We start from the raw sequence: 115,343 nt of genomic DNA, 5'->3' as shown, positions 1-115,343 counted from the left end.
CTCTTCGCATATAGACCACAGGATATTTTCCAGGTTCTCGAGAAGTCTGACATTATCCGGCTCAAGCAAGGTCATAAATACATATGTATTCAGCCTTCTTCTCCGTTCGAAATAGACCCTTTCATATTCCAACCTTGAACCCGTGCGCGCAAAAATTGAAAATAGCGTATCCGTCAGCTCCGATATAGGCTGGCTGTCTAATCTTTGAGCCTCCTCGCGGATTTCGATGATATCTTCCTTTAATATCTCGGATGATAAGGCCTGTTTCCAAAAAGCATCCGACGCTCCATTCGGATAATACAAGCTCAGATTTGCCGGCTTCAGCACTTGGACAATTTCGAAAAGCTCCTGTCTGTTCATGCTTTCTTCCTCCCTTTGCCCAGTTAGATCAGATCCACCTCTATCTACTCAAGGCATGATCTCTCATAACATCCTCACCGGCTGCAATTCTTTGTGCGGTCCATTTCAATTCTGTCCCTGCCCAGAAAGGATCTGCAGGCAGTAGCCCCAGTGGAAGGAATACCGAAGCGCATAAATAAAGACTTCCCGTATTGATGTAGCTCTCAGCAAGCTCCGGCTGGTAGCCGTATACCCCTGGACGTAGCCATCCGGCCTCATCCAATGTCCCCGTAAACCCCATAGTCCGTGTAATTACAGCAGTCAAGGCGCAGCGTACCTGTGAGGGGAATAGCGCATCCTCCAGAAAATGCTGCAGCGCCGCTTGGGATAGCAGTTGAAATGCACCAAAACGGTAAACGATGGAACGCCCGATGAACGGATACGTACCGTCTGGCGCAATCATTCGTTCCAGAACCGTTGCGTATCGTTGTGCCCGCTCTACAATCAAGAGCTTCAATTCTGAATATTGCTCCGATTCCCGTTCAAAGAGTGTAACCAAATCCACAAGCATCGGCTGAATGACAAAGCTATTGTAATAATCCCAGTGGAAATCCTTACCGTCCCCGTATATGCCATCCCCTTTGTACCAATCCATAAACATATGGATCGCATATCCCACGCGCATCCGGTCATATTCTGAATCGCCGAGGATATATAAAGCTGCTTCGACCATTGCGCTAAATAACAGCCAGTTGCTGCCGCTAGGCGCTGTCCGGCGCGTTTGCTTCAAAGCTGTTATTAAATTACCTTTCACCCGCTCATTCAGCTGCCCTGCAAGCCGCTTCGGTGCACGCACCAAAGCATGAGCGAGGAATGCCGCATCGACCAACGGTTGGCCTTCGGACTTAAAATCCATATAGTCAGGCGATGATGGATCAACAGCAGCATCGATGCATTCCAGCATCAATATGACATAACGAGCCCTGAGCACTTCTTCTTCACCCTCCAGCCCTTTAAGCTCTAGCCAGGGAGCCATTCCACAGGATAACCTAGAGAATGCTTCCAAGTGCGCAAATGAACTCCTGTCACTGTTAAACTCCGTAGGTAGCCGTTCCTTTAATTTTCTCTGCGACAAAGCGTCAAGCACTGGGTCCCCGATCTTTAGCATCGTGTCCAGCCAATATTTACGCTGTTTCGTACCATTCATACACAATACCGCCCTTCCAGTTGCGTCTATTCAGCAGATGCAGGTTCCCGTTACTCTTGTTCTGACCAGCTATATACTTGGTTGATTGCGTAATCTTCTTCTATAGTTTAGTGTTATGTTATTGCAATGTCTTTGCGATTTATGATCATTTATTGCGTATCTTGCGATCAATTTGAAAGGGGCTCTCTCGATGAAACATGCCCAGTATTATCAGCCGTTCGAAGGCGACATACTGGCGGGCATCGGCAATTCACCGATCTCACCCACCAAAGATTTTCATATTCATGATCACTTTGAAATCTTCCTATTTTTAGGCGGCACGGTGAACGGATTTGTGGATCAATATAGCTATCCGCTTCAGCGGGGCAATGTGCTCTTATTCAACAATCACGAGATTCATAAAATCATTAATCTATCTCCGGAGCCTTACGAACGTTTAACTATTCATTTCAAAGCTCCACTTGTATATCCCTTCTGTACCGCAACTACAAATCTGCTCGCCTGCTTCCAGAACCGTCAGAACGGAGAGTATAATCTGGCTCAAATGGATGAAGCGCTGCTTGCAGAGTATATGGCGCTTGCTTCCTGCCTGATTGCATCCTTGGAGAACCCTCAATACGGCAGCGAGGTTTTGGCCCTTACATATCTGATTCAGATCCTTGTCCTCATTAATGAGCTATATAGCCGTACCGTTTCCACTATACCTAGCATTATTTCCTCACATATTCAAACAGCCATGAGCTATATTGATAACCATCTCCATCTAAATCTATCGCTTGAGCAGATCGCCGGGGAGTTGAACGTCGATAAATATTATCTTAGTCACCTGTTCAAGCAACAGACCGGAGGAACAATCTACCGTTACGTCCTGCTGAAAAAGATCGCGTTATCCAAACAGCTCTTAACCGCTGGAAACTCCGTTTCCGATACCTGTTATCTATCCGGCTTCAATGACTATGCCAATTTCATTCGTACCTTCAAGAACATCACGGGCATTCCACCTGGAAAATACGGCAAAAAAAGCTGATCTTGCCACTTATCAACGCTCCGCAATTGTAATCTGAAACTATAAAGAACCTGACAGCCCGCTACAGCAGCTGCCAGGTTCATAGAAGTATGGGCCTTACAAATGCCCCAGCAGATTGGCAATGACTTGTGCACTTTCGGCACGGGTCATCAGCTCTTGAGGCGCGAATTGCTTATTGCCGCGTCCCTTAATGAGCTCCGTCTGCTCAGCAATCCTTGCTGACTTCTGTGCCCAATCATGAATCTGGGAATAATCACTGAACGAGCCCGCAGAAACTTCTTCTACCTTGCTGCCATGTAAATATTCATAAGCCCTGACGATCATCACAGCCATTTCCTCACGGGTGATGCTGTGATCCGGTGCGAAAGTATCCGAACTGCGGCCAAATACAATGCCCGCTTCGCTTACAGCTGCAACGGCTTCGGCATACCAGGCTTTGGAGTCCACGTCAACGAACGCCGAATGACCTCCTGTCTCTAACCCTAACGCTCTTGCAATCATGGTCGCGAATTGTGCTCTTGTCACTTTCCCCTGTGGATTAAATTCGGTATTAGAAATGCCTTGCATAATATGTTTGGCAGCCATGGTCTTAATAACATTACTAGCCCAACTATCTGCACTGACATCCGAGAAAACCTTGTCATATTCCAGGACCGCAAACTGGCTAAAATGCTGTATTTCCGCATTCCATATTCCAGTAGTTAGCGTTCCTCCCATAAACTCAAGAGCTCCGTCCCCGGCGATATAGTAGAGGCCGAGCAAATCGGTATTGGCATCCGAATCGACGGTGAAGGTAATCGTCAATGGCTTGTCAAAACGGGGGATCGGAATGGCAGTACCGTCCACACCTATACCTTCCAAGCTGAAGTTAATTACATCGCTTGCAGCAGTTAACTGAACCGAACGGTTGACAGCCGGGTTATTCATAAGCTGTTCCACGACAGCTCTTGATACCTTCCCGGCCGAGAGCTTGAGGCGTGCCCCATCTGCTTGATCTCCCCCAGCTTTCTCTTGGATGCTCTTCAGCGCTTCCGGAGTCAGCTGAATAGTTAACGTAGGCCATACGAGACGTAGCGTATTTACTCCGATGAGTTCTGATAACCCCTCAGGAAGCAGTACGGAATCTGTAGTTTCGTTAAGCTGAACCGTTATAACCCCTCCAACCGGAGCGGTAAAATCATCTCTGTCAAGAATCCGTGTGGTTTGCGTCAGCGGTGTTGATGTTGGTAATATCGTCGGCGCTGTTGTTGACACTGGGCCCGGGGTCACTGCAGGTGCAGGTGTTGGCGCCGGACTTGCTGTGGGTTCAACTGTCGGTGTTGGTTCTGCCGTTGGTGTTGAAGTCGGCGGTTGCTGAGCTTCGGCAATTGTAACTGTTCTAGTGACTTCTGCTGCCGCGTTGCCTACGGAATCGCTCACATTATAATGATAAATGTAAGTACCCTCCACTGTAGTATCTAGCGTTTCGATGCTGTTTCCATCCTTCGTAATCGTAGCTGTAATACGTTCTGTGATGTCGCCATCGCGGTCATCTACTGCTGTGGCTCCAGCATCTGTATAGCTAGCACCATTATCCAGTTGAACAGATGGTTCACCAAGCAGGGTAATGATCGGCTTCAATACATCCGGATCTTCCGATACGATTACTTTTCGGGTAACTTCAGTAGCCGCGTTGCCTGCAGCATCGCTGACATTGTAATGGAAAGTGTAGATATCCGCTTTCGCCGTATCTAATTCAGTTAGACCATACACTTCACTGCTGACCGTTGTAGTGATGCGGTCTGTGATGTCACCGTCTTCGTTGTCATACGCTGAGGCTCCGGCATCTGTATATTCAGATCCTATCGGCAGATTAACAGTAGCCTCACCATTCAGGGTAATCACCGGTTGAAGACGATCCGGCTCCGGCAGCTTAATCGATCCGCTGGCTGCAGCTTCCGCCTTCGCCTCGCCCTTGCTCAGCGTTACCGTGAAGCTGAAGCTGCCGGCTGTGTCATCCGTGGCTTCCTGGAACGAAGATAGGGTGATGTCACCTATCGTAACCCCTGTATCACTGAACCCGATCAAGCCGTTCATCGTTGTTTGGAGCAGCCAAGTCCGGACTTTGTCCTCGCTGTTAGCTGTTGTCTTCTGCACGCTGTATGCAGCGCCTTCTATAATACTCTTGGCCTCGTTCACAGCTTGCTCATTGGCAATGCTGACCCTGTCCTTCGCCACAGCTAAGTAACTGATCACAGATGCCTGAGTATTCGTATTGTTTATCGAATATTTCACGACGCCGCTCACCGGCAGCGTAAAGTTATGAGTGATCGTGATGCCATTAGGACCTGCGAGTACACCGGTCTTGACCGTTTCGTTCACCGTTTTCCCTTCAGCATCCATATAGCTAAGCGTAATATCCATCGTGCGGTTGCTCATATTCCACCAGTCCCGATGGAATGATGTAATCGTGTACTTCCCTGCGTTTAGTGGGAGGGTGTAGATCAGAGGTGTATTCTTTGTATTCGAGCTGTAGACACCTGTCTGAGTTTTATCCGTAATAACCACGGCACCTCCGAGCCCCTTGAGATTATAATTTGCTCCTGTATTGGTATGACCCCACATAGCACCTGTTGATAGTTGATCCGCAGTGCTGTTCAGGAGGCTGTCGCCCACGAAATTTTTGATCACCGTATAGGGTGGTGTGACACCATCCGCCGAAACACCAACATCCAAAAAGTATACGAGACCTTCTGGCACCACTTCTACATAAGCAGTGGTTTTTAGATTGCCATAAGTACCAGTTACAGCTACCCTTTCATACGGCGTGTTGAAGCTAACTGCACCTACATTCCACTTCACTGGCACAAGTAATTTAGATCCGTCTTCACGGGTAGCCTCCAGCTTATCAGGAAGAGTCGGCAGTTTACCGACAGAAGTGGCAGTATCCTGAGGAGCCGCAAGCTCCCTTACATCCCCTGTAGTCAACTGGTTCTGAGCGGAAGTGAGACGTCCCGCAAGATGAATGGCTCCTTCTTGATCCAATCTGTAGTCAGCCGCATTCTCCAGCGCTTCCTCTGCGGCACGCTGTGCGGTGGCAAAAAGCAGCCAATCTCTCTCAGGATACTCATCCAGCTTGTTAATTTCTTTTGCAGCGGTTACTGCGGCTTGCAGCGTTGCTGTATCCACAGCACCTTTTACTTCACCGGAAACAACTGCCACCGCGTCCACAACCAAAGTGCCGCTTAATACCCTTATCTGAACGTTATGCTGTCCATATTTAAGTCCGCGAAGCGTGTACGTTTGGTAAAGTTCTTTAGAGGCCATCGTATCGGCTGACAGCATGACAATTTCATCATCAACAGTCACTTCTAACTTAGCCGAGCCATTATTCGGTCCCAGAATATCTAGCCCAGTGCCTTCAAAAGAATATTCCATCGTTGCATCCGCACCTTGACTAGTGGATAAGGAACGTTGGTAAATATACATACCGGCACCATTTTGATGACTCCACAATCCGTTGTATTGCAATTTAGGGTTAGGTGTAGCTGCCAGGTCATACATTTCAAGATTATCCAGTAGTTCGGAATAGTACGGCGCATAGCCGTCAACCGTCTCAACTTTCAAATTGTCGAAGCGAACATGATAATATCCGCTGGCTAAATCTACCCGACCAGACAATTCAGGGTTGGGATCGGTATAAGAAGCCAGTTTCACATCTTCCAGATAAGCAGTTACTTTATCGCCTGCAACCTGAATGGCAATGTTATGCCAGGCATCATGTGCGGCGTTGAATCCAGCCAGCTTAACTCCACCGGAACCGCTCACTACATTCCCACTCGCTACTGCACTATTATTGACCAGTAGCTGCCAGCCTCCGTCAAACCAGAATTTCAGCACATAAGGTGTGCCGTTTATAGTGTGAGAGCTGCCACCTCCTTGATACCGTGCACCAATCGCAGCATAATTGGCTCCGCCCTGCGTATTGTTCGTCTCGAATGAAACATCTACACTGGCCTTGTAATTCGTCCATCGGTTATCACCGATAGCTGTTACGGGGTCTCCACCGTTCCAAGTGCCACCTAGCCCCATCATTTCGGTATCCAGCTGTTGGCGCAGAACATAGTTGTCCGTCCCGTCCGGAAGATAAGCCTCGAATGCGCCGTTACGGTCATGCGTATAGCGCGGTATCACACTTTTAGAGCCGCCACGGGATTCTATATAACTTTGGGTGCCAACACTCTGCCCACCTGCCCCGATTTTCACAACGGATTGATTGGAATAGTCAAAATCATCCGCATACAGGATATTGTCTGTGGTATTTTGCACCCTGCCCGTTGCATCGGTATCAAGCACGGTGCGGTCGCCTTCTACAGGTATCGGCGTCTGAAATGCCTCATTATCCTTATTCTCCAAAGTGGTCACGGTCACTGTCGAATATGGTTTGACATGAATGGTATAAACCCCACTGCCATCAGCAACGATATCCCCGAGATATTTCATATAATTGCTGTTAAAAGCTTTTCCCTCGTCTGCCGCACGAGTCTCCCACACTTCCAGTGATGGATTGTCCGTATAACCCATATTGACTGTCTGTAGCTTGTAGGTTTTAGCATACTCGCTGTCATTTACGATAACGGTCGAGAAATCACTCTTGTCAGGTGCAGCAAGAGTCATATAGCTAGGAGAACCGTTGCGGCCGCTGACAGGGTTAGTGCCTGCTGCCCCCGTAGAGCTAGCCTTAGGAACCGCTCTCCAAATCTCTGCCGTATTATTCTCGTTCTCCCAGCCCAGATTTGCGAACCAGCTGTAATGCTGCAGTGTAACAAGACCTGCATCATAGTGAATCCAGCCCGACCACGGATCACGCGCGCTAACTAGTTCCTTAAATGAATATTGTCCACCCTCGTAGAATGAACCGATGGCTGGCTGATAAATAAAATGCGTCCGGCGGGAATTGACGAATCCTTTAATAATCGTATTGCTCATCTCCAGCGGACTGCCAACACCGCCGATGCCGGTTCCTTCCACTGTAGGGTCTTTCACATTATTGTTGGGACGGAAAGCAGAGTTACTGAAGGTTGACTGCGCCTCACTGTTCCATACTTCAATATCATATTGCTCTGCGAGCTTTTTGAAATTTCCTGCGCTGTCGTCGTCAGTGTTATAGTGATATCCGGCGATCGGAGCCGCATCCCTTAGTGAAGCGTCGCTTACCATACTGCCGCCAAAGGAACCGATCCCTACTTCATCAGAGATCACAACCTTGATCTGGTTATAGAGCGCTTGCTCCTCTGGACTTGCAAAACCTTCGTTATCTGTTTTAACTCGCTCAGCGTACTGTTTGGTCCATGTCAAATCCGGCGAATGCTCGTTGATATGAGGATTCACGTAGTCGACCATATAACCATACTCTCGGTAAGCGGCAAGAATCGTCTTTTTATACCAGGTATAGATTTTATCGTTGTTGCTTGCCCAGGCCGGAGCACTCCATCGCAGAATGCTGACCTTGAGACTCGGATTCGTAGCCTTGGCGTCTGCCGCAAGCTGGAATCCGGGATGCCGGGTGACATTGGCTTCTTCATCGGCCGTACGCATGGTAGCCGGGTCCGGACCGGTAGAATTGTTGCGGTCATTGCCCATCTCGATTTTTACATGCGTCATAATGGGATGATCTCCACCGAACAGAATCCGCAGCATCTCCATGTATGCATCCGGATGCTCTGCCTTATAATCCATCAATAGGGCACTGGTGCTGTTGGCACTCAGTACGCCAAATCCCTTGAACGTGAGGCCGTTGACATTGTCTGCTTTAATATCGTTGCCGTCGAGCAGAACCTTGACCATAGAAGCTGCGGTCTGCCGAGCCTCTTCGATCTCTTTCTGAATCCCGCCCTTAGCAATGGCGAACCAGCTCAAGATAGGTTTCTCACCGGAAACATAGGCATAGGTTAATGTCATAGGACTGCTAGCGTCGATATCACCGGGAATAGTGAATTCGCCGGAAATAAGCTGAGTGACATTAGTATTGAATGGTGCAAACGATATCGTCTTTGTTACCCCATTTGTATCCTTATATTCGATCTGAGGCTGTATTACTCGAGTGCGGCTGCCATACCAATCATGGAAACCACTACTGAGTGTATAGGTTCCAGCTTCTGGAGCCATTAATTTATATACAATATGATTGCTAGTAGGGTCGGCACGAAGTCCTACTGTCCATATGGATGGATCAGTTGCAGGATCGGCAAGTCCCCCGTCTTTGGAGTTTTTCACTTTGTTTATGGAATCATCAAATCCCCAGATTGTCGTTCCGCTGACATATTTCTGATCCGGTGACTGGTTGATTAGCAAGCTACCTGTCAGCGTTTTGACTGCTTCGTACAGCGGCGAAGCAGTAGGGACATTTCCTACGGAATCTCCCCCCCTGCCGCTATCCACAAAGTAAACCAATGGATGGTTTGAAGATGGGATAACTTCTACGCTGGCAACAACCGGTTCTCCGTTCGCTGTACCAGTTACTGACACTGTGTCATAAGGTACGGCAAAGGTATCTTCGCCAATATTCCATTTCACAGTTGCAGACTGGCCTCCAATATCAATGCTAGCAGGCAAAGTAGTTTCTGCAGATGTCTGCACGCCCATATGGGCAGCTGCGAAGATCGGATCCATTGTTGCCGCAAATACAGTTGGCATATGGAATGCCGGAAACATTCCTACTACGAGCGCAGTGGTCATCATTATTGAGATTAACTTTTTTCCAATGGCGTACTTTCTGTTCATTCTCTAATCCTCCTTTTTGCTGCAAATAGCTTTTCGGTATACTCCATGCTGGAATTTGTCAACGGCAAAGACAACGAGAAAGCGCATTCATTTCATAGGTAAGCTAAAAAAACTGGCAGCATGCGAAGACTGCAACTGCCAGGTTCAACCTATCTAGCCTTTAATACCAGATGCTGCGACGCCTTGCACGAAATACTTCTGAAGTGCCAAGAAAACAATCACAACCGGAATAATGGAAACCACACTTGCAGCCATAATTAGACCGTATTCGGCGGAATATTGCGAAATAAACATTCGGAGTCCAATTTGAATGGTCTTAAGCTTTGTATCCGTCAAATAAATCATTGGTCCCAAAAAGTCATTCCATGTGGCAACAAAGGTGAAGATCGTCAATGTGGACAAGGCTGGCTTAGATAACGGCAGCATGATTCTCGCCCAAATCCCATATTCGCTCAAGCCATCGATTCGGGCCGCCTCGCATAATTCATCTGGGACTCCCTGATAGAACTGGCGCATCAGAAATACTCCGAAAGCCGAGAATGCCTGCAATAGAATGATTGCCAGATGGGTATTATTAAGTCCCATGTAACGCATCAAGATAAATTGCGGCACCATATATGCCTGCCAAGGAATCGCAATCGTAGCGATATATCCAAGGAATAATACATTTTTCCCTCTGAATTGCAGTTTGGAGAACGCATAAGCAGCAAAGCTTGAAGTCAGTAGCTGCAATATCGTTACGATAATTGATAATTTCGCTGTGTTATAAATGAAGCGGTCCAGCGGAATTCGGGTCCAGATATCCACGAAATTCTCCCAGCGCGGATTTGCCGGAATCCATTGCATCGGAAACGAGAACACATCCTTGTTCAGCTTGAGTGAAGAAGACAACATCCATATATATGGAACAAGCATACAGAGCACTGTCGCAAATAACAAAATATACACTAGCACCATTGTGCCGATTCTAATTCCTTTATTTGTACCCACCATATCTTTTGAATCCTCCTATTGTCCGTATTTCTTCTCGCCGCGGAACTGGACGATGGTGATGCCAAGTACCAGCAGAAACAATACAATGGCCATGGCGCTGGCATATCCGTAATCAAGCGAACGGAACGCCGTATTGTAGATTTGATAAACCATAACCCTTGTAGAATCGTTCAGCTGGTTATCAGCGCCGGCAAATAGGTTGATAAAGATATCGTAGACTTTGAATGAATTGATGACTAGAATCATCAGCACAAAGAAGGAGGTAGGCGCCAGCTGAGGGACCGTCACATTGCGGAATCTTCTCCATGCATTGGCTCCATCAAGTTCAGCAGCCTCGTACAATTCAGGGTTGATCCCCTGAAGACCTGCCAAGTAAATGACCATGTAATACCCCATGTTTTTCCATACCGTAAACAGTATTACGGTGAACATCGCCCAGTGTTTATCCGCTGCCCAGCGGGGAAGCTCCTCCAGTGGGATGCCGGTAAGGGTATGCAGAATATTGTTGATCGGACCCATCGTAGGGCTAAAGATAAAGTTCCATACGGCAGCAACAGCTACCAATGAAGCTACATATGGGAAAAAGAATACGGTTCTCATGAAATTACGGGCCATTATCTTCTGATTAAGCAGAATGGCCAGCGCGAGCGCCACAATCATAGTGAACGGTACTACGCCAATAGTGTAAACAATGGTATTCCATAATGCTTTGTGAAATGTTGTATCTTTGATAAGCCGGGTGAAATTGTCCAGTCCGATATACTTCATTGGATTGGCCCCGTCCCATTTCACAAAAGCAAGAATAAAGGCAAAGAACATGGGTACCAGCGTAAACACGGCAAATCCGATAAAGTTTGGCGCAATGAAGCTGTAAGCTACCAGGTTTTCCCGGACACCTTTAGACAAATGTCGTTTAGGGATCTTTTTTGTACCCAATATGGTTTCGTTCTGCATGCTTTCTCCTCCAAACCTTCTATAAAAGGCGGGCATACACCCGCCCTTAGAATTCACCAACTCTCTTCAGGTTAATTGTTCAAGAGCTGCTGTACGCGCGTATTCATATCCTTCAAACCTTCGTCGATCGAAGCGTTCTTGGTCATAATGTTATCGTGGGCTTCGTTCAGGATGACTTCAATATCTGCACTCTTTTCATGCATTGGCATTTCCAGATACGTCTGAACCGTAGTCAGTGCTGCTTTACTGTTCTCATCCGTAGGGAAACCGTCAATGGATGTGATGGATTGGATAACTTCATCGTTCTTAATCGCTGGAATGGTTCCGGTGGAAGCAATGACTTTGGCACCTTCTTCACCCGTCACAAAGTTCATGAAATCAAGGGCAGCTTCTTTATTTTTAGATTTCTGATTTACAGCCAGGGAAGTAATTGTACCTAGGGTTGTGCCTGCTTCTACACCATCCGGGTGAGGATATTTCACAATTCCCCAGTGGGTTGATTGGGACTCGCCGCTCTTCACCTTTTCAATTTGTGTCGCTATAAACCAGCTACCCATATTCATCATGGCAACGGAATTGTTGTAGAATACACCAGAATAATGCGTACTTGAAGTCTTCAGTGTGGCGTAATCCATAACGATTCCATCTTCCTGTTCTTTCAAGATCCGTTCATAGGTTGGCTTCAGGAAATCATAGTTGCCACCAACAACGTTGTTCTTGCCGTCTAGAATACCGAACAATTGAACTGCACTCCGCCAAGTATGGTAGTGGGCTCCATATACTTTTTCAGCACCACTGCCGGAGGTCATTTTTCTAGCTAGTTCATCATATTGGTCAAATGTCATATCGTTGCTCGGGTACTCCACTCCTGCTTTGTCGAACAAATCCTTATTGTAGTAAACGACCCAGAAATCACTACGGAAAGGAAGCGCATACACTTCGTCGTTCACTTCGATCTGTTCTACAGTACCGCCGTAAACGGATGGATCAATGCTTTTGTCGCCCATAAAGCCCTTGAGCGGCTCCAAGTGATTTTGTTTCACGAGGTTTGAGTATCCAGGAATATCCTTAATCGTAAGAACATCCAGATCGGCACCGCCGGACAACTGTGTACTTAGCATGGTCATATAGTCCGTGGAACCAAGATCGACATATTCGATTGTTACATTCGGATGCTCAGCTTTATAGGCTTCGATCAACGGCTGGTAGTATGCTGTGGCTTCCCAATCCCACAATGCCCATTTCAAGGTCACAGGATCCTGTTTCGGTTCAGCGGAAGCGTTTGCAGAATTGCTCTTTTGTGGAGCAGCTGTTGCAGCACTACCTTCGTTGTTGTTATTACCGGAACATCCGGCCAGCGCACTTAGGGAGAGTATTGTGGCGAAAGTCATGCCATAGAATCTTTTCAATTTCATATAAAAATCCCCTTTTCCTTCTGATTGTTTACACTGATCGGCTCATCCGATCTATTTCAAAGTTTAAGACTTTCCCATCTAGAATGGCATGTATTTTCAAACTCAGTTCATTCACTTTTCTTTGTTCTTCTTTTCCTCCTTGCTTCAAACCTGTAAAATCCTATTTAAAACATGTAAATTTCTCAGCTCCTCTGCCGTCCACTGTATGGAATTGCAGGAATATGCTATGTTGTTAATATGGATATCGGTAAACTAGTTAAGCATATTATAAATTATAAATAGAAGATTCACTTTACACATGCATTTATTCAAGGATATTTTTGAAACCGCTTTATATATTTCCGCATTTCGTAGAGGAGTGTTCACAACGGTAAGAAAATCCACTATTAAAAGCCGTATTATTCTCATCATGACTCTATTCGCGCTACTAATCGCCGCTCTGCTGTCTTTTTTCAGCTATGAATTGATCACCTATTATCAGCGTAAAACAACCATTCAGGCGACCGAGTTCAACCTTCAGCTGGTTTCCCATATTATTGAACAAGATTTGATTAATCTGTCCTCTTTGGCGATGACCAGCAGCACCAACTCGTCCACCAATACATTACTTACTGATTATTTTGTATCTCCAAAGGCAAGTGCCAAGGATGCTGTTAATGTCTTTAACGCCATGCAGGAGGATTTTCGGATCAACCGCTCCAATAGCTATGTCCGCCGCTTGATTGTGACGGGTAACAACGGAAAGTTCCTCCAGTTGGATAATTCCGTCAGTACTTCTATTCCACTTACTGTTCACAATATCGGTCAAATTCCCGGTCTTAACAAAGATGCTGTGGAGCAGTGGGAACAAGTGATCAAGGACCCGCTCTCCACCACGAACGGAATCCCATTTATTCTACCGATTTACGGAGATGGTGCTGCCCGGATTGGAACGGTTTATTTACTCGCTAATACTTCCTTAATTACCGACAAACTGAAAGGTTATTCCCTGCCAGAGAATTCCCGAATGCTGCTAACGCTCGGCAACCATCATTATCAGATCATTGGCGATAAAGTAATTTCCATTACACAACCTTATGAACCGGTATCCTATACCAATGAGAAACCTGTTGGACCACAAACCGAGCTGTCCATGATTAAGCTGGAGGAGGAAGAAAGCCAAATCCTGGTCTCTTATCCCGTACGCAACGGTGTGATTCTGTCTCAGACATTACCTAATGACTTGTTCGCACCCAAAACAAATATATGGATTCTAGTCATGCTCGGCGTTTGTTTATTGGTTATCGTCTTAAGCGGCATTATTACCTTGTACTTAACCCGTACCATCAGTCTCCCGGTAGAGAAATTAAAGAAGCGAATTGATAAGATTGCCCAGGGCAATTTCCTACTGGACCGCAATATTGAATGGAATAGTGAGCTCGGTGATGTCGGACGGGGGATCAACCGACTGTCTCAGGACATTGTTGCACTCATGGATAGTCAACTTGCAGACGAGAAGCAGAAACAGGAGTTGGAATACCGGATGTTACAGAGTCAGATCAATCCCCACTTTTTATACAATACACTGAATTCGATCAAATGGATGGCTACGATTCAGAATGCCACCGGCATTGCAGAAATGACTACCTCACTCTCCAGATTGCTGCGCAGCATTGCCAAAGACAACCGGAGGCTAATGCCGTTAAAAGATGAGCTAAGCCTGCTTGATGACTATTTTCTGATTCAAAAATACCGGTATGGCAGTACGGTCTCGATGGTGATGGAAATTGAGAATGAAGGACTGCTCTCCGGCCTGATTCCCCGTTTCACGCTACAGCCCCTGGTTGAGAATGCTATCTTCCATGGCATCGAGCCCAAAGGTAGAGGAGATATACTGATCACGGTGAAGAAAAGCGGTTTTGCCGATATCCTGGTCACAATTGAAGACAACGGTATTGGCATGAAGGAAGAACAAATCTCTACCATTCTGTGTGATGCGGAGGATGAAGCTAAGGGTGTGTTCGAGAACGTTGGACTCCGTAGTGTAAATGAGCGTTTACGGCTAGCCTTTGGGGAGAATTACGGTCTTTCGATTGAGAGTGCGTTGGGCCGATATACCCGAATGAAAATCCTTCTACCCTATATGCAAAAAGAGTAGATTGGCAAATCTAGCAAGGATGTGGTCATATTGATCAAATTATTAATCGCCGACGACGAAGCTCTAGTCTGTATCGGCTTGCAGTCTATGCTGAAATGGGAGCAATATCATATAGAGATTGTAGGCATCGCGCACAATGGTGCCCAAGAAGAAGAAATGATTGACACCCTCCGCCCGGACATTGTAATCAGCGATATTAAAATGCCAATAAAAAGCGGTTTGGAGGTTGCCGCTTCAGTACGCCAAAAATATGGTCGTCTTCCATTGTTCATTATGTTGACCAGTTATGAAGAATTTCCATACGCGCGTGCAGCCATAGAGGTACAGGCCACCGATTATCTGGTAAAGCTGGAACTCACACCGGAAGCACTGGCCGAATCCATTCGAAAGGCGATCTCCTTTCTTGAAAGCTACCAGACGATGGAAAGCTACCCTAAACTTGTTCACCGCAGCAATCTTCAGGCGCAGCGTGATAAATTCTTCATTCGTCTATTCAACAACCTGTTCGAGAATAAGAACCAGTACCTTCTGCAGATTGAGGATTTGGCGTTAGATTTGTCCGAGCCCGCCTACCTCGTATGCACTTGCCGGATTCTAGGACCGGACACTGTCCCACCCCGTGGGGATAAGCTGGTCGCCTTATGTTCAAGTACAGTACAAATGGCAAAGGACACACTGGCTTCTATAAAGCCCTGCTATGTAACCAGTCTGGACTTGCGCAATTTTGCCGTTGCTCTGCCTGTCCCCGGAGTAGATCCCCGTAACTGGATGTCTGACATTGAGAAGCAACTTAAAGACATGGCATCTGTACTACATAACTATTTCAATGTAACGATTATTGGTGCCATAGGGTTTGCAGTCGAAGACCCTTATTTGCTGCGGGAGAGCTATCTAGCAGCCCGAAAGGCATTGCCGATTGCCGTGAAAGAACGGTCTTTTGTTTTCTTTGCAGAAGGTGAATCACTTGAGCAGGAGCATTCACTCTTTGATTTCTCCGAATCTCGTTCGGAGATCCGCCGTGCTTTTGAAGAACTAGATACCCTTGCTTTGTACACCATCATCTCCAAAATGATCGAAATCTTCGAAGACCGGCCTGACTTATTGGTACCCGCTACCGATGCTGCCTGCAATATTCTATATATGGCTACTTCGCTTCTTGCGGATGGAGAAAACATTGTCGAGCATATCTTCGAAAATGAGCCGGAAGGTTACCGGTCCATCTATCAGATGCATACAATTGAAGAAATCGCCGGCTGGTTGGTTAAGTTCCGTGACGGCTGCTCGGAAATTCTCTCTACTCGAAGACAAAGCTATAAAGAACAAATCGTCAAAAATGTCCAGGAATACATCAAAAGAAATCTCGGCACTAAGCTTTCACTGAACCAAGTGGCAGATGTCTTTAATTTCAGTCCCAACTATTTGAGCCATCTGTTCTCCAAAGTCGCTAAGGTCAACTATGTGGAATATATCACGGAAACCAAAATCACTGCAGCCAAGGAAATGATGGCACGAGGAGATGGGCGTATTTACGAAATTTCACAAAAACTTGGTTATGAAAGTGCCTTCTATTTCAGTAAGGTCTTCAAGAAAGTGACGGGGAGTTCTCCCAGAGAATATATGCAACAAATTGAAACAGGTCACTAAGTGATCACCGAACCCAGCAAAGGAAGCTGCAATCCTACGCAATAATAGATACGACTCCATCCGGCAACAAAAAATCTCGTTTCCGAGACAAAGGTCTGGGGAACGAGATTTTTTGTTCGTAATACCAGCCCTATTCGGTAAGCTATCACCAGAGGCAAGTACCCGTAATTATTTCATTTGAGCTTGTTCTTCTCTAGTAGGACCAATTACGCCTGGTACAGGAAGACCTGCTTGACGTAAGAGAACTGTCATTTGACCACGATGATGTGTCTGATGATCAATCAGCGATCTAAGCATAGCACCACGAGGCGTTAATCCAGCAAAGGTCTGCACACTCTCAACCATTTGTTCGTCCGTTAATTTCTCTACTTCAGAAGCAATATTAGCCGCAATATTCTTATAAGCCTCAACAATCACACTCGCTTGAGCTGGAACTTCCTTCGGATTGCCTACTGGAGTAAGTGTTAATCCTACCTGACCCCCAAAGAACATCGGACAGGTTGCCAAATGCCAACCTAACCATCCCAATGAGCTGTGACCTTCCACAATTACCTGATCTAATTTATCATCGGTAAGCGATTCAAGAACACGAATTGTCCCTGCAGAAGCACTTGCCCAATCTCCTAGAAAATCTTGAACTGTTCTGTACATTTTAAAACTCCTTTATTAGTCGTTAAGCAACGATTACTTAGTCATACCAATTAAATTATAACCTGTCACATGTCTTGTTACAAACAATCTAAAAATGTGATTTTTCATTTTAGTGTGAGGAAAAAGGGCTTTTCGTAATATTCATGATTTCCGCATAATATACATCCCTCTTCAGCGGTCTCTATTTAATCAAAAATCTGGTCTATGGTTCAGGATGTTACATTTCTACTCGATTATATCGCAATCTGAAAGTATTTCCGGTTTATGGCGCATGCTATCCAAATTGGTTATTTTACGGATTACTTTACACGGTACACCTGCAGCAAAAGAATTTTCTGGGATGTCCTGGGTCACGACACTACCTGCACCGATTACGCATCGATCACCAATCGTAACACCTCCACATACCGTTACATTTGCTGAGAGCCAAACATCGTTACCAATGCTAACAGGCTTAGCATAGCATAAAGACGCAGCATCACCATTTTGATCAAGCATTTGCCTGCGCTCGGAGGCAACGAATGGGTGAATAGGTGTAACGATGGTTACATTAGGTCCAAAACTCACATGATCACCTATCGTAACCTGTGCATCATCCTGGACTGTAAGGTTATAGTTTCCAAAAAAATGATCACCAATTTTTGTATGAACACCATAATGAAAAAAAATGGGACCCTGGATAAAACTATGCTCACCTATGCAATCAAGTAACCGTGACAATATCGCTTCCCGCTCCTCTGTCTCATCCTCAAATGTTCGACTATATTGGCTGCTCAAATTGTGGGCGAGAAGCTTTATACGCTTTAGTTCTGTGTTACCTGGATTGTATAATATCCCTTTGAATATTCGCTCTTCTTCTGTCAAAAGGTTCACCTCTTTTAGTTTTTAGACAGTAAGTTCAATTTGAATGTTTTCCGGCCCTAAAATACTGCTTTCATAATATCCGTCACCTGTGGTCCGCGGCCCACTTAACGTTCTAAAGCCCGCTTCTGCCAATTGCTTGGTTAGCAGATCGACTTGTTCCTTACTGCCTAAGCTGAAAGCTAAATGAGTTAAGCCCGTCCGTAAGAGATCATGAACTCCTTCTACCATATCCGGTCTGCTCATAATCTCCAATCTCGCGCCGCCCTCAAACGTGAGGAAATAGGTTCTTAATCCCGTTTTGGGATTATGATATTGTCTATTTGACTCAGCATTAAAAAATTGACTATAAAATTGTCTACAGCTCTCTAAATCTTGTACATACATAGCAATATGTTCAATTTTCATATAAATCTCCCTTCCGTCACTATATGTTTTAGTTTCGAACATAATCCCTCGTAATATCGTTAAGCCATTTAAATTTAAAATAACGCATTAAGGCAATCGGGGCTTTAATAACCTCGTCTAAATTGAGGATAATAAATATCGTTATAGGGGAGAGATGCCACACAAACGCACTCATATATCCTAATGGTAATATGATGCCCCACATTACAATCGTGTCACACCAAAAGCCAAATCTAGAATCCCCTCCAGCAACAAATATTCCTCCAATTGTCGTGGAGTTTATCGATTTCGGAAGACAACAATAAGCACAGACAAGAAGCATTCCACTCAAATAAATTTGTGCTTGATCATCCAAATTGACAAGCAGAAACACTATAGGCTTCAGTATTAGCAAAGTGATACCTGCAACGATACCAAACAAGATAGCATATACATTTAATATTTTCCCAGCTTTTTTAGCCATTTCAATTTCGCCATTGCCTAGATATTTACCAACAAGCACGGAACCACCACTTGCAATACCTCCACATAATACAATAACCAGATTCTTGACGACCGAGGCAACTGAATTTGCAGCGACCATATCTGCATTAACATGTCCAATAATTGCAGATGTCACAGTTAATGCGCATCCCCAAACCATATAATTTCCTTGGACAGGTAGTGTATACCTCAAAAAATCCTTAATCAAATTACGCTGAACCATGTCACGTAAAGGTAACCTAAACTTTATATTTGATTTGATCGAGTGGATGATACAGCAACCAAATTCAACGATACGTGCCAAAACTGTAGAGAAAGCAACTGCCACTATAGCCTTTTCTGAATTACCCGGATAAAGTATGAAAATACTTATTACATTCAAGAGAATGTTCAATATAAGGCACATAGAACTGATCCAGGCACTCACACGGGCATTTTCCATGCTTCTAATTACACTAAAGTACATTTGGGATATTCCGCTTATTAGATAGGAGAACGAGATCACTCGCAAGAAACTCGATCCATATCGAATTAACATGTCGTCATTTGTGAAAAAACTCATTAATTGATCCGGCACCAACAGTGATATCCCAAAAAAGATAGCGGATATAATAATAGACATCGTACATCCGATATTAAAAACCCGTTCAATGGTCATCAAATCTTTCTTTCCCCAATACTGAGCAGTCAAAATCCCCACTCCTGCAGCCAATCCCATATAAAACAGTGTTAAAACAAATGTAATTTGCCCAGCCAGCGATACGGCAGACATTGTAGACTGGTTTACAAAACCTAACATGAATATATCTATTGTCACGGCTAACGATGAAATGAGGTTTTGTAAAGCAATCGGAATGACCAAATTTAGCAATTGGCGATTGAATTGCTTATCTCTCATCTCAAGTGTGCTTCTTCATCCAGATCTTCTTTAGTGATCTCTTTGTCCTTGTAATAGTATTTTAGGTCATGTTCATTAATGGTACGCATCACCCTGCATGGATTGCCCACTGCAATGGAGTTAGCCGGAATATCTTTTGTCACAACACTGCCGGCACCAATAACGGTATTTTCTCCAATCGTGACCCCAGGACAAATTGTAACATTCGCCCCGATCCAACAATTATTCTCAATTTTCACCGGATCAGCATACATATATCCTCTGTAATCTGGATGGATTGGATGTCCCACTGTAGCAATCGTTACAGATGGACCGAACATAACATTTTTTCCGATAATAATTTTAGTGTCGTCCACAAAATTACAATTAAAATTAATGTACGTTCCATCACCAATCTCAATGTTTGTACCATAGCAAAAATAAAAGGGTGGTTCGATCCACGCCTTCGTTTCTCTTCCAAATATCTCTTGCATGAGTTGTGTACGCTTATCTAGATCATCTGGCGTTGTTAAATTAAAGCCATGCATTTTTCTTTTTGCCTGTACTCTGTCTTCAGGCAGTCCTTCACAGTAATCAGTAAATAGTTTCCCGGAGGCAATACGTTCTCTCATTGTCATGTTTCTGGCTCCTTATAAAATCTATTGGATTTTGTGTTATTGTCGAGCAATATCAAAATTGTATATTTTCTATATAGTCCTATCCACCGAAATCAAATATAATTCTATTAAAATCGTATTTTGTTTGAGGGAGATGTGATTGTGAGTGTAGAACTGGAAGTATTCTCCGATTTATCGGAAGAACTAAATTATAATCTTCCTGATTTTCCGCTATACGTACGAAAAGGAGCACTGAATCATTTCGATAAATATGCAGCAGCATGCCATTGGCATCCGGACCTGGAATTTATTTTAGTGCTAGATGGGAAGATGGAGTATTTTGTAAACGGAGAAATTGTGCTGATTGAACGTGGTAACGGAATATTCGTTAATAGCAAGCGTATGCATTACGGTTTTTCCACTAAAAAATTGGATTGTACATTCATAGTCGTTGCTGTCCATCCTTCACTACTCGGAATAAGCACACATGTAGGCAAAGTATATTGGGATGAGAAATTCGGTTCTAATACTGAAGACTATATTATGATTACTCCACAAAGCACGTGGGGAAAGGAAATCCTGCATTCCTTACATCGGATTTATGAAGAAATGAACAGCACTCCTTGCAAGCCACTACGTCTTCTTTCACTGGCTACTTCACTTTGTGCAGACGTCGGAGATCATATACAGAGGGTTCCTGGGCAGATAAATGATGACCAGTCATGGATTGCCGTTTGGAAAATGACGGGATTTATTCATCATCATTTTGACCTTAAAGTGACCCTGAATGACATCGCTACCGCTGGGTCTGTTTGCAGGAGCAAATGTTGCGAGTTGTTTGGCACGTACATTGGCCAAACGCCTAATACTTATCTGATGCGATATCGTATTCAAAAGAGCTCCGAGATGCTGATGGGAACTAATCGATCGATTAGTGAAATTGCGATGAACTGCGGATTTCAAAGTGCGAGCTATTTTTCATCAGTTTTTCGTAATGAGACTGGATTGACGCCTCAGAATTACCGGAAGAAATCTCGAATACCTTCCCATTAGCTTGTTGACGGGTGCTTCCCAATATAATTCCGTTATTTTATTTATCATTTTCCATTATTTTATCCTCCTATTTGGTTTATCAAATTTTATTTTTTATGTTGTAATAGCTTATTTTTCGGTTTGGCACTCGCAATCTCAAATCCACCCTCTCGAATGCCAAAGAAGCCAGTAATTCCAAAGTAACCTTTGGCTTACTGGCTTCTTTCATTATAATCAAGATACAACGTATGATTCACCTAAAATATGCTTAATACTGTATGACCCCTCTATCATATCCGTGGCTATAAATGACTCCATATCACCAGATTCAATATCATACAACACTTCAATTTCCTTATAGAACAAAATGTTTCCTTCTTTGATAAGTTCAGAGAGAGATGGAACATTTTCAGCTTTTACATCTCCATTGTAAACTTGTTGAAGTCCTTCGACATAGGCTTCTAATGATCGTGCCCCCACAATTTTAACACCTTTATTTTCTTCATTCACCATGATAATGGTTGGAAATCCACGTACACCAAGTCTGCCTGCTAACTCAAAATCCTGCTCTAACAAATCTTGTGCCGATCCAAGAGCAGCATCCGCCACTATTTCTTCGCCATTTAGCCCAATGTTGTGGACTATATCAACTAATGTTTTTTCCTCTCCAATATTCTGATTAAAGGCGAATACAGCTTCTCTTGCCTGACGCAAAAACTCATTTTCTTTACCCGGATAAATATTTTGTATAACCTTGTATACTCTAGATGGCGGATACGAAGAAAGAATCGGATTGTTTTCCCACAAAGAACCATCGATAGGCATACGTGAATGTAAACCAACTTCTCTCCAATGCTCCGCAACATCTGAAGGCTGTTGAATGCCATTGGAGACATCTGCAAAACCATGCCAGCTAGAAAGCAAACCACCCATAATCGTCTTCACGTTAAAATATTGACCATACTGCAGAATAAAACGATTGAGTACCGGCTCAAGCGCCCAACAGTGGGAACAGATCGGATCTGTTGCATAGTAAAGTGTGATTTTGGGGGACTGTAGATTAAAGTCGATCATTTCCATTTGCTCTTCATCCCCTGGCCCACAGACACCGGTTTTAAGGTCACACATCATATTTGAATTATTCATATATCAATCACCTTTCGCTGGAGAATCAAAGAAAGTGCCCTCTTGTAGAAGTTCTTTGTATGGAAGTATTATAATACCAGTACAAATTCAAACAAGTACGTTTATTTTTAATACTAAGTATCTTTAATAATACTATTGGAGAGGAGTTATGTATGAAATACGAATTTAGACTTGATCAATTATGTCCTGCAACCTTCGCATTCCATGTAATCAGCGGAAAATGGAACCTCCCGATCCTAGCCATTCTTAGTGAGAACGACAACATACGCTATAACGAGTTAAAAAGAAGACTGCATGGAATAACAGGGACTACCTTAACCAACGCACTGAGGGATCTTATAGAATATGGAATCATTCATCGGGAGCAGTATAACGAAGTGCCACCAAGAGTTGAGTATTCTCTGACTTCATCTGGAAAAGAATTAGTGCCTTTAATTGAATCCGTTGTTGAATGGGGACAAAGAAATATTGGGATGAAGGATAATTCCTAGACTGCTTTCTCACTCCTATTCCTGAATCTCCAAATGCATATACGAAGGCGCTTCATCCCAAGGAACGCTATATCCCGCTCCCTTTGCACAGAACATAGAGCTGGAGGTGTACTCAGGATCAGCGCTGCGGTCGTATCCAATCCTTGCGATGACCTGTTCTGGGTTATGACATGGCTGATAACCGCCTAACTTCATCGAGATTGCTCCCTTGCCCTTCGTGAATGAAGCAAGCTCTACTGCATAATGCATGAACGTCGCGACAGGCGCACGTCCCTGAATAAACATCGATTCACCTAGCATTTCTGGCGGGTCAAATTCACCATGAGCCAGCTGTATATCAGACATTACGCGTCCGATAAGCTCTGCATCGACTTTGATTTTGAATTGATAATAAGGTTCCAGTAGAATCTTGTTCGCTTGCTCCAATCCCTGCCGCAGTGCCCGCAGTGTCGCCTCCCGAAAGTCACCGCCATGCGTATGCTTCTGATGCGCTGCCCCGGTTAAAAGTGTTACATACAGGTCGGTGACGGGAGAGCCGGTAAGAACTCCACGATGCTCCTTTTCAAGTAAATGCTGACCGACGAGATGCTGATACCCTGTGCTGAGCTGCTCAACATGGCATGTACTGCGATAGGTAATTCCCTCACCACGTTTCGCAGGCGCAAGCCGGAGATGCACCTCTGCATAATGCTTAAGAGGTTCGAAATGCCCACAACCAATCACAATGTCTGCGATCGTCTCTTTGTATAATATCTCTGGCTTGGAGAACGATACCTTGAGCTGGAAACGGTCTAACACCACCTGCTGAAGTACCTCTAACTGGATCATTCCCATCACATGAACATGAATCTCCTCCAGCTTGTCCTCCCATGTCACTTGCAGCGTAGGGTCTTCGGCTTGCAGGATCATGAAATAGCGCAGCACTTCTCTGGATGATATCCCCAAATTGAATACAACTTTGGATTTCAACGCTGACACAAGACGGGATTCTACTTGATCTGAATGATTACCAATACCCAGTCCAATGGCTGCATCGGTTAGGCCCGTAACGGCAACAAGCTGTCCCGCGGAGGCTTCATCGCATGAAGTATATTTCCCCCCATGATAGATACGAATAGAAGTGATTTTCTGGCTTAACTCCTCATGTTCTGAAGTGCTATAGCAGAGATCCTCCCGTACCCGTAACTTTCCAGCTAATATTTTCATAAAAGTCAGTCGCGTGCCTTGCAGCTCATGACGCACCTTATATACTCGTGCCCTGAACACTGCGTTAACTTCATAAGTCGATTCCATTAGTAGTTGCATCGTCTGCATCCATTCCGCAATCCCCTGATCCAATAGAGCTGCTCCACTCATAACAGGAAAAACCACCCGTTCTTTAACCATTTGTTTCAGCGTAGCCAATACCTGCTCAGGATAAATGTTGTCTTCGAGATATGCCTCCATCAAGGCTTCATCTCGCTCAGCAACGGCGGTAATGACCTCTTCAGGCAGCATGCTCTGTTCTAGACCTTTTGCCAAATACAACATATCCGGCGAAAATTGCTGCCTTAACGCTTTTAGTACACGCTGGACGTCAGCACCGGTACGATCTATTTTGTTAATAAATATAAAAGTGGGTATGCCATATTCCTGTAGCAATTGCCAGACCGTCTCGGTATGCCCTTCAATGCCCTCCACAGCACTTAAGATGACTACCGCATAATTCATGACCTGTAAAGCGCGCTCCATTTCAGCTGAAAAATCGACATGCCCCGGTGTGTCAATGAGCTGATACGATTGTTCGTTATATTTCATCACCGCCTGGTCAGCAAAAATCGTTATGCCCCGTGCCCGCTCCATCTCATGACTATCCAAAAAGGCATCCTGATGATCGACTCTCCCCCGAGTCTTAATTCCGGAAGCATGGTATAGGAGCTGCTCTGCGAAGGTGGTTTTGCCGGCATCAACATGTGCTAGCAGTCCGATGGTGATTGGTGATGCTTCTGACAGTTTACAATACATATTTCTACCATCCATTCAGTCAGTCTGTTATATAAGAATCGTAGCCGAAATTTAGTAGCTTGTACAGAATCTCTCACCACCGACAGTACAATAATGCAAGAAAGGCACTAGACTAGCTATTGAGATGATGATTATGTCCTATTAACTTATAAAAAACCGGTAACCCTTAACAGAAAGGATTACCGGCTCAATGAATAGTTAAAAACCCTTCATAAGCTCTTCATTAGTAGTTTATTCAATGCGATAACGTTAATATTTCTAATTTCCTTAAACAATAAATCATCTACTCTCTGGACTCAACAGCTTTTTATCTAGAAATGCCTTTACATCTTTAGCAAGCTGAATGGATGCTTCAATTTCCAACTTAGTTGTTGAAACACTTTCAATACTGCATCCAATTGGAATTCCCTTCTCCAGCCCGAACTCAAATAGTTCTTCAAATATTTTTTGAGATAGCTGAATGGATTTATCCAAAATGTCGTTCGAATATTTCAACTCGTTTTCTAACCATCCCGGGATACTGATCCCCAACCATTTCATAAATTGTAATGTTTTCGCTGTGCCACATGGTGCAAGATTAAATAAAATAGGAACCATTTCAAAACCCTTATTTGTATAGTAATAATATAAATCAGACAATAAATTCTTTGATGCCTCTACATTATAAGTTGCCTGAGTGATAAAAAAGTTGCATCCATTGTTAATCTTTTCGACAACCCGTATATGCTCATCATTCTTTTTTATATGTCTTTCAGGAATGACAACTCCTCCAAAATTCAAATTACTATTTAACTGTTTGCTTAGTTTATAAGCATCTGGTAAATTCAATTTCACCTCCTGCTTACTTGACGAAGCGCCCACATACACGGAAAATCTGTCTTCACTTTCGTCAGTCTTAATCCAATCCGCGAACGAAGCTCTTGTATCATTACCGACGCACCGATAAATTATTTTTGGGACCTCTACTTGTCTTAGATATTTATCACCATAGATAGCCGGATCAATCGTTGGTAAATAGGGGTAAGGTCTTTCATGATCAACTCTTTCTGCTTCCTCCTGGACGTCGTAAAGAATTAAAGCATCTAAATCAACGTTTTGAAGTCTTTCAACCTGTTTCTGTGCAATTTCTGATATCTTTTCTGGTGAATGGCTTGCCTTCGGTGGTGTCATCCCATATGTTAAAATACCAGGTTTCTTGCTCAATATTTTTTGTTTAAATGTACTCCCTGCCGCTCCCAAATTAAAAAACTCCTCTACACGTCTCTTTTAAGTTAAGGCTACCATGGCAGGCTTAATATGTATAACTTATATTTACTATATCTAGTTATATTTTAAAGCTATGATTCCCTATTGGTACTTATCGAGTAGTACATCATGGAGGCGGAACTTCTAGATTTTAATGTTGACAACCATTGGGTCTGACTATAATATTAGAAGTCCTGCCAACCTTAAAGTTGGCGATAAGGGGACCGAAAGGTTCATTCTTATTTAAAAAGGGTGAGTATTATGAATAAAGAAGAATTAATGGAAAGCGCACGTAACACAAAGAAAGCTGCTTATGCCCCTTATTCTAAATTCCCAGTTGGAGCAGCCTTATTACTTAAAGATGGAAATGTTATTAATGGAGTCAACGTAGAAAATGTATCTTTTGGTGCTACTAATTGTGCAGAGAGAACAGCAATCTTCACAGCTATTACAAAGGGCTATACTAAAGGTGATTTTCAGGCTATAGCTGTAGCAGGTGACACAATGGATTTTCTGCCGCCATGCAGTATCTGCAGACAAGTATTATCGGAATTCTGTTTGCCCGACATGCCTGTCTATTTAACCAATGAGAAAAAAGAAATCTTAGAGCTGAGTTTAAGGGATTTATTGCCTTACGCATTCAAAAATTTAGATATGTAAAAATAATACCTACCAAAGTGGAATATCAAAAACACGCGTACCTGTGTTAGACAAGTACGCGTGTTTTTGTGTTAAAAAGCTTAGTCAGAACACAGAATTCACAGACCAGACACACCGCGTAAATACGTTGTGACTTACCAAATCGCAATTCCAACCTTATCTTTTTCTTTAAGTACTACCTTTATCATTTCCAAAGCATTTCTTACCCCAAATTCAATAAATTCTTTATCATAGTCTGTATGTAGTTCTATAGTATCTAAATTATCAAGCAAAATAAGGAATTCACTTTCCAGTTTTTCTATTCCTTCATCAAATGCAAAAATATTCGTATTCTTTAAAGAATATATTAACTCACATCCGAGTTCACTAATTATATCATTTCCCCAGAGAGTTTTTCTGCATGATTCGAAACCAAACAAATTATTATGTGGTGCGGGTACCTGCTCCTCCAAAAAATTAGTATCTACAATTATACTTCCCTTTTGAATTACACTAATTATCAAACTCATATAGTTAAAACCTCTCAATGATTATCTATAATTTTTGAAAAAAAACAAGCGATCCATTGAGATAAAAGGTTAACACTTCCTCTCGATGATCGCTTGCTTTTAGTAGCTATGCATAGTTACATTTCTAGTTTTCTGTGATTTTTCATTTAGGATGAGAAAAAAACATCAAAAAGTCCTGTATAATCAACAAAGATTTTTCATTTAGTGTGAGAAAAATTTCAGAAGATTAATTTAGACCATCATATTTTTCACTTAACTTGAGAAAAAGGGCATTTTCTTAATATTCATGATTCTTGCATAATATACATTCCTCTTCAGCGATCACTATTTAATCAATAATCCGTCTATGGGTTTAAGACTCTTTCCGCTTTCTCCCTATTTTCAGCAAGTATGAACAGCTCAAATAAATGAGAGAGGCTATGACTAAGAAGGTGTTCCATAGTTTCACCTCCTTGGAATAATTATTTTGAAGATAAAAAGGATGCGCCCTCGATTATACCTTGGGCTACATCCTTCATGAATCAACAGCTCTAGTTGGACGGTTTGCCTTCAGCTGCAGAAGTGATGCAAGGATTAACTCAATAAGAAGTGAGACGAACACAGCCCGTTTAGTTGATGTTGAAGAAAGAAATATCCCGTTATAATCCAATTAATACCCAGTATTTACGTAATAATCCCATTCTTAATGGTATTCATTTGGATAAAATCTTGTTGTATCATTTCTATCCCCCCCAATTGCTTTATCGACTTTTAACCCATTCTAGTAATAAAACATTTAAAATTAATTTCGGAATTGTTGCTAAATTATTAATTCGTAACTACTTGATTAGGATCTATAGCCTTGTCGTTTAACTGCATAAAAAGGACGCCTCCCACTACTACGCTTGGGTTGCGTCCTCTATTTTAAATCAGATATAAGTACTCTTAACCGAAAAAGGCATGCCGCAATGCTTCAAGTGAATCACGCGTTTCAGCCTTCGAGATGCTTGCCTCCTGGATAGAGGCAAAACCATAGTGGCCACGTGGATACATGTGTAACTCTGTAGCTACGCCCGCACGTAGCAACCGTCTTACATATTCAATGGCCTGTTCTGCAAAGAGATCTATCGACCCAACGCTGATATAAGCGGCTGGTAATCCCGAAAGATCTTCTTCACGGGCAGATGAAGCGTAGGGCGTGACTACCTCCACTCCAGGTTCATGGTACGTTAAGCGAATCAAAACAACAATTATAAATAGTTACTTTATCACCATATATCCTTAAGAACAACCGCCTCTCCGCATGATGCAGAAAGTGCGGTTGTTGTAAGTCGAGGATTTTAGTGCGTTTCAGAATGATCATCAGAGTACTGAAATTCAGATTAATTGTTTTTATAAACTTTTACGAGAATACGCAAACGTTTTTATTCTCGCTTCTTTGAAAATCGGCGTTGGAAATAATAAGACATTGTTTAAATCAATAGGAAGCACTTCAATTTCAATTAAACTTAAGCTGTTCTTATGATCGACAATTTCGATGGATAAGATCTGTTTGCCAGGCATTGTTAAAATTAATGGAATTTCTGCGATACCATCATGAAATTGAACATCGATTAACGTAGTATCAGTAGCTGAGAGCTCTACATCACCGAATTTTCCGGAGGATTCAGTGCTTGATAGCATATAGCCGGAAACTCTTAATTTAACAATTCCATTAAAAAAATCAGTTTCAATACCATCCTCGCCATAGACATTATTATAGATGCTTAATCTAACATTAGTTGGTTCCCCAGCTTTAATAGTTGATTGGCTTATTTCAATGGAACTAGTCAGTGAGTTTTTAAGCTTAAGCGGAAACATATTAGTTATTTCCATCCAACCAGTATTTGACCAATCTGACCAAAGACTTTCATCCTTAACTCTTACTTTTATCTGTAATGGCTCAAATGTTGGAAGAACCGCTGTTGATAACCACGTAGAAGAGGTTGCGGTAACACTTGTGGCAACTTCTCCTGAGTCGTCAAGTACCGTATCTGATTCATTCATAACCTTAACTTGATAAGCAGAAAATCTTGTCAATTCCGCATCTGACTGGATCCATTTGATAGCAGGTTTGTCTATATTGGTTTGGGTTGGACTCTCCTGTGTTCCCATCGGATAATCAAGGGTTACAACTGGTGCCCGATTTTCTTGCATCTGCACAGGGGTTCCCCGTTGTATTGTAGTTCCATCCCCTAATTGACCCCTATTGTTTACTCCCCATGACCATACGCTACTGTCTGCTTTAGATATAACTGTAAATTGTGTTCCACTATCAATTGCTGCAACTTCTCCTATTCCTTTTATTTCTAATAATGTTGAGTTATGATGTTTCCACTCCCAAACCGTTCCATCTTTCTTCACGATAAAACTTGAATATGTCCCTATAGCTATTTTTTCAACATCACTTATTCCACTGATTGGAGCAGGCAAACTAAGTGAATCTATAATCTGCGTCCAGCTCCATACTTCCCCATTACCCTTCAATCCTATTGCACGATCATTTCTTGCTGCTATTTGGGTAATTCCATTCAGCCCCGAAAGTTGCTTCGAATCCCAGACCTCCCATGTATCTCCGGAAATTCCATAAACCCTCCCGCGTCCCCAGCCCCATACTGTTCCATCGCTTTTTAATGCATAACCATGATAAATTGACGCTGCAATTTGTGTTACTCCACTTACACCTATTACCTGAACTGGGGCAAAGCGTTTATTCCGCGTCGTCTCTCCCAACTGACCGTAATCATTATCTCCCCATGACCACACCGTTCCATCACTCTTCAATGCAAAGCTACTGTTTCCAGCTGCTGCAATTCCTATAACCTGCGTTAGGTTTGACACCTGTACCGGTGCTTCGGAAGACCCTACATTCTGCTTCCCGATACCTAATTGTCCTTTAGAATTCGAACCCCATGACCACACGCTGCCATCTCTTTTCAGTGCCAGATTATGTGACTCTCCCCCCGCTGCTACTGCGATTACATCTGTCAACCCCAGCACTTGTTTTGCTGTCGTCGTTCCGTTCCCCCAACTCCAAACCGTTCCATCTTCCTTAATGTAAAGTGCCCCTTCTGCACTTGCACTGATGTTCTGAATATTTTGATGCAGGTTTCCCTTCACTTTTAGCCAGCCTACTGACCATTCTGACCACAGAATACCATCTTTTACTCTTACTGAAATCTGCAGAGGCTCATCTAAAGGCAGGGCAATATTAATTATGCCTTGCCCACTTGATTCCCAAGTATTTTGATAGACCTCTCCTGTATCAGCCACTATATTACCTGTCGCATCTTTAACTTGAACCTGGTAATTTGTGAAATTTGTTAATTCCGCATCTGACTGGGTCCATTTGATAGCAGGTTTGTCTATATTGGTTTGGGTTGGACTCTCCTGTGTTCCCATCGGATAATCAAGGGTTACAACTGGTGCCCGATTTTCTTGCATCTGCACAGGGGTTCCCCGTTGTACTGTAGTTCCATCCCCTAATTGACCTCTATTATTTACTCCCCATGACCATACGCTGCTGTCTGCTTTAGATATAACTGTAAATTGTGTTCCACTATCAATTGCTGCAACTTCTCCTATTCCTTTTATTTCTAATAATGTTGAGTTATGATGTTTCCACTCCCAAACCGTTCCATCTTTCTTCACGATAAAACTTGAATATGTCCCTATAGCTATTTTTTCAACATCACTTATTCCACTGATTGGAGCAGGCAAACTAAGTGAATCTATAATCTGCGTCCAGCTCCATACTTCCCCATTACCCTTCAATCCTATTGCACGATCATTTCTTGCTGCTATTTGGGTAATTCCATTCAGCCCCGAAAGTTGCTTCGAATCCCAGACCTCCCATGTATCTCCGGAAATTCCATAAACCCTCCCGCGTCCCCAGCCCCATACTGTTCCATCGCTTTTTAATGCATAACCATGATAAATTGACGCTGCAATTTGTGTTACTCCACTTACACCTATTACCTGAACTGGGGCAAAGCGTTTATTCCGCGTCGTCTCTCCCAACTGACCGTAATCATTATCTCCCCATGACCACACCGTTCCATCACTCTTCAATGCAAAGCTACTGTTTCCAGCTGCTGCAATTCCTATAACCTGCGTTAGGTTTGATACCTGTACCGGTGCTTCGGAAGACCCTACATTCTGCTTCCCGATACCTAATTGTCCTTTAGAATTCGAACCCCATGACCACACGCTGCCATCTCTTTTCAGTGCCAGATTATGTGACTCTCCCCCCGCTGCTACTGCGATTACATCTGTCAACCCCAGCACTTGTTTTGCTGTCGTCGTTTCGTTCCCCCAACTCCAAACCGTTCCATCTTCCTTAATGTAAAGTGCCCCTTCTGCACTTGCACTGATTAAGCTTAAAGGTGTTTTGTCATAATAAATACCGTCAGCAGATAAATTTCCAGCTTCATCCTTCGCAACTATTTTAAATTTATAGGTCGTATTTACCTTCAAGTCATAATACGTATATTCAGAATTAACAGTAGACCCAATAAGTTTTGATCCTAAATAGACGTTATAACTCGTCACACCAACATTGTCCGTCGATGCAGCCCATGATATTTTTATATAGTCATAGTTTCTTAATTGGGTGGAGAATCCTTGAGGAGTAGAAGGCTTCGTTTTATCAACTTTTGCATCACCGACTACTTCATCACTAAGATTAGTAGCAATATCTACCGCTCTAGCATAAACGTTATATAGACCTTCATTATCGATGATAATTGGAATAGTGTAATCCTTCCACTCTCCATCTTTTCCTATTTTATATTGATATTTTTGAAATCCACTATTCGGGAACCCCTTATCAGTATCAGAACCACCAGTTAATGTAACAGTGACAAACTGATTCGTCCACTTCATTGGCTCTACAGTCATAACCGGTTGAAGGGGATTAGTCTTATCAACTTTAGCTACCCCAGTTACTTCCTCACTAAGGTTATATACATTATCCACTGATCTGGCGTAAACATTGTATAGTCCTTCTTTATCAATCACAAAAGGATCTTTATAATCTTTCCATTCTCCGTCCTGATTTATCTTGTACTGATATTTTTGAAATCCACTATCAGCATCGGTTCCACCATCTAATGTAATAGTGACAAACTTATTCGTCCATGTTGTTGGATCAACTTTCATTACTGGTACAGTCGGACTGGTAGTGTCAACTTTCACAATTTCAGTTAATACTTCCGAATCATTTCTATTTTTATCTCGAACATAAGACTTGAAATTATATATACCAGTATTAGGGAGTGCTATTGGCTCATTGTATTCTTTGTATTCAGAATTATTAAGATCGTAAAAGTATTTATAGATACCAGATGCATTATCTTCTCCGGTTAAGTTATAAAAAGCGTTTTTCCCATACCATTCATTTATACCTTTTACTCCATCAACATGTGAGCTTATTGTTGGAATTGTTTCGTCTTGAGTACCTCCTAGATCTAGTTCTACAGTAGGACTAACGCTACCTTCGAAGTTACCATCTCCATTCTGATCTATCTGAAGCACTACTTGTCCGTTCTGATTAACATCAGCTTTAAATATTGAGCCAGGAGTAACAGCAACATTGTCAAAACGCAGTGTTCTATCTTCAATATCTTTTTCGTTTGACCATACAATTGAGAAGGTTAATTCACCATATCCTGTCCCAACGATACGAACTTTATAGTTTTCAACATCATTAACTAGAGCAATCTTTGTTTCTCCATCTGTAAAATAATTGATATCTGGAATATTTGACTCAAACGTTTCAGCGCCTGTTGGTCCCGTATGATTACCAGATGAATCATTTATATGCAGCTCTACCGGGCATTCTGCTTTGAATTTTATAGTCTTTATTTCTTTTGTCTCATTACGAATTTTATCAGAGACAAATTCATTAGGTTTATCTTTTAAAATCTTTAGAATTTTTTGCTGTACTTCAGTACTTTTTACTAGACCTACATGAGATCTGGTAATATAAAAAGTTCGTGCCTTATCAAGCTTAAAACCTACTGTAGCACTGGAAACCGGAACAACACCATCTCCCTGTATACTTTTCACATCAGCAATAATTTTATCTTTTATTGAAAGAGAGTGGTATACAAGTTTACCAGGTGTTGTTTTTTGATCACCTACTATAAAGTAAGAATCTACTTTCTTAAGAGTATTGAGCAAATCCAAAGCAGCGTGGAAATTTTTTGCTTTGTCTAACAAACCATTATTTGACCAATCTCTACTATTTTTTATATAACTCTCTGTATCACTGAAAGTATTATACTTTGTAACCTTTACTCTCGGTCCGTACGGATCTTGATATGATTGGGTCTCAATGTATCCATTAGTTTGGTAAGAAAAATAATCCTTTGTAGGAAGTAATTCATATATAGAGGGAACATTTTTTGCCAGATTTTTCACTGCATCGCCTGCCGCTAGAACTTCTAACCAATTGTCTGTCAGATTCCCTGTTTCAAGCATGTTGATTGCTTGAGGAGCGCCTAGAAATGGTGTGCCTATTGTAATCATTTTTTTTATTAAATGACTATTTCCCTGTCTTATAAATTCAGTGGCGACAATTCCTCCCATGCTATGAGCAACAATGTAATAATTACTATATGGAGACGCAGCCCGCTCAATATTTATTCTTTCTTTCAACTTCTGTGCATTTTTACTGGAGCCTAATCTCCAATCGTAGGGAAAATCAACGACGTGAAATCCTTCGTTTTTAAAGAAGGCTAAAATGTCATCATACTTACTGATACTGTTGTGAACACTAATGTTATTTTTACTTTCTCCTAAAGTGGTCATTTGAAGGCTATTAATTTGGCTGCGAATGCGAGGAACATTGTAGCTAGCCTCAGGCTCCCATACCTGCTCATCGCCCAGAAACAACTCACTTCCCATTATTCCAGGTAAAAATATTATTCTATCTTTATAAACTGTAACTGTACACTCATTAGTATCGTAAGGTTTATCGGTCTGCTTTACAACAAATCTATAGCTTCCTTCATCTTTGGGTTCATAAGAAAAATGGTCTCCCCAACTTGATTCTTTATAATAATAATCCGATTGTAAGTCACCATCTTTATAAATATTAATGAGTACCGGGTGAGCCTTATCATTGAAACTATAATTGATGTATATCTTTTCTCCATATTTCACGACAGCATTATCTGGGTATACTGATGTACTCAATATTCCGATCGAAGATTGTTGGACTGGATTATTGCTGTATACAGATTCATGAACTGAATTAGCATATGTATAGTTTTGGAGCTTTCCAGTTGGACTAAATAAAGAAACAAAAACTGTAATAATTATACTTAATGAAAATATTCTTTTCATTTTACATTCCCCCTTTATTATTTCTTACGATTAGATTTTTTCTTATTTTGATTAGATAATATAGAGTTAAGATAAATTGTATAATAGAAATACTCCAAGGAAGCAGAAAGAGCATTTCCGCTTGATATTTTGGAAAAAATTCAATATCAACGACAACTCCATACTCACTATCACCGTCATCTTGAATTGCATTGAAAAATAAAAGAAGTAAGAGGCTTGATAGCATAGTTACCAAAAACCAAATGGCGTTGTACTTTATCCTCTGAGTCCTTATAAACAAAAAAGAATTAATAAAACATAATAAAAGTGGTATAAAGTACACCTTAAATGAGCTATTTAATAACTCCGTTCCCCATCCCTCTATTCTTATCTTTAAAAAATAGATTAAGATCAGATGCAGTCCAACCACCAGTATTACATAAAGAATGGCTTGTAGTCCGGTCTTGAATGACTTCATCTTTCGTCCCCCTTTTCCATTCATTCACATAATGCTCTAATGATGTCATCACCCTTCATCGAGATTTTCTTCTTACTTCAAGCACCTATATACCACCCCTGAAATTATATGGATTAATTTTAACTAAAACACTAAATATCCTTATAATGTAATCATCGGGAATTTTAAGGCGAAAATGAATAGTAAACCCCTCTTCCGAAAGAGCGTTATAAAATTGAGGCAAAAAATAGTGAACTCAAACATAGACACGGATATGATGCTGCATCTTCCTCGGGTCTAATTGGCATGCAGATGCAAGGCGCTATGGCGATATTTTCTGTTAATCTCAAGCGAATCATTAATTTGATGAAAGAATCGAAGTAAAAGTATAAAAGCAAAGGCGACATTTCGTTCAAAATCGAACAAAATGTCGCCTTTTTAATTTGAGGGACTCTTATAACTTTTAATAATACAGGTTTTTCAGTGGCCTCGATGAATTCCGAAGTCACCTGTTCTCTGCCTAATAAAGGTCTTCTTCACTTTATTTTTCAGAATAAAACATTACTCTCTTCTAACAATTACAACTTATATTCCTTGCTAACAGATAATTTGCACTCACCATCACTTCAAGTACAAAGAGTAAATGTCGAGGATGTTATTCAAACCACACAGCAATTCATTAACTTCTGCACTTTTCTCTGAACCAGCATCTTGATGTAAGTAAGTGTTCGTGATTGTTGACAATATAGGACTACGAGAGGTTGTGAAATAATCTTCTGGAAGATCAAATATTTTATTAATCTTTATAATTTGTGTATTGTATTGCTTAGAATTAAGACCTTCACCTTTGATGATCTGATCAATTGTATCTACTAATAATTTCTCCTTTATTTTTAGTTTTATAAGTAGATTCATAATTATCTAAAAATTCATAGAAGCTCTCTGGCCAATTTGAAAAAACCTCATATATTTTCACAACTAATTGGTGAACCAAAATATTCTCAATTTTAGATGACATAATCGATCTATGCCTATAAACCCTATTATTTATTACAAAGTGTTTAGCTAAGTACATTATTATATTTATCATTTCTATAGCGTCCATTTTAAACAGTGGAGTCTTTTGTAAGCTTTGATTAATTTCAATATTATATCCTAAGGCATGGTAGAAAAGTCTTGTTATTATGGTTTGATCATATGCTACTTCCACTAGTGGTGCGTTAAGCAAATCGAAACCACAATTACAAATAGTTACTTTATCACCATATATCCTTAAGAATTGGTTGCATTTTGGACATATATCAACCAGTAAACAATTATGAAATGGACAAATTGTTACAAGAGATAGATTCCATATTTTTCTGTGATATCCATTTTCGTTCAAGCAATTCGGACATAATTTTATTTTTGTTGTATGGATTGCGTATCTAAACTGGAGGGAGTCTTCTTTAACCACAGTTGTATAAAAGATTGGGGATATACAATTGAAAAGTATTTGGACATCAACATTCGTAAGTTCAGCTAAAATTTCTAATTGCTTCACATCAAGTGCATACGGTGAATACATTAATCTTTTACCATATAAAGAAGCTTTTTTTAAAAAGATAATCATCGATTCATAATTATTAATTTCAAATAATCGAGTAATGTACCCAGATAAACTCTCGTCTTTAAATGGCTTCGGTCGGATGAGTAGCATTAACTTCTGACACTCCTTCCCAATAGACCTTTATTAACTCATTTAAAACAAAAGAGGTAGATAACAAACATGTTACCCCCTCCAATGTATTGATATGCATTACAATGTATAATTCTAATTTTCTCATCCTAAATGAATATTTTTCTCAAACTAATTGAAAAAATTCTCATCCTAAATGAAAAATCACATTCCCATAAAACATTTATTGGCTCTACCGTTTACCCGCAGCGACTATACCCGCAATTGCCACAAGTCTTACAGCCCTCAATATTAATTAGCGAGGCGCTGCCGCAGGAGGGGCAAAGATCACGGGAAGCCGTAGCGTGGTTATGCCCATGATGACCACCGTGTCCATCTTCCGTAGCTGACGGAACGCTCGCTTTCAACTCTGCATTTAACGCTTCATTGAAATCCTCCAGCTCCAAAGTTGCTGCAATCGGAGCAGGTACATGATCATCATGAGCATTGTTCAGCACATGTGATTCCAGTGCCTTAGCTACAGCGTCAGCAATGGATTCAACTCGATTCGCACCGAAGCCGATAGCGCCTGACCCACCGATCCCTTTCAGATGTTTGATCAACAGTTCTACCTTCTCGCCATGATCTCCATAACGGAGGAACAATGAGCAGACACGTCCAAGTGCTTCTGCCATCGCAAAGACGTCAGAGCCTGCTTTACCCACATTCAGGAAGATTTCTGCCGGCGTACCATCTAGATCATTGATCGTAATATATGCCATGCCGAAAGGTGTGTTGATTTTATAGGTTGCACCGCGTAGAACTTGCGGACGTTTCTTGTATTGTTTATCCAGCTCTTTAGTAGACGCTTGAGGTGCTGGGCTTGCCGCTACAACACTTGTACTTGCTTCAGGAGCAGCTGTAACTTCAACAGCTGGAGCTACCTCTTCTGCTGTGTCTTCCTTCTTAGAGGTTTGCAGAACTTGCACATCACGGCTACCATCACGGTAGATCGTAACGCCTTTGCAACCCAGATCGAAGGCCATTTCATAGAGTTCAGCCGTCTCTTCTACTGTGAAGTCAGACGGGCAGTTTGCAGTTTTGGAAATCGAGCTATCCACCCAGCGTTGAATCGCTGCTTGCGCACGGATATGATCCTTAGCTGACAAATCCATCGAGGTCACGAAGTAATCTGGCAGCTCTTCACCTGGATGAGCTTCAAGCCATTCTTGAGCGATTGGAACGAACTGCTCATCGTATCCAAGGCGGCTTTGACGGAAATATTTGAAGGCGAAATAAGGCTCAATACCTGTCGAAGTACCTACCATTGTACCTGTGCTGCCTGTAGGTGCTTGTGTTATCACTGTAACGTTACGCATGCCATGTTTACGAATCGCTTCACCAACCTCTGGATACGATTCAAGCATATTTTTCATAAACCCGCTCATTAAATATTTCTCTGTGTCAAAAGCTAGGAAAGCTCCCTTCTCACCAGCAATCTCTGCAGAAGCAAGGTATGCTTCACGAGCCATAAAGCCGTAAAGCTTGTCCAGAAACGCCAAAGATTCCGGACTACCGTAACGGATGTTCAATTTGATCATCAGCTCAGCAAGACCCATCGTTCCGAGACCCACACGGCGTTCGTTTTTCTGATTCGCTTCATTTTCCGGGAAATGATAAGGGGTCTTATCAATAACATTGTCCAAGAAACGTACAGAATAACGCGTTGTAGTCGCGAGATCTTCCCAGTCTACATCATGATTCTTCTCATCGTAGAATTTGGACAGGTTCACAGCGGACAAATTGCAAACTCCCCAGCCTGGCAGTCCTTGCTCCCCGCACGGGTTCGTACAAATGATCGGATTAAAATACCAGCTGTTGGACATCTGATTATAGTATTCCATGAACACAACGCCTGGCTCAGCGGATTTCCAAGCGGATTCAATAATAGTGCGCCACACATCACGCGCTTTAACGGTGCGATAATGAATAACATTTTTGCCCGCAGCCTTCCACTTGTCTAGATCGCCGTCCCACACATCGTTGTAATCTGGGTCTGTGGTATCCGGGAACACTAAATCCCAATCTAGATCTTCTTTTACAGCCTTCATAAAGCTATTACTCACACATACCGAAAGGTTGGCGTTCGTCACTTGACCCATCGTTTGCTTCACGGTAATGAAATCCTCTACATCTGGATGCCAGTCATTAATCATTAGCATGAGTGCACCACGGCGGCTGCCGCCTTGTTCAATTAGTCCAGTGGTATAGCTGAACAGACCGCCCCAAGATACAGAACCACTAGAAGAGCCATTGACACCTCGCACAATTGCACGGCGTGGACGAAGTGAGGATAGGTTAATTCCTACACCGCCACCTCGCGCCATAATCTCCGTCATTTCAGCCAACGTCTCCATAATGCCGCCACGGCTATCTTTTGGAGAAGGGATTACATAACAGTTGAACAATGTTAATTCTTCACTAGCGCCTGCACCAGCCGCAATCCGCCCACCCGGTACGAGCTTCCAATCATCCAGAATCGAGCGGAATTTACCCGCCCATTCTTCTTGAAGCTCAGGCGTCTTCTCCACAGAAGCCATAGCTGTAGATAGACGATCCCACATTTCCTCTGGTGTTTTTTCTATATTAAGCGTCAGCTTTTCAACATCTGATTTTACAAGTTCGCCGCTCCGTGTCTTCACGGTTACGATTCTCTCGTTACGTTCTACGATCTCTCCGACTTCCTTCGTGGGAAACTTCGGATCATCTTTTGTCAGAACGAGTACAACATCGCCCACTTTAGCATTATTGCTGTCGGCATCCTTCCAAGCATAACGATCCAAAAATATTTTTTCACTTAGCCCTTCAAGGCGTTGCTTACGTTCCACTTTACCCAATAGAAAAACCTCCCGCAATGTAGTAAATATTAGTTCCAGTTCAGGTGTGGGCGTACATTTTGTGACCCACAACAAAAACTTCCTTACACTTATCTTCCGTCTTACGGGTGTATGTAGGAAGTTCATCTTGTCAATAACAAATAGCAGCTATGCACTTTAAAAAATCACATTTTCATGCTTTTGTCACAATATATTGTGTGCGTCAGCTTTTAAACTATACCACATATTGTATCGAAGGTCTTTTTCGAAAATAGAGTCAAGCAGCCGAAATATCGCAAACCTTGCCGCGTTTTCTCGCTTTTACTCTCTTTTTTAAAGGCTATCAAGAAAAATAGAAGGTTATGAATTCTCTTGTTTAAGAGCATACTACTCCTACGAATGATGATATAAATTAGCACCTGAGGAGGCTGTACCATGACGCAATTATTCCGTAATTCTCTACCTCACAAAGGTGGAAAGTCAGCGCCTATACTGCCTGTTCCTCTTTCTTTTGACCGGAATTGGCTACAGGATCTTGAACTTAAACTAGATAAAGGTGGTCCGTGGGGAGACTACCGTCTGTCCAAGCTTGCCTTGCAGGGTGAACAAACGGGTCTAGTAACAAGCTTCGATGAGCTGCAATGCATGAAGCATTTATCCGGATTATCCCCGCTTCCTCATCAGCTCGATACCGCGCATAAGGTTCTGTTTGAGATGTCGGGCCGCGCGATTCTTGCAGACGAGGTTGGACTAGGAAAGACGATTGAAGCAGGACTTGTACTCAAGGAATATCTTGTCCGCGGTCTAGTCTCTAAAGTGCTTATTCTGGTACCCGCTTCCCTCGTATTGCAGTGGGTCCGCGAGCTGAATGCCAAGTTTGGCATCTCTGCTGTTGCACAGAAAAAGGCATATTCCTGGGGGAATGCGATTGTCGTCGCATCTATGGATACCGCGAAGCGCGATCCTCATAAAGAAATGCTGCTGGAAAATGAATATGACATGTTGATTATTGATGAAGCGCATAAGCTGAAGAATAAGAAATCGACCAATTATCTATTTGTGCAGCAATTACGTAAAAAATATTGCCTGCTCCTAACCGCTACTCCCGTTCAGAATGATCTGGGCGAGCTATTTAATTTGATCACTTTACTGAAACCGGGGCAATTAGGAAATCAGGGTGATTTTGCTTCGAATTTCGTCGTTGATAAACGTCAACCTAAGAATGAAGGTCAGCTAAGGGACGAGCTATCGAAGGTGATGATCCGTAATCGGCGTGGCGAAGGTCCAGTTAACTTTACGAAACGAAAAGTCCGTAATATCCCGCTAGTTCTTTCACAGGAAGAGAGAGTATTATATGACGCTGTCACTTCTTTTGTTAAAGATCAGTATCAGGAATCAGGCGGCAATCTTAGCAGCATGCTTTCCTTGGTAACGCTTCAGCGTGAGGTGTGCAGCAGTAGGGATGCCGTCTTCATCACTTTAGTTAATCTGATCAAGAAGCTGCCCGCTGATTCGCCGAAACGCGATCGGATGATGGAGCTATTGCAGACACTTCGTACGGTTAAGACCAATACCAAAGCCGAAACAACACTATCTCTCATTCAAGAAATGAATGAAAAGGTCATCGTTTTTACGGAGTATCGCGCGACTCAAGAATATTTGCTTCAGTATTTCCGCGAACATGGGCTAATGTGTGTTTCTTATTCCGGCGGGATGAATCGTGGTAAAAAGGACTGGATGATGGACCTCTTCCGCGGACGTGCTCAAGTCATGATCGCTACTGAGGCTGGTGGTGAGGGCATTAACCTGCAGTTCTGTCACCATATGATCAACTTCGATCTGCCTTGGAATCCCATGAGAGTAGAACAACGGATTGGGCGGGTGCACCGGTTAGGTCAGGAAAATGACGTGGTTATCTATAATTTATCCACACAAGGTACGATTGAAGAACATATCCTTCATCTGCTACACGAGAAGATCAATATGTTCGAAATGGTCATTGGCGGGCTGGATGTGATTCTGGAGCGTTTTGAGAAGAAAGAATCGCTGGAGAAAAGTTTATACAAAATCATGCTCGAATCCCGCTCCGATGAAGAGCTGCGAAATGAGCTTGATCATATCGGTGAATCCCTAAGTGAGTTGACTCAGGGTATCAAAAAGGAAAGTGAGACTGCGACATGACCCTCAACTCACAGGAAGTACGTAAACATGTAATGGATTATCTGGAGGCTACAGAATGTTCCATTATTGAAGTATCGCCCATTCACGTAACTGTAAAGCTATCACCAAGAGCTGACAAAATGCTTACAGATCGACCTTATTATTGGGGATTCGTGGAGCGTACTGGTGTTGATCCGGAGACACTCTCTTTCACCTTTGTTTTTGATCCGGAAAAATACGATAATCAGGCAGCTATAGAAGTTCCGCCAGCGGTAAATCGCAGCATCGGAGCATTGAACCCGCCAATTACCGGAAGTCCAGTGGTAGATGCGTCAACCGATATTGAGGCCAGCGCGGATCTATTAGATTCAGCAACACCTGAAAATAATGTGGTTCATGTCCCTTCCTCAAATCCAGAGGATAGCATCCTAGCCCGCTACTTCGGTATTGTTCCAGCGCTGCCTCGCATTGGACCTGGCATGATAAGACGTGAAGATATCATCTATGGTAGCAAGCGCCTGCAGCAAATTTGGAGTGCGGCCCAAGATGAAGGGAAATGCCTTTACTTATTTGAAGATCCCGGTAGCAGGCAGCGGAATACACTCTTCTCTGCAGCCTATGAACCATGGCTCGGCGTCTGCTATAAAGTGGAGATGAGCTGCGATTTGAAACGGGAAGAACTGCATTATCTTGGAATCTCTCTGACAAAAGGGACCATCATTGATGACTTCAACGCTAAGATAGCCTCTCTGGAGATGATCCCCCGTTTACCAGAAAACGTCCATATTCAGCCTTATGAATTAACAGTGCCAGCCGCTACAGATTTATTAGAGGCTCATCTTACCTCACATCTGGCCGAACTCGATTACACTTGGGCAGAACAGGCACGTGAGCGTCTTAGAATCGAGCTGGCTATCATTGATATTTATTACGGAGAGCTGCTGAAAGAGCCTGATGAAGAAAAGCGTTTAGGCACTCAGGAGCAGTATAACCGTCGTCGGCAGGAGACCATCTGGCAATATGAGCCCCAAATTGCAGTTTCTGCGATAACCTACGGACTGTTTCATCTGCGAAGCCTATAGAATGCGACCCTACTCGCTAAAAGCAGGCAAAAAAACAAGAGAACTTTTGCCTTGAGGCGCGACAGCAAGCAACAGCCTTTTTATAGCCTGTCCACTACAATAGAGTAAAGCTTAACTTTCCTGACATTTCTTAACAAAGAAAGGTGATCGACGCCATGAAAATAAGTTTGCGGCGGAGGCTGAAACTTGCGGGACAAGGATGCCTCCTCCTGCTTCTAAGCTTTGGACTGTTTGTATCCAGTTCTGGTTCCCCTTCAGCGCTGGCGCTGGCCAGAGTAAGTGTGATCCAGTCAGTCACACAGGATGTAATTCCTGTATTGAAGATGAGTACCTTACCTTCTCCCAGTACGGTCCAAGAATTCGCTAAGGCTACACTGAACAAGCTCGCTGCAGAAGCTCCATTTACAGCCTGGAAGGATGCAGGGGTAGAATATTATCCCCTTGGTCCAGGTACTCATGGCTGGCTTGTAAATGTGATGAAGGGCGAAGAGCGGATCGGATACATGATCATTTCCGCCACCGATACAGGCGGATATATGCTAAGTGAATATGGAGCCGGCACTTATGGACTCCCATACAGTTTAAATGATCTGCGCCAGTTTTTGGTGCAGAAGGGTCTCATTACATCATCTTTTTCAGGACAAATAAAACTTACTGCTTTATATGCACCGCTTCTACCGGTCTGGAAAATAACCATTGACGAAAAGACGGTTTACATTAATGCTTCCGTGCCGCAAATTTTACCTTGGACACTAAGCAAGGCGGAAGAAGTTCTTAAAGAGCAGCCTCCTGCAACAGATGTAATTACTAATCTCAATCCTGACGTATCACCGCTATCGGCCTTCAATAGTGGAGGGTCAGATGATCCTTACGAAGATATCCTATGGCTGACGGCTCCTAAACTAACTACAGTGAGCGGCGACAATATCGCGCTTCTGATTAGACCCAAGGAAAGCATCGCTTATCAGGCTGCCGGACGAAATGACCTAGTCGGAGGACCGTTTATGATTACAGGCTATCAGAGCTGGCAGTCTTCTCAAGGTCAAGCTGAGAACAATAAAACTACCGTATACGCGGCCTCAGGCCCTGAAGGAAAACGATACTTGCCACTCGCTTCACTACAAAATAATGGAACACTGCATAAGCTCCCAAACAGAACGACCAAAGCACTCGGATATAATCGTTAACACAAGCATAAACGCCTTCGGCGTCCTTATGAGGACGGTAAGTGTTTATGCGAGAAATAGAAGGATAATTTATAACGTAAGCATATAAATTCTTATATTTAAACAAACGCAAATAACCTTCCACTGCCACCCATGAATAATGGCACTGGAAGGTTATTTGCTATTTAAACGTTTATTCTTTTTTGCCATGACTCCACTTGCTTCGCCAGATAGACCACCCAAGCGGGAGCATGCCGAACCATTTCTGTGACCACGGCTGCTTCGTAGCCGCTCTGCGAGCATGAATGGCACGCGGATCCTCGATATATACGACTACCTTCTCCGTTATATACTTTACAAGCTCATCGCCACCGGAAGCCATTTTAACACCTCCTAAAATGTACATAAATTCAGATTATCAGCATCCGTTCCATGGTCTTAGTGTGCACCACTCCACTTGGATCTAAACTACAGACTTCTGATTTGTCGAATAGGTTTACCTATTAAAGCACAATCTAACAAAGAATCCAGAAGACGTTATTCACTTGCAAGGAGGCGTTTCACTTGAACAACTGGAGAAAACAACCCTTTCCCAGAACAGCAGCTGCTATATTTGGCTTTCGAATCACTTTAACTACCCTAGGACTACTAATGTTGTTTATGGGCAGCTCCTTAGCCTCTGCGACACCAGAGAAACCCGTGATGAAGGATGACCGTCAGCATTTATTAGGTCACGGTCACCGTATGATTTTAATTGATGCGGGACACGGAGGCATCGATGGTGGAACTTCCTACGGTAATATTCTTGAAAAAGATATCACGTTAGATATCTCACGTCGATTATTTCTACTTCTGGGTAGCGATGGCTTTGACGTTGCTTTAAACCGCAATGGAGATTATGCCCCAAGTGATGAGAACCGCTGGCTGCGTAGTAAATCTCGACATCTGCGGGATCTTGCACAGCGTAAAGAACTTGCTGAGACATTACCTGCTACTGTAGTGGTAAGCATCCATATTAACTGGGCGCCTTCCCCATCCAAACATGGTCCACTTGTATTGTACCGTCAAGAGGGCCGTAGCTTCATCCTTGCTAAGTCCATTCAGCATCAGCTAAATAATCTTTATGATGTCGAAGCTCATCCACGACCAGGTAAGCCCTTTTATTTACTCAACAAAATAACCGCCACAACGGTTATCGTTGAGGCGGGTTTTGTAAGCAGTCCGACTGACCGCGCAAAGTTATGCACCCCTAAAGGGCAGCAACAAATCGCTGAAGCCATCGCTGATGGTATTGTAGCTTATCTTATGGAAGTTTAAGTTGGGAGCTCCATTTCATCTCGTTTTTAACCAGATCAGAGATCCCTATAAACTCAACATTGTCTTTCATCTGTTCAATACCGCTGCGGATTCCTGCGGCGGTCTCTTTCCCAAATACACCAACATGACCGATCGTTACACAAAATCGTTGATCCTTCGCCATGTCTTTGACGAGACCCATTTGTTTCAGAACATGACTTGCTGTATGTGTGTCATCTAAAAAGATATGGTTCTCTACGCGTGGGAGACCCATTCGATAAGCCATATTACCAGCAACAGAACGGTAGTTGGTCTTGCTGTCTACAAAAAATAATCCTCGTTCTTTGCATACAGATAAGATCACCGCCATAATCCGCTCATCCCCGGTAATTTTCGAGCCCATATGGTTATTTATCCCGATCGCATAAGGAACATTATCGAGTGCTGCCTCAACCTTTTGTCGCACTTCCGCATCGGACATTTTGGCCAATATGGCTCCCGGTCCAAGCCATTTAGGATTACCTTGGCGCGGCTCCATCGGCAAATGAACCAGAACATCATCTCCGCGTTCATGGGCGCGGGTCGCATCCTTTACGGATGTAGGTAAAAAAGGCATGACGGCTACAGTAAGCTTTATCGGTAACGAGAACATTTCATCTGTCCCCTTCATGCCATTGCCGAAATCGTCAATAATGATAGCGACCTTATCACGTTTTGGTACACTCTCTTCAAGCTGCGTAGTTGTAGCGTTGTCTTTAGACGTGGCAGCAGAGACAGCCGGCGTAGCCGGAACAATTGTGGTAATCAATACTGCAGCAACAGCAAGCCAATTCAGTAAGTAACGTTTAACCTTTCGACTGTCCTTCATCAAGAGGAACGCCTCCTTCGTCTTAAACAATTGTTCTCATTGTTTGGTTCACGAAGGTTAAATATGTACGAGGAGGGTTCGCAATAATTTACAATCGAGCTGTTGCTAATGCCCGCGCTCGTCTGTGGCAAGGATTGCTTCCAGCACATCCACAGATTGAACTTCAAATGGCATATTCTTCATTGGGCTATCCTGGGAGCAGCTAGCTTCTGCCACCACCATTAATTTATCGATCTCGCTACTGGTAATCCCAAGCTCCTTAAGTGTAACGGGAAGGCCGACTTTTTTGCAGAAAGCAATGACCTGAGCGATCTCATCTTCTGAAGCCTTCTCCAAGACCAACTGCACGATCGTAGCAAAGGCAACCTTCTCACCATGTAGCACATTCCTGCATCCCTCATGCAGGGTCAGTCCGTTATGAATAGCATGGGCTGCAGCAAGCCCACCGCTCTCAAACCCAACGCCGCTCAAGTAAATATTAGCTTCAACAATATGTTCCACTGCAGAAGAGGTGATCCCCTGTTTAACATCCAGGAGTGCGGATTCACCTTCAGCAAGAAGTGTGTCCAGACAAGCACGTGATAAGGCGAACGCTGCGATTGTGCCAGTCCCGCCTGCATGAGTAACCGCTCCAGATTCACGGCAAGCTCTTGCTTCGTAATAGGTGGATAAAGCATCACCCATTCCAGCCGCCAGCAATCTTGCAGGGGCTTTAGCGATGATATCGATATCTGCGATCACCATCTCAGGATTTCTTTTTAATGGAAGGTAACAGTCGAAGTCACCTTCGTCCGTATACAACACTGATAAAGCGCTGCAAGGTGCATCCGTCGAGGCCACTGTGGGTACAATAACTACCGGGAGATCTGCCATGTGGCTTACTGCTTTTGCCGTATCTAGGGTCTTGCCTCCACCGATTCCTAAGACAACTTCAACGTCCTCCAGGCCAAGTTCCAGTACTACCTCATCCACCTGATTCCGGCTGCACTCACCCTTGAGTTCGCGCATCATAAGGGGAATATCGTTCATTTCAAAGCTGTGTAAGATATCCTCCTTGTACATGGACAAAATATATGGATCTATAATCGCAAAAGCTCTTTTCACGCCTAGCTGTAAACAATAATCTGCCAGCTTACGGATTTCGCCATGCCCCTGAATATATTTAGTCGGTGAACATAAGATCTGCGTCATGGTTTCACTCCTCTTTTTGTATATTCTTTTATTCTAAGGAGTGTTGCATCAGACTGGCTATAAATAAAGATGCTATCGACTTTTGTCTTAAATAAATCCCCCGTTCACTCGAATCGTCTGGCCCGTAACCCACTGTGATTCCTTACTGGCTAGAAACAGCACTACACTCGAGATATCCTCAGGCTCACCCAACCGTCCAAAAGAATTCATACTCCCAACATTCGCAATCTCTTCAGCTGACTTTCCCACGGTAAATAGCTCAGTATTCACTGGACCCGGAGAGACCGCATTAATCGTAATTCCTTTTCGTCCAAATTCTTTAGCTAACTGACGAGTGAATTGTTCCACAGCTCCCTTTGTTCCCGCATAAACGCTGTAGGTTGGGAACATCTGACCTGTCACTGATGTCGAGAAATTAATGATCCGTCCGTTCTCACCCATATGTTTAGCCGCTTGCTGGCAAGCAAAAAAGGTACCCTTCACATTGATGGCGAACTGTTTGTCGAAGTCTTCTTCCGTCATACTCGCAATCGGCTTTGTGATCATAATGCCTGCGTTGTTAACGAGAATATCGATTTGTCCATAAGCTTCCAATGTGGCTTGGAATAATTGTTCCAGCTCTGTCACTTGGCTGATATCCGCCCGGATAGCGATAGCTTCTCCACCCTTTTGCTTAATTTCGTCCACAACTTCCTCTGCCTTACTTGAACTGCTTGCATAATTAACAACAACCTTCGCACCATGCAACGCCAAGTTCTCCGCAATTTCTCGTCCCATACCTCTTGAAGCTCCAGTCACTAATGCAACTTTTCCAACCAAATTTTGTTCCATCATTTATTCCCCCTATTCGTTTGTCTTTCTTGTTGGTCTGATTATAAATCGAACACCCGCAAATAACAAGTGACAATTATTATTTTTTGTCATTCAATATAATTGTTCTCCAGACGCAAAAAAACCTTCCGATCTTCATCAAAAGGTTTAGTCCATCATTTTTCTATTATGAAATATGCTATAACAATTTATGACGAAATTCCGGAAAGCATCAAATCCCAAACGGAGGCAAACTCCTGATCAATCGAACCCGACTGCCACTCTTTCGCGTGAGCAGGATGATGAAATCTTGATGTTGCATTAAAAATAGCTCTTGCCGTAACCTCTGATTCCAATGCTTTAAACTCCCCGGTTTGTATACCTTTTTCAAGAATGCGTGCGAGTTGCCCAATTAATTGATCTACGTGTTGGGTAATCATATCTACGGCTTCTAAAGTTACAGAGGCGTACATAGCAAACATTTCGGAATCATCTACAGCATAGCTTCGTTTACTGCGGACTAGAGTATCTAACCACAGACGTAGCTGCACTTTGGCATTCCCATCAAATTGCTCCGTAACGTCCTTCAATGGGGCTAAAATATTTTGATGCAACCATCTTTCGGTTACCGATTCGCGCAAAGCTGCTTTACTGGAAAAATGTCTATATAGCGTACCATGACTAACCTTCAGTACCCTCGCTACATCAACAACTGAAGTCTTATCCGGGCCAAAACGCCGGAGCACTTGTTCAGCCGCATCCAAAATGTTTTCTTTAGATAATGGAAGATCATTCGACATTGGTATTTCCCCTCGCTCTATTTCTGATGGTACTTATCATAGCATATAATATTCAAAAATGAACTGACAATAACGTTACTTTGTCATTTGTTGAATCAATCCAATTCTCATCAGCCGCTGAGTACCTACCATATCCCAACAACAAAAAACCTCCCTGTTTTCTCAAGAAGGTTCATTACTTTCATCTACTTTCTCACTCGTCCAGCTTCGCCCTAACAAACTTGCCAATCTTCGAAATCGCCTGCTCTGCTTCTGGGAGCATGTACGCTAAGAAATGAAAAACACTCCACATCTTCTCCCATATTTCCAGTTCCACATGAACCCCCGCCACTCTCGCCTCTTCAGCCAATCTCGTTGAATCACTTAAAAGCACCTCATGGTCGCCTACTTGAACGAGTAAATCAGGCAATCCCTGCAAATTCATTCTTAACGGCGATAATATTGAAGCCCTCTCGGTTCGACTACCTACATATGCATCGAGTATACGTTTATTTCCCTCTAAGCTACCTGTCGGATCAAGCGATGCACGACTCTGATACGATTCTCCGTCTAGATGGACAAGATCCGTATGAGGTGAGATTAAAAAAGCACCCGCTGGTAACTCCCTCCCCTCATCCCTCAACGAAATCAGAGTCATCAGCGCAAGGCTGGCTCCCACAGAATCTCCCCCAAACAGGATGTCACGGGCAGAATATCCATTCGCAAGCAACCACCGGTAAGCCCCTATACAATCTTCATTAGCAGCGGGATAGATATACTCGGGTGCAAGACGATACTCAATCATTAGTACTTTCATACCACTAGCTTTTGCAATTCGTGATACCAGATCCCGATAAAATTCACAAGTGCCTGCAATAAAACCACCACCATGAAAATAAAGTATCACTTTATCATCAGTTGGGGCTGATTCCACAGGAATGATCCACTCCCCACTTAATGTCCCAATCCTGACCCGCTCGACTGTAACATCAGAATGGCTAGGCAGACTCGCAGCCGCCTCAATCATTTCTTGCCGAATTTGCGCTACAGATTTACTTTCAAAGCGGTTTGTTTGTTTTAAATAGTCTTTGATCGCTGCAAGCTGTTCCATACTCGTTTTGTCCATATTCATTATCCCTCCTACAGATCTCTTCCTCTCGAATTGTAAAGCCTGTAGGAGACTACAAGGTCAAGTTAAGATTCCATTTTTAGTATTTCTAGCGTCGATTGCACGCCTGGATGCTTATCCGTGGCTAATAAATTTTTCCTCAAATCTGCAAGTGCGGTGAGCTTTATTTCCTGTTTTGCAATTTCACTACGGACTCGCTCTATTTTTTTATCTACAACGTTTACAAAATCATCTATGCTAATGCCACTGCTTTCCGATTTTAACAGTGCCTTTTTAATTTCCTTTAGGGTGAACCCGCATAGCTTTGCATTTTGGATAAACGTTAGTCGGTTTAGCGCCTCTTCAGAATAAAGACGGTATCCAGCTTCTGAACGCAAAGGTGATCTAATTAGTCCGAGTTCCTCATAATACCTCAGTGTTTCCATATTCACATTTGCCATCTTGGCCATTTGGCCTCGCAAGTACTTCGTCATGATCTACGCCCCCTTGGATTCCCTATATTATACCAAAATCCAGATAATCCAGATCATACAGAGGGTATCACACACAAAAAAACGGCATTTCTGCCGTTTCCCGATGTCTACTCTACTCTTTTACCTTACAGCACTTCACTTCGAACCGCATTTTTCTGAATCATAGAAATCTGTCCGGCATGAATACCTGTGTGATACATAAGTCTGCCTATTGCTTCAAGCGGAGTTGATGTGCCAAAAGACGACTCTACGCTTTCATGCCAAGCATCTTCCGGAAGCTCCCGCATCGCTGCAATTAGATTGTCATTAGAAGACGTCAGCAGGTCCACCAGCTCACTTAATGTAGTATATGCTGCATCGTCGGCTTGAGGTTTAGGTCTGCCAAAGAACCACTCTGCAAACATAAATTCTACCTCGGCATTATGAGAAATCAATCCTCCGATGGATGAATTCCCTAATTTAAGATTTAAATCTTCTTCCGGCAATGCCTTCACCATTTTATGAAACCGCTCTTGAACCGCTTGCCAGATGGGCAGTATTGAAGTTATAGTCATCGGCTATTTGCTCCCTTGTACTGTTGCTTCTTCATCTTTCTTCTTATCAATAACAACGTGATTAAATATATTTGCATCTACATCAATATCGAAGGCCAATCCAAAACCAACAACATAACGCCCCTTTAACGGATTCAGTTCGAAAAGGGAAAAATCCAGTCCGCGCAGCAATTTCAGCATAGCTTCACCATGATCAGCATTGAACAATTCAAAGATATCCTCATGTCCATCATTGCCGATATTGTTTGAGGTACAGCTCCAGCGCACACGCTCAGTTGCAAATTTATTGTTTGTTTCAGACTCATCCGCAATTAGAAAAGCATCCACAAAATCATTATTTTCCATATAGCCATAGTGCTCTGCAATCTTACTAATATAAATATACAGCTTGCCGTCTTTCTTTACGAAAGGCGCATAGCTAATAAAGGGCTTTCCTTCATCATCAATTAAACTCAGAATCAGATTCTTGCGTTTATTAATAAATTGTAAGTAGTTTTCTTTATTTTTTTCTACATCTACTGGCTTCTTCATACAAAAATCCCTCCATGAATAGGTTGTGTAATGACACTATGAATCTATCGAACGGTACTCAACAAATGAATACGAGGTTTCTTCTCTGTAGGCACATACTGGACTTCCGCATCCATCCGGTATATATCCCTTATCATATCGGTTGTCATGACTTCATTGGGTGTGCCATACATCGCCTTCTCACCCGCCTGCACTACAACAATACTATCGCTATAAGCAGAAGCTTGATTGAGATCATGCAGCACCATCACTACGGTCATGCCCATATCTTGATTTAACTCGCGAACAAGCTCAAGCACTTCATGCTGATGCGAGATATCCAAGTACGTGGTGGGTTCATCAAGCAACATGATCAAAGGGCGTTGTGCTAAAGCCATTGCAATCCAGGCTCGCTGTGATTCTCCACCTGACAATGAAGCCACTGCTCGGTCCTTATACTCTATCAAATGTGTCTTTTCAAGGGCCCAATGAACAATGTCCATATCCTCTTGGTTTAATCTTTCAAACCACTTTTTGTGTGGATATCTGCCATACGAGACCAGATCGATCACAGTCATATCACTCGGTGCTTGATTCTTCTGGCTCAGCATGCACATTTTTCGTGCGACTTGTTTGGCGCTCATGGTCTTCAGATCCGTACCATCGAGTATGACCGTACCCGTGTGATAAGGAATTAGCCGTGATACCGCTTTGAGCAAAGTGGATTTACCGGAGCCGTTCGGTCCTATAATGGAGACGATCTCACCTTTTTTTACGGAAAAAGAGAAGTTGTTAATCACGCTTTTCTGCTCATACCGAATCGAAATGGAATCGACAGTAAACATGTTAGAACGCCTTCTTTCTCATCAGGTATAGAAAATAGGGTCCGCCAATCACAGCCATAAGGATACCCGCAGGGATATCTAGGGGTGCAAACAGGGTACGTCCACCTGTATCCGCAATTAACAGAACCAACGCACCAAGAGCCATACTCATCGGCAAAAGATATTTGTAATCTGAACCCACAAGCAATCTCGCCATATGAGGTACAACTAGACCGACAAATCCGATCATTCCAATGGCTGCTACAGAAATAGCCGCTAGAAATACTGCCAGCAAGGAGAGCAGGATACGAATTCGGTTCACATTTTCACCCAGATTCGAAGCCACCTGATCACCCAGACGAATGATATTTGCCTTACGAATGGCAAAGAACGATAAGATCCAACCTGCAATCGCATATGGGAAGACCATCATCAACGCATTATTCCCTTTTGCCGCAAGACTGCCGTTAAGCCATTGAACCGCTGCAGGAAGTCTATCGCTGTACATGATTGTTAATAGGCCAATGAGACCTCCGCAAAGCGCATTCACAGCAACGCCAGATAAAATAATAGTAATCGGTGAAATACCGGTTCGTCTCCACGCTAATGCATATACAATACCGGCAGCAATCAGCCCTCCAACAAAAGCGGCAATCGGAATGAACTCAGTATACTGTGGTGCAGCAAGCATTATGACAAGAACACATGCAGCCGCGCCACTAGTTACACCCGTCAATCCAGGATCAGCAAGTGGGTTACCCATCACAGCTTGCAGCAGTGCGCCCGAGATCGCTATATTCGCTCCGATGATCATCGCCAGTAACACACGCGGCAATCGAATATCCCAAATGATGGTGGCATTCACCGCCTTAGACGATGAACCAAAGATCGTACTTAGTATGTCTGATACCGGAATGAATACAGAGCCTAATCCGATGGCAATAATCGCGGCTACGAGCGCTAATAGAACCGTTACAATAACAACTATTCTGCTACGAGATGTATTTATCACTTGCTGTCTCCTTTAATTATTCATAGAAGTATTTTGCGATTTCAGTTAGGGCTGTTTCTGCGTTAATGATCGAAGTTACACCGAACACACTGTAATCTAAAATCTGGATTTTGTCGTTTTTATAAGCGGACAGCTTCGTCCAAGTTTCATTTTTCTCTATTTCTTTTTTAAATTTGTCCTTGGTCGCTCCGTGGTCACCTGAAGCCAATACGAGAATAACGTCAGGATCAGCGGCTACGACGTTTTCCATGTTTATAGGAGAGTAAGTATCTGTAACTTTAAGTACAGAAGTAGCGATATTATCAGCGCCAAGCTTCTTAACCAAGCTACCCAGATAAGATTTCTCACTCATAACCATGAAGGAATCAGCGGTTCCAATAACGAGCATCACGCTCGGCAGTTCTTTTCCTTCGGCTAATTTGCTTAGCTCATTCTCTTTATCCAAAATCTTACTCAAAGCCGTATTCATTTCATCTTTTTTATTAAAATAAGTGCCTAATACTTTAAGGCTAAGCTTTAAATCCTCAAAGGATTCTGTGCGTAGATATGCTTTTTGCAAGTCCATGCCTTCCAGTGTCTTATCCAGCGTGCTTCGAAGCGATTCTGCCCCCAGCAGCAAGTCTGGCTCAAGCTTTGTTACTACTTCAAGATCCGGTGCCATTGGCGAGCCAATTTTATCTATCGATTCAAAGTCAGCAGGGATTGGATTGGTGGAGGTTGGCACCCCAACTGGTGTGATTCCAAGCAAATAGAGCATTTCTGTTAATGGGACAGATGTAGTTACAATTCGCTGTGGAGCTGTGGCTGGAAACTGGCTTAATGCTTCATTGAACAATGCTTCATCTACACCATCATTCTCCAGACTGTACACCTTTCCAGCATCCGCTGTTTTCGCTGCTTCTGTTGCATTCGCTGCATTTGCTTCTTTCGTTTCATTAGCAGCTGTATTCGTTACAGCTTCATTCTTGGTTTGATTGTCCGCTGTATTGGTGGACGAACATGCAGTCATTGCAGTAAGCGCTGCAACCACCAGAAGTACTAATAATTTCTTCAAAATCTATCCCTCCGAGTATGTATAATTATACGTTTCATGTAGTGATAATGATTTTCATTTTCATCTACCATTCCTATGATAATGGTTATCATTGGGAAGTGTCAAGAATTTTATTTAAATTTTAAACCAGCAAAAACGCCTTAAACATCCCAATTAAAATGGACAACCTTTCTTGTAGATAAATAGGAATTCAGTATTGAATGAAATTTTCACTTTTTTAAATTAACAAAAAAACCACATCTAAAGGACGTGGTCAATATGCATAATAAACCTAAATATTTAATTATAGAATGGAGTGAATCTTCACTCATTTCTCTTCTCGTTCTTCTTCCGTTAGCCTTGGACATACATAACACTTCTCGCCATCCTCAAGGCAATAATAGAGGCAGCAGGAGGAACGTAACACTAGTCGCTCTCCTGCATGATACGGTAATTCAAGGATCATCTATTGCTCTCTTCTTCACTCTGAATAACTAGTTGATACTCCACTTTTGCTTTGTCTTGTTCAAACAAACATAGCTTACCACGACGCAGATTATTTCTGCCACTACATAAAGAAAGCCATAAGCCGATATTACCCAATATTAAAGGAAGGATAAAGAAATTCCCTATCAACAAGACATATCGTAAAATCGCCAAAATCGCGGATGTTCTAGGATTGTTAATAGCTGTATACAAAGCGTTAATTATAATATTGGCCCCCACAAAGATAAAATTAAAGCTATAAAATGTGATGATCTCACTGGATGTATTCATGACCTGAAGATTGTCTTTTACAAAAAGAGAAATAAAGGGAGATTAAAAAATAATCAGTATTACAGTACAAACCACACCAACCAATGTAACTATTCTAATGGCCACAGCTATCAGTTCTGATACACAACTATCGAGACCTTGCGGCATTATGACCGAATCGACCTGCTGAAGCCTGCAAAAGTAGATCCCTCCTCTGGTTATCGCTATTATTCAGATAAAGAGCTAATTTATCTGGATGTCATTAACTTCTGCAAAAAAAAGAATATGCCACTTCATAAGATTAAAGATGTTTTTACGAATGATAATCTTGATTATATGATTAGTTTTCTAAAAACAAAGGAAGAGGAAATAGAACAGGAAATTAAGCAGCTCAAAAAGACGAAATTACAACTTGGAATTTTACGAGAACAATACGAAAACCATGCTTATTTATCTGATGTTCCCCTATCCTCTACCCATTTTTCAACCAAAGTCTCGGGACAAAGAGCAATCGTCAAAATTCCGTCACTACAGAAACCCAGCCTCGAAAGTTTCCATCAACTGCAGAATGCATTGAATCAACAGCTTGGAGATGAGCCAAAAGATGCATTTGCTTTTGATCTACCAAAAGGAACTTATCTCAATGGTTATTGCTCAGAGCAGCAGAGAATGGAAACGATGCAGAATATCACTGCGTATGCTAAAGCCGAATATACGGAGATTCCATTCGTCATCCAGTCAGTAATTTTCACCGGAATGTTTCAGTGGGTTTATGAGATTCAAGTATTGTTAAAATCTGCATGATCTATTCCTAGTTTCGTAGATTCGTAGATTCGTACCCACTGGATCAGTGGTGCATATAATGCACTTGTGAGGTGATCCATTAATAAATGAGCCGACAATTGTGGCTAGAGCAATACAATTCAAGAATCCATAGGGCGCTAAGAAAAAGAATTCAACACTCCCAAGTCCGTCGCGGTACATCCGCTAAAATCCCTATCATTATTAAATTCAAACAAAAAATGACCCCGGCACAGCTGAAGTCATTACAAAAACATCTAGAATCACACGACTTTCCTATCAAACATCATCTTCCTATACTAAATTCTGTATCATCACTAGTTTCGATGAACTGTCTGAAACAGATGTGCAGTTGGCATGGAATCGATAAAATCTATGTAGACGGAATTAAAAAAACATCACTTTATATAGCGACACCATCCATCGGTTCTACATCCGTCCAAAAGAAACAGGGACTTACCGGAAAAGGAATCAACATTGCCATTCTTGACACAGGAGTGTATAGACACCCTGATCTGATTCAGCCCTGTAACCGTATCGTAGCTTTTAAAGATTTTATCAATCACAGAAAACTTCCCTACGACGATAACGGTCATGGAACACATATCGCAGGCGATGCGGCAGGCAACGGATGGATGAGCAAAGGAAAATACAAAAGCCCTGCTCCAGAGGCAGGGATCGTCGGTGTTAAAGTACTCGATAAAAATGGTGACGGATATGACTCCACGATTATTAAAGGAATCGAGTGGTGTATTGCGAATCGAAAGCGACTAAAACTACGTATCCTTTCGATGTCATTAGGGGGTACGGTAAATTCACCTTGTTCTGACGATCCGCTGTGCCAAGCCGTAGAAAAAGCAATAAAGGCTGGAATCACTGTTGTGATTGCAGCTGGAAATAGCGGCCCTGGACGCAGGACGATAGAATCTCCTGGTATTAGTCCTTCTGCAATTACCGTAGGTGCAGTGGATGATCGCCGCACGCTCACACAAAAGGACGACCGGATTACTTCATATTCAAGCCGCGGACCTGCACCTGGAGGGCGAAAGAAACCAGACCTCGTAGCTCCTGGCGAGACCATTATTTCTCTTCGTGCGCCTCACTCCAAGCTAGATCGCGAGCTTCCTTACTTGCGGATCGCTAAAAATTATTTTGTACTGTCCGGTACCAGCGTCTCAACCCCAATAGTCTCCGGTGTGATCGCTCAATTGTTGCAGAGAAATCCATCTCTATCCCCTAAGCAAGTAAAATGCATACTGAAAAAGAACATATTCTCTCTTAAACTAAAACCTAACACAGCCGGCTCTGGTGAGATTAATGCGAGATTCTTATTGTGATTTTGCTTCCTTCTTTAAAGCTGTGATAACAGAAACTGACAACACTTCAGTAAATTTACCCATAGGCTCAATTTCTAATAAAGAAGATTTCAAATCCGCTTCAAATTGTTCTAAGTGATCTCCAAATAAACGCTTTGAAGCATAGGATGTGGAATACAAATTTCCAAGAATAGAATCCACCGTCCATGTCACTGAATAACTCGGTAAAATCAATCTTTCCACATCCTTAAAACTAGATCGCGCAACAATATCCTCATGTCTTTCTTTAGGATGAGTATAGATGCTGTCTCCTGCTATTCTTTCGTTACCTAACCAGCGTTTTACTACTTCATTTACCTTAAGCTGCCAAGATAATGGCTCATGCCCTACATTAAAAGTATCAATAATCGCTAATCCACCATTGTCGATCAAACTATGATGTAGAATTTCAAGAAGGGCTGTCCTATCCATCCAATGAAAGGCTTTGGCCAGGATGGTAAGACGGAAGGAACCCCAGTCGTTCTGCAACTCTTCTGCTCTACCAAGTATCCAACTAACGTTATCTACCCTATGGAGTGTTGATAGACGATTAGCCTCTTCCAACATTTCACTTTCCGTATCTACACCTGTCATTTCTTCAAACCAATCACTAAATCTTAGTCCCAGCTGACCCGTACCACACCCTAAATCAAGCAGACGGCCTTCTCCGTTAAGCGAAAACTTCTGAATTAAGTACCGAATAAGGGATGAAGGATACTGCGGCCGATATTCTGAATAGTACACTGCCGTACCTTTAAATAAATCCGGACCATATCCATTCATAGGTTCACCCTTCTCTTGTTTTCTAATAGGACAAAATCATAGCAGACATCCAACTAAAATAAAAGGCAGTTCGGTTTGACCGAACTGCCTTTTATTTATGCTGATACGGCAATTCGCTGGATTTGGGCTCAAAGGATCAAAAAATCCACATTGAAATGATTGACAAATAAGTCCATTACATATATGGTTAATTACATAACTAACTAACCAATGAACATGGCGGTGAATACATGGGAAGCTTAATGGATGATACTCGACCAATATTTATGCAGATCGCCGAACGCATAGAAAATGACATCATCGAAGAAACACTCCTGGAGGAATCACAGGTTCCTTCTACAAATCAATTTGCTGTTTTTTACCAGATCAATCCGGCTACGGCTGCGAAAGGTGTGAATTTGCTTGTCGACCAAGGAATTTTATACAAAAAGCGAGGTATCGGCATGTTTGTAGCTTCTGGAGCGCGCACAGTATTGATGGAAAAGAGAAAAGAACAATTTTATGAGCAATATGTTGTAACTATGATCCGTGAAGCAGAGAAATTAGGAATTACGTTGGATCAATTAACGAAGATGATTCAGAGGGGAGATAATCGGTCATGAATGAAGTCGTTGAGATCAAGGGACTGACCAAGTCGTACGGAAAGGTAACCGTCATCCAAGACATTAATTTTTCTTTAGAAAAGAACAAAATCTATGGTCTGCTTGGCAGAAATGGTGCGGGGAAAACAACAATCATGCACATGATTACAGCACAGTTATTTGCTACAAGTGGTGATCTGAAGGTGTTCGGGGAACATCCCTACGAGAATAACCGCGTACTCAATCAGATTTGCTTCATTAAGGAAAGCCAAAAGTACCCAGATACGTACCGTATTATCGATGTTCTAGAGGTTTCTGCGTTATTTTTCCCTAACTTTGATCGGGACTATGCCCACTCTTTAATCAAAGACTTCAATCTACCCTTAAAAAGAAGAATAAAGAAGCTGTCCAGAGGTATGCTCTCGGCGGTGGGTATTGTAGTAGGTCTAGCTAGCCGAGCTCCCCTAACTATATTTGACGAGCCCTATTTAGGTCTGGATGCTGTGGCTAGAAGCCTGTTTTACAATCGATTAATTGAGGATTATTCAGAATATCCACGAACAGTTGTCTTGTCTACCCATTTAATTGATGAGGTAAGCCAGCTGTTAGAGCATGTCATTGTTATCGACAACGGTAAGCTGATTATCAATGAGGACGCTGAAGCGCTTCGCGGGCGAGCCGCTAAGGTGATCGGTGCGACTGCGAAGGTGGAAGATTTAATCTCCGGTAAAGAGGTTATCTCTCGTGAATCCTTTGGCGGATTACTTTCTGCCACTGTTATTGGCTTAAACTCAACAGATCTAACACGTGCTGAGATGCTTGGTCTGGAGATCTCCCCCATCTCTTTACAACAGTTAATTGTTCATCTCACAAATAGAAGATCTCAAGGAAAGGAAGTGGCAGCACAATGAACCATATGACAGGAATATTAAAAATGCACTACAAGGATAAATGGTTTTGGTTATTTATGCCTTGGATCATATTATTGTCCAGTTTTCTCGTCAATCTCGTCATAGCTTGTTTCATGCAAGAACCAATGTATACCGGTGGCCTAGTCTCTATCTTTATTTATATGTTTGTCATAGGTATCATCATTTTGGTTCAGACCTTCCCCTTTGCCTTGGGCTTAAGCATACGGAGGACAGATTATTTCTTCGGCACCTCCTTAATGGCCGTTATAACAAGTGCCGGCTTCTCACTTCTTCTGTTCCTGCTATCTATTGTAGAAACCAAATTAACACCTGGATGGGGTGTGCAGCTACATTATTTTCATATGCCATACTTGAATGACGGTACTGTCCTAGAGCAGCTGTGGATCTATTTCGTGATCATGTTGCATATGTTTTATTGGGGATTTGTTATCTCCAGCATCTTCCGCAGATTCGGCAGAAGTGGCCTATTCATTTTCGCAGCAGTCATGTTTATTGTGTACAGCGTCGCTGGATTGTTAATGACGTATTATCATTGGTGGGGAGATCTATTTAATTGGTTCGTTAGCCATACCGCATTTGAAATTGCCTTGTGGAGCATGCCTTTGACGGTCTTGTATGCACTCTTATCGTTTTGGATGCTTCGGAAGTCTACAGTATAAGGCACTGCCTCGAATATCTAAACATTATAGGAGGTACTGTATGGATTATGTGAGGGATTACGCCATGTATGCTTCTATATTCGGTATGTTTAGTTTTAGTTGGTTTGGTTGGGCACAAGAAAATCCCAGATCCAGCTGGCGAAAATATATTGGCATAGCTTCTGGTGTATCCCTTCTCATCTGCTTGATTGGTGTCTATTTAAGTGTGACGAACTGGGATGCTCCCTCCGTATTAAATGACAAGACCTCTTTTGATAATTATCTAACTTCTGTCTATGTTGAATTATTTTTGGCTGGCGCTGGAGCTTCTATATTGATGAAATGTAAGTATAATGATTACGTTGCTCCTTGGATTTCTTTTATAGTGGGGATTCATTTTATTGGCTTAAAAAGTGTGTTTAACGATTTCAGTTTATACCTTTTAGCAGCACTTCTTGTTGCAATCTCTATCGTATCACTATTCATATCTAAAAAACTTAAGGTCGCAAACAGTGCAATTACAGGCATTGGTGCTGGGACAGTTTTGTTCGCCTTCGCTTTATTAGGGTTAATTCGATATTTATTAAGCTAAGTCATACCATGATCATCAGAACTTTCATGAACCATCCGCTCACATCTCAGAATCAAAATGATATACCTTTATTCACCCATACCCTTCACCGAACTAGAGAAAGCCTGCAAATGATCAGCTTTTTGTACATGATATCTTCCTCATTAAGTTCAAAAACTGAGAATGTACAGGTATATCCTCACGGATGGCTCGAAGATTTCTTCTGAAGTAAGAATTAATGCAAATTTGCAGAAATCAAGGTGTTAGCCACCCCCGTATTATTTATAAATGTAATTTTGTAGGCTGAGGCGACTATGGGAATTTCCGGGGGGCAATTCTGGTGCATATATGCCTCACTTTCTACTTTTTCTCAGTCTCAATCACGGATATAGGGAATTCCTCCCTTTAAATTTACGCTTTTGTCCATAAATCGATGGATATAGGGAAAACCTCCCTTTAATTCATTGGATTTTATCGTATTTGGGGTTTTATCCGAATTTATAGGGAGTAATTCCTTATACTCATTGAAAATAACTGAATTCTAATAATTATAGGGAGAAATTCCCTATAATCTTGAATTCTCCTTTAATAAATCCAACTCCAATGCTCCCTGACTTTCCCTCAGATACATACCTATTTATATACCTGTATGTTCACTGTATTATACAAAACTCTTATGAACCTAGGCTCCATCCAGAATGAAAATGTTATTCCCTTATCTAGGGTTACTGGTTAGTCAACCTTATATTCACAAAAAAGAAACTCCCTTGATTTCTCAAGGGAGTTTCTAGTGATGCGGTCGAGAGGACTCGAACCTCCACGGTATTGCTACCACACGGACCTGAACCGTGCGCGTCTGCCAATTCCGCCACGACCGCACATCGTAATGACTACATATCAATCTTGTGGTCACAAGAAATATCATATCATGCTGAGATTAAAGCGTCAATATATTTTATAGATTTTCTTGTCGATCATTATTTTATGGATAATTATTGCTTTTACTTCCGATTATAAGGTATAATGAGAACAAAAGTTCGCATAATATAAATGAGGTGATTTATAATGGCGACTACGAAGTTAAAGACATCCATTGTTGATGAAGATATTACTAAAGAAGAACTGTCCCTTGTCAGAAGCTATTTGCTGCTAACGTTTATTCATAAAGTTTTCGAGCGTGACTGCCGTGTAATCAGCAAGAGCGGCCTGTTTAAGACCCCTCAGCTTTATATGGAGCTCGTATCTGGTGCCACTAAGAAGACCTCATTAATGCTCCAAGAGGTTTCGCGCGAATTGAATTCGCATGATCTGAAGATCACAACCGTTCGCCAAGATCAACGAGGAGTTGAGGCCTTGTACTCCTGTAGAGGATATCAAGGTGAACTGAATATATTATGGCCAGGATTCCGTAGAGAGATGATGCTGCGAATGCGTGCATATCTGGGACTGTCCACAGAGCTCTCTATACTCTCCAGAGAAGAAAGTGACACCCAGCTAGCTCTAAGTATATAATCCGTCAGAGGCATAGATGTTAGCAGAACAGCTCCCCACCCAATTTGGGTAAGGAGCTGTTCTGCTGCGGAAACTATATATTATCAAGTTCTTTCCTTGGTTCGCTGAAGGGTTGGAATAGATAATTCCGATCTAGCTTTACTACTCGTCTATTCTGACGACGTATCATTACCTGCGAATCATCCCAAGCCAGAACAATCCCTTTTACATCGTTACTTTCTATGCCATCCCGGACCACACGAATTTTCTCGCCGGAAATTCGGTACGCATCCAATTGTTCATCGCTAATCATCATGAATCCCTCCCTCTGTATAGCTTATCCTATTTTCATTAAGAAAAAAGACCCAAATGAAAAATCATCTGGGCCTCGTATAAGTAATTGACCAATTGCATGTCTACTAAAGCATTCTTATATCAGCGCTTCATTCTTCTCGAACCAGAAATCAAGAACTTTAGCGGACATCACACGTTGCTCCAGATACTCCACTTGGTTTGTAGTGAATTTCTCCCTCCAAGGGAAGGAAAGTTCCTCACATAAACCTTTAATTGTCAGAAGCTCTGACCAAGCTACATAGCGTTTGTACCAAAAAAACTGAGGATGTTCAATCATATAGGGATACAGATCGTCGAATTCCGTGTGTTTGCAATCCAGCGCACGCTCGAAGTGATTCTTGGCCTCGGTTAATTTATCAATAAAAAATTGCTCAGTCACCGGTTCTTTCCCCATTGTGACGCCTCCTCCCTATGTCTGATTTTATTATAAAGGAAAATCTATAGGGTGAAAAGCAGTTGTTTGAAAAATAGGCCTGTTCTTATCTCTAAAACGGGTTATTCCCCAAATTCAATGGTGCCACCACTAAGAGAAGTAATTCTTACGAGTGACTCCAGTCGGATGCCTTGTTCTTTGATTGTTCGAGCTCCAGCCTGAAAGCTTTTTTCCACTACAACGCCAAGACCTACCAGCTCAGCGCCAGAGCGCTCGATGATCTTAATCAATCCACGTGCAGCATCACCATTAGCAATGATATCATCGATAAAGAGGATTTTATCCTCTGAAGAGATGAATTGCCGAGACAACATAATGTCGGTGACAATACCTTTCGTAAAAGAAGGAACTCTTTCACAAAGTGCGTCCGGATCTGCTAACAGTGTTTTTTTGCGACGTGCAAAAACTAACGGCACCTTTAACTCATATGCGGTGGCAAATGCCACGGCAATGCCCGAGGATTCCACGGTCACAATACGTGTAATTCCGCAGTCCGCAAACCTCCCGGCAAACTCCCGTCCCATTTCCATCGTAAGCTGTGGATCTACCTGATGATTCAACAGTGCATCCAGCTTCAGCACTTCATCCGAAACGACGACACCTTCCTCCAAAATCCGCTGTTTCAACACTTCCATGACTTTGAACCTCCAATACCCTTTATAATCGCAGACGTTCCGTACAAATGAATCACGGAAGTCATGTCCTACTGATCCTCATCATAACCTGTACTATACAGAGTACACAAGGCAATCCTGCATAGCACGCATTATGATTTTTCTTTTGTTCTTAAAACTATTAGGAGGGGAGCCATGAAATCACATGTCCGAACATTACAGATCGCATTCACTTACATTGGCACCATTGTAGGAGCCGGATTCGCCACCGGACAAGAAATATTAAAATTCTTCACTCGTTACGGACACTGGGCAGTCCTGACCATCCTGCTCTCTACTATACTGTTCATATGGCTGGGTACGAAAATGATGGTCATCGCTCGGCGCATAGAAGCAGAGTCTTATGAAGACTTTAACCGACACCTCTTCGGCGACCAAGTCGGAAGCACCATTAGTTTGTTCACGATGGTCATCTTAATCGGTGTCAACAGTATTATGCTTGCAGGCGCGGGCGCTATATTTCAAGAGCATCTTGGACTTCATTATCAAACAGGGCTAATACTGACGCTGGTTGGTTCTTATTTTCTGCTTAAACGGGGAATTTCCGGTATTCTGCAAATGAACAGTCTGATCGTCCCATTAATGCTTACGCTGTCACTCATCATTATTTTTAATACCTTTCAAATTCCAGGAGCTCAGCGGTTCTTATTCCTAGAAACAGATCGGACTATATTTGGCGCTTGGATGTCGCCGCTGCTCTACACCGCCTTCAATCTAGGTATGGCTCAAGCCGTATTAGTGCCCATGGCGCGACATACTGATGAAGAAAAATCGCTTGTCTGGGGCGGTATTATTGGTGGTGCCGGAATCGGCTTTATGTTGATCGCCGCACATTTCGCGATGAGCTCACAGATGCCGGGTATTCTCCAATTTGAAATCCCTATGGGCAACATAGCTATCCGGTTGGGTACTGTAGTACAAACTATATATTTGCTTCTGATCTTTTGTGAGATCTTCAGTACGTTTGTAGCCGACATTTATGGTGTTACTATGCAGCTTAAACAACGAATTCCTGTTAAACCCACATTAATTACGCCGATTCTAATGTTAGTCTGTTATTTACTGAGCCAGTTTGGCTTTAGCTCACTTCTCTCCATCTTCTACCCGATTTTCGGAGCTTTGTCGATGGTCTGGGCTGTCATGCTACTACGTACGCCATGGTCTACCCCACCACGTAGCGATTCCTCATCGGGTTCGAACGGAAAAGGGAACAGCCTTGTATCCATAAAACCAGTTACACGGAAATAACTGCTGCTGTTGGAATGATTCGTGCTGCCGCTTCCGCCACATGCTTGTGACAGGTCATCATTACAATCTGGCGGGAGACCGACAGTTCACCAAGCAGTGAAAGCGCAGCATGAAGACGAGCCTCGTCAAAATTGACGAATAGATCATCGAACAGCAGTGGCAGCGTTACTTGCCGAGACATCGTCTCAGCAAGTGCCAAGCGGATGGAAAGGTACAACTGTTCTGCCGTCCCACGGCTGAGCAGACCGCTGTCCAGCAGTCCAGCATCTTTGTGTTCCACTTTTAGTTCTTTATGACCTAGAGTCATAACTACTCTCTTGTATTCCCCTTCGGTCAGCTTGGAGAAATAGTCAGATGCAAGCAAAAGTACCTGCGGTTGCTTCTCCTGTTCATAAATACGGCGGGTTCTTCCGATTAATTCAGCAGTTAATGCAGCTACCGCATACTTATCAGCCACGATTCGCAGAGCAGCTCTCTGCTCTTCCAATTGCTGAATAACTGAGTCCTCCATACAGCGTTCTTTCAAATACTCCCTTTCCTGTAGCAGCTTCCCTCGTTGCTCCAGCAGGGTGTTCCACATTTCTTCCTCCCGTTCAGCTAGCTCTTCTGCTGCTGTTCGCTCTTTCTGGAGTGCTGAGGCATCATGATGAGCTAATAATACTTGCAGAGCGGTAACTCGCTCTTCCTCCCAGCCTCCAAACATAGCAAGCTCCCACTGGCGAATGGATTTATTCAGCTCACTACGCCGCTGTACACCAGCCGATCTGCGTAGGAAATCCTCACCACCAATTGCTCCGCCTTCATGCAGCAATTGGTCACGCTGTTCTCTAAGTTCATCTAATACCCTATGGCTCTCTTTAAGCTCTTCCAGTAGTTCTTGTAACCGGGAATGAATACCTTCCCGCCGAATCAGATCCTTTTTCAGCTCATCCCAAGCTCTTTTTCGAAGTTCCAGCCAGCTTAGTAAAGTTAGTGCAGATCGTCGCTGTCCATCCAGCGGATCCATCTCAAAGCTAGTTGCCGCCACGCCAGACTCGTCCAGAGGATCGGTACCTGAGTCATGAATAAGAGCAAGCAGTTCCTCCTCGAACACAGTACACTCCTCTTCAAGCTCCTTCAGTCGTAAAGAGAGCTTATGCTCTTGGCGCAGCAGTTCGTTCCCCTGCTCCACCATAGCGAAGATATCCGTCAGCCCTTCCGGGGACAAGCCTTCGGGCAATCTGCGCTCACGCAGCCATTCTTCATATTGCTCAGCGGTTTGCGTGAAAGCCAGCTCCGCTCGGCTCATTTCTTCCTCGAGCACCTTCTCTTGCGCCGCCAGCGTCTCCAGCTCCGTGCGGCAGGCATCCCGCTCGGCGGCATAGCGTTCAATGCGCTGCCGCCAAGCTGACCAAGCCTCCATGAGCCTGCGAAGCTCCCTCATAGAGGCCTCCAGCCCGCCTGCGTCAGGGCTGGACCCCGGGGCGGCCGATCGCCGCCCCGGCATAGTGCTCTCCGGCTCTGCACCGGAGAGCAGCTGCCCCCGCAGCCGCAGCATCTCGGCTGCGGCAGTGCCCACATCCCCGCCATGCCCTGGCGGGGATGCTTCCGGCCGGCGCGCTCCGCTGAGGCCGGCCCAAAGGGCCAGATCGGCCGCACCAAGCAGGCCGATCGCAAGCACGGCGCTGACCGGCGGTGCACCGGTCAGCCACAGCGCTGTGGGCAGCAGCACGGTTAGTGCTGCCCCAGCCCACAGCAGGCGCCGGTAGAGCGCGGCCATGCGCTGTGCGCTTGGGCCGTCACTTCCGGCGCCGGGGCCGCGCTGCGGCCCTGCGCTGAGCTGCGCTTCGCGCCAGCGCTCGGCCGCCTGCTGCAGCTCGTCCCACAGCTGCAGCAATTCTCTAGCGCTGCGCGGAGCCAGCTGCGCAAAGGATTCGGCGCCGGTGGCGTCTTCACGCGCCAACGCCCGTTCCGCTGCCTGCAGCGAAGCTGAGGCAGCGGCCAAGCGGGATCGCAGCGTCTGCCGCGCTGCGCCCTCCGCTTCCATGCGGCGATCATAACTCGCGAACGCCGCCGCAAACCTCCGTGCAGCTTCACGATCCGCCGCTGCACCCGAAAATGCAGTCAGCTCTGCCGCGCTCCAGCTGACATCAATGCCTCGCAGAATTCGCTGCAAATGCTCTTTCAGCGCGGTCAATTCACCTTCTAGCCGCTGTCTTTCCGCTCGCAGGTTCTCATAGCTGCTCCGATGACGGTCCAGCCGCTCCAGGGCAGGCCCTTGCGCTGTTAACAACGAATCCGGCGGATTCTGCGCCAGCTCAGCCGTAAGCTCACTTTGCAGACGTTCATCACGAGTTACTGCTCCCTGGGCATTCCGAATCTCACCTTCAAGTGCCTGATAGCGAATCGCTCCATCTTCAGGAAAGGTTGTAATCACTGGCAGGTCCTGCAGTTCGAGCTGCGCATCGCTCCATTTTAACCACAATTCACGAACATCCTGAGCTTTGCGAAGCATCACAAGCTTGTCTCCAGTAAGCTTACGTTGTTGTTCCAGTTGATCCAGCTCAGATTCCGTAACCTTTAAGGCAGCTATATTACCGTTATAGCGCGGAAGATAAGAGCGGCTCTCCGCCATCTGGCGCTCTAGTTTCTCAATAGCCTGAACGATTTTAGCAGCTTCCTGCAGCTTGCCCCGAGGTTTATACAGCTTCTCAGCTTCCTGTACCAATCGACGTTCCGCCCGCATGATCGTTCCTCCACCGCCCATACCCGCGTGAAAGAGAAAGCTGCCCATCTCTTCTGATTGAAGCGCAGCAAGCTCCTGCAGCTCATCGAGAGAAACCGCGAACAATTGATGGAACATGCTCCGAGAGATACCACCAAGCAGAAGCCGCTCCATTTCAGCTTGCCCTAGCTCTTGCGTGGTTCCATTCGGATGGTTAACCGTGATGTTCAGCTTCTCATTTCTTCCTGAGCCCTCACCACCAGCTGTATGGCGACGAATGGTCCACAGGGCACCATTACTATCACGTGCCTTTAGTATTCCCCCATGTAATCCGCCTTGCATAGGTTCATATCTCTCCGTAGGGTTACCACGACTTGGAATTCCGAACAGCATGGAACGAATAAACTGTAACGTAGTGCTTTTTCCTGCTTCATTCCGTCCATAGAGTATAGTAACTCCTTCCGATAGATCAATCTCTCGGTTATACAAACGTCCGAAGCCATGGATTTGCAAATGTTCAATTCTCATCTTCGGGAGCACCCTCCATTCCACCGAGCAGGGTAATCCCCTGTTCCGCTGCACTACGAAGCCAACTTAACTTCTCCTCTTGACTTGTCACCGAGAGCAGCAGTCGCAGCTCCTGATTCTCCATGAGCGGCTTAAGCGCACTGTTTATTAATTCTTCAAGCGCTTCTGCTGAATGTTCCGTACGCTCTGTAATTCGCAGCATTTCTCCAAGAAAGCTATCCTCCTCTAATAACCTTTCCCGGTCAATAGCTAACCCGGACTCTACAGCAAATCCTTCCACCCAGACAAGTCCCTTATAATCCTTACGTTCCGCCCGAATCGTCTCACGGCGCTGGAGTTCAGACAGCAGATCCTCTGCCGCTCCTTTTTCTGCTAATACTTTATGTACGTCCCCCCGTCCGATCAGACGAAGTCTGACCACTGACATCAGCTCCGGGAGTTCCTCTCTGATATCGTCAATCACCTGCTCTACCCTTTGTATCCATTCTGCTTCATTACTCAATCCCTCAATGGACAGATCCCGTACCTGCCAGCGAACATAATCAAGCTCATGAAACTCTAACAGTGTACTTCCAGCTTCATCAACATCCACAACATAACAACCTTTTGCTCCGGTTTCCTTGATGCTGCGCCCTTGTATATTGCCTGGATACACAATCGCTGGTTTCTCATGCAATACACTTCGTTTATGGATATGTCCAAGTGCCCAATAATCAAACCCCCGTTCGATAAGGTCCCTACGACTGCATGGAGAATACGTCTCGTGCAGCAAATCACCGTCTACATTCCCATGCAGCATAGCAATATGAAACAGAAGGCTGCCAGGCTTTCGAGAAAAGGTCACTGCAGTGTTGTCCGTAACTTTCGCTGTCGGATAGGAGATTCCACTAACAATAGCCACTTCTTGTCCATCTTTTCGTCGGTAAGCCGTAGCGAGATCAGGCTTCTCTCCTCCAAACACGGTAACATGCTTTGGCATTTCTGTAGTCAGACGCAATCCGTCAAGTGGATCATGGTTGCCATGGATCAGAAACACGTGTATTCCTTGCTGACCCAGTTCCTTGAGTGCTTCCTGAAATCGGAGCTGACCCTGTAAGGAAGCGTCAGAAACATCGTACACATCTCCACTGATAACAATAAAATCAACGTTCTCTTGGATGGCAACGCGGACAAGCCGCCCGAGGGCGGCGAAGGTTGACTCACGTAAATAAGAACGAATGGCTGGCGAAATATGCGCCAGCCCAGCAAAACGGCTATCCAGATGTAAGTCAGCAGCATGTAGAAATCGAAATGGAATCATAGCTGCTCACCCTTTCGTTCCTGAGGGATACTGTAAGTATGTTTTTTTAAGTTCATTCGCGACACGAGTCAGCGAATACAAGCTTTTCGCTTTATCCCAAGCTGAACGAGAAAGCTCGTAACGATAAGCCGGATCGGAGATCACCTTCTCTAAAGCGTCAGCAAGAGCAATCTCATCATCCGGACTGACCAGCAGACCATTCACACCATCTTCAATCTGCTCTGGTATCCCGCCGACATTCGTCCCCACTAAAGCCAGGCAGCTAAGCGCCGCTTCTGCAAACACCGATCCGAAGGCTTCGGCCCGAGAAGGCAGCACGAAAATATCAAAGAATGGCATAAATTCTTCTGGATGAAGGGTGTATCCATAAAAAATCGTTTCATTATAAATCCCTAATTGTTTAGCCATATTTTCCAAATCCGTACGGGAAGGCCCATCACCAATAATATGCAGGACATACTCATGGCCGCGATCTTTAAGCTCAGCACAGGCCTTAAGTAAAGTATCAATGCCTTTGGCTGGAACTAGGCGCGTCACAGTTACTAGCTGCGGTACAGCATTGTCATGCGGAACTGGCTTAAACCTTTTTTCATCAAAACCATTCGGTATTACTCCTATATTAGAAGGATCTAGAATATAAGGTGCCACATACTCTGCAAAAGCTTGTGACACGGTCATTAAGCGATCACTAACATGCTCAAGTTCACGATAAAGCGAAACAAGAAACTGATGCTCAAGCCCACCCTCAGAAATAGCTCCATTAAGAATCAGCTCTCGCTCATAACTCGAGTGTAAGGTTTGAATTAACGGAGTATCTGGAAATATTTTTTTCATCGCTAAACCAGCAATTGGATGATGGGAATGGATTAGATCATAGGCCTTGCTCATTCGCAGTTTAGTCCACCATAGATAATCACGATAGGTCTGAATATATTTCTGAACGATCTGACTTTCCCCAAACTGGGTCCAATCAAAGGTCTCGAATATGACTTCTTCATGTCCCTTGTTGCGAATCCGCTTAGGTAACCAAAACAAATCCATTTCCCAGCGGCTTGAACGGAACCTCTCCTGAAGATAAGGGATCATGGATGATACACCACCGGGTTGCTCCGGCGGGAAGAAGAGCGCTTGCAGCAAATTCATATGGTACATCCCCTTTACAATTGCCTTACGTACAGTAAGACTTGGCAATTATGATATAGTTGTGTATATGTAGAATTTCAGGTACGATTACGTTCCCCATACCTTGATTTTATCGGTATAAACATGAAACAGCAACTAAGAAAAAGGAGAATGAACTATGAAGGAAGAACAGCTGCCTGCCTCTTACACCGCATATATACAAGAAATGCTGGGGGAAGAGGCAAATGCTTTTCTAGAAAGTTATTCAGCACCACGAACGCAGGGACTTCGTTTTAATCCACTGAAAAGTATCTCTGATGCAGGTCAAGTCGCAGTAGAGCGCACAGTCTCACAATTTGATTTAAAACCTATCCCATGGTGCCCTGATGGTTATTATTATGAAGCACCCGCTCGCCCAGGTCGACACCCTTACCATGCTGCTGGACTATATTATATTCAGGAGCCTTCCGCAATGTCCGCAGCTGAAATGCTGGCACCTAAACCCGGTGAAACCGTTCTCGACCTTGCAGCAGCCCCTGGCGGTAAAACTACGCATATCGCTGGTTTAATGCAAGGACAAGGCCTCTTAATCTCTAATGAAATTCATCCAGAGCGCGCAAAAATCCTTGCAGAGAACGTAGAACGTTTAGGCATAATGAATACCCTCGTAACCTGTGCAACGCCAGAACAGCTGTCTTCGCGCTTCCCGCAAGTTTTTGATCGAATTATGTTAGACGCACCTTGCTCAGGAGAAGGCATGTTCCGAAAAGACCCAAAAGCCGTTCAAGAGTGGTCTCCTGATCATGTGGTTATGTGTGCAGCGAGACAATGGGACATTCTGCAAGACGCCTACCTGATGCTTAAGCCTGGGGGGACTCTAGCCTACTCTACGTGTACCTTTAACCGCCAAGAGAATGAAGAGACCATTTCCCGAATGACGGATCGATACCCCGATATGGAACTTCTTGCCCACAAGCGCCTTTGGCCACATTTAGAAAAAGGCGAAGGCCACTTTGTTGCACTCCTACGTAAACAAAGTGTCATCGAAAACGACGTTAATGATGATGCCAAACGCAGCACCAATAAACGTCGAGGCAAAAGCAACCTAAAAATTAATTCTTCCATTCGCGATGCGTATCAGTTATTCCAAGACTGGGCAGCGGTAGAACTGCCTGGTTTCTCATATCAAGGCGTCCCTCTGCTGTTCGGAGAATCCCTTTATTTGCTGCCTGAATCCTTTAAAGGCAACCTCCATACGGGGCTGCTGGATGGTTTGCGTATTCCACGAGCCGGGCTACATATTGCCCATTTGAAGAAAAATCGGATTGAGCCTGCTCACGCCCTTGCAATGGCGATTCAACACACACAAGTAACTCGTAGTTTTGATCTCAGTAGTGGGGGGCTGGAAATTCATGCTTGGCTCCGGGGCGAAAGCTTACCTGTGCCCGTGGAATTACATGGTTGGACACTTGTAACTTTAGATGGTTTGCCAATTAGTTGGGGCAAAGCGAGTGCAGGCCAACTTAAGAATCATCTTCCTAAAGGACTCCGCATCTTAAAAGCCCATATTGACGAGCAATAGGCCATTGACCAGTTCATCTAGTCCACTTTGGCATATGATGTCATTATCTCAGAAAGCTGCGACACCCGCTGCAGCAATGAGAATAAGTCATACGTTAAGGAGGAATATATCATGGGTGAATTTGGAGGAGGCTTCACTTCGACTGGTGCGATCTTGGTACTTTTTATCTTGCTTGTAATCATCTCCCGTTCGTTGTTCGTTTAATACCAACCCGACTAAATAGACGGTGAAATTAAAGCGGCTGTGTCGTCCTTTTTAGGGCGGTGCGGCCGCTTTATTTCTTTCCGATATAGCATCTCCATTTATTGTTCTCGTGAATATTCACCGTTTGAAAGCCGGATTGCCGAAATAACTGATCGATCTCATCATTTTTTGTATATTTTTTCATGTGATAATTGATTTTATAGATTTCGGAAATCATAACAAACGTTCCGCCTGCCTTCAGCACCCTAAACACTTCACTTATATCATGTTCAAGATCGGGCCAGAAATAATGCGTTTGAATAGCCGTAATCGTCCCGAAAAATCCATCGTTGAATGGTAACGCTGATACGTCTCCCCGACTAATCTTTACCCTACCCGCAGCTACAGCCTTATTGTTTTTTTGAATGGATGTCTCCACAGCTTGTTGTGAATAATCTATTCCGTAGATTTCCTGATGTTTATTTTGGTTTGAAAGCATATGTATAGTTTGACCGCCACCACAGCCTATGTCCAGAATAGGTGCGTTGTTTATAATCTGAATTTTTTTAAGCCCCCACGCTGTTATGCTAGTATGCGCCTGGTTCATGATCTTGATCATGATATTCCCCACAAACCCTCTCGGGTTCTTAGCTTGATCGATCAGCGTATTCAATAATCCCATATCTGTACCTCCCTATCAATTGCCCATACCAGCAGCCTGATCACTTGATATATGTTCCGTAAGATTTTCAGCTGTAACTAACCACTTATCTACTTGATACTCTATTTTATGAATACTAGTATATGAAGTCGGGAAATGGGCATTCTTATTCGTCCATGTTAGCCCTTTTAAAATATGGTATATAACATTGATTACGCCACCATGAGTGACCACAATTACATTTTCATTTGGATCAGTACTCTCCAGTTCAATATATAAATTTGAGAGACTTGAACTTATTCGCGTAAAAAACTCCTGAGGACTTTCTCCTCCTGGAAATCTTTCATCCATTCTTAAAGCCGAGAAATAAAGACCCGGGTATCGTTCATTTGCGATTTCATGGGGCATTCCAGCGATTACACCATTGTTTGTTTCTCTCCAATTTGAACTGCTTTCAACAGGCAAGCTAAGCTCTCGGGCGATCTCATTTGCTGTATCTAATGCACGTTGCAAATCACTACAAAGAATACGGGTAATGTTAAAGCTAGATTGATTTCCCTTAAGATAAGAACCAAGACGTTCGGCTTGCCTATAACCCTCTACTACAAGTCCGCGTTGACTCCACCCCCCACGAAAGCCCTCATCATCTATTCCATGCCTCATAAAATATATAGCCATTGAATGTATACCTCCAGATCAAAGATTGTTATACATTTCCATAACACACTTTATTTATCCTCCATTTTTGCCAAACATTTCTATCCTCCCAGCTAAAAAAGCCACCGTCTCATCGGTAGCCCTTTAAGCTGAGTATTTATTCCTACTGCCAATTCGTATAGACTATCCATTATACTTCGAGATCGCTTGTTTTTGAAGTTGATCCCAATGGGGCGTCGCAATGTTTGCTTTTTGCTTCAAAATATCGAACGAATCAAACATCGCAACAATTTCGCTGAAAGAACCATCTACTAATTTCATAAACGGTAATTTATGAATGATTTTTAGGCCATAGTATACAGCCTGTTTATGTTTTCGAATAACGTTAACTTGACCTGCAGGCGTGATCGTATACCCTAATGCCTCCATGATCTGAAATCCCTCATCCATGACTGAAATAGCTTGTTTTAATAACTTTTTGTCCTTGGATACTTTTTTCAAATCCCCGTCATGAAGATAACTAAGAGAGTTTAATGCCACGATCGGCACGATATGGCTTTTAAGCCAAGCATCCATATCCTCATGATAAGTTAGCTTATACTTAACATTGTTAAACGCATTTTCCAGTAAAGGCTTTATTGGAATCTCACCGTCTAGACTGCCAAGTACCATTTGCCCTCCTGCGTGTATTTTGATAACGCGACCGCTAGCTTCACGAATTCCTGCACTAAGCTGAAATCCGAAGACTATATTTTTCCTCACATTGCTCATTTCCTGTAAATCTTGTTGCATCCCATGGGCATCGCCATTATTCCCCACAAGAATTATATTCAGACTCTGATTATTAGCTAAAGTAGGTAAGACGGCTGGAAAATCATTGTATTTCATAACAACAAAAATTAGATCATAGCGATCATCCGTTTGAAGCTCAGAGATGACTTTTACAGCATCAACAGTGTTTTTATATTGAAAATAATGACGAAGTACAAGTCCGTCTTTCGTCAATTGTTCCGCACGCTTCCCTCTGGCAAGCACCGTAACATCGTTTCCCCCACGCACTAGGACATGCGCAAGATAGCTGCCTAAAACTCCCGCTCCAAAAACTAATACTCTCATAATAGTAACCCCTCTATCCCTTTTTAGACATTTGTTGATTTACAATCAACTGTTCGATAAAATCAGATTAGCACATCTCCAGTATGTATCAATCACTAGATTTATCGGTTTTGTTGGTTTTTCAACAGATCACAACATATTGTTTAATAAAAAGGGAGTATTACCATGGATAGAAGAATTAAAAAAAACCAAACAGCCATCATGAATGCATTCATTCAACTGATGGCTGAAAAAGATTTTGAAAAAATAACAATTAACGAAATCGCAGAGCGCGCTGATGTAAACCGCGGAACGATTTATTCCCATTATGCGGATAAATACGATCTGATGGATAAATGCCTGGCGGCTCAGCTCCAACAACTAATCGAAAGCTGCTCCGCAGTGGAGGATGAAACCGAACCTAATCCCTCTAAGTCATCATTACTCCGCACGCTGGAACAATTGGAGGAGAATGCTCTCTTTTATAAGACTTTATTAAGAAACAAAACGCTGCTCTCCTTTAGAAACCAATTACAAGATATGATAAATAATCAGATCAAATTACAATTCTTAGAAAACAATTTAAACCTAGATGAGTTAAGTAAGGATATATCCGTGCAATTTTTGAGTTCGGCGACTGTCGGCGTAATTGAATGGTGGTTTACTCATAACAATCCTTGTTCTGCAAAAGAGATCACCGAAAAGTTATGGTCCATGCTTGATCTTAATCTGCAGATGATCCGTACTCAGTCTTGAGACTGTCATTGTCTATCTCATAAATAGAGCTAATAATCTTTTCAATCGGGATTTCCTTAATGGATATATCAAGAATCTCTACCTTTTCGCTAAGAATATGAAGAAACTCACCCATTTTACACTGCTCGGTATCGATTTCTAATTCCACTTCGTAATCCGATATTCTATCCGATATCAGAGTCCCAGGCAGGTCAATATCTCCAATCGTTGTAGCTGCAGAAAGCCTGACCACTTTTTTAGCGCCCAGATGAAGTCGAAGTTCGGAGAACTTATCGTCATAAACTTTTTTACCTTGATGAATAATTAGTACTCTTTGCACCAAACGCTCAACGTCTTCCAAATCATGTGTCGTTAGAATAAATGTGGTGCCTTCCTGATTCATTTGCTTAATGAATTCTCTGATTCTTTGTTTAGCTATAACATCCAGCCCGATCGTCGGCTCATCCAAAAAAACCACTGGCGGAGAATGAAGCATGGCCATAATAAACTCACATTTCATTCGTTCCCCCAGAGAGAGGGTTCGCGTAGGTTTAGTGATAATATCGCTAATTTCGAACATACTTACAAACCGGTCTAGTCTTGTACGAAAATCATTCATGGGAATATCATATATTTCCTTGTTCATATAAAAGCTATCCAAAGGAGGAATGTCCCAAATTAACTGCGATTTCTGTCCGAACAATACCCCGATTTGTTTTACATATTGATTTTTCTGCTTATGAGGGTTGTACCCAAGAACATTTATTTCTCCCGATGTGGGATAGAGAACGCCTGTCAGCATTTTAATCGTCGTTGATTTCCCCGCACCGTTTGGACCTAGAATGCCAATGATCTCTCCTTTTCCAACACTGAACGAAAGATCCTCTACAGAGGTAATTATCGATTTTTCACGGTGAAACAGACTTTTAAATACGCTTTTTGCATCTTGTCCACGGTGATAGGTTTCATATTGCTTAGTTAAGTTTTTGACGGTAATAATGTCCAATGTAATTCTCCTTCATACAAATTCATCCTCCGGCACTTTTGTAACTACGAAGCATGTACGTATAGAGCCAAATTCCGAAGGCAGCAAATAACACACAAGGGATAATCGCTATAAAAAAATAAGCATCCCATCGTCCAATCAGAGTAGATGCTGGAAAGTAAGCAATCATGGAAACCGGAAATAGAAAAGAACTTACGGCTACGACTGCTTTAGGGAAAATCGTCCCTGGATACCGCCCAAAAGACTTAATACTTTCAAACATCTCCGGCAAGCGGGAATTCGCCACCCATTTGAAGGAAATCGCTGCAACGATAAGCGCCACGCCGAACATGACCAGCAGCCCAGCTCCAAACAACAACAGGAATAATAACCAAGAGCTGAAAGTCACCCCTTCGATTCCACTAAGAGCGTACGCGAACATAATTACCCCACCACCCAAAAGCCCGATACTTTCGAATTCAAAAGATCTAGCCAACAGTAAAAATAAGCTCGAGGTCGGTTTAATTAATACCACTTCCAGCGTACCCTCGACTACATGGGACATCGTATTCCACATAATTCCGTTAAAAAAAATCCCGGCACAAGCCGTAGACAGAATAAACACAGATTGAATTAATAGTGCCTCTTTAAAGGTCCATCCTTCAAATGAAGCATTCGAATTATAGATGAACACCGTTACTAAGGGAAACAACACATTCCCTATGAGCATGATCAAACTATTAAGAATAAAATTAACACGATAGGTGATCGCAGAAGCAATATTCGCCTTCATACAAGTTTTGTAGATTAGATACATACGTTTCATGCGCCCACCCCCGTAAAATGCTTAAGCGATACCGCATACAGCACCCGGCAGACTATTCCGGCAATAATAACAGCTATGAACTGTAACAACAAAACTTGAGGAATAGGTAAGGTTATATCAGCTAAAGTATAGCTACCTGTATAGACCATTGCAGGCAGAAAGGTCGTATATTGAAACGGTAAGAAAAAGGAAGCCATCTGTAAGGATTTTGGGAAAAAGACTAATGGAATCAGTGATCCTGAGAATATCCCCTCACAAAGACTGAAAAAGTTACGAATACTGGAGGATTGCACCATCCAAAAGGCGACCATTCCAATACTATAATGAATGAAAAAATTCATCATGAACGCCATCGCTATAGAAAGAATTGCGTATAGTAAATTTGCGGGTATAACATCAATATGAAAAATAAAGAAGAAGATCATAAAGCAGGGTATAAATTCAAATAGAAGCCCAAGTACCCTATGCCCTGCCTTCTGAGACAATGCATAGAACATATGATTCATTGGTCTTAAAGAGAACGTAATGAACTTCCCGGTGCGAATGAGCATTTGTAAGTTCCAATCGGCAAAATCCATGGTCAAGTAGTTGATCAACATCGTGGCGCAAAAATAAGAGAGCATCTGAGAGAGCGACATCCCATTAATAGAGGATTCTCCGCTATAAACAGCGCTCCATATATAATACTGCACTAGAAAATATACCGGGCCTACAAAAATAGAAACCATCGAATGCGTTCTGTACGCACTCCATTCCTTATAAGTAACAAAAGCAACCGCTCTCATAACGTGAAAGCGGTGCTTTATCTTCTCAAACATAAGTCACATCCTGCCTATCTTTGATATCTCACAACATATAATCTTTTTCTTATTCGAGTCCGGACCAGATCACATTGTTTGAGCCGAAAATCCCTCTACCGTCCCATATATTTTTATGAAAAGGGATATACCAAACGGCAATCAGCTTTTCTACCGGATCAACGACCAAAGAACAAGACCCCCATCCTTCGTGAAAAAAAGTGCCTTCAGAATAAGATGTACTTTCATTATATCGAAGGTCTGGCCCAAGACCGTAGGGTCTATCTGCTCCTCCATCTCCCCATGCGTAATTTGGAAGCTTCTCAGAATTAAACCGCTTGGTCATTTTCTGAACAGCCATCCGACTTAAGATATGACCCCCTTCGTATTCCCCTTGGTTAAGCAGCATGATTCCGAACTTTTGTAGATCATTAACGGTTGAATACAGTCCCCCACCAGTCCCGGGAGTCTTGATTTCCTCATCAGACTTTCTTTCTTCATCGGTTAGATCGCCTGCTTGAAGTTTCTGAAGATATTCCTTAGCCTCTTCCGAACGAATGGCGATCCTACCAGCTTTCTCAGGCGGTATATCAAAGAAAGTATCTGTCATGCCTAACGGTTTTACAATGTTGTCCATTATGTAATCTTCTGCAAACACACCTGTTATTTTCTCGATAATTGCACCAAGAACCACGTATCCGAACGAGGAATACATCCATTGCGTGCCTACCGGAAAACGAATACCATAAGAAAGTCCGGCTTTTATCCAGTTTTCTTTTCCGAGCTCTGATTCATAAATATACCACCATGCACTTTTATAGTAGGTATCACTTATAGTGCCATGATCAGGTGCGATGCCGGAGGTATGCGTCAGTAAATGAGCAATTGTAATCGGCTTAAAAGGATCGGCATCAAACTCAGGAAGAATAGAACTAACTGGCTGCCCCATGAAAATCTTACCGTCATCTGCTAGCTGCCAGATCGCTGTTGCCGTAAAGAGCTTAGTAATTGAAGCGACCCGAAAGATTGTATCCGTTTTCATTCCTTGGGTGCTATCTTCTTCGTAACTGAAGCGTCCCCCCGCTCCATTAACAAATATTTTTCCATAACGACTAAGAGAATAAATATAACCATCAGCCACTTTCTGATCACAGAGATCCTCATAAAAATGATTAAGTGCCTCTAAACGGTCCTCCCTGTAATTCGCCTCATTCAGCTTGCTTAGCTCTGTGGATGATAACATGATTCGCACTCCCCCTATCATTCTACGAATTGCAAATATCAATTCTCAAAAATGTAAATATGCACCTTACCAATAATACCCTTACACTACTATTCTTACAACAAAAGCCACCAAACTGGAAGGTCAACTTTATATTTAAATATTCTATACGGCCTCGCTTCCAGTTGGCTGCTGCCATGAATCGAGCTGAAAACGCTGTTCTACCTTAGTATTAACGAATAATTTCCATGTTACGCTTTTGGGTTGAACAGTCTCTCCATCAGCTAAGCCTTATGATCCATAAAACATCCTATGGTGCCTGGGGATAGTAATGGCGTATGTTACGCCTACCTGCTTAATTCAATTTTTTCTTTTTTCCCGTCCCATTCAATGCTTACATCTTTAGTACTTTCTTGATCGTGAATTGAACTAATTTGATCATCCGTGATTATTATTGAGCGGTTTAACAAACCATCTTCTTCTAAAATGAGCTCGTTCTTACCGACGGTTACAGTGTATTTACCAACATCTTTCCAATCATCTTTCTGATAGTTAAAGGTATATTTTCCACTCCTGCTATTTCCTGTAACACTAACTCTATAGTCACCTTTCCAACTTTCACTTTCCCCTTTTAGCATATATCCGTCATTATTACATACCAACAGAAATATAAGGAGAATTAACGGGAGTACATGTATTAAAGAACTTCGAATAACATTTCACCCCTTTAAGCTTTACTATGGGTTCCAATAGCTTAATCCTAGACGGATGTGCATTCATAAAATTACTGAACCTGATTAGCTAAGTCTATTAAATCAGAATCATTCAATTTGTAATCACCTAACGGATCAAGATACCCGTTGATATAATAAACAAAGCGGGCCAAGAAACCATCTTTACTTTCCCACCAAATGGATTGACTATTCTCATCCTCCTCGTAATAGGCTTGCTTACCATTTTTTAGTGTCAAAGGTGACTTACCTACCTCTGATATATTCTCTGGATCATCAATAACCTTACTAAGAATTAACTTTATTTCCTGTGTGGTCTGCTTATTTTTATAATGAAATACATATTGTTGGAGTGCATATGGATCATCCATTTCTACTTCCGTACGAACTTCATTCACTTCAAATGGAAATCTAAACGGTTCAGCGAAATCATAATTCATTGTTAAATTTCTATCTGGATTACCACCGCTACATCCACTTATTAGAATAATCAAAATTAATAACACATAATAAGAAGTACGCCTCATCCTTTCCCTCCTTCGTATTCATATCAGTAAAAGCTAACAACTTATCGGAGTCCGTATCCCATCATGTTACTAATTACATATCAACTAAATATTGGAATTAATATCTATCAATTATATCAAATATGATTAGAGATTGAAGGAGAAAATGAAATTTGCAAAGAGTAGTGGAACAACCGACTTTTTCAATAACAAAAAAGCATAAAACGGATTTAAGCCCGCTTTATGCTTTGCATCTAAACTTATTCTTCAAATTCAAAAGAACTTAGGATAAACAGTATTTAACCAGTGCATCACGCACACCATGCTCGTTGTTCGAACCCGTAACAGCATTCGCTGCCGCTTTTACCTCTATAGGAGAATTATCCATCGCCACGCCCATCCCCGCATAAGTAAGCATAGAAATATCATTAAAATAATTACCGATAGAGAGGACTTCTTCTTGCGGAATTCCCAGCTTCACAGCGAGATTTCTTAATGCGTTGCCCTTAGAAGATTCGGGATGCATCAAATCAACGAAAAATTCACCACTCCGCAAAATATTGTACTCAGGAGCCCAAGTACGCCATTCACGTTCAGCTTCGTCAAGGATTTCTGGCTGTGTAAATACAGTAAACTTAACAACCGGTTCACGGAAATCTTCCCAGGCTGGTAGCGTCGCTGGCACAATGCGGAAGTGCTCATACATATAATTAGCTTCTTTAGTCAGATTCTCTACATTATCAACATACATATCAAAAGCAGTATTCACATCATAATGAATATTGTGCTTACGGCAATAGTCAATATAGGGGTCAAGACCACGTGCATCCATACCATATTGATGCAGCACTTCTCGATCTTCCACTCGTACCGTCGCTGCTCCATTGTGACCAAGCACGTAACCGGTCAGCCCCATTTCCTTCATGAAAGGAATCGAGTTCTGTGGACTGCGTCCCGTACATAATACAATTTGACCGCCAAGACGTGTAACCTCAGCAATAGCTTCCTTATTCTCAGAGCTTAAGTGGTGATCATCATTTAATAGCGTACCGTCCACATCTAGTGCAATCAGTTTGTATCTCATACTCCACCATCCTTGTCTTTCTTTTTCTATATTATCCTTGAGATGATTCTGTACCTAAGAGTGCCAGTTCCTCTAACGTCAGTTCCCGACAAGCTCCCAGCGGCAGACTTTCATCCAGCTTCAATTCTCCCATAGATACACGTTTCAGAAAAGCGACTTTTTTGCCAACCGCCTGAAACATACGCTTCACCTGATGAAATTTCCCCTCAGTGATGATAAGTGAAATATGAGAAATCACTTTGCCGCCACGCTCTCTACCAAGAATGGTTAAGTGTGCAGGTAAAGTAACGTAGCCATCTTCCAGCTCCACCCCTGCTGCAAAAGCCGCGACATCATCCGCGTCTACATCGCCCTCGATGGTTGCCTCGTACGTTTTCGGGACATGCTTACGTGGCGACAGCAATTCATGGGCAAGCTTCCCATCATTAGTGATCAGCAGCAGTCCTACAGTATCCTTATCTAGCCTTCCTACTGGAAACGGCTCAAACTGTGCATATTCGTGCTTTAATAGATCCAAAACTGTCCGATCCCGCTTGTCCTCCGTAGCTGACAGGACACCCGGGGGTTTGTTCATCATAAGATATACGAATTCACGGTAGGTAACAACCTCTCCCCCTACCTCTATTTTATCGGCATAAGGATCCACATGAAACCCACTATCTTTTACCACTGTCCCGTTCACCAATATTAAGCCTTGTTTAGCTTGTTTACGGATATCACTGCGCGACCCCACTCCAATATGGGACAACACTTTATCTAATCGTTGTTTTTTGGCGGGCTTACCTGATTGGCTCATTGTTACATCCACCTCCAGCCTGCGGGATATTCGTTCTTGAGTATGCCATCCTGCCACTTACCCCAGCCTGCGCTGTAGCCATCAATGCAGACCAGAACATATCCCTTTTGGGCACTTCCTATTCTAATAGAGAGACGTTCTTGAGAAATCGACAACGTCTCTCCTTTAAGATAGGAAATAGCTTCATGATTCGTACTGGAGAGTGAGACACTTCGGCAGCTTTCTTCCGGATGCAAAGCTGTAGCCATCGGATGTCCCGGGATAAATCTTCCGTTACGGATTTGTCCTACATACCATCCTGGACGAATCGTCTTTAATCCATTTAGTCTTTCCTTAGGAAGTGGAGAAATGTACAGATGGTCACCGAACAGAACCGGATATCCTTTAGGTTCCCACCCAAGCTGATCTCGTACAAAATTCCCATACAGAGCCAAAGCTTGCTCCTCAACAGAGCCTTGCCGACCACGGTCAGCTCCCCCAGTAGGTTTGTGAGAAGGTCTCCCTTCTTTCCCCCGTCTTCCTTCTGATTTATTGGATGATTTAACATGTGCTACACCTTTTGGAGTAGTAGTTCTTGCAGATTCCTTAAACTTGACCTCTAAGTGATCACGTTCCTCCATTGAAAGCTTTGTTCCTCCATGTTGCAGTACAGCCATGAAATGTCCTTCGCCTTTCACCTTATGCGGCCACAGTCTTGCTGTACCTGAGAGTGCTCCAAAGCCAGGAGCGAATGAGCCTGTACCTCCTACCGTTACCACTGAGAATTGTGGATGTTCAGAAATAAACTCCGCTATAATTTCTTCATTTTCTTCTGTGGCAAACGTACAGGTGGAATAGACAAGTGTACCTCCCGGTGCCAATGCTGTTGCAGCAGAACGTAAAATATCCCGCTGCATGGAAGCATATTTGGCAGGTGTACCTGAATCCCACTGCTTCACCATGTCTTCATCTTTACGGAACATCCCTTCACCAGAGCAAGGAGCATCAATCAAGATCTTGTCAAAAAAAAGCGGGAATGCAGCCGCGATATGATCTGGACTTTCGTTCAGTACAATACCATTACGAACCCCGTAAAGCTCCAGATTTTTGGCTAGGGCTTTAGTCCGTTCTGGATGAAGGTCATTACTAACCAGTAATCCTTCACCTAACAGCTTGGCAGAAATCTGCGTAGATTTACCTCCAGGAGCGGCACATAAATCAAGTACACGATCACCTGGTTCAATATTAAGCAATTCCACAGGTGCCATCGCACTCGGCTCTTGAATGTAATACAAACCTGCGTGGTAGTGAGGATGTTTACCAGGTCTAGCCCCGTTCTCTGTATAAAATCCTGTCGGACACCAAGGAATGGGTTCCAGTCCTAAAGTAGAAAGAGCCTTTAAGCTCTCCACGGAAATCTTCAAGGTGTTAACACGGACGCCTCCGTATGGGGTTTCCTTATAAGAATCCGCAAATTGATTATAATCTGTTCCCAGCATGGCCATCATACGCTCGCTGAAAGAACTGGGCAATTGTGCCGCCATGATGCCGTCCTCCTGATAGTATTGCAAAAATTTAGGTGTTTAAAGATTCAAGGAACACCCTTACGGGTGTCCCTTATACAATACTCATATATAGAGGATCTTTTACTTACGATGAAAGGATGTCGGTCTCTGAGGACCACGTCGTTGAGGGTTATTTGGTGTGATAGCTACAGCTGCATTCTCCACTTGGTCCGCTAGACTTGGATCAATAATCTCTATGGTTAGATCGTAATAAGAAAATGGCCGCTCATCATATGATGCTAAGCGCCGAACATAATCTTTCACTTCCTCCACGAGTTTCGCCAGATTAATCCCGAGTGTCGCTGCTGGATATTCTTCCAGTTTGGCAGAAGCACCACTCAGCATAAGAGCTGCACCGCGCACATTCTGATTGCGAAAATGGTATAACCCTACCGCTACTTGGAGAAGTGCTTTGTACAAAGGATCTCGTTCCTGGGCAAGCCACAGTTCTTCGAGTACCTCGTGACATTCGAAATAATCCCTGTCACGATTAAAGTACACTAGGTATTCCAAGTACAATGGTTCATAAGCCATCCGGCAAACTATCCTTTTTAGCTGCGGAAAGAAGTCCCCGCACATGATCTAGAAGTTCCTTCATCGCTTCCATATCCTGAACCTGCCATATTTCGTTAAAGCGAGCCTGCGTATCTATAGCCTCATTCACCAAGTGATAGAAATACAATTGATGAATAGCCTTGAGAATCTGAGTGGTCATATTCGAGTTTTCCTCAAATGTCTTCTGTGCTTCCAGAATCTCTTCCCGAATACTGGACATTTCACTGTCGAGGATCGATGCTGCTTCGGCTGCCGTCTTTAGTCGAACACGCATTTCATCGGGCAGACTCTCACGATATTTATAGTTCAGGGAATGCTCTATGGTAGCCCAGAAATTCATAGCTAGCGTACGAATTTGGATCTCCGCGAGCACAATTTTCTGGCCAAGCGCTGTTTGCACAGGATATTTAATAATCATATGGAAGCTGCGGTAGCCGCTCTCTTTATAATTAGTGATGTAATCCTTCTCATAGAGTACTTCAAGGTCCTTACGGGCCCGGATATATTCGGCCACTCTGCGGATATCCTCCACGAATTGGCACATGATCCGAATTCCTGCAATGTCTTCAATCCCCGTCTCCAGATCTTCCATCTTCACATTCAGCCGTTTCGCCTTTTCCAGAATGCTTGACAGCCGCTTTACACGCCCCGTTACGAATTCTATCGGCGTGTATTCCTCTCTTTTCTTCAACTCCGAACGCATTGTTTTGAATTTAACTTTCAATTCTTCCACAGTCTGTTCATATGGAAGCAAAAAAGTTCCCCAGTCCCTGCCGTCCATCGCCTTCGTCCTCCTGTCCTTTCGTCTCCTTCAGTGATGATCAGCACCCACTGCTTCAGAGATATGACTGAATCCATCCCGCCGTAATAGCTGCCGCAATCCGGCATGCAATTTGCGGTTAACCTCCGGTCCTTCGTAGATGAGAGCTGTATAAATTTCGACCAGACTCGCACCTGCTCTTATCTTGTCATACGCATCCTGACTGGTGAAAATGCCGCCTGATCCTATGATCGGCATCTTCCCTTCCGTCTGGCGATAAATACTGCGAATGATCTCCGTTGAGCGGTCCCGCAGCGGTTTGCCGCTTAAGCCCCCCGTCTCATTAGCCTTTTTATGACTAAGTCCATCACGGTTCAATGTAGTATTCGTAGCAATAATACCATCCATACCAGCTTCTGTCAGCGTCTGAACAATATACTCCAGCTCTCCATCACTTACGTCTGGTGCTATCTTAACCAACAAGCTTTTGGAAATCCCGGTCGCTTTACGCTGAATCTCCATTTCTTCCTTCACTTGCGCCAGCAGGAACGATAATTCACTGCCATGCTGGAGATTGCGAAGACCAGGTGTATTCGGAGAGCTGATATTGACCACAAAAAAATCACCGTACGGATAAAGCGTACGGATGCACTGACGATAGTCTTCATGAGCCGCTTCATTACTAGTTATCTTATTCCGGCCAATATTAACTGCTATAGGAATTCTCCGATTCTTTAATTTCTTCAGACGCTGTGCCATAGCATCAGCCCCTTCATTATTGAAGCCCATTCGATTAATCAGCGCTTCATCCGAAGGAAGACGGAACAATCGAGGGCTATCATTACCCGGTTGACCCTTAGGGGTAACCGTGCCCACTTCCATAAATCCAAACCCGATCGAAGAGAATCCGACTACCGCATCGGCATTTTTATCTAAACCTGCAGCAAGACCAACTGGCGTCGGGAAATGCGTGCCAAACAGATCAACCGCTAAATCCGCCGTTTCAGGAACTCCGTACATTAAGCGTAGCGCCGCGCTTCCACCTGGCACGGATGACGATTTATCCAATCCACCTATGACGAGATGGTGAGCCTTCTCGGGATCAATCTTGAAAAAAATTGGTTTACCAAAATTACGATACAACACCGTTCTCGCTCCTTAAGGGGTACTTCACTAATCCACGTGTCTACCCGTTTCTGTAGGTTTCTTCTTAATTTTAGCCTTTTCTTGAACAAAAGAAAAGTATTTTACAGTGCGAGTATGTTGCGTACATAACGCAGAGTATAGTAATTTTCTTGTAAACGCATTACAATATAGGTGTAATCAGCGATTAAGAGAGAAAGAAGGTATGCCCAGTATGTCTACTAAACGTAAACCACCAACTTTGCAGCAAAAGAAAGAAGAAGTTAACCGTAAAGCGCTAATGTGGATCGGCGTCAGTTTAACTTTACTAATTCTTCTAATCATCGTTCTGTTTATCGTTGCAGGAAACTAATTCAGCCAGTGGTATACTTTATGGGGGTTGGTCTGATCATGCTTAGCAGTAGAGCTGAAGCGTTTAGCCGGCACAAGCTGCTTTTCAGGCAGAACCCCTTTACTAATCACTACTGTTGTACCTTTAGGAATCAGCGCGAAGAGCTCCTCCACATCTCCTCTGCCCATTCGAATACATCCAAGGGATTCATCCTTACCCACACTGTCAGGCTCATTCGTGCCATGAATAGCATAATTACTGTCTGAAAGCTGAAGCCCTCTGCTACCGAAATCCCCATCATCTCGACCATTTGGATTGACTACTTTATCTGTAATCACGAAATTGCCCTCTGGTGTCTTATCTCCGCCAAGTCCTACCTCATAATTTCGTAGAATAATAGAACCGCTGACTACCGCCAATCGGTGATTTTGTTTATCTACAACGACCCTTAGCGGCTGATCAAAAAAAGGAACGTCACTCGCAACACTTCCACTCACACTTAATGCTGTCTGTATAATCCTCACACCATCGTTAGATGAGCTTGAAGGCTGCGCTATGTCTTCTGTTCCCGGTGCCATCTTGTTCTTAGCCACCGCTTTAAGAGGGCTGAATTCCCGCTTCATGACGGTTGTCGTCCCACCTATCCAGTTCTCAGGAAAAGATCCCGTCAAATCCGCTAATGTATCTGGAAGCTTCCCTTTAGCATCTTGATAAGCCCGGATTGCACTCCATAGTGTGGCAAGCTCCTCTTGTTCACCCTGCCATTCTGCTCCATCCTTGGCGAGTTGCCCTTGCTCTGGCGGCTCACATGCACATACCTTAGGATCGTAAGACTGATATACCATCCGGCCCTTTCCATTCTTTTGCAGTGTGAAATTTAGCGGAAGCTTTTCTTTCCAGAGTAGCCACTTTCCCTCTCGCTCCATCCCTAACGCAGCAGCTTCAAAAGGTTCTTTACGTATTAGCATTTTCGCCATTAACTTCCCTTGCGAAGCCTCAGTTGCATTTTCCTGCGCTGTATACATCACTTTTTTCGCCTCAATAACTGGCTCTTGGACGGAGTCTTTTGGATCTGACAGATCTTTGACTTCTGGAGCTGCCGTGTCTTGAAGGACTTCTTGCTCTTCTGTAACACCAATACCCGGAGCCACTGCTGAAGGTACCATTAACAGTATAAGAAGCATTAGCGCCAGTGATATGTATCTCAATCTTTGTTGGCCGCGCTCACGCTGGCGACTCGCTTGCAGCAATCCATCTTCGTAATCGCGCAGCATTTCAGCAGGTACCTTACTATGCTCGAAAGCCTCATACACTTCACCAGCCTGATTGAAGCAATAATTAGCTTTTCCATGTTGACCGTTCTTATAGTATTCCTTCCCCAGCAAGTACCATGCCATTTTGTTATCTGGGTGCATCTGTACATATGCTTTGAGGTGCTGTGAGTTCTTCATCGGAACCTCCGAGAGTTTATAATTCCTACTTTATTAATATCGGTCAGACACAGCAAAAAAGACATCCCTAGCCGAACAAAATGTTCGCAGAAGATGTCTTTATCTGGTGTCGCACGTTACTCTTTATCGAGTAATTAACCTTCTTTGTTAAAAGGTTCGTCCGCAATTTTAATGGAGTCGGTTGGGCAACCATCACAGGAATCTTGGAGATCATCAAACAAATCGTCCGGAATCGCTGTCACACCGCAGTTTCTGTCATTTTCGTAAATAACTTCTGCCAAACCTTCATCATCGTAATCAAAAATATCAGGAGCCGTTGCGCCACATGCACCACAAGCGATACAAGTGTCTTTTTCGACCCAAGTGTACTTAGCCATTTTTTCTCTGCCTCCCGTTAAGCAATGCTGCGCTGTTGAACCAGCGTCTTATTTTTCTCATATTAATATAAAAAGAATACAATTTCAATTGATTTTCAATACGTTTGCATTTCTGACGCATTCTATAGTATCAATTTCGACACGTTTTTTCAATCTTTATCTGACTCAACAGACAACAGATTATCCTTTTGCAGTGAGGTGCCTCGTTCCTTATGATTACGGAGTCTTGCAGAATGGGTGTCACTTAACATCCCAGCGGTCAAAACTGCATTTTCACCAAACTTATTGCGAAGCATATCCATGGCCTTGGTCAGTGACTCTTTCTTAGGCTGCTGTTCGTAATCGAACAAATCCAGCTGAATGGCAGAATCCTCTTTTGCGATTAATCCTTGCAAGGTCACACCAAGCAGTCGGACTGGTTTCTCGCCATTCCAATGTCGAACATAAAGATCACAGACAGACTTGTAAATATCTTCTCCACTCTCTGAAGGTGCCTCAAGCTGACGCGAACGAGTAATGGTCTTCATATCCGGCGTCCGAATGGTAAGCTGCACACCTGAAGCCACAAGCCCTTGCTTTCGCAAGCGCCGCGCTACCTGATCACTTAGATTCAGCAAAATGGGGCGTACCTCAGCGAGGCCAATAACATCCCGAGGCAGTGTAGTGGTGTGTCCGATCGACTTACTTTGTTCTCGCTCAGGATTTACTATCCCATGATCGATGCCGTTCCCTGCACGCTTTAGCCATGAGCCCATAACTCCAAAGTTCTCAATCAGCATTTTCTCATCAGACGCCGCTAATTGACCAATGCTGTAAATTCCCAGCTTACGGAGCTTCTCTGCCGTTTTTCCACCGATACCGAACATTTCATTACATGGCTTGTTCCATAAAATCTTAGGTACATCACGCAGCCGCAGCACCGAAATACCATTTGGCTTTTTTAAATCCGAAGCCATCTTCGCCAGGAGCTTATTTGGAGCAATACCAATGGAGCATGGCAAGCCCAATTCTTCCATTATACGGCGCTGAATAGTTTCCGCAATTTCCATAGGCGTACCGAATTGTCGAGAGCCAGTTATATCTAAGTAACATTCATCTATCGACACTGCCTCCAATAATGGTGTATAGCTATAAGCAATCTGCATAAACGCATTAGAATATTTGCGGTATAAATGGAAGTCCGGCTTAATAACGATAAGCGATGGACAAATACGAAGCGCCTTCTGAACCTGCATACCCGTCGAGATCCCCAATCTGCGGGCGACATAGGAACAAGTAACAATAATCCCTTTCCGCAATTCAACGCTACCCGCAACCGCAGTAGCCTTACCTCTGAATTGGTCAGGATCCTCTGCCTCATGTACCGAGCAATAAAAAGCATTCATATCCACATGCAGGATGACCCTGCCACTCGTTGGATAATACTGATCAACATTCTGCACAATATCTACCTTCTTATCCTCAGGGTCTCTATTGTCCAATTTAGAATACCTCTCCGCTGCGGTTAGGTCAACTTAAGAGGCTGTAAAGTTCTTTGTTACATTCCCGCGTAAAAATGCTATAATATATAAATTCATTTCCCTTGCCAATGCTTCCGATGTGAGTTTTGCACGAAGTGAATCCGGAAGACGAAGCTTACAAAACTTTTAGGAGGACACTCATGTCTAAGTCCATCTCCATCTTCGATACTACATTACGCGACGGCACCCAAGGTGAAGGCATCAGTCTGTCGGCTGACGACAAGCTGAAGATTGCCAAGAAGCTCGATGATCTGGGTGTGCACTATATTGAAGGTGGCATCCCGGGAAGCAACAATAAAGACATTGAATTTTTCAAAAGAGTCAAGGAGCTTCATCTGAACGCCAAAATCACAGCGTTCGGCAGCACTCGGCGGAAGAATTCCTTGGCCGAAAACGATGACAATTTAAAACGTATGATTGATGCAGGGGTTCCTGCTGCTACACTCGTCGGAAAATCTTGGGATTTTCATGTACACACTGCATTACAGACTACGCTTGAGGAGAATCTCGCCATGATTGGCGACTCCATATCCTACTTGAAACGCCAAGGCCTTGAAGTGATTTTTGATGCCGAGCATTTCTTCGACGGATACAAGAACAATCCTGAGTATGCAGCAGCCGTCCTGTCCAAAGCCCGGGAAGCCGGAGCAGATTGGCTTGTCATGTGCGACACCAATGGTGGAACATTGCCTTTTGAAATTCATGAGATTGTTACCGCTCTGGCTGGGCAGCTACCTGGAGCAAACCTCGGAATTCACACTCACAATGACTGTGAGCTGGCGGTAGCTAATACCCTTAGCGCCATCGGTGCTGGAGCACGGCAAGTTCAAGGTACCATTAATGGTTACGGCGAACGATGCGGCAATGCCAACCTATGTTCCATCATCCCTACCCTTCAGCTTAAAATGGGATACCACTGTATTCCTGATGATTCTTTACCGCAGCTTACGAACACAGCACGTTATATTAGTGAAGTTGCCAATGTTAATCTGCCGGTAAATCAACCTTATGTCGGAAATGCAGCTTTCGCACACAAAGGTGGAATCCATGTCTCCGCTATCATGCGTGATTCACGGACCTATGAGCACATTGCTCCTGAGCTTGTCGGGAATAAACAACGTGTGCTGGTCTCTGAACTGGCTGGACAGAGCAATGTGCTCTCCAAGGCGCAAGATATGGGTTTGAATTTGGATCCAAGCAGCGAGCAAGCTCGCCGGGTGATCGAGAAGATCAAAACGATGGAGCATCAGGGGTATCAATTCGAAGGTGCCGATGCCTCGCTGGAGCTATTGCTTCGGGAAGCTACAGGCGAGATGAATGAAACCTTTACCTTTGAATCCTTCAAGATGTTAGTCGAAAAAACCGCAGAGCATCCAGTTGTATCTGAAGCCTTCGTTAAACTGAAGGTTGGCAATGAGAACCTTTATACCGCTGCTGAAGGTAACGGTCCGGTCAATGCACTCGACAACGCGCTGCGTAAAGCGCTGCAGACCTACTTCCCGCAACTGAAGGAAATGCATCTGTCCGACTATAAAGTCCGTGTTATAGACGAACAGGATCAGACTGCTGCCAAAGTACGGGTATTGATTGAATCCAAGAACTTCACAGACACTTGGAGTACGGTTGGCGTCTCCGGTAACGTCATTGAAGCCAGCTGGGAAGCGCTTGTTGACAGTATGCGTTACGCACTTCTCAATGAGCTCTCGTTGGAGAATGAGAAGACGACCAGCAACGAGCCAAGAGGCCTGGTCAATCATTAATTAATCCCTTATAGACTTTTGTAAGACAAAAAAGAAGCTTCCCAAAAGTAGTATTCTACGTATGGGGTGGCTTCTTTTTTTATCAAATAGGCTGTATAACGACGTCTGACTTAAAGCCATAGATTATGTACGTTAGGCGTTAGAGCGATCAGGGAAAAACTCCCTAAAAATAGCTGATTTTCGCTCTAAATGAACAGAAACAGGGAATTCCTCCCTAAAAGTCAGGGTGATTTCGTTATTTCCAACCAAAACAACTAAATTATAGGGATGTTTTCCCTAATTATGAGTTGGATGACGAAGAATCTCTGTATTTTAGGGAGAATTTCCCTGATTATTTTTTTTAGCCTCCGTTACCCTTGTACAACACAACCATTTTGTTAACCTTTGCGATTTTGATAGCGTGAATCAATTTTACGATTCGGTGAGCTTGATAATTTTCTCCTCCAGCTCTTCCGGACTAAGAACGCCCAAAATGATCTCAGAAATCACTCCATTCTTGTCAATAAGTACGTTGGTAGGAAATACAGCTCCGTTATATTTGCTATACACCTCATCTTTCATATCAAACATCACCGGGAACACAAGACCGTATTTCTTGATAAAACGTTCTGCATTGGGTTTATAATCTTGACTACTCACATTAATACCGTAAATATCTAGAACATCCTTATACTTAGTAGCCATGGCGTTGAGCTCTGGAGCTTCCAGCTTGCAGGGATCACACCAAGATGCCCAGAAATTAACAATGACCGCTTTCTCTCTTGGCCCATCTACTACATAGGTAGTCCCATCCGTACCTTGGAGTGTAAATGAAGGCGCGAGCAGTCCAGCTTTAGGTCCTACTTTCATCGGCGACTCATCTTGTTGTCCAAAAACAGCTTCAGCCTTCGGCTCACGATTATGCCATACAGCAAAACCTGCAATACACACAACTAAGAGTAATACGGTTATATTTAATTTGTTGCTTGGTTTCATAGCGCTCTGTTCCTTTGCAATTGGAATAGTTTTCTACTATTGTACCCTCATCAGGTTAAATTTCAAACCATCCAATTTTTATGGAAAAATATATGGATTATAATAAAAAAGAGAGTTTCGTCAGCGACGAAACCCTAATGAAGAGAGAGGGGTGAACAAATGGCAGCATTACAGGGAAATGTCCAGCCTATAAGACTGAAATATTCCGTACAGCAAGCACTGGGGAAGCACCTGCTGTCCAGTTATCCACATGAAGCATGTGGAGTCCTGCTGGGTGCTGCCGCAGCGGGTGGCATGCTCATCGATACTTACGTACCTATGCGCAACGTAGCGCCAGACCCGCTGCACACATTTACTCCCCACCCTGAAGAGTGGATTCATGTGCTTTACAATGAGCCGACACTCATCGGTTTATTTCATTCCCATCCTAATTCAGAACCTATCCCTTCGGTCGCTGATTATATAGGACTAGCAGCACTAGGATCTGAATTTAAGGTCTACCTTATTGGTTCTCCGAGAACTGAAGATGATTGTTCTCCATTGCTGAATGGATTTTATATTGAGCGGTCGCTAAATGAACAAGGAATACCATTCCCTGAACTATCTCATGCCCCGCTTCACGTTCTACTTAAATAAGCATATAAATCACCTAAGGTATCTACTTGGCCCCGTTCCGAAATTTCCCGAAGGTAAGCTACCCACAGCTGGGCTGTCATTTTGGCATCTTCTAACGCATGGTGACGGCCTTGAATTGGAATTCCATGAACTAATAGCAGTTCATCGAGCGAATAGTTACTTCGCTGTGGCTCGAGCCAACGTGCAAGCATCATCGTGTCCAGCACCCTGTGTGTAAGCTGAACTTTAGAAGTTTTCCATAGCGCCGCATTAAGGAAAGCTTTATCGTGTGAGCTTGCATGTGCTACCAGCACATTTTGTCCCACAAAAGACATGAAATTATGAAGACCATCTATTAAGGAGGGGGCAGACCCCGTCATTTCTTCCGTTATTCCTGTTAATCTTGTAATATCATCCGGAATTGCTGTCTGACAATTCACCAAGGTATAAAAGCATTCCTCTTCCTTAATTTCCTCTCCAACCACCTTAATTGCACCAAACGACATGATTTCATCCCCATGCTGATGGGAGAATCCAGTTGTCTCTAAATCAAAGATAACCGTCTCCAGTTCACACAGCGGAGTACGTAGCACCTCAGGACGACGCTTCTCTCGCATAAGTGAGCGGATATAGGCCATTTGCTGCGCAGTTTGATGAGCCGTTTCTCCACCTTTCATTGAAGCAATTGCCGAAGGCATTCCACCTTGTCTCAGATTATTCCAAAAGCCTCCGTTCTTGTTCGGCTCCCTCATGTTCGCCACCTTTCCGCTGAGCGGAGCTGACGCTGCAACACCCGATGAAGGCGTCTAACCAGCAGCAGACTTTCACGCAGCTCAGACAACAGCTGCTTATTCTTCAGTTCACTCTCCGTAACATAATCACTACTGACTAACAATCCATCCTGCACACTAATAGGCGTGTTCACTCGCATCCGTATAGCCAACAAGAAAGCTTGCCGAATAGCATTCAAATATTGATACTCATTAAGCCGGTCAAGCGCTTCAATTCGCGCTAAGGTCGAGCTAGCTTTAATGCCATGCAATAACGACAAGCGTCTGACAATGTTCACTAGCGGGATATAGACCCCATACTTAATGTCGAATCCACCTGCATAATCCCCAAAGCGCTCTGTCAAGACCTTCCCCAAAAGATTTAAAGTCGCTTTATGGCGGACTGTATTGCGAAGAACAGCCACAGACAACTCCTCATTATCAATAAAACCCTCATAGAAAGCCGCTTGCCACAATGCTGATAACTCCCTATTTCCCGCAACATGGCGCATATCCGAAGAAATGATAAGATACCGAATAGGCTCCCATTCCAACTGGTTTCTCCATTCCTTCAACTGCTCCTTCCATTCCGATAACGTCTTCCTCCACATCCCTTGGGAGCACATTACCTTTCCTGCACATTTCTCATATCCAACTTCTTCAAGCAGATCGGATAACATCATTCCAAAAGATTCAAAGTATCTATTCTTCACCCCATCCGGTTCACCTTCAACGATCAAACCATTATCCTGATCGCTCCACAGAGTGGCTTCTTGCCTTCCACTACTACCAAACACAATAAAGGAGTAAGCACAGGGAGGCGGGCCATAGCCCGCCTCTTTCATCTGCGCCTCACATATTAGTACTGCAGTCTTTGCAATAAGATCATGCATTGTATTCACACGAAACATCCATTCCTCAATAGGAATTACATTCAACTGTTCCAGAAGAATACTTTGGCAGGCAATTCGCCTCTCTCTAAGTTCCTGTGGCGAACCGGCTAAAACGATGGTCCTAAAGCTTTCTTCATTATACCCATCTGTTAACTCCATCGAAGCCACACGGTCCGCCTCCCTATTCTCAGGATTAATATTATTGTTTAAGGGTTTTGGATTCCGATTCTGCAATTAATTTCATTTGTTCAGGGTATCCATAAGTACCATGCTCACTGATATCCAGACCCATCAATTCTTCTTCTTCCGTAACACGAAGTCCTGTTGTTACCTTCATTACATATAGAATAATGAAAGAAAGCACGGCTACGAAAGCAAATGTTCCTACTACCCCAAGCACTTGAACACCCAATTGGTGGAAACCTCCACCGTAGAACAATCCGGCTTCCCCTACCAAAGCGCCTTTAGTGATAAGATCCGGTGCAGCGAACAGACCCGTGGAAACCGCGCCCCACATCCCCGCAATACCATGTACTGAGAAAGCATAAATTGGATCATCAAGTCCAGCACGTTCCAGCCATTGGGAAGTCATGAATGTGAACGCACCCGCTACTAAACCAATAATGATTGCTGCCCATGGTTCAACGTAAGCACATGCACCAGTGATCGCAACTAATGCAGCTAAAACACCATTCAGCATTGCTGGAATATCAGATTTACCAAAATACAACCAAGAAGCAATTAATGCCGCCAAGCCGCCTGCTGCTGCTGCGATATTCGTAGTTAATGCTACGTGACCAAAGAAACCTCCCATTGGGGACAAAGCACTACCTGGATTGAATCCGAACCAACCAAACCAGAGGATAATCACACCGAGTACAGTAAATACTTGATTATGACCTGGAATAATAACAGGTTTACCTTCTTTATTAAACTTACCAAGTCGTGGCTTAAGCAATATGGTTGCCACTACCGCTGCAGTGGCACCTGTAAGATGGACAACCGTGGAACCTGCATAATCTTGCATTCCCAGCTCAGCCAACCAGCCGCCGCCCCATACCCAGTGTGCTACGACAGGATAAATTACGATTGAGAATAGAATTCCGAATATAATGTACACACTTATCTTTGCACGTTCTGCCATGCCTCCAGATACGATAGCTAAGGAAACTGCTGCAAATGCCATTTGGAACAAGAATTTAACATTTAAAGTAACATCAGAAAATGCAAGTGATTCAAATGAAGATGCTGTTGAATCTCCGCCATACAAGAAGCCTGTAGTACCGAAGAAGCCGTTACCGTTACCGAAGCCAAGTCCAAAGCCAATGGCCCAGAAACATACACTCGCAATGGCTAGTGTCAGTACTGTCTTACCGGCTACGTGACCTGCATTCTTCATTCGAACTGATCCTGCTTCAAGCATTGCGAACCCTGCTTGCATAAAGAAAACTAAGATGAATGCCAGGAAGGTAAACGCGGTATCCAATCCGACCTGCAAATCTGCATTTGTTGGACCGTCTGCCGCAAAAGCACTCACCGGATACACCATCAGCGTAATCATGGCCAGTAACATCATCAACCATTTCTTTTTCATTTTTACCCCACTCCCCAATGTTATATTTTCTAACAAAGCGTGAAACTCTTAATGTCATTATAATCAGAAGTCAGGTAAATTGACAAGACTATTTTTGGGAATGTTTTTATTTTATTTTCATCAAACCCGCAAATTTCCCACAGTACGCTTGGACTATATCAGAATATTAGGACCATACAACCATGAAATTCATTGAAATAACTACGTGAACACCCGCTCTAATATAACTTTTCATCGAATTATTCTTATTGATTACTCTATAAACATAACATTAAATGTAATGTTTATAGTCGAGCTATTTTAAGGAGCATAATCGGTTCAAATTTGATATCATATGGAGTTTGAGTGTATTGTATATAAACAACGCATTTTCATTTCATGAATTAACCTCTTATTAATGCATATACTTTATGAAAGTATGACGTTTGACTGTATGGTTTCCAGTTTGTTATCATTACAGATAGCATAATAGAAACCACCAATATAGGAGCGACTCCCCTCAGTGGGCAGTCGAATTCGATTAGTGAGGCGAGGTAACATGGGGATATGATTCTATATCGAATCGGAGAATTAGCTAAGGCTGCTCATATCAGTGAGCGTACTATTGATTATTACACGAAGCTGGGATTAATCTCCCCAGAGTCAAGAAGCACCAAGAATTACCGACTTTACAGTCATGAAACCTTGGTCGACTTAGAACGTATTAATCAATTAAAGCATGACAAGTATTCATTGGAAGAAATCAAATCCATGATGAGCAAATGGAGCGAGGCTACTCCTGAAACTGACGTATCTGATAAATTAGTCGAGCTTGAGCAGCATATGCAGCGACTAGAACGTGAAGTAAAGGCACTTGAACCAATTATAAGCGGTCTGAAGCCGGGACAGGCTAGACGCGCGCTCTCTAACCTACTCCCACAAGGAGTGGCCTGCATGGAGGCGATTCGGCTTCTATTGCTTACGCAAGGACCGCCAATGTAAATACCATATTTACAATACAGTGGAGGAATGCAGCTATGGGAATGTATCTATTAGTAATTATCGCTTTTATTTTTTCATTATGGGCCCAGTTCAGAGTTAAAGGGACATTCAGCAAATGGTCCAAGGTGGCCAACTTAAACGGTCTGACAGGATATGAAGCAGCTAGACGTATGCTCGACGCAAATGGACTTCACGATGTTCCGATTGAGCCTGTAAGAGGTACACTTTCTGACCACTATGATCCGATTCACAGAGTTGTACGCTTATCAGAACCCGTATATTATGAGAGTTCTATCGCAGCTGTCTCAGTCGCTTGTCACGAAGTGGGTCACGCCATTCAGCATAAAGTAAGTTATCCTATGTTAACACTACGTCACCGGATGTTCCCAGTAGTTAATTTCGCATCAGGTATAGCACCATTCATGCTTATGGCAGGATTTATATTCGGTTACTTTAATCTTGTAGGCCTTGGTATCATTTTCTTCTCGGCCGCTGTTGCCTTCCAGCTTGTGACACTACCTGTTGAATTCAATGCCAGCAACCGGGCACGTCAAGTCATGGTAGAGCAAGGCTACATTCGTAACGAAGAGGAACGCGGAGTAGCCAAAGTCCTAAACGCAGCTGCATTAACGTACGTTGCCGCCGCGCTTGTTTCCTTACTCGAGCTGCTACGTTTGATTACCGTCTTTTTAGGTAACCGCGACTAATACAAATACAGCGCAAAAAGAAACCCCGGTAGGCTAAGAGCCAACCGGGGTATTATTTTGTCTTGCTTTAAAATAGGATATCAAAAAAGTCCGAAACGAACGTGCAACCAGCGGTAACTTACTATCTGTTCGGTATATCAAACCAACCGTCCTCGTCACAGCAGGCTCCACAACCCTTACTTGAGCCGGTTGGAGAGGGTTCGTCTGATAGAACGCCATCTCCGGAAGAAGGCTTACACCCATTCCTGCCGCCACTAAACCACGAATGGTATCAGTCTCCCCACCTTCAAATGCAATCTGCGGCTGAAAACCCGCTTGCAAGCACGCTTGCCAAACGATCGGTCTCAAAGAATAACCTTGACTGAATAGCACAAACTTTTCATTTTGAAGCTGTTCCAGTCGGATCTCAGATTCTCCTGCCAGCTGATGATTCTGAGGAAGTATTGCAAATAACTCTTCAGTCATAACAATATCTCCAGAGACATGCTCATCATTTTCCGGAAAAGGCGAAATAAATGTTAAATCCACCTCTCCAGATAATACGTCCTTTATCAACGAAGGGTAAGAGCCCTGCTTAAAGCGAAACTTGACATGGGGATAGTGCTGGCGGAATTCTGCAACGATAGTCGGGATAAGATGCGTTCCAAGACTGTGAGGAAACCCTATACGAATCTCTCCACGTTCCGGATCTAGAAATTCATGCACTTCATTTACCGAATGTTCCAATTCCTTAAGAATACTATCCACCCGCTTGCAAAAGAGCTGTCCAACCGGCGTAAGCTGCAAATTACGCCCTTTTTGCATGAACAAGTCAACCCCTAGCTCTTGCTCCAATTGATGAATCTGACGGCTTACCGCAGACTGCGCTACATGAAGTTCCTCCGCCGCTCTTGTTACATGTTCTTTTTGGGCTACCTTTAGAAAATATTGCAGCTGTCTTAGCTCCACTCCATCATCGCCCCTGTCTTAGGCTTTTATTGAATATACGAATAATAAGTCCATATAGGAAAAAGCCAGAAACCAAGCCTCCGATATGTGCAACCCAATTCACATTTGGTGTTGCAAACGACATAATGATCCCAATTACAAGCAAACCGTATAACGTCTTTCGCGAGCCTTCGTCCATCATCGCCCGTTGAATAACAGCAATGTATAAAAATGCGCCATAGACGGCGTAGATTGCTCCAGAAGCACCTACCGAGACCGTACCTACCTCTAATACTGAGCGACTGCTGATTGCAACCGTTAGAATATTCGCAATAACTCCACCTACCACATAAAGAATTGCATATCGCCACCAGCCAAGCAAGCGCTCCAGAGGCGGTGCAAATACCAGTAGAGCGAAGCTATTAAAGAATAGATGGGAAAACCCATTATGTAAAAAAATTGCCGCCACATAACGCCACAGTTCCTCTTTATACGGGCTAACATCAACTATTGCACCAAAATCAACAAGTGTTTGTATATTGGTGGATCCACCATTGAACGCCATGAGCATAAACATAATCACGTTAGCTACAATGAGAAGACATGTTACCGGGTAATACCGGAGATAACTTTTCCAATTTTCATACCGAATAAATATCATTACACCCATCCCTTTACATTTATATCTTGCCCTGTTGGACATCTCCCTGTAAATAAGATTATAATTTATTGTGGCAGTAAGAGCCAATATTACAATTCGAGGAGGAAAACAAGGATATGACGCAAGAAAGAACAGGCGTAGCTACTTTCAAAAGCAGCCCCATCACTCTCGTAGGACCCAAGCTTACAGCTGGTGATCCCGCTCCTGATTTTGTTCTCAGTAAGAATCTACTGGAAGAAGTTTCTCTTAGTGATTATGCCGGTAAAATCAAGCTGATCAGTGTTGTACCTTCTCTAGATACCGGTGTATGTGATGCACAGACCCGCCGGTTCAATAGCGAAGCTGCAGAGCTAGGTGACGATGTAGTTATTCTCACGGTAAGTATGGACCTACCTTTTGCTCAAGCCCGCTGGTGTGGCGCTGCAGGGATCGATCGTGTAATCACACTATCCGACCACAAAGCAGCCTCATTCGGACAAGCTTATGGCGTACTAATCAAAGAATTCCGGTTAGATATGCGTTCAATTTTTGTACTAGACAAGAACAACACACTCACCTATGTTGAATATTTGAGTGAAATGACTGAGCACCCTAATTACGAAGACGCTATAGCTGCTGTGAAGAGTTTGCTCTAATTCTCTAGAACAGTAAGTCAGCGGCCATTTTCGACAATACTTACTTATCACTGCAAGCATAATTCCTTTGTCGTCCTTATAAGGACGACAAGCGTTTATGCGAGAAATATAAGACCTAAAGTATAGGTGTAGAACTTTGCTTTCTTATATTTTGAAAAAAGCGGAAGAAGGTCCATCCTTCTCCCGCTTTTTTGTAATAGAAAGATTTATCGATAACGTCCAGAGCAGCCACATTTGCGTAAACGCATTCATACAATCCCTAAGTAAGAAGGTTTAGTAAGAATCTCTGAAAATTAGTCTGCTTTGTATTTTCCTAATTTTTTGTCCAAAGACGCATACAACCGCTGAATGACACGGTAATTAGCACCCAAATCACCTAGCGAACCTCTAGATGCAGAGTACATATCTACGCCACAACGTACAGGTGTGGTATTGAGCACAGAGACAGTAATGTCCAGTGTACGGCCGAATGCCGTTCTCTTCTCCAGAGTGATCTCACCTACTGACTCCACTTCATGGAGCACCTTGAATCCAGGAACCTTCTTAAGCGTTGATGAAACTTCCTCCCAAGCTTTGTCTTTCGTAAGATTGTAATAACGCGTTTTTAATGTCGGATCTTTTGCGCGGTCGCTTGTTCCATCATGACTACGGAATAAACCGACCAAGGTTCTTTTTAACGACAAAATTCTTCCCCCTCTACAAATCCCAAGTTCATTATTCTAAGTGTAACACTCTTGTCTCAGGAACAAAAGGGTATTACTCACTTTATCCTTGTTCCAGACACACAAAAAAGCGCCCGTTCCCCAACTTTCACGGGATACAGGGCGCTTTGGCCTAAACAATAGAAAACCCGCTTATGCCGTCCGGCTACAGTGTCTTCTGAACCTGCTAGAGCAGGTGGGTGATCGCAGAAAACGTTTTTGAATTCCCCAAGTCATATAGACAGGGCTGTTCAGCTGCGCTTCGTGTAGATCTCCCAAGACATTATCATTGGTTCAAAACAACGAGCAACCGTAACGAACATCGCAGGATTTGTTATTATTATATTGCGTTTTAACGAAAAAGTAAACCTGTATGCGCTTTATTTTACACTGGAATTAAATTACTGACGATTTCCGAGTGCTTAATACTCGTCTTTGTTAAATACGTTTTACATCTTTATCCTCAACATCATCTTCATAATCATCATCGTCATCGTCGTCATCCTCTTGATTGTTCAAAGCAGCTTCTCTCTCTTCTTCCTCTTTCAGTTTCTTCTGCTCCACCTGCAATTGCAGTTTATTATAGGTAGCATAGAAGTTAAAGAAAGCAGCCATCGCAATCAACGTTGGAATACAGATGAAATACAGTGCTGGATATCTAAGACCAATATAAGCTAGCACTGCAGCTGCAATCAAAGTTGAGAACACGCGAATTGGACGTGCTATAGTCAGCAATATTGAGTTACTCATCACTTGTTTAAAGCTCATTTGATAATGAACGACAATAGAAAAGAAGTTAAACATAGACACCGATAAAATAATCATGAGCACTAACATCAAAATACCAACAATTCTGAAGTTAGGCATTTGTGTCATGTAAACCGTTACATCGACGTACATAATAACGAACATCAATGTGTAGATAATTCCACCGAGCATACTTTTTAAATAATTCTCTTTATACCCCTGAAAAAACGTACGAAAAGTTCCTACATCCGTGTTCCCCATAACCCATTTGCGCACAACGGTAAATAAGGCCGCCGAAGCAGGAAATACAGTAAATGGCGCCAGAATCCCCATAGCCCAGTTTAATGTGAGCTGCTCATTTACTCCACCTGAGCTTGTCCCAAGCATCATCAATTTCATCAATCCAAAAAATAAAAACGGGGCGGAACATAGTGCCCATAAGATATTACTAGCTGCGATACGTGTAATCCATTCTGTGATGCGGTATAAACCACCCATTGCTCCTTTAAACTCCAATTCCCTTCCTCCTCTGTCTCTTGCATACTGCTTATCTTAACTATACCTCATTTGACCTACTCTTTTCCATAGCCCAACTTTCTGAATTCTAGGTCATTGTCTATACATCAAGCCTATAAAGTCCATATATTGGAATTGTAATCATAAGAATTTCCAAAATCACCACATTCTAAAGGAGGTTATTGTATGTCCTCACCTGTTGGCTACGGCGGCTGGACTTCCACTGGTACGATCCTCGTGTTGTTTATCCTGCTCGTTATCATCACTCGTACTTTCATTTAAATAAGCTGCTAATTCAATAAATACTATATTTAAGCAAAAAGAAGACGAGAACCGCTATTCGGCATCTCGTCTTCTTTGTATTTTGATAAATCATCCCCCGCGGGTTCTGATCACGTATTAATTATCAAAATCTTCGCGTTTTGCTGGACGTGTGCTTGTGCTGCTTGGGCGAGTAGATGGTTTGCGGTCCGCACTGCGGTTCGCTCCACCATCACGGCTAGCTGCGCCATCACGGTTGCCTTTATAGCCACCGCCATAACCGCCACTGCCACTACCATAGTTACCACTACCGCTGCTGTAGCCACCACGACTTCCGCCACCGTTGTTATCACGGTTTCCACGGTATCCACCAGTGCTGCCACCGGAAGTACCACGGTTGCCACCATAACCGCCATTAGGTTTGCGGCCACTGCGAATGTCGTTCTTACCACCACGACGTTTAGCACGAATTGGATCTTCTGGAGTCAATTCAATTGCAGAATCCTTCTTATCACCAGTCAGAAGCTTCATTGCAGCTGACAGCAATTGAACGGAATCATATTGCTCAAGCAATTGAATAGAAATACCTTTGTACTCATTCAATTCACCGCTCTCAACCATTTCAAGCAAGCGCTCTGCTGTTACGCGTTGTTTACCTTCAATAGCCTCAGCCATAGTTGGCAATGGTTTACGAGTAATACGGTGACGAGTAACGCGTTCGATCAAATGCAGGTGATCCATTTCGCGTGGGGTAACGAAAGACCAAGCTGTACCCTCTTTACCAGCGCGACCAGTACGACCGATACGGTGTACATAGCTTTCTGGATCTTGCGGCAAGTCAAAGTTAATTACGTGAGTAACACCAGATACATCCAAACCACGAGCTGCTACGTCAGTAGCTACCAGCACATCAATGCTGCCATCACGGAATTTACGCATTACAGCATCACGTTGATTCTGAGACAGGTCACCATGTAATCCATCAGCAGAGTATCCACGTTTCTGCAAAGCTTCTGCAAGCTCATCAACCCGGCGCTTCGTGCGTCCGAACACAATCGCAAGCTCAGGTGATTCCATATCGATCAAACGGCTAAGCGCTTCGAACTTTTGACGTTCAGGTACTTCAACATATGCTTGATCAATCAGCGGAGCACTGATTTGTTTCGGAATAACGGAGACGTGTTGCGGGTTGTTCAAGAATTGCTGTGCAAGACGTTGAATGTTTGGAGGCATTGTAGCCGAGAACAACATCGTTTGACGCTCTTCAGGAACGAGCTTGAGGATCGTCTGAATATCTTCCATAAAGCCCATATCCAGCATTTCATCTGCTTCATCCAATACAACAGTTTGAACATCATCCAAACGGATGGTTTTACGGTTGATATGGTCAAGCAAACGTCCTGGTGTACCAATAATAATTTGTGGTTTCTTCTTAAGACCACGGATTTGGCGACCAATATCTTGTCCGCCATAAATTGCCAACGAACGAAGACCTTTAAAACGGCTTAGCTTACCGATTTCTTCTGATACTTGAATGGCCAACTCACGTGTCGGTGCCATAATAAGCGCCAGAATTTTTTCGTCTTCGCGATTAATCTTCGAAATGAGGGGGATACCAAAAGCAGCAGTCTTACCTGTACCAGTCTGTGCTTGACCGATCAGATCCGACCCAGTCAATGCCAATGGAATTGACTGCTCCTGTATCGGTGTTGCCTCCTCAAATCCTAACTCTGTGATTGCTTGTAGCACTTTTGGCTCCAAGCCAAATTCTGCGAATGTTTTCAAATTATTCATGCTCCTTCTATACAGTGGACATTCCACATGCTTGTCTGTATTCTTAAGTAGCGGTAAACACATTTATATGCTGTCCAATCATGCTCTTTTTTCTGCATGATATAGCGCTTTTGGGACGAAAAGCCTCCCTTTCATCAGGTACTTCATTGTACCTGAGCAACTGTAGCTTTACATCCGATGCAATGCAAAAATACCATTGTAACGTCCTACTCAAGAATATCCTGTACATTATATCACAACTCTAAGTAGGAATACCAGTGGGTTCCTTTCTTTTCATTGCATACATGGTTTATTTTTAAATTTATTTATAGAGGTGGATTTGCTTGTTAAGACAGATTTGGAATTGTATTGCAGTTATTTTCGGAGCAGCGTTGATTGCCAGTGGATTTAATCTTTTTCTAATCCCTCATCGCTTACTCAGCGGAGGAGTATCCGGGCTTTCGATGTTAGTGGGTTACTTTACACCACTAAACATAAGCCTCTTATACTTGCTCTTTAATATCCCATTGCTTGTAGCTGGTTGGTTCCAGTTAGGCCGGAGATTTATTATTCTAAGCATGTTATCCGTTGTGGCAACAACCTGGTTTTTGACGGTCATCCCCGAATATTTGGTAGCTACTGATATGCTGCTTTCTTCTGTATTTGGTGGAGTGTTGGTCGGTATTGGCTGTGGCTTCAGCTTCCGTGCAGGTGGTTCATCGGGAGGTTTTGATATCCTGGGATCCATCATCACTAAATTCCGCGATTTCCCAGTTGGAAACGTGGTGGTGAGCTTAAACGGACTCGTTATTCTTGCCGCGGCATATTTTGATAACAACTGGAACTTGGCTCTTGCATCGATGGTATCTATATACGTAACGGGTAAGGTACTGGACATGATTCACATCAGCCATTTAAAGGTAACCGTATATATAGTAACGAATCGTACAGATGAGCTCCTTCAGCATCTAATGGGACTCCAGCGAGGTGTCACAAAGATTAAAACAGAAGGCGCTTATTCTCATGTTGAAAAGGACATGCTAATGACAGTAACAACCCGCTACGAACTTGCTGAACTGCAACGTATTATTCGCACGACAGATCCTCAGGCATTTGTAAATATTGTCGAGACAGTTGGTGTTATGGGCTCCTTCCGAAAAAGATAAAAACCGGCAGCGAAAAGTATTAATTTGGAAAATGCACCAATCACAGAATTGTGATATATTATAATCACGCAGAACCCTAACAATTTCATAAAGATTGAGATTTACCCCTCTTTTTTCCAAGCACTTCGTTTTCCGATGATTACTGAATTCCATTCAGACCTATCGAAAAAGGAAAGGGTGATTTTTGTGGAAATGGAAACGGTAAAGCTGTCAGCAATCGTCATGAGGTGGTATCCTGATATGATGCCGTTTCTCAAGCAGGACGAATTAAATTCCGTAATCGTTCTGCGTGACGGGCTTAGTATTCTGGAACCTGCAGATGCCATGGATATCATCCATTACAGTATCTGTGAACATCAGAATTCTGCGTATCTTCAATGAGTAAGCCGCAAGAGAAGTCTTGATAGTTGCCGCCTTAAGTTCGGCCATGTTGCCGTGTTGAGGCGGCATTTACTTTTTAACAAAAGGTTTAGAATGTGTGCGTCCCGGTTATATACAACAAGGATGGTTTTCCAGACCCGATCTGAGCCAACATTATTATTACAACACTGTTCTTTTTAGAAGCAACCGTTCCTATATAATTTAGGAAATGTACATAAAGGGAGAGAATACGAATGAACATCACCTGGGCTCTACTGATGATGGCCTTGGGAAGTGTAGGCGTGCAACAGAATCAACATGACGCTGAAGTGGCAATTGCATTGAAGTCTGCCATGAATCCCCCCATCATCGCTACGCAAAATAATAATTCAAATGTTGCAACTCCAGCTCCAAATGCTACAACAGAGACAAGCGACTCACAAAGTATGCTACACGCAGATCCTCAGCCTGATGCTCCAAAAGTAAAAGGCATCTATGTTACCGCATACAGTGCCGGTGGAGAACGAATGGAAAAGCTTCTTTCTTTACTTGATCAGACGGAACTAAATTCTATGGTCATCGACATTAAGGATGATGCAGGTTACATCACGTACAAAACTGATAACCCAGAACTTCAGAAACTCGGTAATCCGCAGCCATTTATTGGCGACATCAACAAACTGATGGAAAGATTGAATAAACATGATGTTTATCCCATCGCTCGCATTGTTGTCTTTAAAGACTCTATACTTGCCAAAAAGAACCCGCAATTATCCTTTGTTAATACAGACGGCACAGTATGGAAGAATAAAGGCGGCGATAGCTTTGTTAATCCTTATAATGAAGATGTCTGGAAGTACAATGTCGATATCGCCAAAGAAGCTGTCAAACTCGGCTTTAAAGAAATTCAATTCGACTATGTGCGTTTTCCTGAAGGTTTCGAAAAACGTGCAGACACACTTAAATACACTAAAACCAGTGATTCTCGCGTAGATATCATTTCTAATTTTGTAAAATACGCAAAAGCAGAGCTTGCTCCGCTTGGTGTTCGTGTATCCGTAGATATTTTTGGATATGCCGCATCTGCTCCTGCTGAGGGCATAGGGCAAGACTTCGTTAAAATATCCAAAAATGTGGATGTTATCAGCCCGATGGTTTATCCGAGTCACTATTCAACGGGATGGTTTGGAGTGAAAGAGCCTGACTTAGATCCGTATGCTACCATTAAAGGCTCCATGGTTGATACCCATAAAAAGCTCGATCCTCTTGGCAGCTACAAACCTGTTATTCGTCCTTGGATTCAGGATTTTACAGCAAGCTGGCTCGGAAAAGGTCATTATATTAAATATGGTAAAAAACAGGTGGAGGATCAAATCCGCGCTTTAAAAGATGAAAATGTAGAGGAGTTTCTGCTCTGGAACGCCAATAACCGATATACCTCCGATGTCGATTATGAGAAATAATGTATATAGCCCTTATTATTTATAATTGAAATCAGGTATGATATATAAAGATAAAGACCCGGCATCTGCCGGGTCTTTTAATGGAGAAAAAGGAGCATTTTACAGAACGATGATACAAACCACCTCTTTAAAACAAAAAGCAATACAATTTTTTCATATTTTATTTCCAATTCTGGTTACACAGATTGCTTTGTCAGCGATAACCTTCTTTGATACGAACATGTCAGGTAAATTTGGTACAGCCGATCTGGCAGGTGTGGCGATAGGAACCAGTCTCTGGATTCCAATTCAAACGGGCTTAAGTGGAATTCTTATGGGGATTACCCCCATCGTCTCTCAACTCATCGGAAGCAAAAAAGAAAAGGATGTAGCCTATCAAGTCACACAGGGAATCTGGTTATCACTGATCGTCTCTGTAATTGTCTTATTAATCGGGAGCCTCGCCTTGGCACCTATCCTTAATTTCATGAATCTGGAGCCTACTGTAAGAGATGTTGCATTTCGTTTCCTTAGTGCGATCTCCTTCGGAATTATCCCGCTGTTTGGATATACAGTTCTCCGTAGTTGTATAGACGCTCTGGGACAAACACGAGTGTCCATGTTGATCACACTCATAGCCCTACCCGTGAATGTTGGTTTAAACTACTTGCTAATCTTCGGGAAATTCGGGTTTCCTCGACTTGGTGGTGTTGGAGCTGGAGTGGCATCAGCTATCACCTACTGGGTAATCTTTTCGGTTGCCCTGCTGTTCATTTATCGGGCAGAACCCTTTGCAAGCCTTAGAATCTTCCGAAAGTTCTACTTTATATCGCTAAAAAGCTTCAAAGATCTACTAAAGATCGGTGTACCTATTGGCTTCTCGATTTTTTTTGAAACTGCAGTCTTCTCCGCTGTAACCTTGTTGATGAGTCGGTTCGATACTGTAACGATTGCAGCTCATCAAGCAGCCATTAATTTTGCAACAACGTTATATATGATTCCGCTCAGTATCTGTATGAGCCTTACCATTCTCGTCGGCTTCGAGACTGGATCCGGCAGGCAAAAGGATGCCCGTCAATATGCCATTATGGGAATTGGACTTGCGACCATCCTCTCCCTGGCAACTGCACTCCTGCTCTTATTTGCTGGCCATCATGTAGCTGGTCTATACACTGATGAACCTGATGTCATTTCATTAATTCAGCATTTCTTAATCTATGCGATCTTTTTCCAGATTTCCGATGCGATTGCAACACCTACACAAGGAGCACTTCGTGGATATAAGGATGTTAATCCAGCCTTCATTATTTGCTTTATAGCTTATTGGGTTATAGGGCTTCCTACAGGCTATGTACTTGCTACTTATACGGATCTAGGAGCTTATGGTTATTGGATAGGCTTGATCACCGGTCTTGCGATTGGGGCCACACTGCTCTTAACTCGGCTTGTTAAAGTCCAACGCCGTTATACCACACAATATACAGACGCTCAAACACATCATTAATAATCTAAAGAACACAAAAAAGGAACAGTGCGAAGTTCGCAACTGTTCCTTTTTTGTGTGTTAATTATTGAGAAAGACGGGATGCAAGCTCGTACAACTCCACGTCAAAGTCTTTCTTCGTATTCACTACAAGATCGATATCTGTAAGGGTTAGTTCTCCCTTGATGATACCGCAACCTTTATCAGACTCACCTTCAATTAGTTTACGAACGGCAAAGTCACCAAGACGGCTAGCAAGATTCCGGTCTCCAGGGGTTGGTGTTCCTCCGCGCTGAATATGTCCAAGTACAGTAACCCGTGCATCCAGAGAAGCATGACGATCCTTCAACGCTTGGGCTACATCTTCGCCTTTACCCACACCTTCTGCAACGATGACGATACTGTGACGTTTACCTCTGACAAAGTTGTCACGCATACGATCCGCAACTTCATTCAAGTCATATGGCATTTCTGGCACAAGAATGGTTTCTGCTCCAGAAGCCAGACCTGCATGCAGCGCGATATCTCCACAATGACGTCCCATAACTTCTACAATGGAAGAACGCTCATGGGAGGACATTGTGTCACGCAGTTTGTTAATAGCATCTACAACGACACCAACGGCTGTATCAAACCCTATGGTGTAATCCGTGTAGGAAATATCATTATCAATAGTTCCCGGTAATGCCATCGTCTTGATACCGAGTTTACTTAGTTTATTAGCGCCTTTATATGAACCATCTCCACCTATAACTACTAGGCCATCGATGCCCATTTCATTAAGAATATCTGCACCCTTTTGCTGACCTTCTGGTTTTGTGAACTCCAGACATCTTGCAGATTGCAGAATGGTTCCCCCACGTTGAATAATGTCACCTACGCTGCGAAGATCCATAGGGAAGATATCGCGATTCAGAAGACCTTGATATCCACGTTGAACTCCAAAAACTTCAATGCCGTAATAAAGTGCGCTTCTTACAACCGCACGAACAGCGGCGTTCATACCTTGTGAATCTCCACCACTAGTCAGTACTGCAATTTTTTTGATTTTTGTCATTCTGTTGTTCCTCCTTAAAGTTATGCAATGCCCCATCCGTTGTATAGGTGAAGCTTCGCAGCCTTGTTACAAAAAACGATTGCGTATCCAGCGGCTATTAGCGAAGAAGAACAGCCTTGTAAGCGGACTTCCTCTCATTAGGCTTTTAGACACACTGCGAACTTCCCGCTGTTCGCTAACTTTCGGATCAGATAAATAAAGTGCCAGCAATCCCTCAATCACCATACGATGCATAGATGATTCCGGTAGTTCACGTACATCCTTACGGGCCCACTCAACCATGGAAGCGATCCGACTTAACATGGTATCCGTGTCGTCATAATAATTGCAGAAATTAAGATCACCGCCTGCTCGGTCCTCTTCCTGATCAATCAAATAATCCAGCATAATGTGCAATCCACACACATGTGGAAAGTATGCAGCTCGAATCGATTCCGAAGAAGACTTATTTAGCTTCGGATCACATGCAGATAGAAAAAGCATGAATACGCCTAAAGTAGAGCCTGTCGCAGCCGCAAACTCGTTCCAGTGCAGATGCGGAGCACGGCTACCCTGCTGCTCCCACCATTCCTTCAGGGCTGTTTCCCTGAGTTCCGGGCGGATATGCTTATATACCTGCAAATCTGTATACAGCACAGCCAAATCACGAATCTCCGCTGCAGCAGCGGAATAACCTGGCAGCAAAGAGATCATCTCCTGGCATTTTCGAACTAGCCTATACAAGTATCCGCCGTCATTCTGTTCATCGCGAAGCGCATAATAATTGACAGGTTCAGCGTTTGGATCAATGGCATCCAGCATAGATTGATGCAGCAGCCTGAAATCTGCAGGATCAAGCGAAGTACTGCGATCACATAAGTTATCTAGATAATCACTGATAGTTTGATAAGCAACAATAAGCGGAATAAGTATATGTCTCATCGATAAATTGCCGGCGGCATAAATACCTCCACCTATGCAATGAAACTCTTTCGTCTCAATGCTGGCAAGTGCTTGCTTCCGGAGCTCGGGATCGGGAATCCCATTCGCATCTTGGCGCCAGAAGTTTAGACTTTCTCTCACTTCGGGCAGCACGTACTTATAGACCCTGTTCATAAGCCCAATAGGGCCACGCGGGCTAAGGTAACGGCCTTGCTCTAATTCACTCAATGATAGTGCCTCCACATTGTTGTCTCCTTATCCAAATCACCACTTATTATAATATGATCAGACGTATTTGTACAAACAACAAAATCACTTTCGTAAAATTATGAAAGATTCAGAAATAACGCAATTCAAGAATAAAACACATAACCCTCCATTGCTTTATGCTATACTAGCCATATTTCAATCTCAGAGGAGTGCACTTTCATGTTTTCAAATCGGACCGGAAGCCCTTACAGTGATCAGAATTGGCTTCGTTCCTTTCTTTTTACGATTTATGGCACTAGCGTTCTTGTAGTATCCTACTTTCCTTTATTCTACACACATTTAGGGTTTAGCAGTTCTCAGGTGGGCTACTTGTATTCCCTCGGTCCCCTCATCTCCATCCTATCCAATCTCTTCTGGAGTATGATGAGCGATAAGCTGGGTACCATTCGAAAAATCATGTTTATTTTACTCGCGGGGCAATTAGTTACCGGACTTTTATTAGCCAGAGCGACCGAATTTTCTTCCGTTATGCTTATTTTGTCCTTTTTCTACTTCTTCTATTACCCAGTTTTTCCGCTTGCTGATACAATGGCCATCAAAATTGCGGAGCGACACGGACGAAACTTCATTACAATTCGTGTATTTGGCTCCTTAGGCTATTCTTTCTTTGCTTTAACCGTTGGTTATGCGCTTAGAGCTTTAGGTGCTACTTGGAGTCTTACCTTATGTATTATCATCATTATAATCGCACTTCTAATTACAATTGGCCTAAAGGATGTCAAAAAAACTGTTCCAGAGCTCTCCAATCAGAAAGCTGTTAATACCAAACCAGATAAGAAAGAACATGGGCTTAAAGATATTCTTTTGCAAAAAGAGGTGCTGTGGTTCTTCGGATGTGTCTTTGTACTCGCACTGGGCCATAGAATGAACGAAGCTTTTCTCACCATCAGTTTAAAGAATTTGGGCGCTGGTGAGGAAGTGATCGGCTGGGCACTACTTGCCTCAGCACTAAGTGAAATCCCTGTATTATTTATACTCGGCAAATACGGCGACAAATTTAAAGAACTGCCCTTATTAATTTTAGCCAGTCTCATGTATGCCCTTCGTTTTCTACTCATGGCGCTCGCCGAGCATCCAGGCTCTATAATCGCGATTCAAGCCTTGCATAGCCTGACATTTGGCGTCTTTTTTGTAACATGTGTCCGTTATATCACTCGGATTATTCCTGATCGTCTCCGAGCAACCGGTCTTGCCATCTACACGGTTGTTTGGTCAAGTGCAGCTGGACTTCTAAGTGGTACATTTGGTGGAATGATCTATCAAGAAGCTGGGCGCTTCACCTTTTATATGGTAGCGGTTGGCTTCAGCCTTCTTGCCTTTGCAGGCTTTTTAGGACAGCATTTATTGGATACCCATCGAGATTCAATGCGCTATTTTAAGAAAAAAAACAAAAAAGCTTCTCTATAATAGAACACTTCTGATATTCAAAAATATTAAAAAGGTCTTTGCTATCCCTTCACTTGGGAGTGCGAAGACCTTTCATCTAAATTGATGTCTATTAGACGTAAAAAAACACAGTTCCCGAAAGAACTGTGTTTTATAGTTGGTAACCACTCTTGCAAGGGCTTGCCAAGTAAATTATATATTTATAGCAGACAGCTTAGCTGCCTTTGCCGTTTCTTATAATTTCACTACGTTTTCAGCTTGCGGTCCACGATTACCATCAGTGATATCGAATTCAACTTCTTGACCTTCGTCTAAAGTTTTGAATCCTTCACCTTGAATTGCTGAGAAGTGTACGAATACATCTTCGCCGCCTTCTACTTGAAGAAAGCCATAACCTTTTTCTGCGTTAAACCATTTTACTGTACCTTTCAATTGAACAACCTCCTAAAAAATAACCGCCATATATGGCGTATAACTATATTATACTGCAATCTTCTGCTCAAATCAATCTATCTCAACCTATAAATATGTGATTTAATTTGCTTTTCCCTTCACCAGTGCGTTATCATTGAGCCAAAAGCCAAAAATCGCCAGGGTGGTATTGATAATGATCAAAAAACATGAAATATACAAAACAGACAAATGGAATATGATGACGGTAGAAGTTCAAGGACGTTATATTGTACTTCGCGAAATCTCCGATCAATGGGGAGAAGAAACACATACTTTCCTTAGTCGTCCAGCTATGATGCAGTGGGTGAACAACCGATTCAACAAAGAATCTTATAAAGATAATGAAGAAGAGTACAAAAATATCATCGCAGCTTTCAAACAGGTATAACAGAATATGAACACAGAAAATATCGCGATTTATGTTGTCCTAGTCTTATGTCTAGGCGCAGTTCTAATTATGACCAAGGATCGTGTCCCGCCGCAGTTTAAGCGGGGCATGGCCTTAACTGCAGTCATTATGATTCTGTTCGCCTTCATCTTTGTTATTTATAGTTTATTGGCATAACTTATCCTTTCATATATTTAAAGAACACTAAATATTAATAATCAGGACTTAACAGGGCATAATAAGCCGACTCTACTTTCAAGAGGAGGACGTTATGCCTATTTCACACAAGTCCATCCCTCTTCTACTTGTGCTCAGCTTGCTACCGGGTGATTTATCATCTACAGTATTGCCGAGGGAGATTATGCCTACTACATCTCATCATTCTAGGAGGGTTTCTATGGAACAATTATTGAAAAGAAGCGAAGTACCTGCTGAGAATCGTTGGAAGCTTGAAGATGTGTTTGCTTCTCAGAAGGATTGGGATGCAGAATTTGCTGAAGCAAAATCCCTAATCAAAAAAGCTGCGGATTTTCAGGGTACACTAGATTCCGCAGATGCTCTAAAAAAATGTTTTGAGCTGGATGACAAGTTGTCCATCTTAACTGAACGACTCTTCGTGTATGCACATATGCGTCAAGATGAAGACACAGCTAATCCTGAATATCAAGCTTTGTCCTCCAAAGCGAAAAAGCTTGGTATTGAAGCAGGTGAAGCCTTATCTTTTGTAACCCCAGAAATTCTGGCGTTGCCAATTGAGAAGCTCAACCAATTCATCGCTGATCCGAACCTATCCGCTTATAAATTCACCTTAACTGAAATGAAACGTGAAAAAGCCCATGTGCTTTCTAAGGCTGAAGAAGCACTGCTGGCTCAGGTCGGAAATTTAGCTCAAGCACCTCAGAATATTTTCAGTATGCTGAACAATGCGGATCTGAAATTCCCTAAGATCAAAGATGAGGATGGCAAAGAAGTTGAACTGACTCATGGCAACTATATCAAGTTTCTCGAAAGTAGCGACCGTGAGGTTCGCCGAAATGCTTTTAAGGCAGTCTATGATACCTACCGGAAGCAGAAGAACACGATCGCAGCAACGCTTAGCGCCAATGTGAATAAAAATGTCTTTTACTCACGGATTCGCAAATATCCTTCTGTAATGGAAATGTCACTCTATGGAGATAACATTCCTAAAGAGGTTTACACCAACTTGATTGATACGATTCACGAAAGCCTTCCACTGATGCACCGTTATATGAAACTGCGTCAGAAGCTGCTGGGTGTCGATGAGTTACATATGTATGATCTGTTTGCACCGCTTGTTGATGAATATAAATTAGATATCACCTATGAAGAAGCCAAAAAAATCACTAAAGAGGGTCTCAAACCGCTTGGTGAAGATTATCTGA

At 43.2% G+C, this 115,343-nt stretch carries 107 protein-coding genes, 1 tRNA gene, 1 other RNA gene and 1 pseudogene (2 of these 110 cut by a window edge); 37 read left to right on the top strand and 73 right to left on the bottom strand.

Annotated elements, in window-relative coordinates:
- On the bottom strand, positions 1-360 hold the start of the coding sequence (locus MHB64_RS11255; protein ID WP_341134430.1) for a hypothetical protein. 1,458 nt of this gene lie to the left of the window's left edge; the window shows 360 of its 1,818 coding nt (coding positions 1-360); it begins with the start codon at positions 358-360; its stop codon lies beyond the left edge, outside the window.
- Positions 361-400: 40 nt separating this feature from the next.
- Complete coding sequence (locus tag MHB64_RS11250) at positions 401-1,546, bottom strand: DUF2264 domain-containing protein (RefSeq protein ID WP_280786863.1); 1,146 nt, start codon at positions 1,544-1,546, stop codon at positions 401-403.
- Positions 1,547-1,736: 190 nt separating this feature from the next.
- Here MHB64_RS11250 and MHB64_RS11245 point away from each other — a divergent pair, with 190 nt between their 5' ends.
- Positions 1,737-2,573: an AraC family transcriptional regulator gene (locus MHB64_RS11245; protein WP_094869386.1), complete on the top strand. Its 837-nt coding sequence runs from the start codon at positions 1,737-1,739 to the stop codon at positions 2,571-2,573.
- 96 nt (positions 2,574-2,669) lie between these two features.
- Here the strand turns inward: MHB64_RS11245 and MHB64_RS11240 are convergent, their stop codons facing one another.
- The 4 genes from MHB64_RS11240 to MHB64_RS11225 form a co-directional block, all read right to left on the bottom strand.
- On the bottom strand, positions 2,670-9,335 hold the full coding sequence (locus tag MHB64_RS11240; protein ID WP_341134429.1) for an S-layer homology domain-containing protein: 6,666 nt from the start codon (positions 9,333-9,335) through the stop codon (positions 2,670-2,672).
- Between the two features lie 153 nt (positions 9,336-9,488).
- Entirely contained in the window at positions 9,489-10,328 is an 840-nt protein-coding gene (locus MHB64_RS11235; protein ID WP_094869387.1) for a carbohydrate ABC transporter permease, read from the bottom strand.
- 15 nt (positions 10,329-10,343) lie between these two features.
- Positions 10,344-11,282 carry a carbohydrate ABC transporter permease gene (locus MHB64_RS11230; RefSeq protein ID WP_094869388.1) on the bottom strand — a complete coding sequence of 313 codons (939 nt, stop codon included), beginning with the start codon at positions 11,280-11,282 and terminating at the stop codon, positions 10,344-10,346.
- A 71-nt stretch (positions 11,283-11,353) separates the two neighbouring features.
- Positions 11,354-12,697, bottom strand: a complete 1,344-nt coding sequence (locus MHB64_RS11225) for an ABC transporter substrate-binding protein (protein ID WP_341134428.1) — start codon at positions 12,695-12,697, stop codon at positions 11,354-11,356.
- A 409-nt stretch (positions 12,698-13,106) separates the two neighbouring features.
- On the opposite strand from MHB64_RS11225, the gene MHB64_RS11220 reads away from it, so the two are divergent.
- Together MHB64_RS11220 and MHB64_RS11215 are read left to right on the top strand one after the other, a co-directional pair.
- On the top strand, positions 13,107-14,834 hold the full coding sequence (locus MHB64_RS11220; RefSeq protein WP_341134427.1) for a sensor histidine kinase: 1,728 nt from the start codon (positions 13,107-13,109) through the stop codon (positions 14,832-14,834).
- 30 nt (positions 14,835-14,864) lie between these two features.
- Positions 14,865-16,478, top strand: coding sequence for a response regulator (locus tag MHB64_RS11215; protein ID WP_280786867.1), 1,614 nt, complete (start codon positions 14,865-14,867; stop codon positions 16,476-16,478).
- A 168-nt stretch (positions 16,479-16,646) separates the two neighbouring features.
- Here MHB64_RS11215 and MHB64_RS11210 read toward each other — a convergent pair whose 3' ends face one another.
- The 5 genes from MHB64_RS11210 to MHB64_RS11190 form a co-directional block, all read right to left on the bottom strand.
- A complete protein-coding gene (locus MHB64_RS11210) occupies positions 16,647-17,129 on the bottom strand; it encodes a DinB family protein (protein WP_094869392.1) in 483 nt (160 codons plus the stop codon).
- Between the two features lie 225 nt (positions 17,130-17,354).
- Complete coding sequence (locus MHB64_RS11205) at positions 17,355-18,002, bottom strand: sugar O-acetyltransferase (RefSeq protein WP_341134426.1); 648 nt, start codon at positions 18,000-18,002, stop codon at positions 17,355-17,357.
- Positions 18,003-18,014: 12 nt separating this feature from the next.
- Positions 18,015-18,398 carry a VOC family protein gene (locus MHB64_RS11200; protein ID WP_341134425.1) on the bottom strand — a complete coding sequence of 128 codons (384 nt, stop codon included), beginning with the start codon at positions 18,396-18,398 and terminating at the stop codon, positions 18,015-18,017.
- Positions 18,399-18,426: 28 nt separating this feature from the next.
- Positions 18,427-19,779 (bottom strand): MATE family efflux transporter, encoded by a 1,353-nt coding sequence (locus tag MHB64_RS11195; protein WP_094869394.1) that lies wholly within the window; start codon positions 19,777-19,779, stop codon positions 18,427-18,429.
- The gene (locus tag MHB64_RS11190) at positions 19,776-20,396 is read right to left on the bottom strand and encodes a DapH/DapD/GlmU-related protein (RefSeq protein ID WP_341134424.1); all 621 of its coding nucleotides are present in this window, start codon (positions 20,394-20,396) and stop codon (positions 19,776-19,778) included. The genes MHB64_RS11195 and MHB64_RS11190 overlap by 4 nt, the downstream gene beginning before the upstream one ends.
- 141 nt (positions 20,397-20,537) lie before the next feature.
- On the opposite strand from MHB64_RS11190, the gene MHB64_RS11185 reads away from it, so the two are divergent.
- The gene (locus MHB64_RS11185) at positions 20,538-21,428 is read left to right on the top strand and encodes an AraC family transcriptional regulator (RefSeq protein WP_094869396.1); all 891 of its coding nucleotides are present in this window, start codon (positions 20,538-20,540) and stop codon (positions 21,426-21,428) included.
- Positions 21,429-21,641: 213 nt separating this feature from the next.
- Here the strand turns inward: MHB64_RS11185 and MHB64_RS11180 are convergent, their stop codons facing one another.
- Complete coding sequence (locus tag MHB64_RS11180) at positions 21,642-22,553, bottom strand: DsbA family oxidoreductase (protein WP_341134423.1); 912 nt, start codon at positions 22,551-22,553, stop codon at positions 21,642-21,644.
- A 152-nt stretch (positions 22,554-22,705) separates the two neighbouring features.
- Here MHB64_RS11180 and MHB64_RS11175 point away from each other — a divergent pair, with 152 nt between their 5' ends.
- The gene (locus MHB64_RS11175; RefSeq protein ID WP_094869398.1) at positions 22,706-23,044 is read left to right on the top strand and encodes a winged helix-turn-helix transcriptional regulator; all 339 of its coding nucleotides are present in this window, start codon (positions 22,706-22,708) and stop codon (positions 23,042-23,044) included.
- A 15-nt stretch (positions 23,045-23,059) separates the two neighbouring features.
- Here MHB64_RS11175 and MHB64_RS11170 read toward each other — a convergent pair whose 3' ends face one another.
- Both MHB64_RS11170 and MHB64_RS11165 read right to left on the bottom strand, forming a co-directional pair.
- Positions 23,060-25,048, bottom strand: coding sequence for a translation factor GTPase family protein (locus MHB64_RS11170; protein WP_341134422.1), 1,989 nt, complete (start codon positions 25,046-25,048; stop codon positions 23,060-23,062).
- A gap of 279 nt (positions 25,049-25,327) precedes the next feature.
- Positions 25,328-26,287 carry a methylenetetrahydrofolate reductase gene (locus MHB64_RS11165; protein WP_256989762.1) on the bottom strand — a complete coding sequence of 320 codons (960 nt, stop codon included), beginning with the start codon at positions 26,285-26,287 and terminating at the stop codon, positions 25,328-25,330.
- A 267-nt stretch (positions 26,288-26,554) separates the two neighbouring features.
- On the opposite strand from MHB64_RS11165, the gene MHB64_RS11160 reads away from it, so the two are divergent.
- The gene (locus MHB64_RS11160) at positions 26,555-26,953 is read left to right on the top strand and encodes a cytidine deaminase (protein WP_036689594.1); all 399 of its coding nucleotides are present in this window, start codon (positions 26,555-26,557) and stop codon (positions 26,951-26,953) included.
- 134 nt (positions 26,954-27,087) lie between these two features.
- Here MHB64_RS11160 and MHB64_RS11155 read toward each other — a convergent pair whose 3' ends face one another.
- The 4 genes from MHB64_RS11155 to MHB64_RS11140 form a co-directional block, all read right to left on the bottom strand.
- Positions 27,088-27,462 carry a hypothetical protein gene (locus tag MHB64_RS11155; RefSeq protein ID WP_094869401.1) on the bottom strand — a complete coding sequence of 125 codons (375 nt, stop codon included), beginning with the start codon at positions 27,460-27,462 and terminating at the stop codon, positions 27,088-27,090.
- Positions 27,463-28,386: 924 nt separating this feature from the next.
- Entirely contained in the window at positions 28,387-28,683 is a 297-nt protein-coding gene (locus MHB64_RS11150) for an alpha/beta hydrolase (RefSeq protein ID WP_341134421.1), read from the bottom strand.
- Between the two features lie 150 nt (positions 28,684-28,833).
- A complete protein-coding gene (locus tag MHB64_RS11145; RefSeq protein ID WP_341134420.1) occupies positions 28,834-34,830 on the bottom strand; it encodes an OmpL47-type beta-barrel domain-containing protein in 5,997 nt (1,998 codons plus the stop codon).
- A gap of 1 nt (position 34,831) precedes the next feature.
- Positions 34,832-35,287: a hypothetical protein gene (locus MHB64_RS11140; protein WP_341134419.1), complete on the bottom strand. Its 456-nt coding sequence runs from the start codon at positions 35,285-35,287 to the stop codon at positions 34,832-34,834.
- Between the two features lie 198 nt (positions 35,288-35,485).
- Here MHB64_RS11140 and MHB64_RS11135 point away from each other — a divergent pair.
- Positions 35,486-35,650: pseudogene (locus MHB64_RS11135) on the top strand (IS5/IS1182 family transposase); the annotation flags it as partial.
- A 475-nt stretch (positions 35,651-36,125) separates the two neighbouring features.
- On the opposite strand, the gene MHB64_RS11130 reads toward MHB64_RS11135, so the two are convergent.
- Both MHB64_RS11130 and MHB64_RS11125 read right to left on the bottom strand, forming a co-directional pair.
- Entirely contained in the window at positions 36,126-36,965 is an 840-nt protein-coding gene (locus MHB64_RS11130) for a TniQ family protein (RefSeq protein WP_341134418.1), read from the bottom strand.
- Between the two features lie 218 nt (positions 36,966-37,183).
- Positions 37,184-39,820, bottom strand: a complete 2,637-nt coding sequence (locus MHB64_RS11125; RefSeq protein ID WP_341134417.1) for an adenosylcobalamin-dependent ribonucleoside-diphosphate reductase — start codon at positions 39,818-39,820, stop codon at positions 37,184-37,186.
- A gap of 414 nt (positions 39,821-40,234) precedes the next feature.
- On the opposite strand from MHB64_RS11125, the gene MHB64_RS11120 reads away from it, so the two are divergent.
- The 3 genes from MHB64_RS11120 (at position 40,235) to MHB64_RS11110 (ending at position 44,228) form a co-directional block, all read left to right on the top strand.
- On the top strand, positions 40,235-41,980 hold the full coding sequence (locus MHB64_RS11120) for a DEAD/DEAH box helicase (protein ID WP_094869429.1): 1,746 nt from the start codon (positions 40,235-40,237) through the stop codon (positions 41,978-41,980).
- On the top strand, positions 41,977-43,041 hold the full coding sequence (locus MHB64_RS11115; protein ID WP_341134416.1) for a YqhG family protein: 1,065 nt from the start codon (positions 41,977-41,979) through the stop codon (positions 43,039-43,041). Before MHB64_RS11120 ends, MHB64_RS11115 begins: the two co-directional genes overlap by 4 nt.
- A gap of 155 nt (positions 43,042-43,196) precedes the next feature.
- Positions 43,197-44,228 (top strand): hypothetical protein, encoded by a 1,032-nt coding sequence (locus MHB64_RS11110; RefSeq protein ID WP_341134415.1) that lies wholly within the window; start codon positions 43,197-43,199, stop codon positions 44,226-44,228.
- A gap of 172 nt (positions 44,229-44,400) precedes the next feature.
- Here the strand turns inward: MHB64_RS11110 and MHB64_RS11105 are convergent, their stop codons facing one another.
- Positions 44,401-44,613, bottom strand: a complete 213-nt coding sequence (locus MHB64_RS11105; protein WP_341134414.1) for a YqzE family protein — start codon at positions 44,611-44,613, stop codon at positions 44,401-44,403.
- Between the two features lie 158 nt (positions 44,614-44,771).
- Between MHB64_RS11105 and MHB64_RS11100 the strand changes: the two genes are divergently transcribed.
- On the top strand, positions 44,772-45,524 hold the full coding sequence (locus tag MHB64_RS11100; protein WP_256989766.1) for an N-acetylmuramoyl-L-alanine amidase: 753 nt from the start codon (positions 44,772-44,774) through the stop codon (positions 45,522-45,524).
- On the opposite strand, the gene MHB64_RS11095 is transcribed toward MHB64_RS11100, so the two are convergent.
- The 13 genes from MHB64_RS11095 to MHB64_RS11040 all read right to left on the bottom strand — a co-directional run bounded on the left by MHB64_RS11095 (position 45,511) and on the right by MHB64_RS11040 (position 55,463).
- Positions 45,511-46,371, bottom strand: coding sequence for a divergent polysaccharide deacetylase family protein (locus MHB64_RS11095; protein ID WP_341134413.1), 861 nt, complete (start codon positions 46,369-46,371; stop codon positions 45,511-45,513). The genes MHB64_RS11100 and MHB64_RS11095 overlap by 14 nt on opposite strands.
- A 105-nt stretch (positions 46,372-46,476) precedes the next feature.
- On the bottom strand, positions 46,477-47,562 hold the full coding sequence (locus MHB64_RS11090) for a glycerol dehydrogenase (protein WP_341134412.1): 1,086 nt from the start codon (positions 47,560-47,562) through the stop codon (positions 46,477-46,479).
- A gap of 87 nt (positions 47,563-47,649) precedes the next feature.
- Positions 47,650-48,393 carry an SDR family oxidoreductase gene (locus tag MHB64_RS11085; protein WP_341134411.1) on the bottom strand — a complete coding sequence of 248 codons (744 nt, stop codon included), beginning with the start codon at positions 48,391-48,393 and terminating at the stop codon, positions 47,650-47,652.
- A gap of 188 nt (positions 48,394-48,581) precedes the next feature.
- Complete coding sequence (locus tag MHB64_RS11080; protein ID WP_094869435.1) at positions 48,582-49,172, bottom strand: TetR family transcriptional regulator; 591 nt, start codon at positions 49,170-49,172, stop codon at positions 48,582-48,584.
- Positions 49,173-49,365: 193 nt separating this feature from the next.
- Positions 49,366-50,277, bottom strand: coding sequence for an alpha/beta hydrolase (locus MHB64_RS11075; protein WP_341134410.1), 912 nt, complete (start codon positions 50,275-50,277; stop codon positions 49,366-49,368).
- 68 nt (positions 50,278-50,345) lie between these two features.
- Positions 50,346-50,753 carry a MerR family transcriptional regulator gene (locus MHB64_RS11070; protein ID WP_341134409.1) on the bottom strand — a complete coding sequence of 136 codons (408 nt, stop codon included), beginning with the start codon at positions 50,751-50,753 and terminating at the stop codon, positions 50,346-50,348.
- A 125-nt stretch (positions 50,754-50,878) separates the two neighbouring features.
- Complete coding sequence (locus MHB64_RS11065) at positions 50,879-51,307, bottom strand: DinB family protein (protein WP_341134408.1); 429 nt, start codon at positions 51,305-51,307, stop codon at positions 50,879-50,881.
- Between the two features lie 3 nt (positions 51,308-51,310).
- The gene (locus tag MHB64_RS11060) at positions 51,311-51,838 is read right to left on the bottom strand and encodes a HugZ family pyridoxamine 5'-phosphate oxidase (RefSeq protein ID WP_094869439.1); all 528 of its coding nucleotides are present in this window, start codon (positions 51,836-51,838) and stop codon (positions 51,311-51,313) included.
- A gap of 44 nt (positions 51,839-51,882) precedes the next feature.
- Positions 51,883-52,662, bottom strand: a complete 780-nt coding sequence (locus tag MHB64_RS11055; RefSeq protein WP_094875046.1) for an ABC transporter ATP-binding protein — start codon at positions 52,660-52,662, stop codon at positions 51,883-51,885.
- A gap of 1 nt (position 52,663) precedes the next feature.
- On the bottom strand, positions 52,664-53,653 hold the full coding sequence (locus tag MHB64_RS11050; protein ID WP_052404239.1) for a FecCD family ABC transporter permease: 990 nt from the start codon (positions 53,651-53,653) through the stop codon (positions 52,664-52,666).
- Positions 53,654-53,669: 16 nt separating this feature from the next.
- A complete protein-coding gene (locus MHB64_RS11045) occupies positions 53,670-54,707 on the bottom strand; it encodes an ABC transporter substrate-binding protein (RefSeq protein ID WP_094869442.1) in 1,038 nt (345 codons plus the stop codon).
- A gap of 307 nt (positions 54,708-55,014) precedes the next feature.
- Entirely contained in the window at positions 55,015-55,152 is a 138-nt protein-coding gene (locus MHB64_RS33890; protein ID WP_094875045.1) for a (2Fe-2S)-binding protein, read from the bottom strand.
- A complete protein-coding gene (locus tag MHB64_RS11040; RefSeq protein ID WP_341134407.1) occupies positions 55,149-55,463 on the bottom strand; it encodes a hypothetical protein in 315 nt (104 codons plus the stop codon). The genes MHB64_RS33890 and MHB64_RS11040 overlap by 4 nt, the downstream gene beginning before the upstream one ends.
- 138 nt (positions 55,464-55,601) lie before the next feature.
- Here MHB64_RS11040 and MHB64_RS11035 point away from each other — a divergent pair, with 138 nt between their 5' ends.
- Complete coding sequence (locus MHB64_RS11035; RefSeq protein WP_341134406.1) at positions 55,602-56,246, top strand: MerR family transcriptional regulator; 645 nt, start codon at positions 55,602-55,604, stop codon at positions 56,244-56,246.
- Between the two features lie 323 nt (positions 56,247-56,569).
- The gene (locus MHB64_RS11030; protein WP_341134405.1) at positions 56,570-57,580 is read left to right on the top strand and encodes a S8 family peptidase; all 1,011 of its coding nucleotides are present in this window, start codon (positions 56,570-56,572) and stop codon (positions 57,578-57,580) included.
- Here the strand turns inward: MHB64_RS11030 and MHB64_RS11025 are convergent.
- Positions 57,572-58,381, bottom strand: coding sequence for a class I SAM-dependent methyltransferase (locus MHB64_RS11025; RefSeq protein WP_341134404.1), 810 nt, complete (start codon positions 58,379-58,381; stop codon positions 57,572-57,574). The two genes, MHB64_RS11030 and MHB64_RS11025, sit on opposite strands and share 9 nt — an antisense overlap.
- A gap of 230 nt (positions 58,382-58,611) precedes the next feature.
- On the opposite strand from MHB64_RS11025, the gene MHB64_RS11020 reads away from it, so the two are divergent.
- From MHB64_RS11020 to MHB64_RS11005, 4 genes are read left to right on the top strand one after another with little or no spacing between them, the layout of a single operon-like run.
- Entirely contained in the window at positions 58,612-58,983 is a 372-nt protein-coding gene (locus tag MHB64_RS11020; RefSeq protein ID WP_042186911.1) for a GntR family transcriptional regulator, read from the top strand.
- On the top strand, positions 58,980-59,873 hold the full coding sequence (locus MHB64_RS11015; RefSeq protein WP_094869448.1) for an ABC transporter ATP-binding protein: 894 nt from the start codon (positions 58,980-58,982) through the stop codon (positions 59,871-59,873). The genes MHB64_RS11020 and MHB64_RS11015 overlap by 4 nt, the downstream gene beginning before the upstream one ends.
- Positions 59,874-59,878: 5 nt before the next feature.
- The gene (locus MHB64_RS11010) at positions 59,879-60,553 is read left to right on the top strand and encodes a hypothetical protein (protein ID WP_341134403.1); all 675 of its coding nucleotides are present in this window, start codon (positions 59,879-59,881) and stop codon (positions 60,551-60,553) included.
- 40 nt (positions 60,554-60,593) lie between these two features.
- Positions 60,594-61,124 (top strand): hypothetical protein, encoded by a 531-nt coding sequence (locus MHB64_RS11005; protein ID WP_341134402.1) that lies wholly within the window; start codon positions 60,594-60,596, stop codon positions 61,122-61,124.
- Between the two features lie 773 nt (positions 61,125-61,897).
- Here the strand turns inward: MHB64_RS11005 and MHB64_RS11000 are convergent.
- Positions 61,898-61,981: transfer RNA gene (locus tag MHB64_RS11000), tRNA-Leu, on the bottom strand.
- 187 nt (positions 61,982-62,168) lie between these two features.
- Here MHB64_RS11000 and MHB64_RS10995 point away from each other — a divergent pair.
- Complete coding sequence (locus tag MHB64_RS10995) at positions 62,169-62,615, top strand: hypothetical protein (protein WP_341134401.1); 447 nt, start codon at positions 62,169-62,171, stop codon at positions 62,613-62,615.
- A gap of 73 nt (positions 62,616-62,688) precedes the next feature.
- Here MHB64_RS10995 and MHB64_RS10990 read toward each other — a convergent pair whose 3' ends face one another.
- The 3 genes from MHB64_RS10990 to MHB64_RS10980 form a co-directional block, all read right to left on the bottom strand.
- Complete coding sequence (locus MHB64_RS10990; protein WP_094876126.1) at positions 62,689-62,907, bottom strand: hypothetical protein; 219 nt, start codon at positions 62,905-62,907, stop codon at positions 62,689-62,691.
- Between the two features lie 117 nt (positions 62,908-63,024).
- Entirely contained in the window at positions 63,025-63,342 is a 318-nt protein-coding gene (locus tag MHB64_RS10985) for a hypothetical protein (RefSeq protein WP_341134400.1), read from the bottom strand.
- Between the two features lie 101 nt (positions 63,343-63,443).
- Positions 63,444-64,016, bottom strand: coding sequence for a xanthine phosphoribosyltransferase (locus MHB64_RS10980; protein ID WP_341134399.1), 573 nt, complete (start codon positions 64,014-64,016; stop codon positions 63,444-63,446).
- Positions 64,017-64,190: 174 nt separating this feature from the next.
- Here MHB64_RS10980 and MHB64_RS10975 point away from each other — a divergent pair, with 174 nt between their 5' ends.
- Positions 64,191-65,303, top strand: a complete 1,113-nt coding sequence (locus MHB64_RS10975) for a YkvI family membrane protein (RefSeq protein ID WP_094874797.1) — start codon at positions 64,191-64,193, stop codon at positions 65,301-65,303.
- Here MHB64_RS10975 and MHB64_RS10970 read toward each other — a convergent pair.
- The 3 genes from MHB64_RS10970 to MHB64_RS10960 are packed head-to-tail and all read right to left on the bottom strand — an operon-like array spanning position 65,290 to position 70,978.
- Positions 65,290-68,535, bottom strand: coding sequence for an AAA family ATPase (locus tag MHB64_RS10970; protein WP_341134398.1), 3,246 nt, complete (start codon positions 68,533-68,535; stop codon positions 65,290-65,292). The two genes, MHB64_RS10975 and MHB64_RS10970, sit on opposite strands and share 14 nt — an antisense overlap.
- Positions 68,525-69,835 (bottom strand): metallophosphoesterase family protein, encoded by a 1,311-nt coding sequence (locus MHB64_RS10965; protein WP_280786892.1) that lies wholly within the window; start codon positions 69,833-69,835, stop codon positions 68,525-68,527. The genes MHB64_RS10970 and MHB64_RS10965 overlap by 11 nt, the downstream gene beginning before the upstream one ends.
- A gap of 6 nt (positions 69,836-69,841) precedes the next feature.
- Positions 69,842-70,978 carry a glycosyltransferase family 4 protein gene (locus tag MHB64_RS10960; protein ID WP_094872315.1) on the bottom strand — a complete coding sequence of 379 codons (1,137 nt, stop codon included), beginning with the start codon at positions 70,976-70,978 and terminating at the stop codon, positions 69,842-69,844.
- A gap of 157 nt (positions 70,979-71,135) precedes the next feature.
- On the opposite strand from MHB64_RS10960, the gene MHB64_RS10955 reads away from it, so the two are divergent.
- On the top strand, positions 71,136-72,539 hold the full coding sequence (locus tag MHB64_RS10955) for an RsmB/NOP family class I SAM-dependent RNA methyltransferase (protein ID WP_094876129.1): 1,404 nt from the start codon (positions 71,136-71,138) through the stop codon (positions 72,537-72,539).
- A gap of 111 nt (positions 72,540-72,650) precedes the next feature.
- Positions 72,651-72,743: a YjcZ family sporulation protein gene (locus MHB64_RS10950; RefSeq protein ID WP_218832587.1), complete on the top strand. Its 93-nt coding sequence runs from the start codon at positions 72,651-72,653 to the stop codon at positions 72,741-72,743.
- 70 nt (positions 72,744-72,813) lie between these two features.
- Here MHB64_RS10950 and MHB64_RS10945 read toward each other — a convergent pair whose 3' ends face one another.
- The 3 genes from MHB64_RS10945 to MHB64_RS10935 all read right to left on the bottom strand — a co-directional run bounded on the left by MHB64_RS10945 (position 72,814) and on the right by MHB64_RS10935 (position 75,156).
- The gene (locus MHB64_RS10945) at positions 72,814-73,404 is read right to left on the bottom strand and encodes a class I SAM-dependent methyltransferase (RefSeq protein WP_094872312.1); all 591 of its coding nucleotides are present in this window, start codon (positions 73,402-73,404) and stop codon (positions 72,814-72,816) included.
- 15 nt (positions 73,405-73,419) lie between these two features.
- Entirely contained in the window at positions 73,420-74,061 is a 642-nt protein-coding gene (locus tag MHB64_RS10940; protein ID WP_341134397.1) for a histidine phosphatase family protein, read from the bottom strand.
- A 162-nt stretch (positions 74,062-74,223) separates the two neighbouring features.
- Positions 74,224-75,156 (bottom strand): ketopantoate reductase family protein, encoded by a 933-nt coding sequence (locus tag MHB64_RS10935; protein ID WP_094872309.1) that lies wholly within the window; start codon positions 75,154-75,156, stop codon positions 74,224-74,226.
- Positions 75,157-75,321: 165 nt separating this feature from the next.
- On the opposite strand from MHB64_RS10935, the gene MHB64_RS10930 reads away from it, so the two are divergent.
- Positions 75,322-75,891 (top strand): TetR/AcrR family transcriptional regulator, encoded by a 570-nt coding sequence (locus MHB64_RS10930; RefSeq protein ID WP_094872308.1) that lies wholly within the window; start codon positions 75,322-75,324, stop codon positions 75,889-75,891.
- On the opposite strand, the gene MHB64_RS10925 is transcribed toward MHB64_RS10930, so the two are convergent.
- The 12 genes from MHB64_RS10925 to MHB64_RS10870 form a co-directional block, all read right to left on the bottom strand.
- Positions 75,860-76,876: an ABC transporter ATP-binding protein gene (locus tag MHB64_RS10925; RefSeq protein ID WP_341134396.1), complete on the bottom strand. Its 1,017-nt coding sequence runs from the start codon at positions 76,874-76,876 to the stop codon at positions 75,860-75,862. The genes MHB64_RS10930 and MHB64_RS10925 overlap by 32 nt on opposite strands.
- Positions 76,877-76,898: 22 nt before the next feature.
- Positions 76,899-77,681 carry an ABC transporter permease gene (locus tag MHB64_RS10920; protein ID WP_280786896.1) on the bottom strand — a complete coding sequence of 261 codons (783 nt, stop codon included), beginning with the start codon at positions 77,679-77,681 and terminating at the stop codon, positions 76,899-76,901.
- A complete protein-coding gene (locus MHB64_RS10915) occupies positions 77,678-78,499 on the bottom strand; it encodes an ABC transporter permease (protein ID WP_094872305.1) in 822 nt (273 codons plus the stop codon). The genes MHB64_RS10920 and MHB64_RS10915 overlap by 4 nt, the downstream gene beginning before the upstream one ends.
- A gap of 49 nt (positions 78,500-78,548) precedes the next feature.
- On the bottom strand, positions 78,549-79,721 hold the full coding sequence (locus MHB64_RS10910; protein WP_341134395.1) for a serine hydrolase domain-containing protein: 1,173 nt from the start codon (positions 79,719-79,721) through the stop codon (positions 78,549-78,551).
- A gap of 326 nt (positions 79,722-80,047) precedes the next feature.
- Positions 80,048-80,338: a hypothetical protein gene (locus MHB64_RS10905; protein ID WP_094876134.1), complete on the bottom strand. Its 291-nt coding sequence runs from the start codon at positions 80,336-80,338 to the stop codon at positions 80,048-80,050.
- A 146-nt stretch (positions 80,339-80,484) separates the two neighbouring features.
- On the bottom strand, positions 80,485-80,958 hold the full coding sequence (locus MHB64_RS10900; protein WP_341134394.1) for a hypothetical protein: 474 nt from the start codon (positions 80,956-80,958) through the stop codon (positions 80,485-80,487).
- A gap of 262 nt (positions 80,959-81,220) precedes the next feature.
- A complete protein-coding gene (locus tag MHB64_RS10895; protein WP_341134393.1) occupies positions 81,221-82,021 on the bottom strand; it encodes a Cof-type HAD-IIB family hydrolase in 801 nt (266 codons plus the stop codon).
- 31 nt (positions 82,022-82,052) lie between these two features.
- Positions 82,053-82,817 (bottom strand): pseudouridine synthase, encoded by a 765-nt coding sequence (locus MHB64_RS10890; RefSeq protein ID WP_094872295.1) that lies wholly within the window; start codon positions 82,815-82,817, stop codon positions 82,053-82,055.
- 2 nt (positions 82,818-82,819) lie between these two features.
- A complete protein-coding gene (locus tag MHB64_RS10885; RefSeq protein ID WP_094872294.1) occupies positions 82,820-84,340 on the bottom strand; it encodes an RsmB/NOP family class I SAM-dependent RNA methyltransferase in 1,521 nt (506 codons plus the stop codon).
- A gap of 102 nt (positions 84,341-84,442) precedes the next feature.
- Positions 84,443-84,895, bottom strand: coding sequence for a DUF309 domain-containing protein (locus MHB64_RS10880; RefSeq protein ID WP_341134392.1), 453 nt, complete (start codon positions 84,893-84,895; stop codon positions 84,443-84,445).
- On the bottom strand, positions 84,885-85,697 hold the full coding sequence (locus tag MHB64_RS10875; RefSeq protein ID WP_042126350.1) for a GTP pyrophosphokinase: 813 nt from the start codon (positions 85,695-85,697) through the stop codon (positions 84,885-84,887). The genes MHB64_RS10880 and MHB64_RS10875 overlap by 11 nt, the downstream gene beginning before the upstream one ends.
- A 30-nt stretch (positions 85,698-85,727) precedes the next feature.
- Positions 85,728-86,822, bottom strand: a complete 1,095-nt coding sequence (locus MHB64_RS10870; RefSeq protein ID WP_341134391.1) for a quinone-dependent dihydroorotate dehydrogenase — start codon at positions 86,820-86,822, stop codon at positions 85,728-85,730.
- A 211-nt stretch (positions 86,823-87,033) separates the two neighbouring features.
- On the opposite strand from MHB64_RS10870, the gene MHB64_RS10865 reads away from it, so the two are divergent.
- Complete coding sequence (locus MHB64_RS10865; protein WP_167348489.1) at positions 87,034-87,171, top strand: hypothetical protein; 138 nt, start codon at positions 87,034-87,036, stop codon at positions 87,169-87,171.
- Here the strand turns inward: MHB64_RS10865 and MHB64_RS10860 are convergent.
- The 3 genes from MHB64_RS10860 to MHB64_RS10850 all read right to left on the bottom strand — a co-directional run bounded on the left by MHB64_RS10860 (position 87,168) and on the right by MHB64_RS10850 (position 90,459).
- On the bottom strand, positions 87,168-88,601 hold the full coding sequence (locus MHB64_RS10860) for a L,D-transpeptidase family protein (RefSeq protein ID WP_341134390.1): 1,434 nt from the start codon (positions 88,599-88,601) through the stop codon (positions 87,168-87,170). The genes MHB64_RS10865 and MHB64_RS10860 overlap by 4 nt on opposite strands.
- 134 nt (positions 88,602-88,735) lie before the next feature.
- On the bottom strand, positions 88,736-88,978 hold the full coding sequence (locus MHB64_RS10855; protein WP_042186857.1) for a ferredoxin: 243 nt from the start codon (positions 88,976-88,978) through the stop codon (positions 88,736-88,738).
- Between the two features lie 149 nt (positions 88,979-89,127).
- Entirely contained in the window at positions 89,128-90,459 is a 1,332-nt protein-coding gene (locus tag MHB64_RS10850) for a DNA polymerase IV (RefSeq protein WP_445671608.1), read from the bottom strand.
- Between the two features lie 179 nt (positions 90,460-90,638).
- Here MHB64_RS10850 and cimA point away from each other — a divergent pair, with 179 nt between their 5' ends.
- Complete coding sequence (gene cimA, locus MHB64_RS10845; protein ID WP_094872287.1) at positions 90,639-92,258, top strand: citramalate synthase; 1,620 nt, start codon at positions 90,639-90,641, stop codon at positions 92,256-92,258.
- Positions 92,259-92,669: 411 nt separating this feature from the next.
- On the opposite strand, the gene MHB64_RS10840 is transcribed toward cimA, so the two are convergent.
- Entirely contained in the window at positions 92,670-93,233 is a 564-nt protein-coding gene (locus MHB64_RS10840) for a TlpA family protein disulfide reductase (protein ID WP_341134389.1), read from the bottom strand.
- Positions 93,234-93,392: 159 nt separating this feature from the next.
- Between MHB64_RS10840 and MHB64_RS10835 the strand changes: the two genes are divergently transcribed.
- The gene (locus tag MHB64_RS10835; RefSeq protein WP_341134388.1) at positions 93,393-93,869 is read left to right on the top strand and encodes a M67 family metallopeptidase; all 477 of its coding nucleotides are present in this window, start codon (positions 93,393-93,395) and stop codon (positions 93,867-93,869) included.
- Here MHB64_RS10835 and MHB64_RS10830 read toward each other — a convergent pair.
- Genes MHB64_RS10830 through MHB64_RS10820 form a run of 3 tightly spaced genes read right to left on the bottom strand, consistent with a single transcriptional unit; the run spans position 93,851 to position 97,105 of the window.
- Positions 93,851-94,600 (bottom strand): exonuclease domain-containing protein, encoded by a 750-nt coding sequence (locus MHB64_RS10830; protein WP_280786899.1) that lies wholly within the window; start codon positions 94,598-94,600, stop codon positions 93,851-93,853. The genes MHB64_RS10835 and MHB64_RS10830 overlap by 19 nt on opposite strands.
- A complete protein-coding gene (locus tag MHB64_RS10825) occupies positions 94,597-95,670 on the bottom strand; it encodes a DUF294 nucleotidyltransferase-like domain-containing protein (protein ID WP_280787049.1) in 1,074 nt (357 codons plus the stop codon). Before MHB64_RS10825 ends, MHB64_RS10830 begins: the two co-directional genes overlap by 4 nt.
- Positions 95,671-95,710: 40 nt before the next feature.
- A complete protein-coding gene (locus tag MHB64_RS10820; protein ID WP_094872280.1) occupies positions 95,711-97,105 on the bottom strand; it encodes an ammonium transporter in 1,395 nt (464 codons plus the stop codon).
- Between the two features lie 546 nt (positions 97,106-97,651).
- Between MHB64_RS10820 and MHB64_RS10815 the strand changes: the two genes are divergently transcribed.
- Both MHB64_RS10815 and MHB64_RS10810 read left to right on the top strand, forming a co-directional pair.
- Positions 97,652-98,086, top strand: a complete 435-nt coding sequence (locus MHB64_RS10815) for a MerR family transcriptional regulator (RefSeq protein ID WP_042186848.1) — start codon at positions 97,652-97,654, stop codon at positions 98,084-98,086.
- Positions 98,087-98,121: 35 nt separating this feature from the next.
- Positions 98,122-98,793 carry a zinc metallopeptidase gene (locus MHB64_RS10810; RefSeq protein WP_042186846.1) on the top strand — a complete coding sequence of 224 codons (672 nt, stop codon included), beginning with the start codon at positions 98,122-98,124 and terminating at the stop codon, positions 98,791-98,793.
- Positions 98,794-98,826: 33 nt separating this feature from the next.
- On the opposite strand, the gene MHB64_RS10805 is transcribed toward MHB64_RS10810, so the two are convergent.
- Entirely contained in the window at positions 98,827-99,741 is a 915-nt protein-coding gene (locus MHB64_RS10805; protein WP_042186843.1) for a LysR family transcriptional regulator, read from the bottom strand.
- A 4-nt stretch (positions 99,742-99,745) separates the two neighbouring features.
- The gene (locus tag MHB64_RS10800; RefSeq protein WP_094872279.1) at positions 99,746-100,381 is read right to left on the bottom strand and encodes a rhomboid family intramembrane serine protease; all 636 of its coding nucleotides are present in this window, start codon (positions 100,379-100,381) and stop codon (positions 99,746-99,748) included.
- A gap of 116 nt (positions 100,382-100,497) precedes the next feature.
- Here MHB64_RS10800 and tpx point away from each other — a divergent pair, with 116 nt between their 5' ends.
- Complete coding sequence (gene tpx, locus MHB64_RS10795; protein ID WP_042186841.1) at positions 100,498-101,016, top strand: thiol peroxidase; 519 nt, start codon at positions 100,498-100,500, stop codon at positions 101,014-101,016.
- 293 nt (positions 101,017-101,309) lie between these two features.
- Here the strand turns inward: tpx and MHB64_RS10790 are convergent, their stop codons facing one another.
- From MHB64_RS10790 to MHB64_RS10780, 3 genes are all read right to left on the bottom strand, one after another.
- Positions 101,310-101,699, bottom strand: coding sequence for a DUF1499 domain-containing protein (locus MHB64_RS10790; RefSeq protein WP_036689295.1), 390 nt, complete (start codon positions 101,697-101,699; stop codon positions 101,310-101,312).
- Positions 101,700-101,859: 160 nt separating this feature from the next.
- Positions 101,860-102,051: non-coding RNA, 6S RNA (gene ssrS / locus MHB64_RS10785), on the bottom strand.
- A gap of 104 nt (positions 102,052-102,155) precedes the next feature.
- Positions 102,156-102,980: a YesL family protein gene (locus MHB64_RS10780; RefSeq protein ID WP_094872277.1), complete on the bottom strand. Its 825-nt coding sequence runs from the start codon at positions 102,978-102,980 to the stop codon at positions 102,156-102,158.
- A 186-nt stretch (positions 102,981-103,166) separates the two neighbouring features.
- Here MHB64_RS10780 and MHB64_RS10775 point away from each other — a divergent pair, with 186 nt between their 5' ends.
- Positions 103,167-103,262 (top strand): hypothetical protein, encoded by a 96-nt coding sequence (locus MHB64_RS10775; protein ID WP_042186834.1) that lies wholly within the window; start codon positions 103,167-103,169, stop codon positions 103,260-103,262.
- Positions 103,263-103,379: 117 nt separating this feature from the next.
- On the opposite strand, the gene MHB64_RS10770 is transcribed toward MHB64_RS10775, so the two are convergent.
- Positions 103,380-105,026, bottom strand: coding sequence for a DEAD/DEAH box helicase (locus MHB64_RS10770; protein ID WP_094872276.1), 1,647 nt, complete (start codon positions 105,024-105,026; stop codon positions 103,380-103,382).
- Between the two features lie 332 nt (positions 105,027-105,358).
- Here MHB64_RS10770 and MHB64_RS10765 point away from each other — a divergent pair, with 332 nt between their 5' ends.
- From MHB64_RS10765 to MHB64_RS10750, 4 genes are all read left to right on the top strand, one after another.
- On the top strand, positions 105,359-106,180 hold the full coding sequence (locus tag MHB64_RS10765; protein ID WP_341134387.1) for a YitT family protein: 822 nt from the start codon (positions 105,359-105,361) through the stop codon (positions 106,178-106,180).
- A 192-nt stretch (positions 106,181-106,372) separates the two neighbouring features.
- Positions 106,373-106,561 carry a hypothetical protein gene (locus MHB64_RS10760; RefSeq protein ID WP_036689649.1) on the top strand — a complete coding sequence of 63 codons (189 nt, stop codon included), beginning with the start codon at positions 106,373-106,375 and terminating at the stop codon, positions 106,559-106,561.
- Between the two features lie 233 nt (positions 106,562-106,794).
- Complete coding sequence (locus MHB64_RS10755; RefSeq protein ID WP_094876146.1) at positions 106,795-108,003, top strand: putative glycoside hydrolase; 1,209 nt, start codon at positions 106,795-106,797, stop codon at positions 108,001-108,003.
- Between the two features lie 109 nt (positions 108,004-108,112).
- On the top strand, positions 108,113-109,486 hold the full coding sequence (locus tag MHB64_RS10750) for an MATE family efflux transporter (RefSeq protein ID WP_094876147.1): 1,374 nt from the start codon (positions 108,113-108,115) through the stop codon (positions 109,484-109,486).
- 64 nt (positions 109,487-109,550) lie between these two features.
- Here the strand turns inward: MHB64_RS10750 and pfkA are convergent, their stop codons facing one another.
- Together pfkA and MHB64_RS10740 are read right to left on the bottom strand one after the other, a co-directional pair.
- On the bottom strand, positions 109,551-110,522 hold the full coding sequence (gene pfkA, locus MHB64_RS10745; protein WP_094872270.1) for a 6-phosphofructokinase: 972 nt from the start codon (positions 110,520-110,522) through the stop codon (positions 109,551-109,553).
- 66 nt (positions 110,523-110,588) lie between these two features.
- The gene (locus MHB64_RS10740; protein WP_179281672.1) at positions 110,589-111,671 is read right to left on the bottom strand and encodes a tetraprenyl-beta-curcumene synthase family protein; all 1,083 of its coding nucleotides are present in this window, start codon (positions 111,669-111,671) and stop codon (positions 110,589-110,591) included.
- A 201-nt stretch (positions 111,672-111,872) separates the two neighbouring features.
- Here MHB64_RS10740 and MHB64_RS10735 point away from each other — a divergent pair, with 201 nt between their 5' ends.
- Positions 111,873-113,120, top strand: coding sequence for an MFS transporter (locus MHB64_RS10735; protein WP_341134386.1), 1,248 nt, complete (start codon positions 111,873-111,875; stop codon positions 113,118-113,120).
- Positions 113,121-113,333: 213 nt separating this feature from the next.
- On the opposite strand, the gene MHB64_RS10730 is transcribed toward MHB64_RS10735, so the two are convergent.
- Complete coding sequence (locus MHB64_RS10730; protein WP_042126303.1) at positions 113,334-113,531, bottom strand: cold shock domain-containing protein; 198 nt, start codon at positions 113,529-113,531, stop codon at positions 113,334-113,336.
- Positions 113,532-113,706: 175 nt separating this feature from the next.
- Here MHB64_RS10730 and MHB64_RS10725 point away from each other — a divergent pair, with 175 nt between their 5' ends.
- The 3 genes from MHB64_RS10725 to pepF all read left to right on the top strand — a co-directional run.
- Complete coding sequence (locus MHB64_RS10725) at positions 113,707-113,940, top strand: hypothetical protein (RefSeq protein WP_036689271.1); 234 nt, start codon at positions 113,707-113,709, stop codon at positions 113,938-113,940.
- Between the two features lie 6 nt (positions 113,941-113,946).
- Positions 113,947-114,117 carry a hypothetical protein gene (locus tag MHB64_RS10720; protein WP_167348490.1) on the top strand — a complete coding sequence of 57 codons (171 nt, stop codon included), beginning with the start codon at positions 113,947-113,949 and terminating at the stop codon, positions 114,115-114,117.
- 220 nt (positions 114,118-114,337) lie between these two features.
- Positions 114,338-115,343: the 5' portion of an oligoendopeptidase F gene (gene pepF, locus MHB64_RS10715; protein ID WP_094876149.1), read on the top strand. Its footprint extends 785 nt past the window's final position; 1,006 of the gene's 1,791 nt are visible here — the first part of the coding sequence; its start codon is at positions 114,338-114,340; its stop codon lies off the right edge, out of view.

This window comes from Paenibacillus sp. FSL K6-2859, assembly GCF_038008265.1.
Taxonomy (GTDB): Bacteria; Bacillota; Bacilli; order Paenibacillales; family Paenibacillaceae; genus Paenibacillus_AQ; species Paenibacillus_AQ nitricinens.
This window is presented reverse-complemented; position numbering and strand designations above follow the sequence as displayed.

Coding starts and splice junctions, on each gene's coding strand:
- MHB64_RS11155 (WP_094869401.1), bottom strand. CDS start 27,462: ATGAGTTTGATAATTAGTGTAATTCAAAAGGGAAGTATAATTGTAGAT.
- MHB64_RS10975 (WP_094874797.1), top strand. CDS start 64,191: ATGAAATCACATGTCCGAACATTACAGATCGCATTCACTTACATTGGC.
- MHB64_RS10955 (WP_094876129.1), top strand. CDS start 71,136: ATGAAGGAAGAACAGCTGCCTGCCTCTTACACCGCATATATACAAGAA.
- MHB64_RS11190 (WP_341134424.1), bottom strand. CDS start 20,396: ATGACAATGAGAGAACGTATTGCCTCCGGGAAACTATTTACTGATTAC.
- MHB64_RS10915 (WP_094872305.1), bottom strand. CDS start 78,499: ATGTTTGAGAAGATAAAGCACCGCTTTCACGTTATGAGAGCGGTTGCT.
- MHB64_RS10965 (WP_280786892.1), bottom strand. CDS start 69,835: ATGATTCCATTTCGATTTCTACATGCTGCTGACTTACATCTGGATAGC.
- MHB64_RS10875 (WP_042126350.1), bottom strand. CDS start 85,697: ATGGACGGCAGGGACTGGGGAACTTTTTTGCTTCCATATGAACAGACT.
- MHB64_RS10995 (WP_341134401.1), top strand. CDS start 62,169: ATGGCGACTACGAAGTTAAAGACATCCATTGTTGATGAAGATATTACT.
- MHB64_RS11225 (WP_341134428.1), bottom strand. CDS start 12,697: ATGAAATTGAAAAGATTCTATGGCATGACTTTCGCCACAATACTCTCC.
- MHB64_RS11070 (WP_341134409.1), bottom strand. CDS start 50,753: ATGACGAAGTACTTGCGAGGCCAAATGGCCAAGATGGCAAATGTGAAT.
- MHB64_RS11110 (WP_341134415.1), top strand. CDS start 43,197: ATGAAAATAAGTTTGCGGCGGAGGCTGAAACTTGCGGGACAAGGATGC.
- MHB64_RS10720 (WP_167348490.1), top strand. CDS start 113,947: ATGAACACAGAAAATATCGCGATTTATGTTGTCCTAGTCTTATGTCTA.
- MHB64_RS10940 (WP_341134397.1), bottom strand. CDS start 74,061: ATGGCTATATATTTTATGAGGCATGGAATAGATGATGAGGGCTTTCGT.
- MHB64_RS11055 (WP_094875046.1), bottom strand. CDS start 52,662: ATGTTTACTGTCGATTCCATTTCGATTCGGTATGAGCAGAAAAGCGTG.
- MHB64_RS11145 (WP_341134420.1), bottom strand. CDS start 34,830: ATGAAAAGAATATTTTCATTAAGTATAATTATTACAGTTTTTGTTTCT.
- MHB64_RS10970 (WP_341134398.1), bottom strand. CDS start 68,535: ATGAGAATTGAACATTTGCAAATCCATGGCTTCGGACGTTTGTATAAC.
- MHB64_RS10835 (WP_341134388.1), top strand. CDS start 93,393: ATGGCAGCATTACAGGGAAATGTCCAGCCTATAAGACTGAAATATTCC.
- MHB64_RS11115 (WP_341134416.1), top strand. CDS start 41,977: ATGACCCTCAACTCACAGGAAGTACGTAAACATGTAATGGATTATCTG.
- MHB64_RS11105 (WP_341134414.1), bottom strand. CDS start 44,613: ATGTACATTTTAGGAGGTGTTAAAATGGCTTCCGGTGGCGATGAGCTT.
- MHB64_RS11230 (WP_094869388.1), bottom strand. CDS start 11,282: ATGCAGAACGAAACCATATTGGGTACAAAAAAGATCCCTAAACGACAT.
- MHB64_RS10985 (WP_341134400.1), bottom strand. CDS start 63,342: ATGGGGAAAGAACCGGTGACTGAGCAATTTTTTATTGATAAATTAACC.
- MHB64_RS11140 (WP_341134419.1), bottom strand. CDS start 35,287: ATGAAGTCATTCAAGACCGGACTACAAGCCATTCTTTATGTAATACTG.
- MHB64_RS10865 (WP_167348489.1), top strand. CDS start 87,034: ATGTCTACTAAACGTAAACCACCAACTTTGCAGCAAAAGAAAGAAGAA.
- MHB64_RS10830 (WP_280786899.1), bottom strand. CDS start 94,600: ATGAGGGAGCCGAACAAGAACGGAGGCTTTTGGAATAATCTGAGACAA.
- MHB64_RS10855 (WP_042186857.1), bottom strand. CDS start 88,978: ATGGCTAAGTACACTTGGGTCGAAAAAGACACTTGTATCGCTTGTGGT.
- MHB64_RS11120 (WP_094869429.1), top strand. CDS start 40,235: ATGACGCAATTATTCCGTAATTCTCTACCTCACAAAGGTGGAAAGTCA.
- MHB64_RS11245 (WP_094869386.1), top strand. CDS start 1,737: ATGAAACATGCCCAGTATTATCAGCCGTTCGAAGGCGACATACTGGCG.
- MHB64_RS10750 (WP_094876147.1), top strand. CDS start 108,113: ATGATACAAACCACCTCTTTAAAACAAAAAGCAATACAATTTTTTCAT.
- MHB64_RS10885 (WP_094872294.1), bottom strand. CDS start 84,340: ATGGCGGCACAATTGCCCAGTTCTTTCAGCGAGCGTATGATGGCCATG.
- MHB64_RS11160 (WP_036689594.1), top strand. CDS start 26,555: ATGAATAAAGAAGAATTAATGGAAAGCGCACGTAACACAAAGAAAGCT.
- MHB64_RS11180 (WP_341134423.1), bottom strand. CDS start 22,553: ATGAATAATTCAAATATGATGTGTGACCTTAAAACCGGTGTCTGTGGG.
- MHB64_RS10820 (WP_094872280.1), bottom strand. CDS start 97,105: ATGAAAAAGAAATGGTTGATGATGTTACTGGCCATGATTACGCTGATG.
- MHB64_RS11020 (WP_042186911.1), top strand. CDS start 58,612: ATGGGAAGCTTAATGGATGATACTCGACCAATATTTATGCAGATCGCC.
- pfkA (WP_094872270.1), bottom strand. CDS start 110,522: ATGACAAAAATCAAAAAAATTGCAGTACTGACTAGTGGTGGAGATTCA.
- MHB64_RS10760 (WP_036689649.1), top strand. CDS start 106,373: ATGGAAACGGTAAAGCTGTCAGCAATCGTCATGAGGTGGTATCCTGAT.
- MHB64_RS10775 (WP_042186834.1), top strand. CDS start 103,167: ATGTCCTCACCTGTTGGCTACGGCGGCTGGACTTCCACTGGTACGATC.
- MHB64_RS11200 (WP_341134425.1), bottom strand. CDS start 18,398: ATGAAAATTGAACATATTGCTATGTATGTACAAGATTTAGAGAGCTGT.
- MHB64_RS10920 (WP_280786896.1), bottom strand. CDS start 77,681: ATGAAACGTATGTATCTAATCTACAAAACTTGTATGAAGGCGAATATT.
- MHB64_RS10950 (WP_218832587.1), top strand. CDS start 72,651: ATGGGTGAATTTGGAGGAGGCTTCACTTCGACTGGTGCGATCTTGGTA.
- MHB64_RS10725 (WP_036689271.1), top strand. CDS start 113,707: ATGATCAAAAAACATGAAATATACAAAACAGACAAATGGAATATGATG.
- MHB64_RS11075 (WP_341134410.1), bottom strand. CDS start 50,277: ATGGACAAAACGAGTATGGAACAGCTTGCAGCGATCAAAGACTATTTA.
- MHB64_RS10960 (WP_094872315.1), bottom strand. CDS start 70,978: ATGAATTTGCTGCAAGCGCTCTTCTTCCCGCCGGAGCAACCCGGTGGT.
- MHB64_RS11005 (WP_341134402.1), top strand. CDS start 60,594: ATGGATTATGTGAGGGATTACGCCATGTATGCTTCTATATTCGGTATG.
- MHB64_RS11080 (WP_094869435.1), bottom strand. CDS start 49,172: ATGTCGAATGATCTTCCATTATCTAAAGAAAACATTTTGGATGCGGCT.
- MHB64_RS10755 (WP_094876146.1), top strand. CDS start 106,795: ATGAACATCACCTGGGCTCTACTGATGATGGCCTTGGGAAGTGTAGGC.
- MHB64_RS11170 (WP_341134422.1), bottom strand. CDS start 25,048: ATGTATTGTAAACTGTCAGAAGCATCACCAATCACCATCGGACTGCTA.
- MHB64_RS11085 (WP_341134411.1), bottom strand. CDS start 48,393: ATGGAACAAAATTTGGTTGGAAAAGTTGCATTAGTGACTGGAGCTTCA.
- MHB64_RS10900 (WP_341134394.1), bottom strand. CDS start 80,958: ATGAGGCGTACTTCTTATTATGTGTTATTAATTTTGATTATTCTAATA.
- MHB64_RS10735 (WP_341134386.1), top strand. CDS start 111,873: ATGTTTTCAAATCGGACCGGAAGCCCTTACAGTGATCAGAATTGGCTT.
- MHB64_RS11025 (WP_341134404.1), bottom strand. CDS start 58,381: ATGAATGGATATGGTCCGGATTTATTTAAAGGTACGGCAGTGTACTAT.
- MHB64_RS11030 (WP_341134405.1), top strand. CDS start 56,570: ATGAACTGTCTGAAACAGATGTGCAGTTGGCATGGAATCGATAAAATC.
- MHB64_RS11010 (WP_341134403.1), top strand. CDS start 59,879: ATGACAGGAATATTAAAAATGCACTACAAGGATAAATGGTTTTGGTTA.
- MHB64_RS11235 (WP_094869387.1), bottom strand. CDS start 10,328: ATGGTGGGTACAAATAAAGGAATTAGAATCGGCACAATGGTGCTAGTG.
- MHB64_RS11060 (WP_094869439.1), bottom strand. CDS start 51,838: ATGAAGAAGCCAGTAGATGTAGAAAAAAATAAAGAAAACTACTTACAA.
- MHB64_RS10890 (WP_094872295.1), bottom strand. CDS start 82,817: ATGAGCCAATCAGGTAAGCCCGCCAAAAAACAACGATTAGATAAAGTG.
- MHB64_RS33890 (WP_094875045.1), bottom strand. CDS start 55,152: ATGATCCTTGAATTACCGTATCATGCAGGAGAGCGACTAGTGTTACGT.
- MHB64_RS10825 (WP_280787049.1), bottom strand. CDS start 95,670: ATGGAGTTAACAGATGGGTATAATGAAGAAAGCTTTAGGACCATCGTT.
- MHB64_RS10880 (WP_341134392.1), bottom strand. CDS start 84,895: ATGGCTTATGAACCATTGTACTTGGAATACCTAGTGTACTTTAATCGT.
- MHB64_RS10860 (WP_341134390.1), bottom strand. CDS start 88,601: ATGAAGAACTCACAGCACCTCAAAGCATATGTACAGATGCACCCAGAT.
- MHB64_RS10910 (WP_341134395.1), bottom strand. CDS start 79,721: ATGTTATCATCCACAGAGCTAAGCAAGCTGAATGAGGCGAATTACAGG.
- MHB64_RS11240 (WP_341134429.1), bottom strand. CDS start 9,335: ATGAACAGAAAGTACGCCATTGGAAAAAAGTTAATCTCAATAATGATG.
- MHB64_RS11015 (WP_094869448.1), top strand. CDS start 58,980: ATGAATGAAGTCGTTGAGATCAAGGGACTGACCAAGTCGTACGGAAAG.
- MHB64_RS11065 (WP_341134408.1), bottom strand. CDS start 51,307: ATGACTATAACTTCAATACTGCCCATCTGGCAAGCGGTTCAAGAGCGG.
- MHB64_RS10895 (WP_341134393.1), bottom strand. CDS start 82,021: ATGAGATACAAACTGATTGCACTAGATGTGGACGGTACGCTATTAAAT.
- MHB64_RS11250 (WP_280786863.1), bottom strand. CDS start 1,546: ATGAATGGTACGAAACAGCGTAAATATTGGCTGGACACGATGCTAAAG.
- MHB64_RS11175 (WP_094869398.1), top strand. CDS start 22,706: ATGAAATACGAATTTAGACTTGATCAATTATGTCCTGCAACCTTCGCA.
- MHB64_RS11220 (WP_341134427.1), top strand. CDS start 13,107: ATGACTCTATTCGCGCTACTAATCGCCGCTCTGCTGTCTTTTTTCAGC.
- MHB64_RS10905 (WP_094876134.1), bottom strand. CDS start 80,338: ATGCTAAAAGGGGAAAGTGAAAGTTGGAAAGGTGACTATAGAGTTAGT.
- MHB64_RS10990 (WP_094876126.1), bottom strand. CDS start 62,907: ATGATTAGCGATGAACAATTGGATGCGTACCGAATTTCCGGCGAGAAA.
- tpx (WP_042186841.1), top strand. CDS start 100,498: ATGACGCAAGAAAGAACAGGCGTAGCTACTTTCAAAAGCAGCCCCATC.
- MHB64_RS10980 (WP_341134399.1), bottom strand. CDS start 64,016: ATGGAAGTGTTGAAACAGCGGATTTTGGAGGAAGGTGTCGTCGTTTCG.
- MHB64_RS10840 (WP_341134389.1), bottom strand. CDS start 93,233: ATGAAACCAAGCAACAAATTAAATATAACCGTATTACTCTTAGTTGTG.
- cimA (WP_094872287.1), top strand. CDS start 90,639: ATGTCTAAGTCCATCTCCATCTTCGATACTACATTACGCGACGGCACC.
- MHB64_RS11040 (WP_341134407.1), bottom strand. CDS start 55,463: ATGAATACATCCAGTGAGATCATCACATTTTATAGCTTTAATTTTATC.
- MHB64_RS10935 (WP_094872309.1), bottom strand. CDS start 75,156: ATGAGAGTATTAGTTTTTGGAGCGGGAGTTTTAGGCAGCTATCTTGCG.
- MHB64_RS10945 (WP_094872312.1), bottom strand. CDS start 73,404: ATGGGATTATTGAATACGCTGATCGATCAAGCTAAGAACCCGAGAGGG.
- MHB64_RS11130 (WP_341134418.1), bottom strand. CDS start 36,965: ATGCTACTCATCCGACCGAAGCCATTTAAAGACGAGAGTTTATCTGGG.
- MHB64_RS10815 (WP_042186848.1), top strand. CDS start 97,652: ATGATTCTATATCGAATCGGAGAATTAGCTAAGGCTGCTCATATCAGT.
- MHB64_RS10930 (WP_094872308.1), top strand. CDS start 75,322: ATGGATAGAAGAATTAAAAAAAACCAAACAGCCATCATGAATGCATTC.
- MHB64_RS10800 (WP_094872279.1), bottom strand. CDS start 100,381: ATGATATTTATTCGGTATGAAAATTGGAAAAGTTATCTCCGGTATTAC.
- MHB64_RS11195 (WP_094869394.1), bottom strand. CDS start 19,779: ATGAGAGATAAGCAATTCAATCGCCAATTGCTAAATTTGGTCATTCCG.
- MHB64_RS10810 (WP_042186846.1), top strand. CDS start 98,122: ATGGGAATGTATCTATTAGTAATTATCGCTTTTATTTTTTCATTATGG.
- MHB64_RS11210 (WP_094869392.1), bottom strand. CDS start 17,129: ATGTACAGAACAGTTCAAGATTTTCTAGGAGATTGGGCAAGTGCTTCT.
- MHB64_RS11090 (WP_341134412.1), bottom strand. CDS start 47,562: ATGACGCAGATCTTATGTTCACCGACTAAATATATTCAGGGGCATGGC.
- MHB64_RS11095 (WP_341134413.1), bottom strand. CDS start 46,371: ATGAAGGACAGTCGAAAGGTTAAACGTTACTTACTGAATTGGCTTGCT.